Genomic DNA, 115343 nt, shown 5'->3' on the forward strand with positions numbered 1-115343 from the left:
AAAAATAGTTGATGGTGATACAGTCCAAGGAGGAATCCCTCACACACAAGAACAAACAGGCTGCCCATTCATGCCCCTTAACGAAGACATACTGATCAACGTCACCCCTTTTGAAACCCGTGTGGCCCTTACCGCCCAGGGCATCGCACAAGAGCTTCATATAGAACGCAGCATCCAGCGCGGACACGTCGGCAATCTATACCTGGGACGCGTGGTGCGGGTGCTGCCGGGCATGCAAAGCGCTTTCGTCGATATCGGTCAAGAACGCGCAGCCTTCATCCATGTCGCCGATCTGCGGCAGAATCGCCATATGCGCAGTGCGGGGGAACACACTCCCCCGACCCCCATCGAGAAACTGCTGTTCGAAGGCCAGCCGCTGCTGGTGCAGGTCATCAAAGACCCCATCGGCACCAAAGGCGCTCGTCTGGCCACCCACATCAGCATCGCCGGGCGCATGCTGGTCTATCTGCCGCATGAGCCTCATATCGGTGTCTCGCAGCGTATCGGCGCGGAAGCCGAGCGCGAAGCCCTGCGCGAACGCATCCTGGCGCTGCGCCCGACCGACGAGCCCGGCGGTTTCATCGTGCGCACCCAGGCCGAGGGCGCCAGCGACGAAGAGCTGGACGCGGACATCCACTACCTGCGCACGCTCTGGGCCAATATCCAGGATCGGGTCAAGCAGGCGCCGGCGCCATCCCCCGTCTACACCGAACTGACCCTGGCCCAGCGGGTGCTGCGTGACATGGTCACCCCGGACACGGGCAGCATCACAGTGGATTCCCGGACGGTTTCCCAGGAGCTGATCGCCTGGGCGCAGCGCTATACCCCATCCGTTGTAGAGCGCATCCATCACTACAGCAGCAACCGGCCCTTGTTCGACACCGCCAACGTGGATGAGGAAATCGCGCGCGCCCTGTCGCGGCGCGTGGACCTGAAGTCCGGCGGCTACCTGATCATCGACCAGACCGAAGCGTTGACGACCGTGGACGTCAATACCGGCGGCTATGTGGGCGGACGCAATTTCGACGACACGATCTTCAAGACCAATCTGGAAGCCGCCGTGGCGATCGCCCGGCAGCTGCGCCTGCGCAACCTGGGCGGCATCATCGTGCTGGATTTCATCGATATGGATGATGCCGGACATCAGGCATCGGTTCTGGCCGAGTTGCACAAGGCATTGGCGCCGGACCGTACCCGCGTGACGGTCAGTGGCTTCAGTCAGTTGGGATTGGTGGAAATGACGCGCAAGCGCACCCGGGACTCCCTGGCCCACCAGCTGTGCGAACCCTGCCCGACCTGCCAGTCCCGGGGATCGGTGCGCACGGCCCGCACGCTGTGCTATGAGATTCTGCGGGAAATCCTGCGCGAGGCCCGCCAGTTCGACCCCAAGGAATTCCGCATCGTAGCGTCCCAGACAGTGATCGATTTGTTCCTGGAAGAAGAAAGCCAGCACCTGGCGATGCTGGGCGATTTTGTCGGCAAGCCGATTTCGCTGGCGGTGGAAGCCAGCTACGGGCAGGAACAGTACGATCTGGTGCTGCTGTAGGCTGGCACTAGTTCGCTAACGTGAGTTCGATCCCACTCCGTCCGCATCGTTAGCACCTTAGGCTCACTGGCATACATGCCATCCGCCAGCGCCGGCTACGCCAGGGTAGGCTCTCAGAGAGCACCATCCAGACCCAATTTTTTGCGGCGAAAATTCCGCCAAATCTTTAAAGACGGTATATGACTCAGCACGATCCGAGCCTTTCCCAGAGAGCGCACGCGATGCAACAATGTTTGAATCGCTACTATCCTGCTGAACATCCGACGGCACTCTCAGCACCACAATCACGGACTGCGCTGCCAACTGCCTGCAGGCAGCTGAATCGGCTCCAGCACCACTGACAATGAGCTGAGAGCCGCCTCTGGGGGGCTGTTGACGCGGGAGAGTCGTGCGGTACGAGCAGCTACCCACGAGGATCAGCTGCGCATGTTTCGCCCCCAGATAATGCGCTACCATCCAGTGAAGATTTGCTGGCGACGTGCAGCAATATCAGCCACTGCATCCAGCACCCACCCAGGCCTTTTGACGTGACGATGGGCGTTGCATCTAAAGTTCCCTGGTTCAGACCCAATGGTATCTCTAGACAGTCCGCCACAATAGAGCCACGAGCGGCCTTGGCCAAGTGTTGACGTCGCCATAACACAGCGCTGGTGCCTCGGTGGGAGTCGTTTGGTTTTCCAGCCGACGGTTCAACCACATTGCCGTGGCCGGATCAGTCACATCTTCGGCGTACTCTCGACTCTCGCGCTGCCCTCCATGACTACGGATATATGTCACACGCTGCCCCAGCCGACGAACGATAACGGGCACCAGTGTATCAACCGGATCCAGTCCAATGCCTGCATAACCGTGAGCAGTGGAGAGATTTGATAGCCCAACAGCCGCAACACCGTAGCTGGCAACTGCGCCAAAGTGCTCTTTTGATGATCCAGTGCCGCCTGCACAAACCGCTGATACACATCAGGCGAGGCGTCCCGAGCTGCATCGTTGAAGTACATAAAAAGGGAATTCGCACCATTTCATGACTAAACCGGGAGAATGTGCCCGAAGTCACCATAAGGTGACTCTCCATGATCCGAAAAATAGATCACAACAGTCGGCATATCAGAGCCCTTCGCCTGCGTCATGACGTCGCTCAGGCTAAGGCTCACGTACCGCATGGCGCTATCGTATCCTTGATCCGCCAACTGAACTGATGCATCACTGCCCACCAGCGCACCAAAAGCGGCAACACGAGATACCCCATCAAACCTGGCATCGACCGGACGACGTGCCGACTCGGGAATATTGAACAGATAATCCCCATGTCCCGCATAAGAATGCAGGAATAAAACGCCAGGTCCCCGAGGAGCAAACTCCTGAAACCGCTGCACTGCCGTCTTGAAATGATCTTCGTCAAAAGAGACTTGGCTCCAGGCCTGCTCTCCAATCAGACCGTTATCACGGACATACTCGACTTGAGACAGGTGCTTGAACACAACAGACCCCGCCATGTTAGAAGCCCCCGTTGCCCACTGATTACTGAGAACAGCGTAGGAATAGACAAGCGATCAAGTACATCTACCAGTGAGATGCGCCGCCGTTCGGTGATGGGCAGGTAGTCCTTTTCGCGTCCACACCAAAACTAAGGGCTTCCAATAAGCTAAGCGAGGTATGAGATGAGTAGACTGCACACGATCAAACGCGATCAAGCCTACATTCCGCTTCGCAAAATCCTCCAATTCCACCGAAGTAGCGCGCGGATATCCAAACAGCCCCCACTGCATCAATGAGGTCGACTCACCGATATAGACAATCACCCGCATCTGATGGGGTCCGATGCTGCGTGTTTGATAAGCAGCATCGGGTGCGTGAAATTATGGACAATGCCTCGTAGACCGAGGAATTGGACTCGAACCGCGAATAAGCACGATATGCCTGAGAGACAACGGGAATCAGAACAAACAGCACCCCTAGGTACTTCACCCACTTGTGAGCAGATGATCTTCCCCCAACCATGCGGCACAACCAGCCAGTCGGCTGCATAACCGCGAATCGCCAAAGACCATACAGACCCAGCACAATCAGCAAGGTCAAGCCAAACGTTTCAAGCAGCGCCCCAAATCTTAGAGGCCGTAAGACCGCCACGACGGACTTGATATAAAACCAGGCCTCATGCCACTCAAAATTCTGCGCCTCGAGAAAGGAGTCCGACCCCAAGCCATCCATCCAAAAGCGGACCGACTTGTAATACAAACTGAATAACAGCCCCAAAGCCAAAGACGCAGTAGCAAGTAAATGGCGATGGCGAATCCAGCAAAAAATCGCCAGAAAGACGAATCCTGCTAATAACAAAGGGCGCATGAATGATGAAGGAATGGTAAAAGTTAGCAATGCTAACACAATGAAACATCATGCCTGCGCAGTGTTTTACTCCCCCACATCCATCTTGTTTTCCCAGCTGCTGTCCGCCTGGCAGAGTTCCGGCTTCATCATGGCCGTCAGCATCTCATGCACCCGATCCATCTGGCCGGAGTAGTAGCTATAGGCCTTGACGTTGATGGTGCGGTTGTGCAGCAGGGTCAGGCTGAGCACGATGCTGCGGTCCCAACCGGCATCCGGCGTCGGGCGGTACACCACACGGCCAAAGGACGATTCGTTGGGTACCATCTCGAAGGTATAGGTCTGCCCGCAGGCAGCAGCATGGCGAAACAGGTTCTGTTGCACGGCGGGAAAGTCGATGGGCAGGCGGCGACGTTCCGTTACCTGATAGGACGACGTTTCCAGTTCATTGACGGTCAGGCCGCGCGGCTGGCTGGCGCAGGCGGACAGCACGGCCAGGGATGCCAGAAGGTAAATCGTTTTCATCGGATGCTCCCGCAAACAGATTCAAGGACTCAAGAGAAAGGGATCAGGCTACGCATCGACGGCTTCGCCCGCTGCGCGGTCAGGCGTATCGAGGACATCATCCCGGAACTGCAGTTGATATAAAGAAGCATATAAGCCGCCCTGCGCCAACAGATCGGTGTGCGTGCCGGATTCTGCGATCCGCCCCTGATCCAGCACGATGATGCGATCCGCTCTTTGCACAGTGCTGAGCCGGTGGGCAATGACCAGTGTGGTGCGTCCAGCCATCAGACGTTCCAGCGATGCCTGCACCTGGCGCTCTGCCTCGTTGTCCAGGGCGGAGGTCGCCTCGTCCAGAATCAGGATGGGCGCATCCTTGATCAAGGCTCTGGCGATAGCCAGGCGCTGGCGTTGCCCCCCTGACAGGGCGTTGGCATTGTTGCCGACCTGGGTATGGATGCCTTCCGGCAGGCTCTCGACGAAATCCCAGAGGCTGGCGGCTTCCAGGGCAGCACGAATCCGGGCCTCGGGCAGATCTCCCTGTATCCCGTAGGCCACGTTGTCGGCAATGCTGCCTTCGAACAGGACGACATCCTGACTGACCAAAGACAGCTGCGCCCGCAAGGCGTTGAGGCGGAATTCCCGCACATCGACGCCATCGATCAGGATCTGCCCGCTGCTGGGCTCGATAAAGCGGGGCAGCATATTGACCAGCGTAGTCTTGCCGCTGCCCGAGCGCCCCACCAGGGCGACGGTCTGACCAGACTGCACGGAAAAGGTCACGGCATCCAGCGTGTCGCGCGATGCGTCCGGGAAACGATGCGTGACGGCCTGGAAAGCGATCTGTCCGGCAAAACGCCCGGCGACTTCTTGTGTGCCGGTATCGGACTCGACCGGCTCGTCGATCAAGGTGAATACGCTTTCCGCCGACACCAGCATGCGCTGGGCGGCGCCTGCAATATTGGTCAGGCGCTTGAGCGGATCAAAGATCTGACCCAGCGCCGCCATGAAGGCCGCAAAGCTGCCGACCGTCAGACCCTGATGGTTGGCCTGATACAAGGCGACCGCCACCACGATGGCGACGGACAGCGCCACAAAGAATTGCGAAATCGGCGACATGGCCGAATCGGCGCTGGCCGCCCGCATGGCAAAACGCCGCAGGCGTGCATTGACATAGCCAAAGCGCTCGCGTTCACGGGCATAACCATCGAAAAGTTTGACGACGCGCTGACCCGCGATGCCTTCTGACACGACGCGAGTCAGCTCCGCATTCATATTGATGGTGTCGCGATTGATGCGGCGCAGGCGGCGCACGAAATACCGGCCCGTCAATACAGACAGCGGCAACATGACGAGCACGATCAGCGTCAACTGCCAGGACATGTACAGCAGCACGGCCAGCAAGGCGACGACCGTCAGCGATTCGCGCACGATGACGCGAATGACTTCCGTGGACAGGCCGCTGACGTTGCCTGCATCGATCGTGAAGCGATTCAACAAGCGCCCGCGGTCGCGGGAGCGGAAGGTGTCATCGGACATGCCCAGCAGATGCTCGAACATATCGTGGCGCAAACCCAGCAGCATATTGTTCGCGACCCAGGACATCAGATAGGTGCCCAGGAACGTGGTGACGCCGCGCACCAGCATGATGCCCACGACCGCCAAGGGGATCGACCAGATGTAGGAAGGCTGGGCGCCGGTAAAACCTTCGTCCAGCAAAGGCTTCATGATGACGGCCAGCAGAGGCTGGGTCGCGGATGCCACGCTGAGCAGCAGCAATGCCAGCAGACCGACTTTCCAGTCCTTGCCCAGACGGATGTAAATCTGGCGCCACAGTTCCCGCCGTACGGGGCGGCTGTCAGTAGCCTGATCGGGATGGGGTTTCAACCGGCACACTCTCTTATATACTGTCGTGAATCACGCATTTTAGCCCGCCAGCCATGGATTTCCGCAGCGGGCCGCCGGAGCCCCCGCGTTGACACCAGCTACCCGACCCACCCTCTACGTACGACTGCCCAATTGGGTGGGTGACGTCTGCATGAGCCTCCCCAGCCTGGATACCCTGTTGGGGACGGGATTCCCTGTCGTCGTGTGCGCTCGCCCTTGGGCTCAGGACCTGCTGGCGGCCTACCCGCTAGCCGGTTTCGTGCCGATCCAGGGGCCCTCCTGGCGGGCGGACCGGGTCGCCGTGCGCCGCCACCTGAAACAATCCGCACCCGGCCGGCCCCTGGGGCTGCTGCTGCCGGATTCGCTGTCCAGCGCACTGGCCTTCCGCTTTGCCGGCATTCCCTGCGCTGGCTACCGGGACGACGGACGCAGCCTGATCCTGCGCTGGCCCTGCCGCAAACCCGCCGCGACGCTGCATGCCGTGCAATCATGGCACTACCTGACCCGCTACGCGCTGACGCAATGGCAATTGCCGGTGACGACGCCGGAACCTGCCGAAGAACTGCGCTGGCAGGCAGCAGCGACCCACGACATCCAGGCATCCCAGGTGCTGGCGCAAGCCGGGCTAAACCGGGATGCCTTTGTATTGATCGCCCCCACTGCCACAGGGCTGCACAAAGGCCGCATCAAAGCATGGACGGGCTTCGACAGCCTGACCCGTTCATTGCAGGCGCGCGGAATCACCGTGGCCATGGCGCCCCCGGCCACTGAACAGCAGGCGGCGCAAGCCGCCGCTCCGACCGCACAGCTGTTGCCCCCGCTGGGCTTGGGGGCCTTTGCCGCCCTGACCCGGCTGGCCAGCCTGGTCATCTGCAATGATTCAGGGGTATCGCACCTGGCCGCCGCCGCCCATGCCCGCCAGATCACCCTGTTCGGCGTCACCGACCCGCACCGCACCGGCCCCTGGTCAAATCAGGCACTGCGCCTGGGGCGCCTGAACGCCTGGCCCAGCGCTCCTGACGTCCTGGATCAAGCACTGGAACAAATGAATATCCCCCCTGCCGCATGAGTGTGTCCGAATTTCTGGCTAATCTGGTCATCCCCCTGAACCTTTCCGTTACGCTGCTGGTTCTGGCTGTCATCCTATTCATTGCACGCTGGCGCAAGACCGCCGCCGTCATCTCGATCGGCGCCCTGGCCTGGACAGTATTCTGGTCCCTTCCGACCACTTCCTTATGGGCCGGCGGCCTGCTGGAACAACGCTATCCGCACGCGCCCGCCGCCACCCTGCCCACTGCCCAGGCCATCGTGGTGCTGGGCGGCAACACAGCCAATGGCCGGCAGAACTGGTTCGAATCCTACGATCCCCAAAACACTGTCCTGCGCACGGACACCGCCGCCCGCCTGTATGCCGCCGGGCGCGCACCGCTGATCATCGTATCCGGGGCCGCCCTGGACGGCGGCGTGAGCGAGGCCCGCATGATGGCCTCGGCGCTGGAGCACAATGGCGTGCCAAGCGCCGCCATCATCCAGGAAGACCACAGTCTGACCACGCATCAGAATGCGGTCTATACCGCCAAAGTGCTGCGAGAGCACCAGATTCAACGTTTTCTATTGGTGACGTCGGCGCTGCACATGCCCCGCGCCATGGCCAGCTTCCAGAAGCAAGGTCTGGCGCCGATTGCAGCACCATCGCCCGCCCAGATCGTGGTGCCTGACGAGCCGGATTTCTCTTTCTGGCTGCCGGATCTGCGCGCGCTGAACGCCAGCCGTTCAATCGTCAAGGAATATCTGGGACTGCTGGTGTACTGGGTACGCGGCTGGGTTTAAGCCCCTAAAAAACGGCTCAGGGTCACTGGTCGAGCAACGTCTGGCGTTCTCGCAGAATGTCTGCATACAGCGCCAGGTACTGCCGGGAGACCTCGGGCCAGGCATGACGCGCCAACACCGTCCGCATGCCGGCCTGCAGCCGCTCACGCAAGGCGGCATCCGAACGCAGGCGCTCGATGGCCTGCGCCAGTTCGTCTGCTCTTTCGGGGTGGCTGAGCACCAGAGCATCCTTGTCCGCCTCGACGTACTGAGCGAAACCACACCAAGGAACCGGACTGAGAATCACCGGCAGGCCGAAAGACATGGCTTCCAGGGGCGCCATGCCGAAACTGTCATTCAAGGTCGGATGCACATACAGATCAGCCGCCTGGTAGTACGGCGCCACCCGGGAGGTCTCAGAGACCAGATGCACCCGCATGCGCACGGATTCCGGCGCACGAGCGACATAGTCGCGCGACGCGGCATTCGCCCCGACCACCAGCAGCAGGACATCATCGGGCAAGTTCTGCAAGGCGGCCAACACAGTGGGCAGGCCTTTGCGCATGGGGTTGCGCGCCACCAGCAAACACAGAGTGCCTTGCGCAGGCAGTCCCAATGCCTGACGGCTCTGCCGCCGCTGATCCGCCGACACAGGAGGCTCGACCGATACGCCTGGAGGAATCACGGGGATATCCGGTTCGGCCATGGCATAGGCCTGGCCCAACTGGCGGGCAATCAGCTGGGACACCGCCACCACCCGATGCGCGGGTTGCGGTGCGACTCGACGGGCCTCCAGTCCAAGATAGGTCTGCACCCTGGGGCTGATATAGGACAGTCCGCGTTTGACGCGACCCATGGCCTGCACCCGCCAACGATAACGGACCGGGGTGACATGCACGACCTCGATATCTCCGCACCAGCCGTTCATGTGGGAATGGACGATGTCGAAACCCTGGTGAGTCATCCGCGCCGCCTGCCGCGCGAACAGCCAGCTACGAATCCAGTTAGGCCAGCGGCGGCTGATCCGGATCAGCCGAAACGACAGCCGCAAGTCACAAGCGGGATCGTATTCCCGTGCGAATACCGTGATGCGATGCCCCGCGGCAACGAATTCCCGCATCAAGGCCACACCATAGGCTTCCGCCCCGCCAAAGCGGCTGCCGAAGCGATCGACGACAAAAGCGATGGACAGCCCGGTCCCGGACGGTTCATGCACCACGGGCGCAGCACGCGTGCTCATGCTGCGCTCCGTTCCTGCTGCCGGCGCTTACTGTCTTCCAGACGGGTCAGGCATTTTTGCAGGAACCGCAGCAGGGTGGTGGAACGCGCAACCGCCACCCTGGGCAAGGCATAGAGATCGTCTGGCTGCCGCGCCAGGCCACGGGCAGTCGTGGTGGCATTTTCATACCCGGCATCCCGCACGCAATCGGCCAGGGCGGGTGTGAACTTTCCGTAGGGATAACAAAAGGCCTTGACCGGCGCGCCCGTGATCTGTTCCAGCGCATCCCGGGAATCACGGATTTCATTCAAGGCCAGTTCGGGGGACAGGCGCGGCAGCACGGGGTGATTCAGCGTATGAGAACCTGCTTCGTGTCCTGCTGCGACCCAGTCCCGCAGCCCCTGGGCATCCATCAAGGCCGAGGCGGGCACGCCCTCGGGGTGGTCCCATACATTGGAGCCCCCCAATTGCCGGACGACGAAATAATTGGTCGCATGAAAGCCGCAGTCTTCCATGATCGGCACGGCATGGTCCAGCACATTCTGATAGCCGTCATCAAAGGTCAGGCCAAAGACCTTGCCTTGTTTTTCACCGCGCAGATAGGGCATCAGTTGCGCCATCGACAGACCCCGATAGCCCAGGCGGCGCAGCCAGACCATCTGGCGCCGGAAATCCCGGGAATGGACGGTCAAGCCCCGATAGGGGGTGCCCCGTGCTGCGGGTTCGCCGATCTGGTGGTACATGAGGATGGGGATCATGGGCGAATTATATCGGCCCCTTGCCCCGCCGGGCGGTATGCAGACGCCTGCCCGCTCACCGAGTGCGCCCAAGATGATAGAGCTTCACGTAGCGGTAAAAGCTGCCCGTTGCCGCCATTCCGGCCAGCACCAGACCCTGCCAACCATCCAGAAAACCGCGCCGCAACAGGTAATGCCGGATGAAGGTCCACGCGGCATGTCCGAAAGGACCCAGCAGACTGGTGCGGCGCCCTTGCTCGAAGGCGCCGCGAGCCGCTTCAGTGGAATAGCGGTTGATCTTGTCGATGAAGACTTCCAGGCTGGCATAGGGATAGTGCAGAAAATGCCCCTCCAGCGTGTCAGTGCGGCCCCGGACTTGAACCCGTTCATGCACAGTGGCGCCCGTGAAACGCCCTGCATCCCGCCGAAACAAGCGCACGACATAGTCCGGCCACCAGCCGCTATGACGGATCCAACGGCCGCAGAACGTCGACAAGCGGGCGATGCGGTAGGCATCGGCATCGGGCGCCTGTAGGACCGCCTGGATCGACAACGCCAGTTCCGGCGTCACTCGCTCATCGGCGTCAATGGACAAGACCCAGTCGCCAGTCACCAGGTCCAGCGCACGATTTTTCTGCGGCCCGAAACCCGGCCAATCTTCGGTGACGATCACGCGCGCGCCATGTTGACGCGCCAGATCGCAGGTGGCATCCGTGCTGCCGGAATCCACCACGATGATCTCATCGGCAAAGGCGACGGAATCCAGACAAGCGCCAATATGCCCGGCCTCGTTCTTGGTGATGACGATGACGGACAGCTTCATGAGCGGAACACCTGTTGCGGCAAGCGCCATGCGATCGAAAAACCCTCAGTCCCCATAGTGCTGCCCCCGCTTCCAGCGTTTCCAGCCATTGAAGACGGGCGCCAGCACCGGATGGGCTGCAACGCGGACGCGCCGCCCCAGGGAAGCGCCGCTGGTATCACGCACGGCAAAGCGAAAGATGGAGGCCGGATCGGTCCCCTGGCGATTTCGGCCAAACGCGCGCGTTGTGTACAGGTAGCGGAAGCCGGTCTCCTGGGCGATGCGCACGTAATCCTCGTCAAAATAGCCCTGTGGCCAGCACAACTGATCGGACACCTCGCCCAGGTGCTGCTGCAGGCAACCCCGAGACTGCGTCAGTTCTGCGCGCATATGCGTATTTTTTGCAGCCGCATCCAGCTGATCCCAGCGGGTATGGGTATGAGTATGACTATGAAATTCCATGACGCCCTGTTCGCGCAGCGCCAGGATTTCCGACCAACGCAGAATGACTTCGTCGGCCCGTCCCTGGTCGATGCGGCGTTCGCATTCCCGATGTTCCGGCGTGTCAGGCAACCGCTCGCCATCCGTCAACTGTGGCCGGACGGGGCCTTGGCCAACCCAGCCTGTGACGATGAACACCGTCGCCTGCATGCCATAGCGACGCAACAAAGGCGCGGCATAGACCCAGTTGTCCAGATAGCCGTCGTCAAAAGTGATCAGCATCGACCGGCGCGGCGCTCCACCCTGTTGCAGGTGGTGGAGGAACTCTGCCGTGCTCAGACTCCGGTAGCCGCGCCGGGCGAACCAGCGCAGCTGATCCTCGAAATGTTCGGGAGTCGTCGCGATCATGCCGCCACCGGGGCGAACATGGTGATACATCAGGACGGGCACAATGTCAGCGGCCATCAGGTAAGCTCCTCGAGCCATCGACGGTAACAGGACTCGGTTCGCTCACCCAGCGCAGCCCGCGTAAAACGGCCCTCTTCCAGGCAATAGCGCCGCCCGGCGCGGCCCATGCGCTGTCGCAGATCAGGGTCGGTGATTAAGCGCTCAAGCGCCTGAGTCAAAGCGGGGATGTCAAACAAGGGCACCAGCAGGCCGCTGTCACCCTCGCGCATCATTTCCGGCACGCCACCCACCCGGGTGCCAATGACCGGCACGCCCGCAGCCCCCGCCTCTACGAATGCAGTCCCCGATGCCTCGATATGCGTCGCCAGCGCGAAGACATCAACATCCGGCAGCAGCGCTGGCACGTCGGAACGCGTGCCCAACAGGTGGATACACGTCTCCAGACCAGCTGCAGCGATCTGGGTACGCAGTGCCGTCAACGCGGCATCCCCGCCACCAACGATTACCAGGTGCAGGTTCGGATGACGCTCGAACAGAGGCTGCATGGCCTGGATCAATTGCTCGTGGCCTTTTTCCTTGCGCAGCACCCCGACACTGCCCACGACGACGGCATCCGCATCCAAACCCAATTCGGCTCGAAGAACGGGGACCGGCATGGGATCGGGAAAATCCACTGCGGGCGGCACAACTGCCACATGGGCCGGAGCCACCCCCCGGTCGATCAGATGCTGGCGCACGAACGCACTGGGGGCGATGACCCGCTTGGGTACCCCGGTGTAAGCCAGCAAAGAACCCACCGGTTTGGCCAGATGACGGGTGCGCACGATCAGGGGAATGCCCGCCAGCCTGGCGGCGGCGCCGACCAGCAAGGTTTCGCGACGGCTATGCGTATTGAGGACGTCAAACGCCCCTTGGCGCAGCAAACGCACCAGATAAGGCAGACCCTTCAGATGATTCCAGGCGCCGTCCATATACAAGGTATCGACCTGAAAACCGGCCTTGCGCAATTCGTCGGCCAAGCGGGCATGCGGCTGGCAAATCGCCTGGACGTGATGCCCCCGATCACGCAGCGCAGACATCAAGCGGAAGATGTAGCGTTCTTGACCGGCGAACCCCGTGGCGGCTTCGGCATGGACGATACGCAAGGGCTTCATGAGGCCGCGCGTCCATGGCGGATGCGAAACCGCACGTTATGCAACAGGCGCCATAATGTGTCCCTGAGCTTGTAGGCCTCTCGTCGGGCCTTATCCCGCAGAGACAGCGGACTGGCTGTATCAGCACCCGTGATATCCGACGGAGACTCATGATCCTGAGCCACGCATGCCGGTTGCAGCACAATATTTTCTACACCATGTTCGTAAAAACGAAAAACTGTGTCATCCAAGGGATAGACCCAGGCTTGGCAATACTTCAATAAAGCAGCAGCCCCTGACGGATTCAGCAGATACGCCACCGAGCAGGTGTGCTTCTTGAGTTTGCGGGTCAGTGTAAAGGGGCCGATGCTACCCACCACCATGGATGGATTGCGACCAGGCAGGTCATATTCATGCAGCCAGATAAACGGCCAGGCCTGCGACAGTGCCTGCGCATGCGCCAGCATCTCGGGAAAATTGTCCTTCAGAATCGCATCGTCTTCGACCACGATCAGCGGCTTGCCGGATGCAGCGCATTCCTGCCACAAAAGATAATGGCTGGCAAAGCAACCCAGCTGGGACGGCTTCAGATCGCGGCCACGCCCTTTGACACGGGCCCTAGCCACAGGATCGTAATGCACGAACAAGGGATGGTCCGGCTGCTGCTTGCCATTGACGGCATCCAGAAAGCTATAGCCTGACACCCCCAGCCGGTCGAACTGCGCGGCGATCTGCTGCCGCCGATCAGGCCGGGACGCCAGGCTGATGATGCGAATCGGGAATGTGTTCATCCGTAGTAGACCTCGACCTGATCATAGGACAGCCATTGCCGCGCGCCGGCGATCAGCGCGTCATCCATGCGCACACGCCAGTCGTCGCCCAGGCGCAGCAGGCAGGAAAAATCCGGTCGGCTCAGGCGTAATTCAACCGGCACGCCTGATTCGGCAGAGCGCCAGGGGCCCAGCAGTTCCTGCAATCGAGCCGGCTCCAGCGTTGCGGGCACCGACAGGCGCAGGCTGCGAGCGCGGGTTTCACGGATGCGCTGCAAATCATACAGTTCATCTGCCGACACTCGCAGCCCCCCGGAATAGTCGTCGTGGCTGACCCTGCCCTGGATGACCAGGGGGCGGTCTTCCTTCAGGCTGTTCCGATATTGTTCATAGAGTTCGTTGAAAATCGCGATTTCGATCTGAGCGGTGCCGTCGTCCAGCAAGGCATACAGCATCTTGCCGCGCCGGGTCATGCGCGGACGCACGGCGGCCAGCACGCCAGCCAGCCACTGCGGACCGCGCGCAGGCGCCAGGCGCGCCAGCGGCGTAGGCGCCACGCGGCGGATCTCGTCGCGCCAGGCATCGAACAAATGGCCGCTGAAATAAAACCCCAGGGCGGTTTTTTCCTCGGTCAGGTAGGTCTGCAGATCCCAAGGCGTGACCCGCGCCAGCTCGCCGGCGACCAACTGGTCCGACTCATCGGCAAACAGCGCCCCCTGATTGGCATTGCGTTCGGCCTGTTCAGCCGCTTCGACGGCGCTGCCCAGGGTTTCCAGCAAAGCCGCCCGATTTTCTTCCAAGGTATCGAACGCGCCGGCGCGAATCAGGGCCTCGATGGTGCGACGGTTCACGGAATGACGATCCACCCGGGCGCAGAAATCAAACAGGCTGGCAAAGGGGCCGTCCGCATCCCGCGCGGCAAGGATGGCCTCGACCGCGGCCTGCCCCGTCCCCTTGACCCCTCCCAGGCCGTAGCGGATCGTGCGCGGCGGCTGACCCTTGGCAGTGGCCTCATCGGCCACCGGCGCAAAACGGTAGCCCGAAGCATTGACATCGGGCGGCAGCACGGCCACGCCATTGGCGACAGCATCGCGCCAGAACACCTGGACTTTATCGGTATCGTCCATATCCGACAGCATGGTGGCTGCCAGAAATTCCGCCGGATGATAGCGCTTCAGCCAGGCGGTCTGATAGGAAATCAAGGCATAGGCGGCGGAATGGCTTTTGTTGAAACCGTAGCCCGCAAATTTTTCCATCAGGTCGAACAGATGGGCCGCCAGATCGGCGTCGTAGCCTTTCTTGACGGCGCCTTCCTGGAAGACCACCCGGTGCTTGGCCATTTCCTCGGGCTTTTTCTTGCCCATGGCGCGGCGCAGCAAGTCGGCGCCGCCCAGGGAATAGCCGCCGATGATCTGCGAAATCAGCATCACCTGTTCCTGGTAGACGATGACGCCATAGGTGCTCTTGAGCACGGATTCCAGGTCCGGGTGGAAATAATCCACGTCCGCGCGGCCATGCTTGCGATTGACGAAATCAACCACCATGCCCGATTCCAGCGGGCCGGGGCGAAACAGCGCCAGCAAGGCGATCACGTCTTCAAACGTATTGGGCTGCATGCTTTTCAGCAGCTCTTTCATGCCCCGCGATTCCAGCTGGAAGACAGCGGTGGTATTGGCCGACGACAGCAAGGCATAGGTTTCTGCATCATCGAGCGGCAGGCTCATGATGTCGAAATCCTGCATGCCGGGATTGAATTCGCGCACGTAGCGCACCGCCCAATCCAGAATGGTCAGGTTGCGCAGTCCCAGGAAGTCGAACTTCACCAGGCCGACGTCTTCGACGTCGCCCTTGTCGTACTGCGACACCACGCTGGATTCGCTGCCCGGCTGGCAATACAAGGGCGTGTAGTCGGTAAGCTTGCCCCGCGCGATGATCACGCCACCCGCGTGCATGCCGATGTTGCGCGTCAGCCCTTCCAGCGGCCTGGCCAGGTCGATCAGGGCATGGATTTCCTCGTCCGTGTCGTAGCGTTCGCGGAAGGCCGGTTCATTTTCCAGCGTGCGATCCAGCGACCAGGGGTCGGCCGGATTGAAAGGAATCATCTTCGACAGGTTGTCGCAGACGCTGTAGGGCATCTCCAGCACCCGCCCCACGTCGCGCACGACGGCCTTGGCCCCCAGGGTGCCGAAGGTCGCAATCTGACTGACGGCATCACGGCCGTATTTTTCCTTGACGTATTCGATGACGCGTTCGCGATTGTCCTGGCAGAAATCCACGTCGAAGTCGGGCATGGACACGCGTTCCGGATTCAGGAAACGTTCGAACAGCAAGTCGTAGCGCAAAGGATCCAGATCCGTGATCCCCAGGCTGTAGGCCACCAGCGACCCTGCCCCCGAGCCTCGTCCGGGGCCGACCGGCACGCCGTGGCCCTTGCCCCAGTTGATGAAGTCCTGCACGATCAGGAAATAGCCTGGAAACCCCATATCGACGATGGTTTTGCATTCCAGATCCAGGCGATCCTGATAAGCGGGCATCTGGCGGGCGCGCTCTTGCGCATCCGGATACAACTGCACCATGCGGCGCTGCAGGCCTTCGTTGGACAGCTGCACCATGTAATCGTCCAGCGACACGCCATCAGGAGTCGGGAACAGCGGTAATTCGGGATGCCCCAGCGTCAAGGTCAGATTGCAACGCCGGGCGATCTGCACGGTATTGGCCAGCGCCGAGGGCACATCGGCAAACCGCCGGGCCATCTCGTCGCTGTCGGGCATGTATTGATCTGGGGTGAAGCGCTTGGCCCGACGAGGGTTGCCCAGCAGCTCACCATCAGCGATACACACCCGGGCCTCGTGAGCGCGGAAGTCCTCGGGCTCGATGAACTGGATGGGATGGGTCGCCACGACCGGCACATCGCAAGCCGCCGCCACCCGCAAGGCGGCCTGGACATAGGTTTCATCGCCATCAAATCCGGCACGCTGCAGTTCGATGAAATAGCTGCCGGGGAAATCCGCCGCCCACTGGCGGGCCAGGCGCTGCGCTTCGTCCGTCCGCCCCGCTTCCAGCGCATGACCGACGTCGCCCGCCCGGCCGCCTGACAGCACGATCAGACCGCTTTTTCCAGATAACCATTCACGGCGTAATTCGGCCCGCCCGCGCTGGCTGTTTTCCGTCCAGGCGCGGCTGAGCAGTTCGCACAAATCCAGATAGGCGGTGTGGTTCGTCGCCAGCAACAGGGCGCGAAAGGGCTTGTCGTCATCATCCGGGTTCTGCAGCCAGACATCGCAACCCGCAATCGGCTTGACCCCCGCCTTGCGCGCCGCCTTGTAGAACTTGATCCAGGCGAACAGATTGGCCAGGTCCGTCAGGGCCATGGCCGGCTGACCGAAAGCCTTGGCGCGCTTGACCAGATCGGGAATCCGGGCGATGCCGTCCACCACCGAAAACTCGGAGTGGCTGCGCAAGTGTACGAAGGAAGGAGATGCTGAAGACGTCGTCATGCGGGGATTGTACTGAACAGGAAGGCTAACGCTGCATGGCGGACCAGGCCTTTTGCAGGCGCTTGACCGAAACAGGAAACGGGGTGCGCAGCGTCTGCGCAAACAGGGCGACGCGCAATTCTTCCAGCTGCCAGCGAAAGGCATCCAGCTGCGCATCCGGGGCGCCCTTCAGGGCGGCGCGCGCCCGCTGCCAAGGGGCGACCAAAGGCGCCATCTCGGCCACCAAACGTGCATCCCTGGCCGGATCTTCCCGCAATTTGTCGATACGCATCTGGGCGGCCTTCAAGTAGCGCGGCATGTGCTTCAGCTGATCCGGCGGCGTGTCGCGCACGAAATGACGCCCGATCAAGGCATCGAGCTGCTGGCGGATGTCCTGCTGAGCCGACGGCCACGGCTTGGCCAGGGGCAATTTTTTCAGCAGCGCCGCCCGTTCCTGCAAGATGAGAGCCGCCAGCCGGGCCAGTTCCTGAGCCAGCAGGCCCAGGCGCGCCCGCCCAGTCTCGCAGCGCGCGGCGAAGGCCTCGGCGTCTTCAGGCCAGGGATCCATCAGACAGGCCTGATCCACGGCGACATCAACCAGCTGATCGCGCAATTCCTGCTGCGTACCCAGATCCATGTACCACATGGCCATGCGGGTGAGTTCCGGCAGATTTTTGTCCAGATAGCGGACCTGCTCGCGCAGCGCCAGGCGAAACAGGCGCCGCAAGCCGCCGGCATGGACCCGGCGGGCTTCTAACGGATCATCGAACACATCCAGGTCGCAGGATTCTCCCCGGTCGCGCAGGGCGGGATAGCCGACCAGCGCCTGACCGCCTCGGTGGATTTCCAGCAATTCCGGCAAGGCGCCGAACGTCCAGGCCGTCAGGTTTTCATGTTCGAGCACCAGCGCGGCATCCCGATCCCGTGCTGCGACCTGCTGAAAGGATGCCTGTGCCTGGCGGCCATGCTCGGCCCGCAGTTGATCCAGGCTGCGGCCTCCGGACAGCATGCGGCCATGCTCGTCGATGACCTTGAAATTCATGAACAGATGCGGCGGCAGGGTTTCCAGCTTGAAGTCGGTGGGCGCCGGCCGCACCTGGCACTGATCCCAGACGTCCTGGATGATGGCATCCAGCAACCCCATGCCCGGATCTGCCGCACGTTCGAACCAGCGCTCATGGAAACCGGCCGCGTAGTCGGGCAGCGGCACGCAATGGCGGCGTAATTTTTGCGGCAGGGATTTCAACAGCAATTGCACCTTTTCCTTGAGCATGCCGGGCACCAGCCATTCACAGCGGGCGGCATCGATCTGGTTCAAAGCGAACAGCGGCACCGTCAGCGTCATGCCATCACGAGCCGAACCGGGTTCGAAATGGTAGTCCACCGCCAGTTCCGCGCCCGCCCACAGCAGGCGGCGGGGAAAGACTTCCGTGGTGACGCCCGCCGCGTCGTGCTGCATCAGATCGTCGCGCTTCAGATTCAGGCGCTGGGCCGCCTGGGCATCGAGCGTGCCGAACCAGGCTTCCAGCGTCGCCGTCTGACTGATGTCGGCTGGAATCTGCTGATCATAGAAAGCCTGAATCAGGGCGTCATCCACCAGAATATCCGGGCGGCGGCTTTGATGTTCCAGCCGCTCGATGGACGCGATCAGGCGGCGGTTATGCGCGATGAAGGGCAGCTTGCTGTCGATATCGCCCGGCACCAGCGCATCACGGATGAAGATCTCTCGGGCCGCCTTGGAGTCGATACGGCCGTAGTGCACGCGGCGCCCCGTGTAGACCGGCAGGCCATGAACGGTACCGCGTTCGTTGGCCACCACCTGGCCGGCTTTTTTCTCCCAGCGCGGATCGGACCAGGCGCGCTTCAACAGGTGAGCGCCCGCCCGCTCGATCCAGGCCGGCTCAATCTGGGCCACGCACCGGGCATACAGACGTGTCGTTTCCACCAGTTCGGCAGCCAGCACCCAGCGGCCGGCTTTTTTCTGCAGCGGCGAACCCGGGTGAATGGCGAAGCGGATGTCGCGCGCACCCTGATACAGGCTGGCGTCATCGGCTTTCATGCCGATATTGCCCAGCAAACCGGCCAGCAAGGCCAGGTGGATCTGCTCCCGGGTGGCCGGCGTCTGGTTCAAGCGCCAGCCCTGCTCTCTGGCCAGGGTCAGCAACTGCACGTGCGTGTCGTGCCATTCACGCAAGCGCACGGGCGACAGGAATTTCGCGCGGATCTGGTCCACCAGCTTGCGCTGCGACGCTTTATGGGCGACCTGCTCGCCGTACCAATCCCATAATTTCAGCCAGGACAGGAATTCAGACTGCTTGTCGCGAAACTGGGCATGCGCATTGTCGGCGGCCTCGCGGGCCTGCATGGGCCGGTCACGCGGGTCCTGGATGGACAGGGCGGACGCAATGACCAGTATTTCCGTCAGGCACTGCTGCTCGTGCGCCGCAAAGATCATCCGGGCCACGCGGGGGTCCACCGGCAGCTTGGCCAGCACCCGTCCGACCGGGGTCAGGCGATTCTGCTCATCCAGCGCCCCCAGTTCCTGCAACAGCTGATAGCCATCGGCAATCGCCCGGCCGGTGGGCGGCTCGACAAAAGGAAAGGCCTCCACGTCATCCAGGCGCAACGCCTTCATGCGCAAGATGACGGCGGCCAGCGATGAACGCAAAATTTCCGGGTCGGTGAAGGCGGGCCGCTGCTTGAAATCCTGTTCGGCATAGAGCCGGATGCAGACCCCCGGCCCCAGCCGCCCGCAGCGCCCCGCCCGCTGATTGGCCGATGCCTGGCTGATGGGCTCGATGCGCAGTTGCTCAACCTTGCTGCGCCAGGAATAACGCTTGATGCGGGCCAGGCCGCTATCCACGACGTAGCGGATGCCGGGCACCGTCAGGGACGTTTCCGCCACATTGGTCGCCAAGACGATGCGCCGGACATTGCTGCGCGGATGAAATATCTGCTCCTGCTCGGCCCGCGACAGGCGGGCATACAGAGGCAATACCAAGGCGCCGGCGGGGTGGCGCTTGCGCAGGGCCTCGGCGCATTCGCGGATTTCCCGCTCGCCTGGCAAAAAGACCAGCACGTCGCCGGGGCCGTGGCGGGCGCATTCATCGACGCCGTCCGCCACGGCATCGACCAGATCGCGTTCCTCATCGCCTCGGCCCGGCGTCTGCGCCTCGTCAGCAGGCGCATCCGGCTGCACAGGGCGATACCGAAGTTCAACGGGAAACAGACGGCCCGACACCTGGATGACCGGCGCCGGCTCGCTGCCGGACGCAAAGTGCTGCGCAAAGCGCGCCGCATCGATCGTGGCCGAGGTGATGATCAGTTTCAGATCCCGGCGGCGCGCCAGCAGACGCCTCAGGAAGCCCAGCAGAAAATCGATGTTCAGACTGCGTTCGTGCGCCTCGTCTATGATCAGCGTGTCATAGCGGCGCAACAGCGGATCCCGCTGGGTTTCCGCCAGCAGGATGCCGTCGGTCATCAGTTTGATGGCGGTCGCCGGCCCGGCGCGCTCGCCAAAACGGATCTGATAACCCACCCAGTCGCCCAGCTCGGTGCGCAGTTCCTCGGCCACCCGCTGCGCCACGGAGGTCGCTGCCAGGCGGCGCGGCTGCGTATGCCCGATCATGCCCTGGCGGCCTCGGCCCAATTCCAGGCAGATCTTGGGCAACTGCGTGGTCTTGCCCGAACCGGTCTCGCCGCAGACAATGACGACTTGATGGTCCGTGATCGCCTTGGCAATTTCCTGGCGGCAGGCGCTGACAGGCAAGTCTTCGGGATAGACGATGGCAGGCAGGGGGCGGTCCCCGGCGCCTGCAGGCGCATGACGCGGCGGCCCCTGACGGGCGCTGCGCCGGGCGGGACGGGATGGCGGCACAAGGGCTGGCGATGTTTTTTCTGGCAAAACGAAGAGTTCCGGGGATGAAGTCGGCCCATACACTGAAATCGGGGGCCAATCCCTTATTATAATTTCGAGGTTCCCCCTAGCGATGTCCCTGTCACCTGCCATGAATTCACCCGAGATCGACACCTATTCCGCCCAGGACGCCCCGGAATTCGCCCCCGCACAGTTCGTGCGCTGGTTTCGCGAGGTCGCCCCCTATGTGCACGATTTTCGCGGCAAGACCTTTGTCGTGGCGCTGGGCGGGGAACTGATCGAAGACGGCGGCCTGGAAGCCCTGGTGGCGGACCTGTCGCTGCTGTCCGCCCTGGGTATCAAACTGGTGCTGGTCCACGGTTCCCGTCCGCAGGTCAACGAACAGCTGCGCCTGAAAGGTTATACGACGCAGTTCGGCCGAGGCACGGAACCCACGACCCCGGAAGCCCTGGAATGCGCCAAGGAAGCCGCCGGCGAAATCCGCCTGGACATCGAGGCTGCTTTCAGCCAGGGCCTGCCCAACACGCCCATGTCGCACGCCAAGATCCGTGTCATCTCCGGCAATTTCGTCACCGCCCGGCCGGTGGGTGTGATCGACGGGGTGGACTACAAACGGGCCGGCACGGTGCGCAAGCTGGACGTGGATGCCATGCACAACGTCATCAGCCAGGGCGCCATCGTGCTCTTGTCCCCTCTGGGTTTTTCCCCCACCGGCGAAGCCTTCAATCTGGCCATGGAAGACCTGGCCACCAATGCCGCCGTCGCCTTGCGGGCGGAAAAGCTGATCTTCCTGACGCAAAACCGCACTGTCACGGAAACCGACGGCTCGGTGGATACGGAACTGGCGCGCAAGGACGCCGACGATCTGCTGGCGCAAAACGTGCTGGACGAGGACACCAGCGCCTTTCTGGGCCATGCCTCGCTGGCGGTCAAGCGCGGCGTGGCGCGCGCCCATCTGGTGCCCTACACCCTGGACGGCAGCATCCTGCTGGAAATCTTCACCCACGACGGGGTCGGCACCATGGTGGTGGAAGACACTCTGGAAGACCTGCGCCCCGCCCTGGCCGACGACGTCGGCGCTATCGTGCAGCTGATCGAACCGCTGGAAGCCGATGGCACGCTGGTGCCGCGTGGCCGCGCCGTGATCGAACGCGACGTGGAAAAATTCACGGTGCTGGAACACGACGGCGTCATCTACGGCTGCGTGTCCGTCATCCCCTACGCGAACGACGGCATGGCGGAAATGGCCTGTCTGATCGTGCATCCCGAATGGCAAGGCACAGGCGACGGTGAAAAATTGCTGCGCCATGCCGAAACCACGGCGCGCAGCCACGGCGCACGCCGCCTGTTCGTCCTGACGACCCGCACCTCGCACTGGTTCCTGAAGCGCGGCTTCGTACAGGGCGGGGTATCCGACCTGCCCCACGAAAAACGGGCGCACTACAACCATTCGCGCAACAGCCTGGTATTCATCAAACGGCTGTGACACCCGGCATCACGCTCTACAGGAATCCGGCATGAAAATCCTCGTCACCGGCGGCGCCGGATTCATCGGCTCCGCCTTGATCCGCCACCTGATCACCGGCACCCGCCACCATGTCGTCAACGTCGATGCCTTGACCTACGCCGGCAATCTGGAATCCCTGGCGCCGGTTGCCGACGACCCCCGCTACGCCTTTGAGCATCTGGATATCTGTGATGCAGCGGGGCTTGACCGCGCGCTGGCCCTGCACCAGCCCGATGCGGTCATGCATCTGGCGGCGGAATCGCACGTGGACCGTTCCATCGACGGGCCGGCCGCCTTTGTCCAGACGAATCTGGTCGGCACCTACACCCTGCTGGAAGCCGTCCGCCGTTACTGGAACGGCCTGGATGCCGACGCCCAGCAAGCCTTCCGTTTTCATCATATTTCAACCGACGAGGTCTACGGCGATCTGGCGGACACCGGCGCGTTGTTCACGGAAGCCACCGCCTACGCCCCCAGCTCGCCCTACTCCGCCAGCAAGGCGGGGTCCGACCATCTGGTGCGCGCCTGGCACCGCACCTATGGCCTGCCGGTGCTGGTGACGAACTGCTCGAACAATTACGGCCCTTATCACTTCCCGGAAAAACTGATCCCTCTGGTGATCCTGAACGCCCTGGAAGGCAAGCCGCTGCCGGTCTATGGCCAGGGGCTGCAAGTCCGCGACTGGCTCTACGTCGAAGACCACGCACGTGCGCTGCTGCGCGTGCTCGAATCGGGTGTGCCCGGCGACACCTACAACGTCGGCGGCCATAACGAACAGCGCAACATCGACGTCGTCCAGATGATCTGCAGCTTGCTGGAAGAACTGGCGCCGCAGCACCCGGCAGGCATCCAGCGCTATGCGGACCTGATCACGCACGTCGCCGACCGCCCCGGACACGATCTGCGCTACGCCATCGACTCAGGCAAGATCCAGCGCGAACTGAACTGGACACCCCAGGAAACCTTTGCCAGCGGGCTGCGCAAGACGGTGCAATGGTATCTGGGTCACCGCGACTGGTGCCGCCGAGTCCAGGACGGCAGCTACCAGCGGCAGCGCCTGGGGCTGAACGCGACCGCCTCGGATCAGGCTGCGTCCGCCTGATGCCCGCCGCCATGGCGCCCTGCGGCCCGCGCATCCTGGTGACGGGTGCGGACGGCCAATTGGGCCGGTCCTTGCAAGCCCTGGCCGCACAGGACCGGAGCCCCGCCGCCTACCTCTTCGTCAGTCGGGCTGAGCTGGACATCACCGACGCGGCGGCCCTGGACCGCTGGCTGGATGCGCATCCGGTCGACTATCTGATCAATGCCGCCGCCTACACGGCGGTGGATCGCGCCGCCACCGACATGGACACGGCGATGGCCGTCAACGCGCGCGCCCCCGGCCTGCTGGCCCGCTGCTGCGCAGCGCGCAGCGCCCGCCTGCTGCACGTGTCCACCGACTATGTCTTTGACGGTGCGCTGGACCGCGCCTATCGCGAATCCGACGCGCACAATCCACTGAACACCTACGGGCGCAGCAAACTGCTGGGCGAACAGGCGGCCCTGGCAGCCGCACCTGACACGATCATCGTCCGCACCAGTTGGGTCTTCAGCGTCTGGGGCGGCAATTTCGTGCGCACCATGCTGCGCCTGGGCGCGCAACACGACCACCTGCGGGTCATCCATGACCAGACCGGCGGCCCGACCTGGGCGGGGCATCTGGCCGGTGTCCTGCACCGGCTGGTCTTGCAATCCCACGGCGCCGCACCGAACGATCTGCAGATGGCGACCGGCGCCCCTTCTTCGCGCATTCCGGGCGGCGTCTATCATTTCTCGGGCAGCCCCTGGGTCAGCTGGCATGGATTCGCCCAGGAAATCTTCACCCAGGCCTTGGATCTCGGCCTGATCCCGCGCCTGCCAACAGTCGAGGCCATCCGGTCGCAGGACTGGCCCTCGCCCGAGCCCCGGCCTGCCAACAGCCGCCTGGACTGCGCACGACTGGAAACGCTGCTGGGGCCGCTGGAACGCGACTGGCGCGCCGGCCTGGCCGAGGTGCTACGGACCTGGCGCGATGCGCCTGTCGGCCCCCTCTGACGGGCGCCTGCTGGCGCACAGGCCGCGGACGCGCGCCTCGGGCGCCTCGCCCGGCAGCCGCTACAATGGCTTGTTGTCCACCTGACGAGAGATCCCCCGACCATGGCCCGCATGATCCACTGCCGCAAACTGAACCGCGAGGCCCCTGGCCTGGACTATCCGCCCTACCCCGGTGAACTGGGTACCCGCATCTGGCGGGAAATTTCCAAAGACGCCTGGGCCAAATGGCAGGACATCCAGACCCGTCTGGTCAATGAAAACCATCTCAGCCTGGCCGACCCCGACGCGCGCAAATTCCTGGCGGATCGCATGAAAGCCTTTCTGTTCGAAGACCAGGACGTCGAGGCTCAGGGGTATACGCCGCCCTCTGCCTGATGCCTGCAACCCCAGATGCACAAAACCCCGCTACGGCGGGGTTTTGCATGCGACGGCACGGACGCCTGGGCTTTCGGCGGATTGCGCAACCCAAGGCCTTCGATCACTGGTCCACTCGGGCAGGATCAGCATACCTCCCATAGGATAAAACCGATCAAGTCCATAAAACCAAGATAGCCTCAAACGGACGCCAATGCTGTACTCCCAGGACGGATGTTCCACCTGGGAGACGCTCACCCCCAGAACGCCATCCTCCTATTTATCGTTACAACAATAAATCCATGGATGTCATACACTGGGACGAAGCGAAGCGGGCGTCCAACCTGGCGAAACACGGCCTGGACTTTATTGACGCCGCCCTGGTTCTCAGCAGCCCCTACAGGCTCGACATAGACCAGATGCGGCAGGATGAGTGGCGAACACAATCCTTCGCCTATGTGTTCGACATGCTGGCAGTGCTGACTGTCGTGCACCACACCCGGAACGGCGGGTTAAGGATTATCAGTTTCCGACCTGCCAGTCTCGAAGAAAGGAGCATCTATCATGGCTGGCTCGAAAATGACTTCGATGTCACTGGATGACATGCGGACGGCATCCATAGCAGGAAAAAGCCTGACAGATGTGGCGCGTGTCCGCGCTGCCAGCCCTTATGTCTGGGATGGCAAGGACCTGGACGACAAACCGCTCTCGCAACAGGAAATGCGGTCCGGAATCCTGGCAGCGCGCAAGCGCCGCGGGCGCCCTGTCGGCAGCGACAAGAAATCGACGACGATCCGTTTCGACCGCGATATCCTGGATGCTTTTCGGGCAGCAGGACCAGGTTGGCAGACACGGATCAATGCTGCATTGCGCGATTGGCTGAAAACGCACGGCCCGTCGCTTGGTCGCCCCCAGGATTAGATAAGCATCCAGATCCCATAGGCGACGCACGCAATCAGTCGCGGGGTTCGGGCGGTTCGCCCCGCGCCAGCCGTTCCGTATTGGTCACGCCCGTATGGCGCACATCGTCGCCGCGCACCATGTAGATGACGCGTTCGGCCATGTTCTTTGCATGATCGCCGATGCGTTCCAACGCGCGGGCGACGAAGATCAGGTCGATGGAATGCGAAATGGTGCGCGGGTCTTCGATCATGTAGGTGATGATGTGGCGCAGGGAGGCTTTCCATTCCTTGTCCACGTCTTTATCGTTGCGCACCACCTGGGCGGCTGCCACCGGGTCTTCGCGGGCAAAGGCGTCCAGCGCCGCCCTGATCATCGCCGCCACGGCGTCGGCCATGTGGCGCAGTTCGATCACGGGTTCATAGGACGAATCGCCCTCGTGCAAACGACGGGCGACCTTGGCGATTTTTTCGGCTTCGTCGCCGCAGCGTTCCATGTCGGTCAGCATCTTCGACACCGACAGCAACAGCCGCAGGTCGACGGCCGTGGGCTGGTTGCGGGCGATCAACTGGCTGATGCGCTCGTCGATATCGATCTCGAACTGGTTGACCTGGCGCTCGTGTTCCCGCACCCGTTCCACCAGTTGCAATTCGCCTTCGGACAGCGCCTGGATGCCGTCGAGCACCATGGACTCGACCAGACCCCCCATCTGCAGAAACATGGACCGCGTGGTTTCGAGTTCACCGTGAAATTGTTTATTGGTATGTTCCAGCATCGAGGGACCTTTTTGCTGCCGCGCAGGCGATTTCAAGGAGGGCACAGCGTACCATCACGCCTGCCGCTTGGAAAGAAGCCCAGCATAGCAGGCGGATATGACAATCACATGACGGTCAGTCGACGGTCAGTCGTCCTGCAATTCCAGCCTGGAGACGCCGTCCTGCCCCGCCACCAGCGCCACATGCGCCCCGGAGATTGCAAACAGGCCGCAGCAGACGACGCCGGGGATATTGTTCAGCATGGCCTCGAAGGCGGCCGGATCGCCATAGCGCAGCCCCGACACATCCAGAATCTGGTTGCCATTGTCGGTCGTAAATCCGGCGCGCAGCACCGGCTGCCCGCCCAATTGGCGGATCTCGCGGGCGACGGCCTCGCGCGCCAGGGGGACGACCTCGATGGGCAGCGGAAAGCCGCCCAGCTGGTCCACCAGCTTGGAGGCGTCGACGATGCAGACGAAACGGTCCGCCACCGAAGAGACGATTTTTTCCCGGGTCAGCGCGCCGCCCCCGCCCTTGATCATGTTCAGCTGATGATCGATCTCATCGGCCCCATCCACGTACAGCGCCGTCGCGGTGATGTCATTCAGATCCAGCACGCGGATACCCGCCGCCTGCAGACGCTGGGTGCTGCGTTCGGAACTGGATACCGCCGCATGGAAAGCCTGGCGGTGCGCCGCCAGCAGATCGATGAAACGGTCCACGGTGGACCCCGTCCCCACCCCCAGGATGCTATCGGGCTGCAATTGCGGCAGTACATAATCCAGCGCAGCCTGCGCGACTTGTTGCTTCAGTTCATCCTGGGTCAGCATGGGAAACATCCGGTCAGTGTGAGAAAGGTCTGTATTTTAAGGGCTGCGGCGGCAGATGCAGGCTTTGCAGCGACAGCGCCACGTGATCAGTCACCGGCACGCCTGAAAATCCCACGCTTGCCGCCGGAACCGGTAATATCACTCTCCGCATCCATATTATTTTCAGAATATCAACGATTTAGTTCAGGCCAACCGCCCGTCCGGACGCCTTCGAGGGGAACCCATATGTGCAATTCGATATCCTGTACACACGCGCAACCCGTATCCCGCCGCCGTTTCCTGCGCTCATCAGCCGCCCTGGCGCTTGCCCTGACGGCATCCGCCGGGATCGGCGGCTTAGCCAGCCCAACGGCCCAAGCCAAAGGGCTGCCCAAACCCGATAACGACCTATCGCCCGACGCAGCCATCCAACGCCTGATCGAAGGCAACCAGCGCTATGTCTCCGGTGTCAGGCTGCGCCACAATTTCGCCCATGAACGCCAGGCGCTGGCCGGCGGCCAGAATCCCTACGCCGCCATTCTGGGCTGCGCCGATTCGCGCGTCGCACCCGAATACGCATTCGACAGCGCACGCGGTGACCTGTTCGTCGCGCGGGTCGCGGGCAATTTCGCCAATGACGATATGCTGGGCAGCCTGGAATATGCCGTGGCCGTGCTGGAGGTACCCGCAATCCTGGTCCTGGGACACGAGAAATGCGGCGCTGTCGGCTCCGCCGTCAAAGCGGTGAAAGACCACGCACAATTCCCTGGCCATATCCAGTCCCTGGTGACGGCACTGATTCCCGCCGTCCAGCAGGCCGGTGTGAACCGAGCCGGGCTGCTGGACGCCGCCATCGAACAGAACGTGCGCAACAGCATGGCGGACCTGACGGCTCGATCCGACATCATCGCCCAGGCGCAACAAGCCGGGAAACTGAAGATTGCCGGCGGGATCTACCGCCTGGATACGGGCAAGGTCGATTTCCTGATTTGATGACCGAGGATGCACGAGGCGCTGCGCTCCAGGCGGCGCGGTGCGGCAGATCAGAGCGGGGCAACGCCCATCAGAAGGCTTCCGTTCACACCAGTCTTCGTCAAATTTGCAATAATGCCGCGTCTCCCGAACGTTCCTTCCCACTATGTTTGACCTATTCTCGGGCTTGCCCCTGGCGGTTGGGCTCAGCCTGGTGCTGGCGCTGACGCTTGTCCTGGTCTTTGAATTCATCAACGGCTTTCACGACACCGCCAATGCCGTCGCCACGGTCATCTATACCAAGGCCATGCCGCCGCACCTGGCCGTGTTCTTCTCCGGCATCTGCAATTTCCTGGGCGTGCTGCTGGGCGGCGTGGGCGTGGCCTACGCCATCGTCCATCTCCTGCCCGTGGACATGCTGCTGAACCTGAATAACGGGCGCAGTCTGGCCATGGTGTTTTCCATGCTGATCACGGCCATCGCCTGGAACCTGGGCACCTGGTATTTCGGCATCCCCGCCTCCAGCTCGCATACGCTGATCGGTGCGATCCTGGGCGTGGGTCTGACCAACGGTCTGTTGACCGGCCTGCCCATCGGCGCCGGCATCAACTGGGGCAAGGCGCTGGACGTCGGCCTGTCGCTGATCATCTCGCCGTTGGCCGGCTTCGTCGTGGCGGCCTTGCTGCTGCTGGGTCTCAAGAAGCTGTTCGCCGGGTCGAAGATGCACAAGACACCCGAAGAACGCCGCGCCATCAATGACAAGAAGCACCCGCCCTTCTGGAACCGCCTGGTGCTGGTGCTGTCGGCCCTGTGCGTCAGCTTCGTGCATGGCTCCAACGACGGACAAAAGGGCATCGGCCTGGTCATGCTGGTGCTGATCGGCATCGTTCCTGCCCAGTTCGTCCTGAACCCGGCCAGCACGCCCTACCAGATCCAGCGCACCTACGATGCCGCCGCCCATCTGAACGACCTGTACCTGCGCAACCAGGCGGTCCTGGGCGACTACCTGGCGATCCGGCAGTCGCACAACCCCGAATTGCCCCCGGCCCCTCGCTGCAATCCGCAGAACACCCTGTCCGCCATCCAGGCGGTGCGCCATAGTCTGGATGGCGTGCGCACCTACGACGAACTGTCGCCCGACACGCGAGGACGCGTGCGCCGTCACCTGCTCTGCCTGGACGACACGGCCCGCAAGGTGGCCAGCCTGGGTGTGCTGCCCGCCGGCGAGGCCGCCGATCTGCGCCGCCTGCGCACCGACCTGTCGGCGACGACGGAATATGCACCGCTCTGGGTGATCGCGGCCGTCGCGCTGGCATTGGGCCTGGGTACCATGGTGGGCTGGCGCCGCGTCGTGCGGACCGTGGGTGAAAAGATCGGCAAGCAGGGCATGACCTATGCCCAAGGCATGGCCGCCCAGATCACCGCCGTCGGCGCCATCGGTATCGCCAATGCGTTCAGTCTGCCGGTGTCGACCACGCAGGTACTGTCCTCGGGCGTGGCCGGCGCCATGGTGGCCAACCGCAGCGGCCTGCACAACGGCACCGTGCGCACCATCCTGCTGGCCTGGCTGCTGACCTTTCCGGCCAGCATGCTGCTGTCGGCAGGTCTGTTCGCCCTGGCGGTGCTGACGCTGGGCCTGTAGGCGCGGCGCTTACCCCGCCTGCCGCCGGGAGGCCTGGATCTGCATCCGATTGACGGCGACGACGATGATGCCGACCAGCAGGATGAACAGTGTCGCCAGTGCATTGATCTCAGGCTTCAGGCCCAGGCGCACGCGGGAAAAAACTTCTAGCGGCAGCGTGGTGTAACCCGGTCCGGACAAGAAGGCCGCCACCACCACATCGTCCAGCGACAGCGTGAAGGCCAGCAACCAGGCGGCCAGCAACGCCGGGGCGATCAGCGGCAGGGTAATCAGAAAAAAGACCTTCAACGGCGAGGCGCCCAGATCCAGGGCGGCTTCTTCCAGCGAACGATCCAGGTCGCGCACGCGCGATTGAATGATGACGGCGGCATAAGCCGTGCACAAGGTCACGTGCCCCACCCAGATGGTGAACAGACCATTGCCGTCGGGCCAGCCGACGATCTTCGAAAACTCCACGAACATGAGCAGCAGCGAAATGCCCAGCACGACTTCGGGCATGACCAGCGGCGCGCTGAGCATGCCGATATACAGGCCAAAGCCGCGAAAACGTCCCATGCGGGCCAGCACATAACCGGCCCAGGTGCCCATCACCACGGCGGCCGTCGCCGTCAGAAAGGCGATCAGGAAGGACAGGCGCGCCGCCGATAGCAAGGCCTGATCCTGAAACAGCGAACGATACCAGCGCAGCGAAAACCCAGACCAGGAGTTCATCAGCGTGGAATCATTGAAGGAAAACACCATCAAGCAGATGATAGGCACGTACAGAAACCCGTAGCCGACAGCCAAAGACAGAAAACGGAACCAGGATGACTGCCGCATCATCGTTCCCGCCCGGCCATCTGACGGGCCTGGTTGTACTGAAAGAGCGACAGCGGCACCAGCAGCAACAACACCATGACGCAGGTCACGGCGGCGGCCATCGGCCAGTCGGCATTATTGAAAAACTCGTTCCACATGACACGCCCCATCATCAGGGTGTTGGCCCCTCCCAGCATCTCGGGGATCACGTATTCCCCTACGGATGGAATAAAAACCAGCATAGCCCCGGCAATCACGCCGGGCATGGACAAGGGCAGCGTGATCTGCAAAAAGGCCCGCCAGGGCCGCGCACCCAGATCGTAGGCGGCTTCCAGCAGGCGGCCATCCAGCTTCACCAGGTTGGCGTACAGCGGCAGGATGAAAAACGGCAGATAGGCGTAGATCAACCCGATATAGACCGCCAGGTCCGTACGGTAGATTTCCAGCGGAGCGTCGATCAGCCCCAGGCTCATCAACAGATGGTTCAGCAGCCCGTCGTTGCGCAGAATGCCGACCCAGGCATAGACCCGCAGCAGCAACGAGGTCCAGAACGGCAGAATCACGCCCAGCAGCAACAGATTGCGGATTTCCGGACGCGAACGGGCGATGTGATACGCCATGGGGTAACCGATCAACGCGCAGCACAGCGTCGTGATCAGGGCCATCTTGACCGAGTTCAGATAGACCGCCGCATACAGGCTGTCGGTGAACAGCAGCACGTAGCCGCGCAGATGCAGCGCCAGCGACAGGGTCTGGTCCTGCAAGGCGGCGATCGGCAGATACGGCGGAATACCGAACTGCAGATCTGAAAAACTGATCTTCAGAACCAGCAGGAACGGCACCAGCAAAAACAGCGTCAGCCAGGCAAAGGGCACGGCAATCGCCCATTGGCGAGCGCTGGGTCGGCGGCTGAGGTTCATGAGGCCAGCACCGTCCCGGCGTCATGGGACCAGGCCACATAGACCTCTTCGTCCACGCCGGGCGCGTCCGATTGGCTCCAGTCCAGGCTGGGCACGCTGGCTTCGATGGTCTGCCCGGCATCCAGGCGGATCTGGTAGCGGGTCGTGCTGCCCATCCAGGCCACATGCGACACCATGCCGTGTCCCCAGTTGGATTCGGATTCCGGCGCCTGGCGGCTGACGCGGATCTGTTCCGGACGGATGGACACGTGGACTTCCATGCCCAGCGGTTCGCTGATGCCGTGGCTGACGTACAGCGGCCGCGACAGTGCGTCGCTTTCGATCAGCACATGGTCGGGCTCATCCACCACGATGGTGCCGGTGAACAGATTCGTCGAACCGATGAAACCGGCCACGAAACGGGTGCTGGGAAAGGTATAGACATCGTGCGGCGTGCCGCACTGCACGATCTGGCCTTCCGTCATGACGGCCAGGCGATGGGCCATGGTCATAGCTTCTTCCTGGTCGTGCGTCACCATGATGCAGGTGACGCCCACCTGATCCAGAATCTTCACCAGCTCGATCTGCGTGGCCTGGCGGATCTGCTTGTCCAGCGCCGACATGGGTTCGTCCAGCAACAGCAGCTTGGGGCGCTTGACCAGGCTGCGGGCCAGCGCCACGCGCTGCTGCTGGCCGCCGGACAGCTGATGGGGCTTGCGCCGGGCATAGCCGGCCATCTGCACCAGATCCAGGGCCTCGAAGACCCGTTCGTGGATCTCATGGCGCGGCACGCCTTCCTGTTTCAGGCCAAAGGCCACGTTGGCTTCCACCGTCATGTGCGGAAACAGGGCGTAGGACTGGAACATCATGTTCACCGGCCGCCGATGCGGCGGCAGGCTGGTGATGTCTTCATCGTCCAGGATGATGCGCCCGGACGTGGGCTCTTCGAAACCGGCCAGCATGCGCAGCAGCGTCGATTTGCCGCAGCCCGAGCTGCCCAGCAAAGCAAAGATCTCGTGCCGGCGCACGGACAGGCTGACGGATTTCACCGCCACCGTGTCGCCGAAGATCTTGACCACGTCCTCGATGCGCACGAAGTCATCGGCCTCGCCCTGGCGAGGCATGCCGCGCGGGTCCTGCATGATCATCAGCGCCCGGTCTTCAACTGCGCCCACATCTGCGTCTGCAGGCGCAGGATGTTCATGGGTTGCGGCTTGATGACGAACAGCGTGCGGGACACTTCCGGCGAGGGATAGATCATGGGATTGTCGGCGACTTCCTTGACCACGTACTTCCGGGCTTCCTGATTGGCGTTCGGATAGAACATGGTGTTGGTGATGGCCGCGTGCACCTGCGGAGTTTCGATGTAGTTGATGAAGGCGTGCGCCTCGTCCACATGTTCGGCGCTCTTGGGGATGGCCATGGTGTCGAACCAGACCGGCGCACCGCCATCGGGGATGAAATAGTCGATGGCATAGGATTTATTCGCCTCGCGGGCCCGCGCCGAGGCGATCATCACATCGCCGGAAAAACCATAGACCATGCACAGGCCGTCGGACGCCAATTCATCGATATAGCCCGACGAACTGAACTGACGGATATAGGGACGGATGGTCTTCAACAAGGCCAAGGCGGCCTCGTAGTCCTTGGGGTCGCTGCTGTTGGGATCTTTGCCCAGATAGTGCAGTGCGGCGGGAAACACCTGGGCAGCCTCGTCCAGCACGGAAATACCACAGGACTGCAGCTTGGCGGCATTTTCAGGCTTGAACAGCATGTCCCAGGAATTCAGGGGAGCATCCGCGCCCATGACCTCACGCACCTTGGTGACGTTGTAACCCAGGCCATTGGTGCCATAGCCCCAAGGCACCAGATACTGGTTGCCAGGGTCCACCGTGGCGACCAGCGCCATCAGATCGGGGTCCAGATACTGCCAATTGGGAATTTTCGAACGATCCAGCTTCTGGAGCAGGCCGCCCTGAACCTGACGGGCGGCATAGTGCGTGGACGGCACGACCACGTCATAACCGGATTTACCCGTCAGCAGCTTGGCCTGCAGGGTGTCGTTGGTATCGTAGACGTCGTAACGGATTTTGATGCCGGTGGTCTTCTCAAAGCCGGACAGCGTGTCAGGTGCCGTGTATTCAGCCCAGTTGTAGACATTGACGACGCGATCCTGGGCATGCACCGCCCCGGCTGCAAGCAGCGCGGCGGTGGCCAACAGGGTATGAACGGTGCCGATTTTCATGGCAAGGTCCCCATAGAAAGGTCAACAAGGGGATCACCGGGACCGGATGGCGCCGCCATTTTCAGGCAGACAGCCGCCGATAGGCTCCGTCCAGTGCATCCCACCACTGCGCTCCGCGCGCGCCGGCTACCTTAACCAAAGACCGCCGCAGACGCAATAAATTTTTACGCCGCTGTCCCGGGGACACAACACCCAGGCGGGCGCGATCGAAATCGATCAGCCAGACCTGGCCCTGTCCGTCGAACAAAATGTTGTAGGCGTTCAGGTCCGCGTGCCAGACGCCAGCGTCGTGCACAGCCAGGATCGCCTGCGCGACAGTGTCCGGATCCGCCTGATCCAGCAGGCCCGCCAATGCCCGCGCGCCTGGAATCCGGGCGATCAGAATGGCGTTGCGATAGAACAGGCCAGTGCGCCAATAGGCTGCCGCCAAGGGTTCCGGCGCCCGCAAGCCTGCCGCCTGCAGATGCGCCAGCACCCGTACTTCGGCCCAGGCCCGCACCCGGGATTCCCCCAACCAGAAATAGGCGTTTCGCCCCAGGCGCGCCCGCAGCCCGCCGCGCCGGTAATGCCGCAGGACTGCTCCACCGTGATCGCCTTCCACAAACCAGGCGGCCTGCCGTCCGCCCTCGCCCACCGCGACGGCTCCCGGGCGTTGAGGGTCGAACCATTCCGCCTGCGCCACAGCAGCCAGCCGTTCCGGCACGCACAGGGCGCCTGCCGGAGCAGGACGGCGTACCCAGCCGGCGGGCAGCGCCATCATGCCGGCCCTCGCGCCAGCAGCAGCGCCATGATGAGCAGCAGCATGCAGGCAAAGATCAATTTAAGCCGCGCCTCGGGCAAGGCATAGGCCAGGCGCACGCCGTAAGGCACGCACAACAGGCTGCCCAGGGCCAATGGAATCCCCACCAGGCCATGCGCCTGCCCGTGCCAGGCATAGGTGCTCAAGGCCACCACGGTCCCCGGCACGATCATGGTCAAGGCCAAGGCCTGCGCCGAAGTCTGGCGCAGGCGGAACAGCGTCGTCATCAGGGGCACCGCCAGCACGGCGCCGCCGACGCCGAAGATCCCGCCGGTCAGCCCGGCGAAGATACCCACCAGGAAATACCATAAGCGGCGCACCTGGCCGACTTCACGAAAATCACTGTCTGCCCGCTGCCGCGCCTTGCGACCCAGGCTTTCCCGAAAATAGAACAAGGCAATCAGAAACACGAAGCCGGCATAAATGCGGCGCAGCAGCCAGGGATCGATGCCCAGGGCGATCTGGGCGCCGATCCAGGTGAACACGATCGAGCTGCCGGCGCCGGCAGCCGCCGAGCGCAGATCGATGGGAGAGCGCTGATGGTATTTGCGCACCGTCAGCAAGACGGCCGGCAGGACCATGATCAAGGCTGTCCCCTGGGCCGCCTGCTGCTCGTACCCCAGCACCAGGCCCAGCAGCGGAATGGCGAACAGACCGCCGCCGATGCCCAGCACCCCGCCGGAAAACCCGATCACCCCGCCCACCAACAGGCAGGCGGGAATCAGCCACAGGCTCTCGACCATCACAAACGACCCTTAGCGCAAGACACTGAGCACATCCTCGATACGATCCACCGCCTGGATTTCCAGGCCCTCGATCCCCTGGCGCGGCAGATTGGCGCGCGGCACGATGGCCCGCCCAAAGCCCAGCTTGGCCGCTTCACGCAGGCGTTCCTGCCCGCGGGGAGCCGGCCGGATTTCACCGGCCAGACCGATTTCGCCAAATGCCAGCAGCCCTTCGGGCAAAGGCTGATCGCGCATGGACGACAGGATTGCCAGCGCCACCGCCAGATCGGCGGCCGGCTCCATGATGCGCACCCCGCCCACTGCATTGACGAACACATCCTGATCAAAGGTCGCCACGCCGGCATGCCGATGCAGCACGGCCAGCAGCATGGCCAGACGGCTGCTTTCCAGGCCGACCGACAGCCGCCGGGGATTGGGCACATGGGCGGTATCGACCAGCGCCTGGACCTCGACCAGCAACGGCCGGGTGCCTTCTTGTGTGGCCATGACGCACGAGCCCGCCACCTGCCGGGCATGTCCGGCCAGAAACAAGGCCGAAGGATTGCTGACCCCGCGCAAGCCGCGATCCGTCATGGCGAATACGCCCAGTTCATTGACGGCGCCGAAGCGGTTCTTGATGGCGCGCACCAGGCGGAAGGAGGAATGCGTATCGCCCTCGAAATACAGCACGGTATCGACGATATGTTCCAGCACACGAGGACCGGCCAGCGCCCCGTCCTTGGTGACGTGACCGATCAGGATCAAGGTCACGCCGGTCTGCTTGGCGACCCGGGTCAGCTGGGCGGCGCATTCGCGCACCTGGGACACCGAGCCAGGGGCTGCCGTCAGGTCACCCGAATACAGGGTCTGGATCGAATCGATGACGGCAACGCCAGGCCGGCGCTCGACCAGGGCGCTGGTGATCTGTTCCAGGCGGATTTCCGCCAGCAGATCGACGGCATCCCCGGATACACCCAGACGCTGGGCCCGCAAGGCCACCTGCTCGGCGGATTCTTCGCCGGTGACGTACAGCACCGGCCCGCGCTCTGACAAACTGGCCAGGGCCTGCAGCAACAGGGTGGATTTGCCAATGCCCGGATCACCGCCGATCAGCACGACGGCGCCGGCCACCAGCCCGCCGCCCAATACCCGGTCGAATTCTTCGATGCCGGTGGGGTTGCGAGCCTGTTCACGGGCCTCGATGTCGGACAGGCGACGTACTGGCGCCGACCCCGCCAACGGCGCAAAGCGATGCGTGGCCGATGCTGCCGACTCGCGGGATTCCTGCAGGGTATTCCAGGCGCCGCAGTGGGGACAGCGGCCTTCCCATTTGGCGGTCGTGCCGCCGCAATCCGTACACAGAAACAGGGTGCGGGCCTTGGCCATCAGCGGCCCGCCAGGCTGCCGCCCCCATCCACGCCGAGTTCCTGACCGGTGATGAAGGCGGCCTCGTCGCTGAGCAGAAAGACCACGGCGGCGGCGACCTCATCGGCCTGGGCCAAGCGGCCCAAGGGAATGGAAGCCAGCACGGCGCGTTCGGCCTCGCTGCCCACCGGATATTCGGCCCGGAACAAGCCGGTTTCCACGGGTCCCGGCGACACGGCATTGACGGTCACGCCGTAAGGCGCTAATTCCAGCGCCCAGGTGCGCGTGCATCCCAGCAGCGCGCTTTTGGCCGCCGAATAGCTGGTATGCCCCGCCGAGCCATAGACCGCACGGCTGCACAGATTGACGATGCGACCGGCCTTGCGGGCTTTCATGCCCGGCACAAAAGCCTGTACCGCTTGCACGGCGACGCGCACGTTCAGGTCGAACGCCTGATACAAGGACGCCAGATCGACCTCGCCCAGGGGTTCCGGCATCACAGGCCCGACGCAGTTGACCACGGCGTCGACCGGATATTTTTCGCGGATCACCCGCAGCAGTTCCTCCGTTTCACCGGCATTGGCCAGATCACAGGCATACAGATAGCCGGGAAAATCGATGTCCGCCGTATGGCGGGCTAAACCCACCACATGGCAGCCCTGATCGGCCAAGCGCTGGCTGACGGCCCAGCCGATGCCTTTGGTCGCGCCCGTGACGAGCACACAGCTATTTTTCATGGGAAGGTCCTTGGAAACGGCATTACAGTTCGCGGCGCGGCACCCGGGGCGCCACCGCGCACAAAAGTTCGTAGCCGATGGTACCGCAGGCCAGCGCGACTTCGTCCACCGACGGCCCGCCCTGGCCCCACAACACGACGGGGGAGCCTACCCCGGCCGCCGGCACCGGGTCCAAGTCCACCGCCAGCATGTCCATGGACACCCGGCCCACCAGCCGCGTGCGCACCCCGGCCACCGTGATCGGCGTGCCGGTTTCAGCGTGACGGGGATAGCCATCGGCATAGCCGCAAGCCACGATGCCGACCCGCATGGGATGCGGCGCGCGGAAAACCTGTCCATAGCCGACGGCTTCGCCTGCCGGCACCGTATGCACGCTGATCACCTGGGCGCTGAGCGTCATGGCAGGCCGCAGGCCGAAGGCATCGGCGGGCTGGTCGGCAAACGGCGACGCGCCATACAGGCAGATGCCCGGGCGCACCCACTGATCTCCACCCGCCACCCCGGCAGCCAACCCCGGCGTCAGGGTCGCCGCCGAATTACAGACGCTGACCGCACCGGGCAGCCCTTGCGTCACATCCTGGAAACAAGCCAGTTGTTCCTGCGTCAGGGTCGCGTCGTCATCGGCCCGCGCAAAATGCGTCATCTTGCCCAAGGTCCCCAACACACCCACCGTCTGCAGCGCCTGGGCGCGGGCATAGGCATCCCGGTATTCGCCCGGCTGGAAACCCAGCCGATGCATGCCGGTGTTCAGTTTCACCAGGGCATCGAGCGGCGCGCGCACCAGGCCGGCTTCCAGCATGTCGAGCTGTTCCGCGCAATGAATCGTGGTGCTCAGGCAATAACGGAACAGGACATCCAGATCGGCAGGCTCGAAAAAGCCTTCGAGCAGCAGGATCGGTCCGGTCCAGCCCAATTCACGGCAGCGCACGGCCTCGTCCAGATCCAGCATGGCCAGGCCGTCTGCCTGGGAAAATCCGCGCACGGCGGCAGCGATGCCATGACCGTAGCCATGTGATTTCATGACCGCCCAGATGGAAGGCGATCGGTTCGGGTCGTCCTGCGCCAGGCGCTGCGCCACGGTCTGCAGATTATGAGCCAGGGCATTGGTATCGATAGTCGCCAGAATCGGACGCGGCATGGGATCCTCAAAAACAGAAAAAGCGGGGCGCGTCTGCCTCGCTAACCTGGGCTGATCGCCCCTCCAAGGCCGCTTCCCGGCCCTGGGTCAGTATACTGCCGGATCATGGCTGTCGATCATTACGAAAACTTCCCCGTCGCCTCGATTCTGCTGCCGGCGCCTCTGCGCCCGGCGGTGCGCAACCTGTACGCCTTTGCACGAGGAGCCGACGATCTGGCCGACGAAGGCGATGCCGAACCGGCGACCCGACAGGCTGCCCTGGAATCCTGGCGATCCGCCATCCAGGACCTGGGGGCGCACCGCACCGTCCGCACGCCGCTGTCCGCTCCGGATCGAACCCTGTTCGAGCAACTGGGCCAGACCATCGCTGATCACCAGCTGCCGATCCAGCCCTTTCTGGATCTGCTGTCCGCCTTTTTGCAGGACCTGAGCGTTTCCTGCTATGACAACGAACCTGCCCTGATGGACTACTGCAGCCGGTCCGCCAACCCGGTGGGCCGCTTGATGCTGCATCTGTTCGGCGCCACATCAGCGCAGGACATGGATCAATCGGACGCCATCTGCACCGGCCTGCAGCGCGTGAATTTCTGCCAGGACGTGGCATTGGACCAAGCCAAGGGTCGCTGCTACATCCCGCTGGACTGCCTGGCCCGCCACGAAGTCACCCTGCCGGCCCTGGCCGACCTGTGCCGATCCCGTCCGCGCCAGGCGCCGGCAGCCTGGCAAGCCGTGCTGCGGGAACAGATTATGCAGGCCCGCCGCCTGCTGCTGAACGGCAGCCCCCTGGCCTGGCGCCTGCCCGGGCGCATCGGCTGGGAACTGCGCCTGGTCATCCATGGCGGTCTGCGCATCCTGGAAATGCTGGAAGCCGGCGGCTACAACCCTTATGCCGACCGGCCCATCCTGACTCGGCGTGACGGTCTCCTGCTATGCTGGCGCGCATTCTGCCGGCCTCGTCCCCAACCGGCCACCGCCCTGCCCCACCACCATGAGCCCTGACGAATATTGCCAACACAAGGCCGCCCAAAGCGGGTCGAGCTTTTATTACTCATTCCTGTTCCTGCCCCCCGAACGACGGCGGGCGATTACGGCGCTGTATGCCTTCTGCCGCGAGGTCGACGACATCGTCGACGAGATCAGCGAGGCTTCCGTCGCCCGCATGAAACTGGCCTGGTGGCGCGGCCAGGTGGAACAGATGTTCGGCGGCACGCCGGATCACCCGGTGGCCATCGCCTTGCAGCGCCACCTGGAACCCTGCCGCCTGCGCCCCGATCCGTTCTACGCCATCATCGAGGGCATGGAAATGGACCTGGACCAATTCCGCTACGCCGACTGGGAAGCCCTGCGCCAGTATTGCTGGCGTGCGGCCGGCGTCGTGGGTGATCTATCGGCCAGCATCTTCGGCTACACCGATCCGCGCACCCTGGCATACGCCGAGACCCTGGGCCTGGCTTTTCAAATGACGAACATCATCCGCGACGTGGGCGACGATGCCCGCCGGGGCCGCATCTATCTGCCAGCCGACGAGATGGCGCAACACGGCGTCACCGTGGACGACATCCTGGATGGCCGCCACACCGAAGGTTTTACCGCCCTGATGCAACAACAGACCCAGCGCGCCCGCAGCCTGTACCGGGACGCCATGCGCCTGCTGCCCGAGGCCGATCGCCGCGCGCAGCGGCCAGGCCTGATGATGACGGCGATCTACCATACGCTGCTGGACGAAATCGAGCGCGACGGCTGGCACGTGCTGAATCAGCGCATCGCCCTGACGCCGATCCGCAAATTCTGGCTGGCCTGGAAAGTCTGGGTCAGCGGCGGCCAGGGTTTGGTGCGCCGTCTGGCGGCATGAGCGTCGCCATCGTCGGCGCGGGTTGGGCCGGCCTGACTGCTGCCGTGCAATTGCACCGGGCCGGGGTTCCGGTCCAGGTCTTCGAAGCGGCGGCACAGGTCGGCGGCAGAGCCCGCCCGGTAACGCATCCGACGCTGGGCATGCAGACGGACAACGGCCAGCACATCCTGCTGGGCGCCTACCGCGACACCCTGGCGCTGATGCACTCCCTGGGAGTGGACCCGCACGACGCCTGCCATATCCAGCCGCTGAACCTGCAATCCGCCGACGGACAGCTGCGCCTGGGATTCTGGCCGCTGCCCGCACCCGCCCACCGCCTGGGGGCGCTGATCGGCAGCCGGGGGCTGGCAGGCTGGCGCGGTCGACACCACCTGTGGCGCGTGCTCCGCACCCTGGACCCCGAGCGCCTCGATACCCGGCTGACGGCAGCGGATTGGCTGCAACAACTGGGATGCCCGCCGGCTCTGCTGGATCGCCTGTGGACGCCGCTGTGCCTGGCGGCCACCAACACGCCGCTGGCACGCACCGAGGCCCGGCTGTTCGTCCGCGTCCTGAGAGACAGCCTGGGCGCAGGCGCCACCGCCAGCCGCATGCTGATCCCCCGCCAGCAGCTGCACGATCTATGGCCGCGACAGGCCTGTCAGTTGCTGGGCAGCCGCCTGAAACGGCAGCGGGTGCAAGCGATCACCCCTGCCCCGGACGGCGGCTGGCAGGTGGATGGCGGTCATTACGATCAGTTGATCCTGGCTGCGCCCGCGCACGAAACACGGCGCCTGATCAGCCCCCTGCCGCACGCTGAACCTTATCTGTCGGACTGGCCCGCACTGGATCACGCCGCCATCGGTACGGTCAGCTTGCGCCTGGAGCGCCCCTGGGAATCGGGGCAGGCCATGGTCTTGCTATGGGATGATCCCGCCCGACACGCCTGGGGGCAATGGCTGTTTGACCGCAGCGCCACAGCCCTGTCCGCCGAGGATCGCTGCCTGGTCCACATTGTCATCGGCGCAGCCGACCGCTACGCCGGTCAGGACACCGCACAGATCATCGCCGGCACGGTGGCGCAGATCGGCGCCCAGGCCCGCCGCCCCCTGCCCCCCATCGTGGCCCAGGCCCTGATCACCGAGAAACGGGCGACCTTCGATGTGACGCCGGGGCTGCGCCGCCCCGACACCCGGACCCCCTGGCCTGGCCTGCTGCTGGCTGGCGACTGGACCGACACCGGCTACCCGGCGGTGTTGGAAGGCGCCGTGCGCAGCGGGCTGGCCGCAGCAAGATCAGTGACAGCCGCTGTGAAGTGTCGCTGAGAAACCGCTACAGCGCGTGCTGACGCACGTAATCGGCCACCTGCTGCACATCGCAGTCCATGATCTCGACCCGCTGGGGGCGCTGCTGCAAATCCTGCAGACTGGCGGGCGCCTCTGGCGCCTGACCCGTCGCTTCCTGGATCGTCTCGGCGAATTTCGCCGGCAAGGCGGTTTCCAGCACCAGCATGGGGACGCCGGGCTCCAGATAGGCCTGAGCAACATGCACGCCATCAGCCGTATGCGGATCGATCAGCACCCCCGCCTCTTGGCGGATGGCACGGATCGTCGCCAGGCGGTCGGCGTGCGAACTGGCCCCCGCCACAAAACCGTAACGTTCGGTGAACCGGGATTTCAGATCGGACAGATCGAACTGCCCGGTCTGGCGCAGTTCGTCCATCAAAGCCCGCACCCGGGCGGCATCCTGCCCCACGAGATCGAATACGAAACGCTCGAAATTCGAGGCCCGCGAAATATCCATCGACGGACTGGACGTGGCATAGGTCTGACTGGCCGGACGCGGGCGATAGACGCCGGTGTGAAAGAATTCTTCCAGGACGTTGTTTTCATTGGTGGCCAGCACCAGCCGGCGGATGGGCAGCCCCATCTGCCGCGCCAGATGGCCGGCCAGGATATTACCGAAGTTGCCTGAAGGCACGGCAAACGATACCGGCTGCCCCGGCCCTTGCGTCGCCCGCAGCCAGCCCCAGACGTAGTACACGATCTGCGCGGCGATCCGCGCCCAGTTGATGGAATTCACCGCCCCCAGGCGGTAGGCGCTCTTGAAATCCAGATCGCCCGCCAAGGCCTTGACAATGTCCTGGCACTCGTCAAACACGCCGTGCACGGCGATGTTATGGATATTGGCATCCTGCAGCGAATACATCTGCGCCCGCTGAAAGACGCTCATGCGCCCATGGGGCGACAGCATGAACACGGCTACCCCGCGCTTGCCGCGCAAGGCGTATTCCGCCGCCGATCCTGTGTCACCCGAGGTCGCCCCCAGGATGTTCAGGGTCTGACCGCGCTGCGCCAGCACGTATTCGAACACCTGCCCCAGGAACTGCATGGCCATGTCCTTGAAGGCCAGCGTGGGGCCTTCGGACAGCCCCAGCAACGACAGGCCGGGGCGCAAGGGCTTGATCGGCGCAATCTGCGCAAAGACGTCCGGCGCATATGCCGCCTGCGTCATGCGCAGCAGATCCGGCGCCGGAATATCGTCGATGAACAGGCCCAGGACCTGCGCCGCCAATTCGGCATAGGACAGGCCGCGCCAGGATTCCAGCGTGGCCGCGTCCAGCTGCGGCAAGGTTTCCGGCAGCGCCAAGCCTCCGTCCGGCGCCAGGCCTTCCAGCAAAATGTCACAAAAGGGCAAAGGGGCCATGCCGCCCCGGGTGGATCGGTATTTCAAGTCAGATTCTCCACGCGCAGTCGCGTCACGTCTGAACGGACAAAAGGCTGGGCCTGCATGAGTCGCAAGGCATCGTCCACGTCGCCTTCGCGGGCCTCGTGGGTCAGGAAGATGATCTCGGCCTGATGTTCGCCGTGCGGCTGCTGGAACATCGAACCCACGGAAATGCCGGCTCCCGACAGGATGCGCGCCAGATCGGCCAGCACGCCCGGACGGTCATCGACTCGCAACCGCAGATAGAAACTGGAGCGCACCTCGACCATGGGCAGGATCGGAATATCCACGACGGATTCCGGCTGAAAGGCCAGATGCGGCACCCGGTGTTCCGGATCAGCCATCTGCAAGCGGGCCACGTCCACCAGATCGGCCACCACGGCCGAAGCCGTCGGCAGAGACCCGGCGCCCTGCCCGTAATACATCGACAGGCCGACCACATCGCCGCGCACCAGCACGGCATTCATGGCGCCTTCGACATTGGCCAGCAGGCAATCGGCCGGCACCAGCGTCGGATGCACGCGCAATTCAATGCCTTCCGGGCGGCGGCGGGTGATGCCCAGCAATTTGATGCGGTAGCCCAGGCGCTCGGCATGCACGATGTCTTCGGAGGCCAGGCTGGAAATGCCTTCCGTCACCGCCTTGTCGAACTGCACCGGAATGCCGAAGGCCAGCGACGCCAGCAGCGTCAGCTTATGCGCCGCATCCACGCCCTCGATGTCGAAGGTCGGGTCGGCTTCCGCATAGCCCAGGCGCTGGGCCTCGGCCAGGACCTCGCCGAACGGCAGGCCGCGCTGCCGCATTTCCGACAGGATGAAATTGGTCGTGCCATTGATGATGCCCGCCACCCACTGGATGCGGTTGGCGGTCAGGCCTTCGCGAATCGCCTTGATGATGGGAATCCCCCCGGCCACGGCAGCCTCGAACGCCACCATCACCCCCTGGGCCTGGGCAGCGGCGAATATCTCGTTGCCATGCATGGCCAGCAGCGCCTTGTTGGCCGTGACGACGTGCTTGCCATGACGGATCGCCGCCAGCATGCAGTCTCGCGCCAAGGTGTCGCCGCCCATCAATTCAACGATGATGTCGATGTCCGGGTCCTGCGCCAGCGCCATGCCATCGGTCATGACCCTGACATCGGGCCCGACCAGTGCGCGGGCCTTGGCCACGTCGCGCACAGCCACGGCAGCCACTTCGATGTGGCGGCCCGCGCGGCGGGCGATTTCACCGCCGTTCTGGGCCAGCACCGTCCAGACGCCGCTGCCGACGACGCCCAAGCCCAACAAACCGATACGGATAGGTTTCATTTCAGCAGCCCGTCCTTACGGAACATGTCCTTGATGCCGCGCACCGCCTGACGGGTGCGCTGTTCGTTCTCGATCAATGCAAAGCGCACGTACTCGTCCCCATAATCGCCGAAACCGATGCCGGGCGACACGGCGACCTTGGCCTCGGCCAACAGGCGCTTGGAAAATTCCAGCGAGCCCTGCGCCCGGTAAGGTTCCGGGATATGCGCCCAGATATACATGGATGCCTTGGGCACATCCACCAGCCAACCGGCCTCGTGCAAGCCGCGGGCCAGCACGTCGCGGCGGCGGCGGTACTGCTCGACGACTTCCGCCACGCAGTCCTGCGGGCCTTCCAAAGCGGCAATGGCCGCCACCTGGATCGGCGTGAACGTACCGTAATCGTGATAGCTCTTGATGCGCGCCAGCGCATGGACCAGTTCGCGGTTGCCGACCATGAAGCCGATGCGCCAGCCCGCCATGTTGTAGCTTTTACTCATGGTGAAAAATTCCACCGCCACATCCCGCGCACCCGGCACCTGCATGATGGACGGCGCCACGTAGCCGTCGAACGTGATGTCGGCATAGGCCAGGTCATGCACGACCAGAATATTGTGTTCCCGCGCCAGCGCCACGATGCGCTCGAAGAAGGACAACTCGACGCACTGCGCCGTCGGGTTGCTGGGAAAACCCAGAATCATCATCTTGGGCTTGGGGATGGCCTCGCGCACGGCGCGTTCGATTTCCTCGAAGAAATCCAGGCCCGGCGTCATGGGCACCGAGCGGATATTGGCGCCGGCGATGACCGCCCCATAGATGTGAATGGGATAGCTGGGATTGGGCACCAGGACGGTGTCGCCCCGGTCCAGGGTCGCCAGCATCAGATGCGCCAGACCCTCTTTCGAGCCGATGGTCACGATGGCTTCGCTATCCGGGTCGAAATCCACCCCGTAGCGGCGCTGATACCAGCTGGTGATCGCCCTGCGCAGACGGGGAATGCCTTTGGACACCGAATAGCCATGGGTGTCTTCACGCTCGGCGACTTCGACCAGCTTGTCGACGATATGCTTGGGGGTCGGGCCGTCGGGATTGCCCATGGACATGTCGATGATGTCCTCGCCGCGCCGCCGGGCGGCCATCTTCAGTTCCCCAGTGATGTTGAACACATAGGGGGGCAGGCGCTCGATGCGCGGGAAGGTCGTCATGGTGGTCCTCGGACTGGGCAGGAAAGGAATCGACAGCAGTTAATTGCAGTGCAGCAAACTCAGTAATCTAGCGCATGCGCCTGTGACTCGCAAATCCGGCGTGCAACATCCCGCCCCCGCAGACTCCAGTCTTGCCGGCACTGCGCTATCATCACAAGAACTCTGGAGCGCTCCGTGTTACTGCAAAAAGACTACAACCCTGCTCTCAATACCGTCACGGCCTATGGGGAACACCACCTGGATATCAACCGGGTCCGTTTCGAAACTGCCGTGTGCGTCGGGCCGGAAGGCCCGGTGCGCCAGCTGGAACTGCAGACCGCCGCCGATATCGATGCAGCCTTTCTGAAGGCCCTGATCGGTCTGGATGCAGCACGCCAGGATCCCCTGGCCTTTCTGGACGACGCCCCGCCCGCTCTGCCCAAAGACGCGCCCGAAGTGCTGCTGATCGGCACCGGGTCGCGGCAGGTATTTCTTGCCCCCGACATCATCCGCCCCTTGCTGCAGCTGGGCATCGGCGTCGAGACCATGACCACCCAGGCCGCTGCCCGGACCTACAACATCCTCATGTCCGAGGAACGACGCGTCCTGGCCCTGTTACTACCCGGAGACCCCCACGCATGACATCCGTCGCCATCGGCCAAGCCCTGCCCGCCATCCAAGCCGACTCCACGCAGGGACCCTTTGACTCTGCCGCCCTGCTGGGCAAGCCGTTCGTCCTCTATTTCTACCCCAAGGACAACACCCCCGGCTGCACCGTCGAATCTCAGGACTTCCGCGACCTGCACGGACAGTTCCAGGCCATCGGCTGCCAGATCTACGGCATTTCCCGCGACTCGCTGAAATCCCACGAAAATTTCACGGAAAAACAGAGCCTGTCTTTTCCGCTCATTTCGGATCCGGACGAAGCCTTGTGCAGCCTGTTCGGCGTCATGAAGCTCAAGAACATGTACGGCAAACAAGTGCGCGGCATCGACCGCAGCACCTTTCTGGTCGACCGGCACGGCGTACTGGCCCAGGAATGGCGCGGCGTGCGCGTCCCCGGCCATGCCGAAGAAGTCCTGCTTGCCGCTAAAAACCTGACTGCCTAAGCCCCCCAGGAGCCTTCATGCCCCTTCCCAAACCGCCGGTTCAGCTCGGCGACACCGTGGAATCCACCCCTGCCGCCACTCGGCAGACGCCGCCCCGCGAACCAGCAGCCGCACCGATTGCCGCAGCCACCCAGCCCAAACCCAAGCGCCCGCTGGCGGCCATCCTGTCCAAAGTCGCCACGCCGGCGCCCAAGGCTGCACCCGTCGCCCCGAAGTCCGTCACCACCGCTCCAAAGCCTGCGCCTGCCGCCACGAAAGCAGCACCCGTCGCCAAGGCAGCGCCAGCCCCGGCCAGCCCAGCGCCTGCTTCACGCAGCCGCGACACGGCGCCCGCGGATGCCGTCGCCGCCGACGTGCAAACCAGTACGGCGAAACCCGCCAAGGCAGCCACGCCTGCCCGATCCCGGGCAAAACGCCTGCCGACGGCTCAACGCAAGCTGTTCGTGCTGGACACCAACGTGCTGCTGCATGATCCGACCTCGCTGTTTCGCTTTGCTGAACACGATGTGTTTCTGCCCATGATCGTGCTCGAAGAGCTGGATCACCAGAAAAAGGGCATGTCCGAAGTCGCCCGCAACGCGCGTCAGGTCAGTCGCTACCTGGACGAACTGATCGCCACGGCTGATCTCGACAAGGGCGTCCCCCTGGATGCACTCGGCAACACGGATGCCCTGGGATCGCTCTACTTTCAGACCCGCGCCACCGAGGCCCGTCTGCCGGTCGACATGCCCATGGGCAAGGCCGACAACGTCATCCTCAGCATCGTCCACGGCCTGCGACAGGAATCGCCCAAGCGCGAGATCGCCCTGGTGTCCAAGGACATCAATATGCGCCTGAAGGCGCGCGCCCTGGGGCTGCCCGCCGAAGACTATCTGAATGACCACGTCCTGGATGATTCGGACCTGCTGTATGACGGCATCATGCCGCTGCCGGAAAATTTCTGGGTCAAGCACGGCAAGAACATCGAATCCTGGCAGCAGAACGGCCTGACCTGGTACCGCGTGCGCGGGCCGCTGTGCGGCCAGTTCAGCGTCAACGAATTCGTCTATTACGACGGCGACATGCCGCTGTCGGCCCAGGTGCGCGAAGTCACCGGCAAGAGCGCCGTCCTGGCCACCTTGCGCGACTTCAGCCACAACAAGAACAGCGTCTGGGGGATCACGGCGCGCAACCGCGAACAGAATTTCGCCCTGAACCTGCTGATGAACCCGGATATCGATTTCGTCTCGCTGCTCGGCCAGGCAGGCACCGGCAAGACGCTGCTGACGCTGGCCAGCGCCCTGGCCCAGACCTTCGAGACCAAACGCTACACCGAAATCATCATCACCCGGGCCACGGTCCCGGTGGGCGACGACATCGGTTTTCTGCCCGGTACGGAAGAAGAAAAAATGCTGCCCTGGATGGGCGCCCTGGAAGACAATCTGGAAGTCCTGCATCAGGGATCCGGCGGGGCGGCCATCAGCACCAGCGGCAACGGCGGCAGCCAGGACTGGACCAAGACCCCGGCCATGGATCTGATTCGTTCGCGCATCAAGGTCAAATCCCTGAATTTCATGCGCGGGCGCACCTTCCTGAACAAGTTCCTGATCATCGACGAGGCGCAGAACCTGACGCCCAAACAGATGAAGACCCTGATCACGCGGGCAGGCCCAGGCACCAAGATCGTCTGCATGGGCAATATCGCGCAGATCGACACGCCCTACCTGACCGAAGGCAGCTCTGGCTTGACCTATGTGGTGGACCGCTTCAAGGGCTGGCCGCACGCCGGACACATCACCCTGCAGCGCGGCGAACGGTCCCGCCTGGCCGACTATGCCAGCGATGCCCTCTAAGACGGCCCGCAGTCCCCTGCCCCTGGCCTTCACGCTGGGGGATGCTGCGGGGATCGGCCCGGAGCTGATCGTGCGTCTGTTTGCCGAGGGCCTGCCTCATCCGGCCGTGGTCTATGGCGATGCCGGGACGCTGGCCCGCACCTGTCAGAATTTGGGCTTAAGCGACCGCCTGCAGATCCGCACGCTGGATCATCCCGGCGCCGGCACGACGGGCGGCATCATCGGCGTGCTGAATCGCTGGCAGGCGCTGCCGGCGGATCTGCCCTTGGGCCGCCCTGACCCCCGCGCCGGGCGCGGCGCCTATGAATACCTGTGCCACGCCATCGACGACGCCCAAGCCGGGTATCTGCGCGCCCTGGTGACGGCGCCCCTGCACAAGGGCGCCATGCATGCCGGCGGCATCGATTTTCCCGGCCACACGGAAATCCTGGCCGAGCGCACCGGCACCGCCGACTACGCGATGATGCTGGCCAACGAAGAACTGCGTGTGCTGCTGGTGACGATCCATATCGCGCTGGCGGACGTACCCGCCGCGATCAATCAGGCAGCTGAAACCCGCGCCATCCAGCTGGCGCAGCTGGCCTGCCGCCAGTCCGGCATCGCCCGCCCCCGCATCGCCGTGGCGGGACTCAACCCCCATGCCGGCGAAGGCGGCGTCTTCGGCAACGAAGAAGCCCGCCACATCATGCCCGCCATCGAACAGGCCCGTGCCCAGGGGCTGGATGTCTCCGGCCCTTGGCCGGGGGATACGATTTTCATGCGGGCGCGGCAGGGCGAATTCGACATCGTCGTCGCCCAATACCATGACCAGGGACTGATTCCCGTGAAATACCTGGGCCTGGACGAAGGCGTCAATGTGACGGTAGGCTTGCCTTTCGTGCGCACCAGCGTGGACCATGGCACCGCCTTCGACATCGCCGGCCAGGGGTTGGCCGACCCCGCATCCTTGCGCGCCGCCATGCGCATGGCGCTGCGGATGACAGCAAGCGATTAAAAGCCCGACGCTGCCGAAAAATTCAGGAACCGCGTGCTGGCGCCCTGGAAAGTCAGGCGCACCGTCCCGATAGGGCCATTACGCTGTTTGCCGATGATGATCTCCGCCGTCCCCTTGTCCGGCGAATCAGGGTTGTAGACCTCGTCCCGATAGATGAAGATGATGACGTCGGCGTCCTGCTCGATAGCGCCCGACTCGCGCAGATCGCTCATGACCGGGCGCTTGTTGGGGCGTTGTTCCAGACTGCGGTTCAGCTGCGACAGGGCCACCAGCGGGCAATTCAGTTCCTTGGCCAGGCTTTTCAGGGATCGGCTGATCTCGGAAATTTCCGTGGCGCGGTTTTCCCCGCCGCTGCCCGACATCAGCTGGATATAGTCGATGATGATCATGCCCAGCTGACCGCATTGGCGCGACAGGCGCCGCGCGCGCGCGCGGACCTCCATCGAGGTCAGCGCGGGGGTTTCGTCGATGTAGATCTGCGCCTGTTCGACCTTTTGCACCGCATGCGTCAAGCGCGGCCAGTCATCCTGATTCAGCTTGCCGGTGCGCATGCGATGTTGATCCAGCATGCCCACCGAACCGATCATGCGCATGGCCAACTGCACAGCGCCCATTTCCATGGAGAACACGGCGACCGGCAAACCTTGCTCGATCGCGACGTGTTCGCCGATATTCATGGAAAACGAGGTTTTCCCCATGGATGGACGGCCCGCCACGATGACCAGATCACCAGGCTGTAGCCCCGAAGTCATGCGGTCCAGATCATCGAAACCCGTCGGCACCCCGGTGACATCGGAATCCCCTTCGCGGTGATACAGCTCGTCGATGCGTTCGACCACCTGCGCCAGCAGCGGGCGGATTTCCTGGAAGCCGGCCATGCCCCTCGCCCCTTCCTGGGCGATCTGGAACACGCGGGACTCAGCCTCGTCGAGGATCTGGCGGGCTTCCTTGCCCTGGGGATTGAAAGCGGCGGACGAGATCTCGTCGGCGATGGACACCAGCTTGCGCAGCATGGAGCGTTCGCGCACGATCTCGGCGTAGCGACGGATATTGGCCGCCGACGGCGTGTTGTGCGCCAGCGCATTCAGATACGGCAGGCCGCCGGTATCGTCGGCCTTGCCGGCAGTCGTCAGGGACTCATGCACCGTGATCACGTCCGCCGGGCGAGCCAGCCCGACCAATCGGGTGATGTGCTGCCAGATCAGGCGGTGATCAAAGCGGTAGAAATCGTCTTCGGTCAGGACGTCGGCGACGCGATCAAACGCGGCATTGTCCAGCAGCAGCCCGCCCAGCACCGATTGTTCCGCCTCGATGGAATGCGGCGGCACCCGCAGATAGTCCAGTTGAGTATCAGTGTCGATTTCCACCGTGGGTCCCTAAACCTGTTGCAATGAAAAAGGCCGGCATAGCGCCGGCCTTTTGAAGCTGCCTGCCATTCCTACTGAGAGGAATGTAGCACGGCGGCCTGTGCGTGATTACGCCATTTCGCCCTGAACGGTCAGGGTGATGTCGGCCACCACGTCGGCGTGCAGCGCGACCTGCAGCGGGAACTCACCCACGGCCTTGATCGCACCGTCGGGCATGCGGACCTGACCCTTGTGCACGTCGGGGAAACCGGCGCTTTGCAGAGCGGCTGCCACGTCCATATTGGTGACGGAACCGAACAGACGGCCATCGACACCGGCTTTTTGGCTGATGACGAAAGCGAAACCGTGCAGTTTTTCGGACATGGCCTGGGCGGCAGCCAGCTTTTCAGCTTGCAGCTTTTCCAGTTCGGCGCGACGGGCCTCGAATTCCTTCAGGGCGGCGTCGGTTGCACGGCGGGCGATTTTCTGGGGAATCAGGTAGTTGCGGGCGTAACCATCGCGCACACGCACCACATCGCCCAGGTTCCCGAGATTGATGACTTTTTCAAGCAGAATGACTTGCATGACGGGGACCTCGGTTTAGTTGTGGTTGTCGGTGTACGGCAACAGGGCCAGGAAACGGGCGCGCTTGATGGCGCTATCCAGCTGGCGCTGATAGTGCGCCTTGGTGCCGGTCAGGCGAGCCGGGATGATCTTGCCGTTTTCCTGGATGAAATCACGCAGAGTGTCCAGGTCCTTGTAGTCGATTTCCTCGACCTTGGCGACCGTGAAGCGGCAGAATTTACGACGCTTGAACAGCGGATTTTGTTGTCCGAATTTGCGTTTTTCTTTTGTCTTTTTGAAGTAAGCCATGATATTAGCCTTTGTCTGGTTCCGGGACGCGCCCGGAGGGTTCATTCAATGTGCCTGCACAAGCTGCTGGATATGCAACACCAGCCGATCCGATCCTTGTCGTTGCGGCGCCAGGAATCCGATGATCCGTACCTGGCTGCCTACAGAGGCCTTGGCCAGGTTCAGAGCGACGTCTCCCAGAGCCACCGCCTTGAGTTCCATGGAAATCTGGCGGGGAAGGCCGGCTTCGAGGACCTGAGATTCATGAGCCATCTGCAACTGCAACACAGGCAGACCTGCCGGTGTGTGGCGCAAAGGCGGAATCTCGATCAATGTCGCAGCCAGCTCGACTCGGTTCACAGATCGCGCGAGTGCCGGATCAGGAGTTCGACGTCTCGGCGCTGGAAGCCTTACGGGCTTCTTCGCGTTCGACCGATTTCATCATGATCGACGGCTCGGTGTGAGCATGCTTGGTCTTGATGAACAGGTGACGCAGGATGGCGTCGTTGTAGCGGAACGAGTGTTCCAGTTCGTCCAGGGCGGTCTGACCGCACTCGATGTTAAAGCACACGTAGTGGGCCTTGACGAGTTTCTGGATCGGGTAGGCCAGTTGGCGACGGCCCCAGTCTTCGACACGGTGGATCTGACCGCCGTTGGTCGTGACCATGGTCTGGTAGCGCTCGATCATGGCGGGCACTTGCTCGCTTTGATCGGGATGCACAATAAACACTACTTCGTAGTGACGCATGAATGACTCCTTGTGGATATCTGCGATGTTGACAGACAGCCCGCCGACACTGGCAACCCGCCCGACTGCAGGGCGCGCAACCAGGAACGGTCGAGCAAGTAACCCGGCATTCTAGCACATAGTTTAGGCGCTGCGCACCACCGCGTAGGCAGAATGATTATGGATCGACTCGAAATTTTCGGCCTCGACCTCGTACGAGAGAACCCCTGGCAGGCGCTGCAGCATGACCGCCACGTCGCGGACCAGGTCCTCGACGAATTTCGGATTTTCGTAGGCGCGTTCCGTGACGAATTTTTCGTCGGCGCGTTTCAACAGCCCCCATAGTTCGGAGGATGCCTGGGCCTCGATGCGCGGGATCAGATCGTCCAGCGCTGGCGCCTGATCCGCCCCGCAGGCCAGGCGCACCGTGACGTGCGAGCGCTGATTATGGGCGCCATATTCGGAAATGGCCTTGGAACAAGGGCACAGGCTGGTCACCGGCACCTGCACCTGCAAGGCAAAGGACGGCGCCTGGTCTCGGCGGGCCTGAGCCGTCCAGCGCACCTGATAATCCATCAAGCTGCGCACCCCGGACACCGGCGCGGCCTTGTCGATGAAATAGGGGAAACTGGCCGTCACATCGCCCGCATCCGCCTGCAGCTGATCCAGCATGGACCGGGTCATGGCGCACAGCAAGGCAGGCGTCATCGGCTGGCTGCGATGCGATTCCAGCAAGGCGATGAAACGCGACATGTGGGTGCCCTTTTCCTCGGGCGGCAGCGCGACCGTCATTTCCCAGTCCGCGATGGTGGCCTGCGGCGCAGCGGCGGTCGCCACCAGCAGAGGGTGGCGCACACCGCGCACACCCACCCGCTGAATGGCGATATGCCGGGTATCCGTGCTGCTTTGCACATCCGGCATGGCAACGGCCACCGGATCCAGCAGGGTGTTCATGAGTGATTCCTTTCCAAACGCTGGCGTATCGACGCCTCGATCCCTTGGGCATCCAGGCCGAGCCCGGCGAGGATGACCTTCTGGTCCCCATGATCAATGAATTCGTCCGGCAGCCCCAGCTGCAGAACCGGGCGCTCGATCGCCTCCCGATTGAAGTATTCCACGACGGCGCTGCCGGCGCCGCCCATGATGGCGGCCTCTTCCACCGTCACGAACAGCGTGTGCGTCGTCGCCAGCTGCGATAGCAGGGCCTCGTCCAGCGGCTTGACGAAACGCATGTCCACCAGCGTAGCATCCAGCGCCTGAGCGGCCTGAGCGGCTTGGGCCAGCAAGGTGCCAAACACCAGCACAGCGACCTGCCGCCCCTGGCGGCGCACGACGGCACGACCGATATCCACCGGCTCCAGGCTATCGCCAGGCTCGGCCCCGCACCCCGCCCCGCGCGGATAACGCACCGACGCAGGCCCGGGATGGTGATAGCAGGCATTGAGCAGCAGCCGGGCCTCGTGTTCGTCCGACGGCGTCGCCACGACCAGATTCGGAATGCAGCGCAGGTACGCGATGTCGTAATTGCCGGCATGGGTGGCGCCGTCCGCGCCGACGATACCGGCCCGGTCCAGAGCAAAGGTCACATCCAGATTCTGCAAAGCCACGTCATGAATCAACTGGTCGTAGCCGCGCTGCAGAAAGGTCGAATAAATGGCCACGACGGGCTTGCAGCCTTCGCAGGCCAGACCCGCGGCAAACGTGACGGCATGCTGTTCCGCAATGCCGACGTCGAAATAGCGTTGCGGAAACTGCCGCTCGAATTCCACCATCCCGCTGCCTTCGCGCATGGCGGGCGTGATGCCGACCAAACGGGCGTCGGCTTGCGCCATATCGCACAGCCAGCGGCCAAACACCTGGGTGAAGGTCCGGCGGGCCGGTTGAGCCGGTTTCTGTATCCCGACGGAAGGATCGAATTTGCCCGGCCCGTGGTACAGCACGGGATCAGCCTCGGCCAGCTTGTAGCCCTGCCCTTTACGCGTCACGACATGCAGGAACTGCAGCCCCTTGAGCGCCCGGATATTTTCCAGCATCGGGACCAGGGCTTCCAGATCGTGGCCGTCGATGGGCCCCATGTAATTGAAGCCCAGTTCCTCGAACAGGGTCGCCGGCGAGAGCATGCCTTTGGCGTGACCTTCGAGCTTGCGCGCCAGCGCCAGCGCCGGCGGCACGTGCTGCAGCATCGCTCGCCCCATCATCTTGGCGCGGGCATAGAATTGCCCCGACAGCAGGCGGGCGAAATAATAATTCAGGGCGCCGACCGGCGGTGAGATCGACATGTCGTTGTCGTTCAGCACCACCAGCAGATTGACGTCAGGCGTGACCCCCGCGTTATTCAAGGCCTCGAAAGCCATGCCCGCCGTCATGGCGCCATCGCCGATCACGGCAATGTGCTGACGGTCGATACCCTGGTTGCGGGCGGCCACCGCCATGCCCAGCGCAGCCGAAATCGAGGTGGACGAATGCGCGGTGCCAAACGCGTCATAGGGGGATTCGCTGCGCTTGGGAAAACCGGAAATCCCGTTCATCTGCCGCAAACCGGGCATGGCCTGGCGTCTGCCGGTCAGAATCTTGTGCGCATAGGACTGGTGACCCACGTCCCAGATCAGGCGATCATCGGGCGTATTGAACACATAGTGCAGGGCCAGCGTCAGTTCGACCGTCCCCAGGTTCGAGGACAGGTGTCCGCCCGTGCGGGCGACCGAATCCAGGACGAACGCCCGCAGCTCAGTCGCCAGGTCTTTCAATTCCCGGCGGTCCAGGCGGCGCAGGTCGTCCGGCGAGGCGATGCCTTCCAATAGAGTTGTCATCATGTCTTCTTCATGTCGGCTCGGCGCGCATGTCATCAGTGCGTCCGGCCAATGATGTAATCGGCAAGTTCGCGCAACCGGCAGGCCGACGGCCCCAGCGGCAACAGGGCCTGGCGGGCCTGCTCATGCAGATCCAGCAGCAATGCCCGGGAGGCATCCAGCCCCAGGATGGATACATAGGTAGGCTTGCCCTGCGCGGCGTCCTTGCCTGCGGTCTTGCCCAGCGTCGCGGAATCCGCCGTCACATCCAGAATATCATCTACCACCTGAAATGCCAGCCCCATGGCGGCCGCGTAGGACTCCAGGCCGGTACGCACCGTGGAACTAGCCCCGGCCACCACGCCGCCCAGCAGGACGCTGGCTTCCAGCAGGGCGCCTGTTTTCATGCGATGCATGCGCTGCAGGGATTCGATCGACAAGGCATGGCCGACGCTGGCGCAATCGATCGCCTGCCCGCCCACCATGCCGTCTCCTCCGGCCGCCCGGGCCAGCAGCTGCACCGCCTGGACGATCAGCGCCGGCGCAATCGGCATCTGCGCCAGGCAATCAAAGGCCAGCGGCTGCAGCGCATCGCCCGCCAGCATGGCCAGGGCCTCGTCGTCGAACTGCCGATGGACAGTCGGCCGGCCGCGGCGCATATCGTCGTCATCCATGCACGGCAAATCGTCATGAATCAGGGAATACGCATGAATCAATTCGACCGCGGCGGCAGCGCCGTCCAGCGCCAGATTCTGGGCGGGCAAGGCCACGCCCTGCGTGCAGCTGGCCTCGCCCGCTGCCAACACCAGCGCCGCCCGGATACGCTTGCCTGGACCCAGCACGGCATAGCGCATGGCCTCGTGCAGTCGCGCAGGACCATCGTCTTCCAGGGGCGGCAGCAATTCATCGAGTACCGCGCCGACATGCGACACGGTATCCCGCAGCCACGGATCAAAGCCAGCTGAAACCGCCGTCATGACGCATCCTGCCCCTGAGCTCCCTCGAAGGGTTCCAGCAGCTGCCCCTGCAATACCTGCACCTGCTGCTCGGCGGCATCCAGCCGCTGCTGGCAGACGCGCGCCAGCGCCACACCGCGCTGGTACAGCGCGATGGATTCTTCCAGGCCCAGATTGCCGTCATTCATGCGGGCGGCCAGCGACTCGAGCTCGACCAGCGCCGACTCGAAATCGGCGGGCAATGCCTCGACAGCCTGCGAATCATCGGGGCGCGGCGCAGTTTTTTCCTTGACCATGGGGTTTCATCATTGAAGTCCAGACTGGATTGTACGAGAACCCTGGGGCTGGGTGAAAATGCCTGCGGACGCCCTCTGGAGAAGCCTCAAAAAGCATGCAGACAGGGCTGGGGTACAATTTTTGCCCCTGGCCCGTCTTCGACGGGTGTTTTTCTTCGCACCGGCATCGCCAGCCGGCTTCTTTCTCTGCGGGGGAATCATGAGCCACCCAAGCATCCCTGCCGGCGCGGATCTATCCAGCCAGCTGCCTGTCCACCACTATTTTGACCCAGCAATCCTGGCACAGGAGCGCGAGCGGATTTTCGCCCGTAGCGCCCGCTATGTCGGCCACGAACAGATGGTGCCCGAATCCGGCGATTGGCGCACCCTGACCCACGAAGGCGGCGGACGCGTGCTGCTGCGTGACCGCCACGACATCCGCCTGCTGTCCAATGTCTGCCGCCATCGCCAAGCCCTGATGCTGGGCAGCCAGGACGGCAAGGACGCCTCCTGCGCCGCCGGCAATCTGTGCCAAACGGGAGGCCGCATCCTGTGCCCGGTGCATCACTGGAGCTACGATCCCCAGGGCAAGCTGCTGGATGCGCCGCTGTTTCCAGAACAACCCGATCTCCGGCTGACGGATTTCCCCCTGCACCGCTACCATGGCCTGCTATTCGAAGGAAACCGCGATCCCAGCCGGGATCTGGACGATCTGTTCGACCGCCCTGCATTCGACTTCAGCGGCTATCAGCTGGACCATATCGAAACCCATACCTGCCGCTACAACTGGAAGACCTTCATCGAGGTCTACCTGGAGGACTACCACGTCGGCCCCTTCCATCCCGGACTGGGGCAGTTCGTGACCTGCGACGATCTGAGCTGGGAATTCGGCGAATGCCACAGCATGCAGACGGTCGGCGTGCACCAGGCCCTGACGCAGCCCGGCACGGACATCTACCGCCAGTGGCACGACCGCCTGCTGCACTACCGATCCGGTTCGGCGCCGGACTTCGGCGCTATCTGGGTGACGTATTTCCCCACCCATATGATCGAGCTCTACCCCCATGTGCTGGTGCTATCCACCCTGCACCCGGTCAGCCCCCAGGAAACGGTCAACGTCATCGAGTTCTACTATCCCGAGGAAATCGTCGCCTTCGAGCGCGAATTCATCGAAGCGCAACGGGCTGCCTACATGGAAACCGCGGTGGAAGACGACGAGATCGCCGAACGCATGGATGCCGGGCGGCGCGCCCTGTTGAGCCGGGGCGTCAGCGAATGCGGCCCCTACCAGAGCCCCCTGGAAGACGGCATGGCGCATTTCCATGCCTGGTACCGGCGTTTGATGAACCAACCGGACGACCGGCGGGCGTAATGCCCGCCTGATGGCTCAGCGGCCGCGCGCTACCGGACGGTCCGGGTCGCTGCACCATTCGCTCCAGGATCCCGGATACAGGGCAGAACCCCGTAAACCGGCCAATTCCATTGCAAAGACATTGTGGCAGGCCGTGATACCCGAGCCGCACTGGTGCACGATGCCATGATCCAGCCGGTCACCCAGCAGGGATTCGAATTCCTGGCGCAAACGCGCTGGAGACTTGAATCGTCCGTCGGATTCCACATTCTGCACGAAGGGCCGATTCACGGCGCCGGGAATATGGCCGCCCACCGGATCAATGGGCTCGACCTCGCCGCTGAAACGCTCGGGCGCCCGGGCATCCAGCACTGTGAAGCGCGGTTCATCCAGATTCGCCAAGACCGCCCGAGCATCCACCGAGGGCATGGACGGCTGCCCCGTCAGCACCAGGCCCTGCAGGGCCTGGGCTTCGCTGACCGACGCAACCCGCGCACCAGTTTCCACTGCACCGCCTGTGGCCTGCCAGGCCGCCCAGCCGCCATCCAGCACGGCCACCGATTCGTGCCCCAGCCAGCGCAGCATCCACCAGAGATGAGCGGCGAACATGCTGTTGCCGGCGTCATAGACCACAACATCCGAGCGCGCCGTCAGCCCCTGAGCGCGCAACAAGGCAGCGAAATCCGCCCGGTCCGGCAAGGGATGACGGCCATTGCGTCCGGACCGCAGCGCGCACAACTGGGTTTCATGATCCAGATACAGGGCTCCCGGGATATGGCCGGCCTCGTAGGCGCGTCGACCGGCCTGATGATCCGAGAGCTCATGGCGCACGTCGAACACCAGGCAGCCCGGGCGGCTCAAGCGCTCTTGCAATGCCTCGGCCTGAATCAATAGGTCGGTCATGATGGGTTTACCTCCTTGGTCTGCGAAACCTCTGCTGGCGAATGCCCACGATCATGCAGGGTGCGGGATTCCATATGCGTGCGCCACACCGACAGCAAGCCGGAGCCGATAATCAGCGCCATGCCGGCCCAGGCCAGCGGCGCCGGCCGGTCGCCCCAGAACAGAACGCCGATCAGCGCGGCAAAGATGATGGTGGTGTACTGCAAGGCGGCCGTCAACAGGGTAGACCCCAGACCGAAGGCGCGCGTCATGGTCAGCTGCCCGACCAGGCCCGCCAGGCCCAAGCCCATCAGGGTCAACAGCGTCAGAGGGTCGCTCGTGCGCCAGCCCTGCACACCGACGCCGACCAGACCGCTTGCGCACACGCCGATTGAAAAGAGCAGCACCGTGCGCCATTCGGGTTCGCCGATCCGGCCCAGCTGGCGGATCTGCATCATAGCCACGGCAGCCAACCCGCCGCCGCCCAGCCCCATCAGGGCTGCCAGCCACTGGTCGCGTTCGACACTGGGCCGCAGCACGCCCAGCACCCCCAAAAACCCGGCCAGCACCGCCAGGATACGGATCGGATCACGCTGAGCGCCGCCAAAAAACAGCAGCCAGCCGGCAATGAACAGCGGCGCGGTGTAGTTCAGGCTGACGGCGGTGGCCAGGGCCAGGTGCGACAAGGCGAAAAACCCCAGCCACATCGACACGATGCCGCTGATGTTGCGCCAGATGTGCGGGCGCCAGCGCGTGGGGCTCAGGGTTCGGCGGGTGGAACGGGCCCAGAAGAACAGCAGCAGCACAGAAGGAATGCCGCGAAACAGCACGATTTCGGGCAGCGTGGCGCCCAGATCGGCTGCAACCTTGACGAAGGCCCCCATCATGGCGAACATCGCACAGGCCAGCAACATCCATAAGGACTGCATGTTTGTCACCACAACAGGATACAGTTCTCAAAGCCGATACTATACACTTTGAGCACATCAAAACCCGACTCGCGGAGCCGTCTTTCACATGAAGCGCATTATCCTGTTCCTTGCAACCAATATGGCGGTGATGCTGGTGCTCAGCATCACCATGAACCTGCTGGGCGTTGGCCGCTACCTGACGGCCAACGGCATCAACCCCGCCCAGTTGCTGGTCTTTGCCGCCGTGATCGGCTTTGGCGGTTCCATCATTTCGCTGCTGATGAGCAAATGGATGGCCAAGACCAGTACGGGCGCCCAGATCATCGACCCGCAAGCCCCGCGCAACCCGCGTGAAGCCTGGCTGGTCGACACCGTGCATCAACTGGCCGACCGCGCCGGCATCGGCCGCCCCGAAGTCGCCATCTACGAGGGCGCCCCCAACGCCTTTGCCACCGGCGCCTTTCGCAATGATTCCCTGGTGGCGGTCTCGACCGGCCTGCTGTCATCCATGACCGAAGAAGAAGTCACCGCCGTCCTGGGACACGAGATCGCGCACATCGCCAACGGCGACATGGTCACGCTGACCCTGATCCAGGGCGTGGTCAACACCTTCGTGATTTTTCTCTCGCGCCTGGTGGGCTATTTCATCGACCGCGCCATCCTGAAAAACGAGCGCGGGGTGGGCATGGGCTACTACGCCAGCGTCTTTGTCTGTGAAATCCTGTTCGGCGTCATCGCCTCGATCATCGTCGCCTGGTTTTCCCGCCAGCGCGAATATCGGGCCGATGCGGGCTCCGCCCATCTGCTGGGCGCCCGCGAACCCATGATCCGGGCGCTGGCGCGGCTGGGCGGGGTCGAGGCCGGCGAGCTGCCTAAATCCTTCCAGGCAGCCGGTATCGCCGGCGGCGGGCTGGGCGCCCTCTTCGCCTCGCACCCGCCCATCGAGCAGCGCATCGAAGCCCTGCGCCGCCAGCAGGCTTAAGCATCCGGCCCGCCCATGAGAGAACTCCAGGTCATCGTCGCCTTCAGCGGTTTCATCGCCCTGCTGCTATGGGGTGTGCACATGGTGCAGACCGGCGTACAGCGGGCCTTCGGCAAGAACCTGGGATTGTGGATGGGCCGTGCCATGGGGTCTTTGCCCCGCGCATTCGGCACCGGCCTGCTCGTCACCGCCGCTATCCAAAGCAGCACCGCCACCGGCCTGATGATCGCCGGCTTTGCGATGGATGGCCTGGTCTCTCTGGTGCCCGGCCTGGCCGCCATGCTGGGGGCCAACGTCGGCACGACCCTGATCGTGCAGGCGCTGTCCTTCAATCCGACGATGCTGGCGCCCGGCCTGATCCTGATCGGCGTCTGGATGTTCCGCCACTATGCCCCTGGCCGCACTCGGGATCTGGGACGGGCGTTCATCGGCCTGGGCCTGCTGCTGCTGTCTCTGGACGAACTGGTCTCCATGTTCGAACCGCTGAACAGCGCGCCCATGCTGGGCACGGCGCTCGAGGCCCTGGGCGAGGCGCCTTTGCTGGCGTTGCTGGCCAGCACCGCACTGACCTGGGCTTCCCATTCCAGCGTAGCGGTCGTGGTGCTGATCATGTCGCTGGCGCACCATGGCTTAGCCGATCCCACGCTGGCCTACACCCTGGTGCTGGGCGCCAATCTGGGTACTGCCATCAACCCGGTGCTGGAAGGCGGTCATGATGATAACCCGGCGTCTCGCCGGCTGCCCGCGGGCAATCTGGGCACCCGGATCATCGGCTGCCTGCTGGGCATGGCGCTGCTGCCCTGGGCGCCCGACATCATGCAGGCGCTGGGCCAGGACTCGGCCCACGGCGTGGCCAATTTCCACCTGATCTTCAACCTGATCGTGGCCGCCTGCTTCATGCCGCTGCTGCGGCCCTACGCCCGCCTGCTTCAGCGGCTGTTGCCGCAACGCAGCAACCCGGACGACCCCGCCCGTCCTCGCTACCTGGACGAATCCGCCCGCGAAGTGCCCGCCGTAGCGCTGGGTCAGGCCGCACGGGAAGCCCTGCGCCTGACGGACCTGCTGCGCGAATCCTTGCAGCTGACGCAACGCGCCCTGCTGCAAGACGACGGCCAGGCCATTGGCCGCGCCCGTTATCTGAACAGCGTCATCGGCGAATTGGACCAATCCGTCACCACCTACCTGGCAACGCTGGACCAAGAAAGCCTCAGCCCTGACGACGAACAGTATCTGAAAGCCATCCTGAGCTTCTCCATGAACATGGCCCATGCGGCCAGCGTCTCGGGCATGGGGCTGCTGGGCCATGCCAGCCGTCTGCACAAAAAGCACTGGGCGCTGGACAGCGAACAGCAGGCTGAACTGAGCAGCACGCTGGATCGCCTGCTGCGCAACCTGCGTCAGGCGGCATCCCTGTTCGTGTCCGGCGACCGCCAGGTGGCGCGCAATCTGGCATTCGAAAAAGAGTATTTTCGCAACCTGGAGACCAAGGCCGCCGACCGCCACCTGGAGCGCATCAAGACCGGCCGGATCGACGTCGCCGATGTCGGCGCCTTCTATCTGGAAGTCCTGCGCGACACGGGAGGCGTCAACGCCTATCTGGTCAACGCCGCCGCCTACCCGGTCCTGGCGCGCTACGGCGAACTGCTGCCCAACCGGCTGCGCGAGACCGACTGAACACCGCCGGCATCCGCCCGCCGTGCAGCGCAGGCGCCCCCTAGTGCGCCTCGCCCCAATCGCGTCCCACCCCGACTTCGGCCACCAGCGGCACGGCCAGTTCCGCCACCCCGGCCATCAATTCAGGCACGCGTTGCCGCAGAACATCCACTTCGTCGGGCACCGTGTCGAAGACCAGCTCGTCATGCACCTGCATCACCATCAGACTGCGCAGATTGTCCGCCGACATCCAGTCCTGCACGGCAACCATGGCTTTCTTGATCAGATCGGCAGCCGTGCCCTGCATCGGCGCATTGATGGCGGCGCGTTCGGCGGCGGCGGCGCGGGGACCCTTGGCGCCCGCCAGCTCTGGAAAGTACAGGCGCCGCCCAAAGACCGTTTCTACGTACCCCTGTTCCCGCGCCTGACGACGGATGCGGTCCATGTATTCGGCCACCCCCGGATAGCGCATGAAATAGCGATCAATGTAGGACTTGGCGGCCGCCCGGGTAATGCCCAGGTTGGACGCCAGGCCGAATTCACCCATGCCGTAGATCAAACCGAAATTGATGGCCTTGGCCGCCCGCCGGTGTTCGGCGTCCACCTGGTCCGGCGCCACGCCAAAGACTTCGGCCGCCGTGGCGCGGTGAATATCCTGGCCTTCGGCAAAGGCGCGGCGCAGGTTGTCGTCGCCCGACACGTGCGCCATGACCCGCAGTTCGATCTGGGAATAGTCGGCCGACACGATGCTGCCCAGGCTGGATACAAAAGCAGAACGCACCCGCCGGCCCTCGGCCGTACGCACCGGGATATTCTGCAGATTGGGATCGGACGACGCCAGGCGCCCGGTGATGACGGCGGCCTGGGCGTACCGTGTATGCACCCGTCCGGTACGCGGATCGATCATGCGGGGCAGCTTGTCGGTATAGGTGGATTTCAGCTTGGCGATGCCCCGGTAGTCCAGCAACAGGCGCGGCAAGGGGTAATCCGCGGCCAGCCGCGTCAGGACTTCCTCGTCGGTCGAGGGCGCCCCGCCGGCGGTCTTGCGCAACACCGGCAGCTGCATCTGCGTGAATAGAATCTCACCCAGCTGTTTGGGCGAATTCAGGTTGAAGGGCTGGCCCGCCAGCGCATGCGCCTGCGATTCCAGATCGATCATCTGCTGCCCCAGCTCGTGGCTTTGCTTGGCCAGCACCTGGGCGTCGATGGCGACGCCGTTGCGCTCGATGCGGGTCAGGACCTCGGACGTCTGGATTTCCAGTTCGTAGGTACGCAGCAGGCCGGGTTCGGCCTGCACCTGCGGCAATAGCACCTGATGCAGGCGCAAGGTGAAGTCGGCGTCTTCGGCTGCATAATGTGCTGCGCTTTCCAGATCCAGTTCATCGAAACCGATCTGCTTGGCGCCTTTGCCGCACAGATCTTCGTAGGTCGTGCCGGTCACACCCAGCCATTGAATACACAGATCCTGCAGATTGACCCGCCGATGCGACTGCAGCACATAGGCCTGCAGCATGGTGTCGTGCTGCACGCCCAGGAGTTCCAGTCCTTCGTTGGCAAAGACGTGCGCATCATATTTGGCATGGTGCAAGAGCTTGGGGGCGGCAGCATCCTCGATCCAGGGACGCAGCTGTTCCAACACCCAGGCCCGATCCAGCTGATCGGGCGTGCCGGGGGCCCGATGTCCGACCGGAATATACGCCGCATGACCAGGCTCGACCGCCACCGACAGACCCACCAGGCGAGCAGCCATAGGGTCCAGGCTGGTGGTTTCAGTATCCAGGGCGACCAGTGGCGCAGCTCTCAGCTTGTCCATCCACTGCGCGAAATGCGCCTGGTCCAGAATCGTTTCATAACGCAGCTGATCCGGCGCCTGGGGGATCGCCGCAGGCTGAGCGGCCCGCGCATCCTGCTGCGGAATGCGTTCGGAATCGCCGGAGATCTCGCGCAGCCAGGTGCGAAAACCGTAGGTTTCGTACAGGCGGGTCAGCACGGCATCATCGGGAGTCCGCAGCTCCATGTCGGCCGCCGCATGGCCTGGCGGCAGATCGCAGTCCAGTTTGATCGTCAGCAGTTCCCGGGTCAGGGGGAAATGCGCGATGGCTTCGCGCAGATTGGCGCCCGCCACGCCCTTGATCTCGGCAGCCCGGTCCACCAGCGCCTCGATGCTGCCGTATTCATTCAACCATTTGGCGGCGGTCTTGGGGCCGACCTTGTCCACTCCCGGCACATTGTCTACCGTATCACCCGTCAACATCAGGTAATCGATGATGCGCTCCGGAGGCACGCCGAATTTGCGGATGACGCCTTCGCGGTCCTGGCGCTCTCCTGACATGGTGTTGATGAGTTCCACCTGGTCGTTCACCAACTGGGCGAGATCCTTGTCGCCGGTCGAAATAATGGTATAAAAGCCGTCTTCGGCCGCTTGGCGCGCCAGCGTGCCGATGACGTCATCCGCCTCGACGCCAGGCGTCATAATCACCGTCCAGCCCAGCGCCGCCGCCGCCTCATGAATAGAGGCGATCTGGGTCCGCAGGTCGTCCGGCATGGACGGCCGGTTGGCCTTGTACTGCGGGTAGAGCTGTTCCCGAAACGATCCGCCGGGGGCGTCAAAAACGCAGGCGCCGTACCGCGCCGCGTCCTTGTAATCGTGCATCAGCCTCCGTAACATGGAGATAACGCCGTACAAGGCACCCGTGGGTTCGCCCTGCGCATTGCGCAGATCAGGCATCGCATGATAAGCGCGGTACAGATAGCTGGACCCATCGACAAGCAACAAGGTTTTTTTCATGACAGACAATAAAACAAAACGAGTCTCGGCAGAACAACAGATTCCCACGATTATTGCAGAGATGCGCGCCGCCGCCGCCGCTTTCCAGAAAATCGGCCTGGGCGTCAGCGTTTTCGGCAGCGCCCGCATTCCACGCGGCCATCCCTTCTACGAACTGGGCCAGGAACTGGGCGCCCGCATCGCGCAATTGGGCGTGCCGGTGATCGCCGGCGGCGGGCCGGGGCTGATGGAAGCCGCCAACCGGGGCGCCTTCGACGCCGGCGGGCGCAGCATCGGCTTGAACATCCGCCTGCCGCGCGAAAATTCCGACAATGCCTACCAGACCGACAGCCTGCACTTTGAATACTTTAATTCGCGCAAGGCCTCGTTCTTCATGCACAGCCTGGCCTACGTCGTGCTGCCGGGCGGTTTCGGCACGCTGGACGAACTGTTCGAAGCCGTCACCCTGGTCCAGACGATGAAACAGCCCCCGGCTCCCATCATTCTGGTGGGCACCGAGTTCTGGTCCGGCCTGATCGATTGGGTCCGCGACCAACTGGTCCCCAACGGCACGGTCAGCCCCTTTGACGTTGATCTGATCACCGTCACCGACGATCTGGACGAAGTCATCCGCCAGATCCAGGACGCCGTCCAGATCGAACCCAGCCGCGAACCTGCGCTGCCCGAATAGACCCATCTACGGGTAATGCTTGATGCGACCCAAGCACGACCTGGGGTAACATCACGCCTTGCCATCACCGGGCGACCCCCCCTTTTGCGCCCGGCCCCACAGGAGAATCTTCCGATGAAAACGACTCTGATTGGCGCCGCATTGCTGATCGCAGCGGGATTCATGCCTGCCGCCAGCTCGGCTGCTGATGCCCAGGAACTGAAAATCGCCACCGAAGCCGGCTACCCGCCGTTCGAATACCGCAACCCGAACGGCCAGCTCGAAGGCTTTGACATCGATATCGGCAACGAGCTGTGCAAGCGCCTGCAACGCCAGTGCGTCTGGATCGACCAGTCCTTCGACAGCCTGATTCCCGGCTTGAAAGCACGCAAATTCGACTTGGCCAATTCCACCATGACGGCGACCGAGGCCCGCAAGAAAGTCATCGACTTCTCTACGCCGATGTACATCGTGCCGGTCAAGCTCATGGTTAAAAAAGGCAGCGGTCTGGAACCCACCGCTGAATCCCTGAAAGCCAAACGCGTGGGCGTGCAACAAGGCACGACCATGGAAACCTACGCCCGCAAATACTGGGCGCCCAAAGGCGTAAACGTGGTGTCCTACCCCAGCTACACCAATGCCTACGTGGACGTGACGGCCGGTCGTCTGGACGCCACCTTCCAGGAAGCTCAAAGCGCGGTCGAAGGCTTTCTCAGCAAGCCTGAAGGCGCGGACTACGAACTGGCCCAGATGACGCTGGACGATCCGATTCTGAACGACCCCATCGCCATGGGCCTGCGCCAAGGCAACCCGCTGAAGGCCGACGTGGACAAGACGCTGAAGGCCATGCTGGCTGACGGCACCATTCAAGCCTTTGCGAAAAAATATTTCGCCGAAGGCCTGATCCAGTTCCCCGCCCAATAATCCGGCGTGCGGCATGCCGCACGCCGCGACCGCCCGGACGGCCCACCAGGCCGTGCACGACCGGGCGGTCCTTATTTTTGACTGCCTTCCATGTTTCTGAACGGCTACGGCCCGCTGTTGCTGGCGGGGACCTGGGTCACCATCCAGCTGGCTCTGCTCTCCTTACTGGTCGCTCTGGCCCTGGGGCTGCTGGGCGCCTGGGCCAAACTCTCGACATCCTGGAGCGCCCGCGCGCTGGCCACGGCCTACACCACACTGATCCGCGGCGTGCCTGATCTGGTGCTGATGCTGCTGATCTTCTTCAGCCTGCAGATCTACCTGAATCACATCACTGACCTGCTGGGGCTGGATTACATCGACATCGACCCCTTTGGCGCCGGTGTGCTGACCCTGGGCTTCATCTACGGCGCTTACTTCGCCGAGACCTTTCGCGGCGCCTTCATGGCAGTCCCCTACGGCCAGCTGGAAGCCGCAACCGCCTACGGCATGCGTGAATTCCAGGTCTTTCGCCGGGTGCTGTTTCCGCAAATGATGCGTCATGCCCTGCCCGGCATCGGCAATAACTGGCAGGTCCTGCTGAAATCCACGGCGCTGGTGTCCCTGATCGGGCTGTCCGATCTGGTCAAAGTCGCCCAGGATGCCGGCAACGTCACGTTCCGGGTGTTCCTGTTCATCACCCTGACCGGGCTGATCTATCTGGCGCTGACCACCGTCTCCAACGGCGTGCTGTATTGGCTGGACAAGCGCTATAGCGTGGGCGTGCGCGAGGTGTCGCTATGATGGACGTCTTGGACCAGTTCTGGCAGGCCTATCTGTACAGCAATAACGGCAGTCTCTCGGGCATGGCCGTGACCCTGTGGCTGCTGGTGCTGTCGGTCTCCATGGGATTTTTCATCTCCATCTTTCTGGCCGTGGCCCGTGTATCGTCACGCCGCTGGCTGTCCATCCCGCTCTGGACATTCAGCTATGTCTTCCGGGGCACGCCGCTGTACGTGCAGATCCTGTTCATCTACGCCGGCGTCTACAGCCTGGACCTGGTCAAAGGCACACCCACCCTGGCGACGTTCTTTCAGAGCGGCTTTAACTGCGTGGTGCTGGCCCTGACCCTGAACACCGTGGCCTACACCACGGAAATCTTCGCCGGCGCGATCCGCGCCACCAGCGCCGGGGAAATCGAGGCTGCCCGTTCTTTCGGCATGACGCGCTTCGCCCTCTACCGCCGTGTGATCCTGCCCTCGGCGCTGCGCCGGGCGCTGCCCGCCTACAGCAACGAAGTCATCCTGATGCTGCACGCAACATCCCTGGCATTCACCGCCACGGTTCCCGATATTCTGAAAGTGGCGCGAGACGCCAATTCCGCAACCTACCAGACCTTTGCCTCGTACGGAATCGCCGCCCTGCTCTACCTGGGGCTGTCATTCACCCTGATCGGGCTGTTCCGCTGGTACGAACACCGTACACTAGCCTATCTGGGCACTCACCGATAATATCCATGTCCACACTCGACGTACTCAATATTCACAAGCGCTACGGTGACAACGAGGTCCTGAAGGGCGTCTCCCTACAAGCCAGCGCCGGCGATGTGATCTGCATCCTGGGGTCCAGCGGATCAGGAAAATCCACGTTTCTGCGCTGCATCAATTTTCTGGAAAAGCCCAATCAGGGCTCCGTGTCGCTGAACGGCGAACTCCTGAAGATCGTGCACGACAAGCATGGCGAACCTCATGCGGCCGATCTGGACCAGCTGCGCCGCCTGCGCTCGAAACTGGCGATGGTGTTCCAACATTTCAATCTGTGGGCGCACATGAATGTGCTGGGCAACGTCATCGAGGCTCCCATCCAGGTCCTGAAACTCAGCCGTGCCGAAGCCACCGAACGCGCCCGCCACTACCTGGCCAAAGTCGGTCTGGACCCCAAGGTCGAAACCCAATACCCGTCTTCCCTGTCCGGCGGTCAGCAACAACGGGTGGCGATCGCCCGCGCCCTGGCCATGGAGCCAGAAGTCATGCTGTTTGACGAACCGACGTCCGCCCTGGATCCGGAACTGGTGGGCGAAGTCCTGAAAGTCATGCAGAAACTGGCCGAAGAAGGCCGCACCATGCTGGTGGTGACTCACGAAATGGGTTTTGCCCGCAATCTGGCGTCCCAGGTCATGTTCCTGCATCAGGGCGTGGCGGAAGAAACCGGCGCGCCAGCCGATATCTTCGACAATCCTCAAAGCCCCCGGCTGCGGCAGTTTCTGTCGGGCAATCTGAAATAGCCTGCCCCCGCTGAGGCGGGCGCGGGCCTGCTAGCACCTGCGCCGCATCAGGCGGTGAGGAATGCCGGCATCCATGAAGGGTTCGCCTTCTTCCACAAAACCGTGGCGGGCATAGAAAGCCCGGGCGTGCAGCTGGGCGGCCAGGACGACATCCGTATCGCCACGCTGACGGGCGGCATCCATCAAGGCGGTCAATAGCAGGGATCCCACCCCGGTCCCGCGCCAGGCCTGACGCACGGCCATGCGTCCGATATGGCCATCAGGCAACAGGCGGCCCGTGCCGATGGCCACGCCAGCCGGATCGTAGGCAACGGCATGCAGGCACCGGGCATCCAGGGGATCCAATTCTTCTTCCAGCGGCACCTGCTGTTCTTGTACGAATACTTCCAGGCGGATACGGCTGGCTTCAGCCCCCAGGGCATCCCAGCTGCCTGTCACGACGCGGCCGCGAGGAGCCTCGGGCGCCGCTGCGCCGGCCTGAGCAGGATCAGCCAAAGCGAAGTCCAGCACTTCCGGCAACCAACGCCCGAAGTCCGACATACCATGATCGCTGCCCTCGATGATGCGCTGGCGGCTGCCGGCAAAACGAGCTTGCATTTCTCGCCAGTCCAGCACCTCGTCGCCGCTTGCCGCCAGCAGGAAATAGCGGTCCGGACGCGTCAGAACAGGAATATCGGCTTCGGCCTGCGCCAGTTCATCCACATAGCCGGGCAGGAATTCAAAGGGCTCGTCGCCATGAAAGGTGCGATGCGAGCCCACCTGCGTCGCCAGGTCGCGCGCGGCATGGACGACGGGATTGAGCAACACGGCGCGGCAGCCCAGGCGTTCGGCCAGCCAGGTGGCGTAAAAGCCCCCCAGAGACGAACCGATGATGGTCAGCCGATCGACTGCAACATCAGTCCCTGCCTGCCCGCGTTCAGCCGCGGACGCAGCATCCGCGTCCAGCAGCGCCCTGGCCTGCCGCAAGGCCAGCTGCATGGCATCCGCCGGACTGGCGGGCAATGACGGACAGCGCCAGCCCGATGCCAGACCGCGCTCGGCCAGCGCCGCCGCCATCAAACGGGACTTGAAAGAATCGGGAGAGGAGCGGAATCCGTGCAGGTAGAGAATCATAGTATCCAGACTTGGCCTCCCGGGCGGCGCGGCGGCGCACGACGGAGCCTGACGCCAGTTTACGCGACACGCGGCAAGATCATGCATCTTTACCCAGGCGTTGACCGGATCCCCGAAAACAACGACCCCGCCATCAGGGGCGGGGTCGTTTTCTATCCATACGACACGACAGATAGATCAGGCTGATTCGCGTTGGCTGCGGCGGCGCTCGTGTTCCTGCAGGTAACGCTTGCGCAGACGGATCGACTTGGGCGTGACTTCGACCAGTTCGTCGTCGGCGATGAATTCCACCGCGTATTCCAGGTTCAGCGGAATCGGCGGCACCAGGTCGATATGCTCGTCCTTGCCGGAAGCCCGCACGTTGGTGAGCTTCTTTTCCTTGATCGGATTGACCACCAGATCGTTGTCGCGGGAATGGATGCCGATGATCATGCCTTCATAGACAGGATCCTGAGGCGACACGAACATGCGGCCGCGTTCCTGCAGTTTCCACAAAGCATAGGCCACAGCCGTGCCATCGTCCTGGCTGATCAGCACGCCGTTTCGACGCTCGCCCACGCCGCCTTCGCGCACCGGCGCGTAATCGTCGAAGATATGGCTCATCAAGCCGGTGCCGCGCGTCAGGGTCATGAATTCGCTCTGGAAGCCGATCAGACCGCGCGCCGGAATCCGGTATTCCAGGCGGGTGCGGCCGCGCCCATCGGGCTGCATGTCCTGCAGATCGCCTTTGCGGCGGCCCAGCTCTTCCATGACGCCGCCCTGGTGCGTGTCTTCCACGTCCACGGTCAGCAGCTCGTAGGGTTCGCAGCGTACGCCGTCGACTTCCTTGAACATGACGCGAGGACGCGACACGGCCAGTTCGTAGCCTTCCCGGCGCATGTTTTCCAGCAGAATGGTCAGGTGCAGTTCGCCCCGCCCGCAGACCTCGAACACCGTATCGTCATCGGTATCGTTGACCCGCAACGCGACGTTGGATTTCAGTTCACGATCCAGGCGGTCGCGCAGCTGCCGGCTGGTGACGAACTTGCCTTCGCGACCGGCCAGGGGCGAAGTATTCACCATGAAGTTCATGGTCAGGGTGGGTTCGTCGATGCGCAGCATGGGCAACGCTTCGGGCGTCGCCGGGTCCATCAGCGTGCAGCCGATGCCGATATCCTCGATACCGTTGATCAGCACGATGTCACCGGCCTCGGCCTGATCCACCTGCACACGATCCAGACCCTGAAATTTCAGCACCTGGTTGACGCGGCCCTTGATGGAATCGCTTTCCGGACCGAACTTCACGATGACATCCTGCCCGGCATGCAGGCGGCCGCGATTGATCCGGCCCACGCCGATCTTGCCCACGTAGCTGCTGTAGTCCAGGGAAATCACCTGCAATTGCAGGGGGCCTTCGGCGTCGTCTTCACGCTGCGGCACGTACTGCAAAATGGCGTCGAACAACGGACGCATGGTGCCCGAGCGCACATCGTCGGTCAGACCGGCATAACCGGTCAGGCCCGAAGCGTAGATCACCGGGAAATCCAGCTGTTCCTCGGTCGCACCCAGTTTGTCGAACAGATCGAAGGTCGCATTGACTACGTATTCCGGGCGGGCGCCCGGACGATCGACCTTGTTGACTACGACGATGGGCTTCAAGCCCAGCGCCAGCGCCTTGCGGGTCACGAAGCGGGTCTGCGGCATGGGACCTTCCACGGCATCCACCAGCAACAGCACACCGTCCACCATGGACAGCACCCGCTCGACTTCACCGCCGAAATCCGCGTGTCCCGGGGTGTCGATGATGTTGATGTGCGTGCCTTCGTATTCGACGGCGCAGTTCTTGGCCAGAATCGTGATGCCGCGCTCGCGCTCGATGTCACCGGAATCCATCACCCGTTCGGACACCTGCTGGTTGTCGCGAAAGGTGCCGGACTGCCGCAGCAGCTGGTCAACGAGAGTGGTCTTGCCATGGTCGACGTGGGCGATGATGGCCACGTTGCGCAAAGCTCGCTTCATAGGATGATTTCCTCGGTAGATACACTCGTCGGACGCAGTCCGTCCGGCAAGGCGTGTAAAGGGATGAGCGCCGACTGGGGCGCGGTCATGGCCTGCAGGGCATCCAGCCCGATGGCCTGCTCGATTGAAAACGGTCCGACCGCCGTGCGCCGCAAGGCGGATAGATGCCCCAGGCATCCCAGACGGCGGCCAATATCCTGAGCCAGGGTACGCACGTAGGTGCCCTTGCTGCAATGCACGCGCAGCCGGGCTGACGCACCGTCGCAGGACAATACATCCAAGGCATGGATGGTGATGCGCCGGGGCGGGCGTTCCAGCACGATGCCCTGCCGGGCATATTCGTACAAGGGTTTGCCATCGCGTTTCAGGGCCGAAAGCATCGGCGGAATCTGTTCGATCTCGCCTCGGAATTCCGTCAGCACGGATTCCAGCGCAGCCTGCGTCACTGCGGCGAAGCCGGCATCCGCCTGGGCCACGATATGTCCGGTCAGGTCGCCGCTGTCGGTTTCCTCGCCGAAACAGACCGTCGCTTCGTAGACCTTGTCCGCTTCCAGCATGGCGCCGGAAATCTTCGTCGCACGGCCGAAACAACAGATCAACAGGCCTGTGGCAAATGGATCCAAGGTCCCGGTATGCCCCGCCTTGCGGGCATCCACGGTTCGTTTGGCGCGCTGCAGCGCATGATTACTGGAAAGGCCCTCGGGTTTGTCCAACAACAGGACACCGTCGAGCACCTGCCCGCGTCGGGAAGCCATCGTTCAATCCGTTCAGATGAGTGACGACCGCCCTGTCAGGGCTGGCCGTCCGGGTCTTCGAGTTCGGGAATTTCCGATGCGCCCGCCTGGGGACGATTGGCCCGATCGATCAGTTGAGTCAGTTCGATGCCTCGCGCCAATTGCACGTCGTGCACAAAGCGCAGCGTAGGAACCGTATGAATATGCAACATCTTGAAAAGCTGCGAATGCAGCCAGCCGGCCTTGTCGTTCAAGGCCTGCGTCGCCGTGTCGGGCTCGGCGCCCAGGACGGTGAAATAGACTTTGGCATGAGCGTAATCCGCCGACAGGTCCACCCCGGTCAGGGTGATCAGACCGGCCCGCGCCACGTCAAGCTCACGCTGCACCAGCGCCGCCAGATCCTGCTGGATCTGGTCGGCCAGGCGCATATTGCGGCCGGGATTCGGTTTGGATTTATGACGACCCATGATTTCCATGCCGCGCCATTACAGCGTGCGGGCGATTTCCTTGATTTCAAAGACTTCCAGTTGATCGCCGACTTGGATGTCGTTATTGCCCCGCAGCGTGATCCCGCAATCGAAGCCGGATTTGACTTCCTTGGCGTCGTCCTTGAAGCGGCGCAGGGATTCCAGCGTACCGGTCCACTGCACCACATGATTGCGCAACAGCCGTACCTGGGAATCGCGCTTGACCAAGCCTTCGAGCACCATACAACCGGCGATATTGCCGATCTTGGAGACGGTGAAGATTTCGCGGATCTCGACCATGCCGATGACTTCTTCGCGCTTTTCCGGCGCCAGCATACCCGACAGCGCATTCTTCACATCATCGATGGCGTCATAGATGATGTTGTAGTAGCGCAGATCGATTTCATTGGTGTCAGCCAATTTCTTGGCCGACTGATCGGCACGGACGTTAAAGCCGATGACGACCGCACCCGAGGCGATCGCCAGGTTGACGTCGCTTTCGGAAATACCGCCCACTGCCGCATGCACGACCTGTACACGGACTTCGTCGGTGGACAGTTTCAGCAAGGACTGCACCAGGGCTTCCTGGGAACCCTGCACGTCGGTCTTGACGATCAGGGGCAGCGTGCGCACGCCCTCGCCCAGATTGTCGAACATGGATTCCAGTTTTGCAGCCTGCTGGCGAGCCAGCTTGACGTCGCGGAACTTGCCCTGACGGAAGAGCGCGATTTCACGCGCCTTGCGTTCGTCGTTCAGCACCAGGACTTCGTCGCCTGCGGCGGGAACCTCGGCCAGGCCTTGAATCTCGACCGGTGTGGAAGGACCCGCTTCCTGGGTAGGCTTGCCGGTGTCGTTCAGCATGGCGCGGACCTTGCCGAACGCCACCCCTGCCAGCACGGCATCGCCGCGATGCAGAGTGCCGCTTTGCACCAGGATCGTTGCCACCGGGCCGCGGCCCTTGTCCAGACGGGCCTCGATGACGATACCCTTGGCAGGTGCATCGACCGGCGCCTTCAGTTCCAGGACTTCGGCCTGCAACAGCACGTTTTCCAGCAGCTCGTCGATCCCCTGGCCGGTCTTTGCCGACACCGAGATGAACGGCACATCGCCGCCGTATTCTTCAGGAACGACTTGCTCGGCCACCAGTTCCTGCTTGACGCGTTCCGGGTTGGCTTCGGGTTTGTCGATCTTATTGATGGCCACGACCAGCGGCACATTAGCCGCCTTGGCGTGGTGAATGGCTTCACGCGTCTGCGGCATGACGCCGTCGTCGGCCGCCACCACCAGAATCACAATGTCGGTGGCCTGGGCGCCACGAGCACGCATGGCGGTAAAGGCTTCGTGACCCGGAGTATCCAGGAACGCCACCACACCGCGGTCGGTCTTGACGCTGTAGGCGCCGATGTGCTGCGTGATGCCGCCGGCTTCGCCCGTGGCGACCTTGGTGCGGCGGATGTAGTCCAGCAGGGATGTTTTCCCGTGGTCGACGTGGCCCATGACGGTCACGACCGGTGCGCGCGGCAAGGATTCGGCCTCGGCGGCTTCCGTATCGGCCAGGAAGGCTTCCGGATCGTCCAGCTTGGCGGCAATCGCCTGGTGGCCGAGCTCTTCGACCACGATCATGGCAGTTTCCTGATCCAGAATCTGGTTGATCGTCACCATCTGGCCCAGCTTCATCAAGTGCTTGATGACCTCGGCTGCCTTGACGGACATCTTGTGCGCCAGATCCGCCACGGAAATGGTTTCCGGGACGTGGACTTCGCGGGCGATGAACTCGACCTGCTGCTGTTCCTGGCGGTGATCAGCCTGACGACGACCGCCCTGTCTACGATTACCCTTGCCGCTTCGGCCCTTGCCGCCTGCGCGCCAGGCTTCTTGGCCCGAGCCGGCGGACAAGGTATCGGCCTTGGACGGCTTTTTGCGACCGTCGTTGGACCAGGTGGACGACACATCGGCCGTCTTGATGACCTTCTTGCCCTCGGTTTCCTTTTTCGCGGCGCTCTTGCCGGCAGGCTTGTGCAGGGTCTTGGTGGCGGACTCATCCGTCTCGGCGGCACGCAGGACCTTGCGCGGCTGGCGCATCATTTCACGCAGTGCGGCGGCTTCGGCCTCGGCGGCCTTGCGCGCCTGTTCCCGATCGGCATCGGCAGGCGCACGGCGTGCCTTGCCCGGCGTGGCTGCTGGCGCTGACACCGGAGCCGAGGAGGCCTCGGCGCGCGGTGCGGCAGCACGAGGCGCCGCATCGGATTCGGGCTGCGCCGCGACAGCGGGGGATTCAGCAGACGTCTCGGCGGCAACAGCCTGCGGCTCGACGACAGGGGTTTCGCTCACGATTTCCTGCTTGGGTTCAATAGAGGGGGCTTCAGGAGCAGCCGCTGCGGGGACATCCGCAACCGCGGCAGGCGCCGGTTCTGTTTCAGGAGCGGCTTCGGGCGCCGCCGGCGTTTCCGCCGGCGTCACGACAGGTTCCACAAGCTGCGGTGCAGCCAGCACTGCATCAGCCACCGGCGCGGCAACAACAGGCGCCTCGGCAACAGGCGCCGGCTCGACCGCTGCAAGATCAGCCTCGACCGCTGGCGTATCCGCCTGGGCAGCCTCGGCGCGCGCGGCGTCCAGCAGTTCGGAGCGGTCCCGTTTGACCAGCACGCGTTTCTTGCGGACTTCGACCTGAATGGTGCGAGACCGTCCCGAGCCATCCGCCTGATGGATTTCGGACGTCTTGCGGCGTGTCAACACGACCTTTTTGCCCGAATCCGAGCCGTGGGACCGCCGCAGCGATTCCAGCAAGGCGCTCTTGTCCGCCTCGGTCACGTCAGCATTCACCGAATCGAGCTGGACGCCAGCCGAGCGGAAATGATCCAGCAGGACATTGGCGGGCATGTTCAGTTCTTCGGCGAATTGGGCGACGGTGTTACTCGGCATTCGACTCTCTCTTTGACTACGTTAAGGGGCTACGGGAAACGATGCGACGAGGAATATCAGGCCTCGTCGTCCTCGAACCAGTGAGCCCGCGCCTGCATGATCATATCGCTGGCGGTTTCCTCGGGCAGGCCGGTCAGTTCGGCCAGCTCGTCGGCCGCCAGTTCGGCCAGATCATCCAGTGTGGTGATGTTGTTCTCGGCCAGTTTGGCCACCAGCGAGGCATCCATGCCCTGGATTTCCAACAGATCCTGGGCCGTCTGCACACGTTCTTCCTGGGCAATGGCCTCGGTCAACAGGGCATTGCGTGCCCGCGTGCGCAATTCGTTGACGGTTTCCTCGTCGAAGGCTTCGATGTCCAGCAATTCCTGCAAGGGCACGTAAGCGACTTCTTCCAGGCCCGTAAAGCCTTCGTCGATCAGGATGTCGGCCACTTCTTCGTCGACGTCCAGTTTCGTGATGAACGCATGACGCAGGGTCGTGCGTTCCTCGTCCTGGCGATTCTGGCTTTCTTCCGGCGTCATGATGTTGATCTGCCAACCGGTGAGTTCAGATGCCAGGCGCACGTTCTGTCCGCGAGCGCCAATCGCCTTGGGCAGATTTTCCTCGTCGACGACGACGTCCATGGCGTGCTTGTCTTCGTCGACCAGAATGGATTCGACATGCGCCGGCGCCAAGGCGCCGATCACGAATTCGGCGGGATCATCGGCCCACAACACGATATCGACCTGTTCGCCGCCCAACTCATTACGTACTGCCGTCACGCGAGACCCCCGCATGCCGACGCAAGTGCCGATCGGATCGATCCGCTTATCGTACGCCACCACGGCGATCTTGGCACGCACTCCGGGGTCGCGGGCGGCCGCCTTGATTTCGAGCAGGCCTTGTTCGATTTCAGGAACCTCGTTGTCGAACAGCTCACGAATGAAATCGGAGGCGGTACGCGACAGAATCACCTGCTGGCCACGAGCGGCATGATCGATCTTCAACACCCAGGCGCGCACACGGTCGCCGGCACGGATGTTTTCCTTGGGGATCATCTCGGAACGCGGCAGACGGGCTTCGACCTTGCCGATTTCGATGATGGCGTCACCCTTGTCCAGGCGCTTGACCGTGCCGGAGACGATGGTTTCACCGCGATCCAGGAAATCGTTCAGCACTTGTTCGCGTTCCGCATCACGGATTTTTTGCAGAATGGCCTGTTTGGCCGCCTGCGCGCCGATCCGGCCGAATTCGATGGGTTCCAGGGGTTCTTCGATATATTCGCCGATCTCGATCCCCGGCACGATATCCTGGGCATCGGTATAGAGTTCCTGGGCATCGGGTTCCTGCAGGCCGGCTTCGTCGGGCACCACCAGCCAGCGGCGGAACCCTTCGTGTTCGCCAGTCAGGCGGTCGATGGCCACGCGAATATCCACTTCTTCCTTGAAGCGTTTTTTCATGGCCGAGGACAATGCGCTTTCGAGGGCGCCGAACACCACATCGCGCTCGACGTTTTTTTCACGCGCCAAGGCGTCGACCAGTAGAAGAATTTCGCGACTCATCGCTTCTTACCTTTGAAATCGAGAACAGGATCCAGGTGCGCCCGGTCCACATCGTCAAAAGAAAATGGCAGCGTCTGCAGTTTGCCCGTCTGGTCTTCGTATTCCAGACTGAAGGCGGGCGACTCATCGCCCGACACACGCAACACGCCGGTAAAGACCTTGCGGGATTCGACGGCCTCGCGCAGACGCAATTCAATACGCTGGTCGGCAAAGCGGACATAATCCGCCTGCCGGCGCAGCGGCCGGTTTACCCCCGGGGAGCTGACCTCGAGGCGTTGATAGTCGATATTTTCGACCTCGAACGCATGCGACAGCTGGCGCGACACCTGTTCGCAGTCTTCGATGCGCACCCCTTCGGAACGATCAATCACCACACGCAAGACCCCCAGGGGCGCGCGTTCGACATCGACCAATTCCACATCGAAACCCAGCAAGGCCTGCTGGGTGACTGCAAAAATATCTGCCATAAATTCCAAAAAAAAAGGGGCTGTCCCGCAGCCCTCTGTCGGCCTTGCGGATCCGCCGCAAGGTATGTTCAGGAACCGCCGAAAACCTGCTCGAACTGCCCGATGCGCACCCTGAAGGCGCAATTTCAGGCAAAGCAGGTTTTCGGTGGACACAGCACCAAGGCGCTGTAAAGCCTTAGATTATAACAGCATTTCTCTGCTTATATAAGACTTTCCCGCATTTGTTTACCCAAGGAGGCATCAACGCCCGCGACCGACGCGCGCCAGCTGGGATTCATGCGCATGCGCCCCTTGTGGCTGGTTCTCGGACCCGCCCTGGCGACGCGGTTTAGCAGGACGTCGGTTCTGTTTTTGCGCAGCCGGTTTGGCGGACTTGGGCGCTCTGGACTGAGGCGCATCCCCCGCCGGACGGCTCCGGGACGCCTTGGGCTCGCGGAGCGGCTGGCCTTCGGCCTGGGATTTGGCCGGTTTGCCGGGCCTGCCCGAACGGGCGCCCCCACCACCCGCCTTGGCGGGACGTGCTTTATGGTTTGGCTTGGACGATGCGTGCTGCTTGCCGCCATCCGGATGGCCATTGGCCAGACCGCCGCTGATCAGCAGACCCGTGGTAAAGGGGTCGATTCCGGCCTTGCGCCCCCCCGAGACCCGGCCGCGACGGTTCAGTCGGGCGCCGTTCTGGCCATTCTGGCCCGGCGTGCCGAAACCCGGCGGCAGTGCGCTGGCATGCGACAGCGGCTGGCGCTCGGCCTGATCGTCCGTATCGTCGCCGCCTTCCCGGATCAGCCCCAGCTGCACCATCAGGGCGCCCACCAGCTGATCGTCGATTTCGTCCCAACGGCCGCGCCGCAGATTGCTGGGCAGGATGACATCGCCGAAACGGGTGCGGATCAGGCGGCTGACGGTCACGCCAGCGGCCTGGAACATACGCCGGACTTCGCGATTGCGCCCCTCGGACAAGGTCACCCGGTACCAGCGATTACTGCCTTCGCCGCCGATGTAATCCAGGGAATTGAATTGCGCCTGACCGTCTTCCAGCTGGATGCCGGTCGTCAGTTCCGCCTGTTTTTCGTCCGTCAGTTCCCCGATTATCCGTACGGCGTATTCGCGTTCGGCCCCATAGCGGGGGTGAGACAGGCGGTTGGCCAGCTCTCCCGAGGTGGTCAGGATCAGCAGCCCTTCGGTATTCAGATCCAGACGCCCGACCGACAACCACTTGCCGCTGCGAATGCGCGGCAAGCGCGCAAAGACCGTGGCGCGCCCTTCGGGGTCGTCGTGGCTGACGATCTCGCCGGCTGGCTTGTGATAGAGGATCACCCGGGGCAATTTTCCGGCTCTTGGACGCGACACCAGACGGCCATTGACGCGCACCTTGTCATTGGGACCCACACGCTGTCCCACGTGGGCGGGCTCACCATTGACGGACACGCGTCCGGCGACGATCAGGTCTTCCATGTCGCGCCGCGATCCGATGCCTGCTTCGGCCAGGACCTTATGCAGCTTGGGCATCAGCGCATCGCTGTTCAGATAGCGATCCAGACGCTGCCGGGTCTGATGACCATCCCCCAGATAAGACAGGGCGCGATCGGCCTCTTCGGCCGACCCAGCATCCACGACGGGCGCCTGATCCGCAGAAGCCTCTGTCGCCTGGGCATCTCCCCGGCGGCGGCGAAACGGCGTGCGCAGCTTGCGACCCCCGCGCGAACGGTTTGAGCCGCCCTTGCCTTCCTGGCCGCCGGTCGATGGCTCTGCCGCCCGCTGTTGCGGGGCATGGGATGTCGTGTCGTGTTCTGCTGTCATGGGGTTCGGTGACTCCTTCACAAAATTCTGGTCATGATGATGAGGCCTCGGGCGTCTGTTGCGCCCCGGCGGGTTCGGGATCCGGTTCCGGCGCAGACACGATCAGGTCGTCAGACCCGTCAGCATCTGCTGCGGTCAGCGCCAGTGTTTCCAGCACCTGAACGGAATCATCCGCATCCAAAGCGGGTAGTTCATCCAGCGCCCGCAGGCCCAGGTCTTCGAGAAAACGCCGCGTGGTGCCCAGCAAGGCGGGGCGACCCGGCGCATCTCGATAGCCCAGCACTTCGATCCAGCCCCGATCTTCAAGGGTACGAACAATCTGTGCTGATACTGTGACGCCGCGAATGTCTTCGATATCCCCCCGCGTGACAGGCTGACGCCAGGCGATGATGGCCAGGGTTTCCAGCACGGCACGAGAATATCGAGGCGGTTTTTCGGGGTTCAAGCGCCCCAGGTAACGCTGCATATCAGGACGACTCTGGAAGCGCCAGCCGCTGGTCAGTTGCACCAGCTCGAGGCCCCCATCTCGCCAATCCAGCTGCAAGGCAGCCAGATGACGCCGGACGTCGTCCCCGGAAATCGTGTCTTCGAACAGACTGCGCAACTGAACCATTGGCAAGGGCGCGTCTGCACACAACAAGGCGGTTTCCAATACCCGCAGGATTTCCGTTTCCGTCATTTTATCGTGAACTCCAAAGGTTTGCTTGCATTATTTTCGCAGACTATGTTATAGTTATGTTCTTCAGACGCGGGATGGAGCAGTCTGGTAGCTCGTCGGGCTCATAACCCGAAGGTCATAGGTTCAAATCCTATTCCCGCAACCACGGTTTAAGACAGGTCGGATTCCAACAGGGTCCGGCCTGTTTGCATTTTGGCCCGTATCCGATGCCTTTGCACGATGCCTGCCGGAATGGCAGATCAGGGCGGCATGCCGATCGCAAGAAACAGGGTTCCTGCGAACAGATTCCAGTCTAAGCTGATATCCACGGCGAACCCCTGGAATCACAATGAGCACAAGCACCCCGCGACGCAATCAAGATGATCGCAACACGGCGACGGCAAGCAAGCATGCCGGCCTGGTGGCGCAGGCCTGCCGCCTGATCGAAGCCTCAGAAACAGCCCCTTCGTTAGATGCACTGGCGGCGCAGGCCGCCATGAGCCCCTTTCATTTCCATCGCATCTTCAAGGCCGAGACCGGCCTGACCCCAAAAGCCTATGCTACTGCCTGCCGCGCACGCCGACTACGCATCGAGTTGAACGCCGCCGGCGGCACGGTGACCGATGCGATCTACGATGCGGGCTTTCAGTCCAGCAGCCGCTTTTATGAGACATCCGAGCAGGTACTGGGCATGCGCGCCAAGGCATACCAGGCTGGCGGCATCGGCGCCACGATCCGGTTTGCCGTCGGGCAATCCGCGTTGGGCGCGATTCTGGTCGCACAAAGTCAGCGAGGCATCTGCGCAATATTGCTGGGAGACGAGCCTGATCGCCTGGTGCGCGACCTGCAGGATCAGTTCCCCAAGGCGGAACTCATCGGCGGCGACCGGGCTTTCGAACATCTGGTCGCACAGATCGTAGGCTTTATCGAAGCGCCCGGCATTGGCCTGAACCTGCCGCTGGATGTGCGCGGCACGGCATTTCAGCAACGGGTCTGGCAGGCGTTGCGCGACATCCCGCCGGGGCAGACCGCCAGCTACGCCGAGATCGCCGCCCGCATCGGCGCCCCTAAAGCCGCACGGGCCGTCGCTCAAGCCTGCGCGGCCAATACTCTTGCCGTCGCCATTCCCTGTCACCGCGTCGTTCGGCGCAATGGCGATATAGCAGGCTATCGTTGGGGGGTGGCGCGCAAGCGCGAACTGCTGCAGCGTGAAGCCTCGGCCTGAGCAAGCAGCGCTGCACGAACGCCACCGCTGCCAAAACAAAAAAGGACCGGCCGGAACATTGCCCGACATCAAGATGATGTCCGCAGCAGATGTTCCGGCAGTCCGGGGCTCTCGAATGCTAGATTAAACTGGGTGCGCACCAATGTTTGGCGGCAAAAAACCATGAAGTATTCGCGAACGGACATCCACTCATGATCTCAGACCTTGCTCAGCCCTTGGCGACGAGCCGGATCGCGGGGCACGCCCCGATCATCCAGCGCGGTTATCTGCGCTGCCTGCCCCGCCCGCTGTACGGCCACATCGACAGCCAGTCCAATATGATCATCCCCCGGCCGCATCAGCACGGCTGGGCGCAGCTGTCCTATGCCATCCAGGGGCACCTGCAAGTCTGGACATCCCAGGCCAGATTCATCGCACTACCCCAGCGCGCCGTCTGGATCCCGGCGGGGATACGTCATCGGGTCCATGAGTCGCCACACACCATCATCCGCAGTCTGTACGTCGATGGCGCCGCCCTGGGACTGGACTGGCCCGACTGCCGTGTACTGGTCATCCGCCCGCTGCTGCAGGAACTGATCCGTAGCTTCAGCACCATCCCGATCGAATACGATGAAAACGGACCGGACGGCCGCCTGGCCCAGGTACTGGCCGATCAGATCGCCACCTGCCCCGAAGCCGGCCTGGTGCTGCCCTGGCCATCGGACAAGCGTCTGCAAGCCCTTTGCCGTCAATGGCAACAACATCCCAGCGCAGCGCCCAGCCTGACGCAATACGCGCACCAGATCGGCCTGTCTGAAAAAACCCTGACACGCCTTTTCCAGCAACAGACCGGCCTGGGTTTTCGCCTGTGGCGCCAGCGTGCCCGCCTGGTCCACGCCCTGCCCTTGCTGGAACAAGGCGCCCGCGCCACGGACGTGGCGCTATCGTGCGGCTATGACAGCCTGTCCTCGTTCATCGCGGCATTTCGCGAACACACCGGAGAAACGCCCCGGGAATTTTCGCTGCGCAGCCAGCAGACGGATGCCGCTGGCGCGTGATGCGCAGCCTAGCGCCGCATGGCGTCAGAATTCGTCGTCAAAAACCACGCCCTCGTCGGTCCGGCGCATGACGCCGACCTTATAGGCGGCAATGTCCTGCTCCTGGGGCGAAGCCTGGGTCTTGCTGATATTCAGCCACTTTTCCATGTATTTCAGCGGGTTGGACTGTGGAAATTCGTAGCGGTCCGTCTGGATACCCAAGGTGTTGTAGACATCCTTGGCGCAGTACAGCGTCCAGGCCGCCAGGCGGTCGGCGTTCATGCCGACCAGTTCGCGCCCTTCGGAAAACAGATACTGGATCCAATCCAGTTCGCTATCGACGACTTCCGCAATCAGCCGCTCTACTTCAAAATGACACTGGGCGAACGCCTGCCGACCGCGCTCCGTGCCCAGTTCATTGCGCAGCACGGCGCGATCCAGCTCTGCGTGGATTTCCAGCTCGTCCTGGGCGATCTTCTGGATGGCTTTGCCGATCGGCTGGAACATGCCGGTATCGCAGATGGCGAAGGTCACGGCAAACGAGGCCATGAACTGGATGCGTTCCATGCAGAACAGAGCCACCACCATCATGAACAGTGCATTGTAGGTAGTCTGATCGTTGTCCAGCTTGCCCAGGGCGTACAGATGCGAGGCCTCGTAGCCATCGGCAAAGGCCTTGACCACGCAGGACAGGCGGTCATGCGCCTGCCGGACGCTGAGGATCTCGTCGATGATGGCCGAGGGATCATCGAAAGAATTGCGCACGATTTCAGAATAGGTCGCCGCGTGCACGACTTCATTGTCGGAAATACGCTGCCAGGCGGCCCATAGTTCGGACGAGGTGATAAAGGGCGCCAACACTGGCGCAATGGCGCGCGACGCCACGCTGTCGGCCTCCCACTGCCAGGCCAGGGTCTTGACCATCATGTCGTAGGTGGCGCGCGGGCAGGTCTTGAAATCCGCATTGCAGGACGAATAATCGAATTCGTTTTCATCCCAATCCAGGGACTTCTGCGTCTTGTACAGCGCCCAGATATCCGGGTAATGACGATTGATGGTGTCAAACAGACCCTGCTTTTCGCCCAGGAAAAGCAGCGGCTTGGCGTAGTCCTGTTTCTGGTAGTTGAATACGTTTTCAGACATGTTGCGGGTTTCCAATGAGAGTCGCGCGCACGGTCGCGCCGGCAAGCGCGGCGGGCCGTGCGCGACTATGCAATTTACAGTGTGCAGCCGCCCTGGCACATGGGATCGTCATCCAGGCCGGTCACGGGCTGCGCCGCAGGCGCCAGCTGGATCCCGGCGATATCCAGTTTCACAAAGCCCTGAGCAGCAGAAAAATCAGCGACTTTCTTCATGCCCGCCGAGGTCTTCTGGTTCATGTAGTACTTTGATTTCAACCCCATCTTCACGCGGTACAGGTAGTTCTGGATCATTTCAGTGGATTCGATGCTGGCATCGCCGATCACCTTGCGATAGAAATCAGCCGAAATCCCCTGATCCGTCCATTTCTGAATGATGGCATAGACGTCGGTCATGTCCTTGGTCGGCACCTCCCACGCGGATTCGTACCACCGGCCCAGCACGTCGCCTTCGGGGGCGGCCCAATAGTTCACCCGCTGATTGTCGGTCTTGATCATCGTCAGTTCGCGGATGGGATAGACGCCATTGGTCGTCCCGGACGAATTCGCCGAGGTTTCCGTAGGCATGTGCGCCGCCACCACCGAATTGCGGATACCGCCATTGGCGATCACATCCGTCCGCAGGGATTCCCAATCGTAGTGGTTCTGGAGATCGGCGATCTTGTCCACATTGGGGTTGTAGGTGTCGATCGGCAGCCAGCCTTGGGGCCATTTGGACTTGTGCATCCAGGGAGCATTGCCCAATTCCTTGCCCAGCTGCAGGCTGGCCCGGACCAGATGGTAGTAATGGCGTTCCGCCACCCAATGGATGAACTGCTTGCCGCTGTCCTCGGTATAGCGCTTGTGGTTTTTCGCCATCAGATGCGCCACCCCCAGCATGCCGACGCCGGCATTCAGGCGCGCCTTGGACGTGACGCCCACATGCGGCAGTTCGTAGTCGGCCAGATGGATGCACTTGTCGATCATCAGCAAGGCGTAGTAGGCGACTTCTTCGTACTGCTCGTCCGACTCGATGTTCGACACCACGATGCCCGCCAGATTGCAGGTCGCGACTTCGGGTGAGGAATAGCGCACGACACGGGCGACACGGCGGCCATCGGCCAGCACATCCCCCGCGGCCAGGTCTTCCAGGTAGACCATGCCGCGGGCCGTTTCCACGGCTCCCGTACCCGGCTGCAGCGACTGCAGCCGCCCGGTTTCGTCCTCGAATTCGACAAAGGAAATATCCGCTGTCTGATAGAGCTCGGTGATGTGGTTGTAAGGCGCCGTGGGCAATGCGATTTCGGAACACAGGTTCGAGCTGTAGATCGTGCCCTTGAAGGGCGTGTGACGATTCATCTCGTAGATATTGTGTTCGTAGACGCGTCCGGTCTCGTTCCACTCATTGATGGCGGTGATCAGCAATTCCCGCGCATTGACGGTCTGCTTTTTGAAGCCGGAGTCCTGGTCATACTGTTCGTACAAGGTCTCGAAGCGTTCCTCGTCGTCGCTGTACAGCGCCTCGTACAGATCGGGCGCGGTATGGCAGTTGAACAGGAAGACGCTTTCATTGCGGGCGACCTTGCGGGCAAAGAAACGATTGCCGCCCCAGGAATAGTCCATGCCGCGGATCTTGCGGTCTTCGGTGGACATGGGGTTTTTCAAGCGCAGCAGGGTGTCGATTTCCGGATCGAAGATCGAAAAATAACTGGTGCAGGCGCCGCCCCGGCCATTTTGCAGATTGGCCTTGATCTCGGCCACCACCGCGCGCAGGTAGGGCAATTTCCCCTGGTGACGGATCACGCCGCCGCGCACCGGATCGTTGACGGAACGGGTTTGCAGATAGGAGCCAATGCCGGCGCTCATGTACGTCATGGTGTTGGCAATGTGATTGCCCACGGCGATGGAACGCGCCGAATCGCCGGACGCATACAGGCAGCAACTGGCATAGCCGCGCAGAGGCGTCCCCAGATTGATGTGGTTGGGCGTCGGCGCATTGATGCGGTTTTTCGACAGGTGTTCGTAGAATTTCGCGACGTCGCGCATGCGCCGTTCGCGAGGCTGATCCACCGCCAGGGCCATGGCCATGCGCATATAGACGAACTGCGGCGTTTCGTAGTGGATGCCCTTGACCCGATCGGAAATCGCATATTTCGACCGGTGCGTGTGGATCTGATAGTGAGCGTATTCGAAGTCCCGCGTGTGATCGATCAGGCCTTCGACCTGGAAGTATTCTTCTTCTGAATAATCCAGGCGTTCCATATAGCCCAGGCCTTCCAGGCGTCGGTGCAGCGTCAGCACCGTGGGAAATGCCCCATCGCAGACGTCTTTCAGCTCTTTCTGGGCCAACGCCGCATACAGCCGTCCCGCCATCCGGTTATACGACCAGGTATCCGCATCCAGACAATGCCGGATGAGCTGTATCTGCAGAAATTCCGAGGAGCATTCCTCGGGCATGTTCGTGACGGTTTCCAGCACCACGGACGGCCAATCCACACCATCGCCCAAGGTCGTGGCGCCCCATTCCCCCCAACCATTGAGTTTGGACGGAATAAAGGGCTCTTTGCGCCCATCGCGCTTGATAACGGTCTTGATCATGTCGGTAGTCTTCTTTTGGCGGGTGGATGGGGAAGCACGGTGTTGAATATGTTTTTCACACCAAATATTGTGCGTATCCTACACCAAATACACTACATGTAGTGATTCAAAAATGATCACCCCAGAGGCTGGGAACACCCGGAAAACGGCTTGGAGTCAACCGCAGCGGGGCTTCACCCTATGGAAAAAATGTTATTTCAATTTGTGTCTTTAACTCCATCGCCGGGGACAGCAGCGGTATCTGACCAGCCTTGCAACACCAAGGCTTCAAATTCGGCGGCGGGCACCGGACGGCTGAACAAATAGCCTTGCCAGGCCTGGCAGGCATGCTGCTGCAGGAAGGCTCGCTGCGGCTCGGTTTCCACGCCTTCGGCGATGACCTGCAAGCCCAGGCTCAGGCCCAGCGCCACAATAGTGCGCGCAATGGCGGCATCGTTCGGATCGGTCAGCACATCGCGCACGAAGCTTTGATCGATCTTCAACTGATCCAGAGGCAGACGTTTCAGATAGGCCAGGGAAGAATACCCTGTGCCGAAATCATCCAGCGAAAAGCCGACGCCATAGCTTTTCAGACGCATCATTTTCTGGACGGTATCCTCGATGTTCTGCAGCAACAGGCCCTCGGTCAGCTCCAGTTCCAGCCGATGGGCGTCGGCGCCGGCGCCCGCCAGCGCCGCCAGCACCTGATCGACAAAATCCGGCTGGCGGAATTGGCGGGGGCTGACATTGACCGCGACCCGCAGTGTCGACAGCACCGGATGATCCGCCCACGCCGCCAGCTGACGGCAGGCCGTACGCAGCACCCAGTCGCCCAGAGGCAGGATCAGACCGCTTTCCTCGGCCAGCGGGATGAAGGATGCGGGCGATATATAGCCGTCACGAGGATGCTTCCAGCGCAGAAGCGCCTCGCATCCGCTGATGCCGTCCTGATTGACCTGGGGTTGATAGAAGAGCTCGAACTGATCGTGATCCAGCCCCACCCGCATATCCAGTTCCAGGGCGACCCGTGTATGGATGACGGCCTGCATGTGCGGATCATAGAACCGCAAGGTATCCCGTCCGGCCGCCTTGGCCTGATACATGGCCAGGTCCGCACGCCGCAAATGCTCGTCGGCGGCCGTTTCCTGCCCCAGGAACAGGCTGGCCCCCATGCTGACGCTGGAATGGTAGAACTCATTGCGCAGCAGATAGGAGGCCCTCAGCACCTGCAGAATCCGGCGGCCGATGTCTTCGGCCTGGGCAGCGGCTTCTTCGGGCTGATCCGACAGGTCTTCCAGCACGACGACGAATTCGTCGTCGCCATGCCGGGCGATGGTATGGGAATCCTGCAGATGGCTGCGCAAGCGCTCGGCGACCTGCTGCAACAGCTCGTCGCCCGCCTCATGGCCGCGCGTCTCGTTGATGGTCTTGAAATGATCCAGATCCAGCATCAGCAGGGCGCCATACCGGCGCCGGCGCGCACTGGCAGCCAGCACCTGCTGCAGACGGTCCAGCAACAGGCGGCGGTTGGGCAGCCCCGTCAGGGGATCGTTATACGCCAGGTAGCGGATTTCTTCTTCGGCGGCCTTGCGCACCGTCATGTCTTCCAGCGTCACCAGGTAGTCGCCGCCCAACTGCAAACCGGACAAGGCCACCGAGCGTAAGCTTCCATCCTGGCAGCTGATCTGGAATTCCAGCTGCGCCCGATGCTCACCGCCGTCCGATGTCTGCTGCCATTGGTGCTCCCAGGTTCGCCGCATCCGCCGACGCACCGTCCGATCCGGAATGGTCAAGGCCCACCAGGCCCGGACATCCGGCATGCGATCCTCGGCATAACCGCAGATCTGCAGAAACCGTTGATTGCGAAAAACGATGCGCTGCCCCTGCTCAACCAGACAGACCCCCACCGGCAAATGATCCAGCAGGCTGCGCAGCCGTTGCTCGCTATTACGCAAGGCGTCCTGCATGTGTCTGCGTTCCGTGACGTCCTGGATCACGGCCACGTGATAGCTGGGCGCGGCGCCAGGGCGAAGGATCGGCGATACGGTCAGGGACACCCAGACGAAGTAGCCGTCTTTGTGCAGCATGCGCTTGTCCATCTGGAATTCCGGGATTTCGCCGGATTGCACCCGTGCCACCTGGGCCAGATCAGCAGCCAGATCGTCCGGGTGGCTGAGCGAGCGGAAATCCCGCTGCAGCAATTCGGATTCGGTATAGCCCAGGATCGCGGCGTACTTGCGATTGACCCGCACCAATTTCCCGGTCGCCACCTCGGTCAGGGACACCCCGATGGCGGCTTGATGGAACACCGCCCGAAACCGTTCCTCACTATCTTGCAGCGCCTCATGCGTACTGACGACCTGGGACACCGCCCGCAGGCGCAATCGGAAGAGCACGCTGGTCAGGACGGCCAGCAGCATGGACAAGGCGCCGCCGGCGATGCCCATCCACCAGGGCAGCCAGCGCTCCTCGGCCGAGGCCAGTGGCTGCATCTGCACAAAATTCAACTGCCAGCGCCGGTCCAGGACGTCCAGCACGCGGGTTTCCCGCCCAAGGTCCGGCATCGCGCCGGATCCAGCGAGCAGCGACTGCCCCAGAACCGTGCCATTCGACCGGGACGCGGACGCCTGGCCAAGCCGGGTGGCAACGCGCGGCCCGATATCCGTCAAATACAGCGATGTGCCGCGTAAGAATCCAGATGCCCGTACCGCATCCAGCATTTGATCGACACGAATGACCGCTGCGACCGAACCGATAAAGCCCGAGGGGGAATCAGCCGCCTCGCGAAAGATCGGATAACGCAACAAGAACCCGGTGCGATCAGAGGTCTCTTGTACGAGAGGAAACGGGGCGGACGCCGTCGCTTGCCCAGACCACCGCCCCGCCAGGAGAGCCGCCAGATTGGCGGGCTGCGAGGAGATCTCCAGCCCTTCGACGCCTTCATTGCCATCGCGGGGCCACAGGTATTCCACCACGTAATAATCCGCCTGCTCACGCAAGGGATGGACAGACGCCGCGCGCCCCACCGCCGATCCGGCCTGGCGCTGCAATCGCGCCTGATAGGCGAGCAGATCGGCAGCCTTGACCCAGCGCACAAAAGACAGATTGATCAGTTCCGGATAATGACTGCGGACGCCATGCCCCGCCACGACGCGCTCGAACTGACTGCGATCGAGATCAGGGTCGATGAGAAACAGGCCGCGCAGCCCCGCCACGATTTCGCGGATGGCTACGATCCGCTGGGCCAGGGCATCGGTCGAGGAACGGACTTCTTCTGAAAACCGGATCTGGGCAACCGAGCGGACCGCCTGCACCTGATGGCGCACCAGACCGGCAGTCAGGAGCAACCCCAGCAGCGCTACGGCCAAGCCGGGCCACCAGTGCTTGAACGCCAGATGCGATCGGACTGCCGACATGCATTGTGCTCCAGGCTAGAGAACCTTACGGTTTCAAGCGCCAGCTGGTCACGATGCGCAGCAGACGCCCTGGTACAGCATACCGAATTTTACAGAAAGTAGCACTCAGCCTCTGCGCCGATCACCACAGCACGAAGAACAACAGCCAGGCCCAGACGAAAGGCAGCATACCCGCCGCCACAGCACTCACGGCCAGCCCTTTGCGCCACCATCGAGCCGTGCGCAAACCCGCCAGGCGCCATTCAAAGCGCAAACTCCAGGCCAGCGCCAGCGCCAGCAACAGGAACCGCACTGGATTGGCCCAGCCCGTCGGCACGCCTTCGTGCTGCAAGAGCGTCAGCGTGGTGGCCGACAAACCCAGGAACACTCCGACTCCCGCCGCAGGGATCAAGCCCTGAGCCAGCTTGTGCACGCCTGCCAGACGGCTGCGCAGCAGACGCCCGCCGGCATCGCGCACACCGGGGTGCGGGCAGTCCGGCAGCACGCGGTCTGCCAGCCACAAGCCGCAGAACACCGCGCCACCCACCGCACAGGCCGCGCCGAAGATGAACAGAAGAATGACCGTGCCATCCAGCCAGCTGAAGCTGTCATTGACCTGCGGGTAGTGCGTCAAGACGAACCAGGGCGCATTGTCCGCCAGCGGCCAATAGATGTCGCGGTTGACCAGCCAAGTCGCCACGGATTGCTTGATGGTGACAAACCAGGGGCTGGCGCTCCAGAGAAACGCTCCCACGGCCAGCCCCATCAGGCCAAACACGATCAGCATCGTCTGCCAGCCGCTGCCTTCCGCGACATGGACGATCTCGGCTTCCGGTGAACGCGGCGACAGCGTGATGGCCCCGCGATAATCGCTGCAGCGGCCGCACATATGACAATCCGCCGCGCCTTGCATATTGCGCAGCGGCAGCAAGGGTGCACAGTTGATGGATTCGATGCGCCGTACCGGCGCCCGCCAGGCCTGCGCATCCACCCGGTAGTACCAGGGGGCCAGCTTGGCCAACAGATTGAAGACTCCATTGACCGGACACAGATATTTGCACCAGACCCGCTTGTTACGGCCATACAGCCAACCGACGATCATGGCCGCGATCGTGGATCCGCCCAAAACGGCGGCCACCGCCCAGGGATACTGGTAGACACTGACCAATTGGCCGTAAATCGTCGTCAGGCTGAAAGCGACAAACGGCCAGCCGCCCCACCGCATCCAACGGGGGATCGCCCTGCCCCGGCCATGCCGGCTGGCCCATTCGGTCAGCGCGCCTTCCGGACAGAACAGACCACACCAGGCACGACCGAACAGAGGAATCGACACCAACACGAAAGGCCACCAGACGCCCCAAAACGCGAACTGAGCCACCACCGTGAGATTATTGAAGACCGACGCGCTGCGGTCAGGCAGCGGCAAGATGGCCGGAATGATCAGCAGGGCCAGATAGACGCCAACGATGACCCACTGAATCGCGCGGATGGCCTGCTGATGGTCACGCAGGAAGTCTCCAGCCTGCGCGACGTGCGCCCGAAACCCCTGCCCTCGAGAAACCGAACCGATCATCCCTGCCCTTTCGCAGTGCGCCTACCCGGCGCGCAAGGCGCAAAGAATATACCCGCCCCCCGCCGTGTGCAAATTCCAGCCATGATGCACATCCGCGCCGATCAGGTGGCGGCCGGCGTCCCGGCCCGCCCCGACAAGGACCGGGGCTGGGCCGACGCCCGTCGCAGCAGGTACAAAACCACCCCCCAATAGCCCAGCCAGATCAGCAGCTGTGACAGAGCGGGATAGGCCCGGTAACCGGCGAAATCAGCCAATATCTTGCCCAGGCCGCCAGCAGTATCCAAGAGCCAGCTGCTGTCCCAGATCGGGTCCACCAGCACAGGCAGGACATCCAGTGAAATCAGGCGATCCGTGGCGGACACCAGCAAAGCGCCCGCCAACAGCAGCAGCAGGATTTCCGTCAGTTTGAAAAACCGCCGCCAGGTAATGATCCGCCCTCCCAGCTGCAACAGCCAGAACGTCAGCAGCGCCACGACGAACCCCCCGATGCCGGCCAGCACCATCGGCAGCGTCTGCCCGCCCTGCTGCGAGGACAGTACCGTGCCGTACAGGAACACCACCGTTTCGCTGCCCTCCCGCGCCACGGCGATCATGACCAGCGTCAGCAGACCCCACCAGTGATCACCACCGATCTGTGCAGAAGCGCCGCCCTCCAGTTCCCGGCGTAAACCGCGCCCGTGATGACGCATCCAGACCACCATCTGGACCACCAGCCCGCAAGCGGCCAGCGCCATCAGCGCCTGAAACCATTCCTGGCCTGTATCGGACAACCAGGACGCCATGCCCAGCAGCGCCAACGCCAAGGCCACGGCCAGCAGCAGCCCCGCGCCGACACCGCCCCATAGCCAAGGCAGGCCGCGCCGTCCCTCGGGGGAACTGCGCAGCCAGGAATACAGGATGCCCACGACCAGCAGGGCCTCGACGCTTTCACGCCATACGATAAAGGCGACTTGTTCCATGAAGGGCTTCCGAAATCAGGGCTTGGGCAGCACGACCAACGTGCCCTTGACCTGAGGATGAAAATCGTCGAAGAAGGGATATTCACCCGGCCGGGACAGAGACAACACCACAAAAGACGTCACCCCCGGCCCCAACACTTTTTCCTTGCGCAAGGGCAGGCTCTCGAACTCGACGGCTTCGGTGCTTTCATTGACCAATACGATCTTGAACCGCCCGGCAGGGACTTCCAGCCGGGCAGGTTCAAAGGTGCCATCCGTCTTGAACGTCAGCTGATAGACCGGCATGTCGGCACGCGCCGCTGAAACCGGGGCCAGCCATCCAGCCAGCGCTACTGCGATTGCCAGCATCCCTGACCAGGCCCGCATATCAGTACCCGCCCTTCTTGCCGGTACCGGCGAACACGAAATCGTATTTCACTTCAAAGGTCTTGAACCAGGGGGCGACGCCGGTTTCCTTGTCCACATGACGACCGAAATGATTGTTATGCGCCGTTTCGGGTGACCCGATGATGAAGGTCAGCTGGTATTTCCCCGGCCCTTCGAGCTTGACGTTATCGCCATAGTGAGGGCCGTCATTGGCCACCATGGGCATCAAGTCGCCCTTCAGGACCTTGTCGCTGCCCTGCTTCTGCAACACATACTGGATGTTCAGATACGGCGCCCAGGCGCCTTCGGGCAAACCATTTTTGTTGTCGGCCGTGGCGTGGATGTCGGCTTCCAGGTGCACATCGGAATCCTTGGCGGCCCGCATCATACCGACGGGTTCCATTTCAACCGGCTGCAGATACACGGCGGCTACCTCCAGACCATGGATGTCCTTGGGCTCGCCGATAGGATATTCGGCCGCCAGCGCAGAAGACGCCAGACCCAGACCCGCCAAAGCAATAAGCAGCTTGTTCACCATAAAAGTTCTCCGTCATGATAAGCAGAATGATTCTCGTTAATTTAACACCGTCCGCCGCCATTTTCCTGACGCCAGGCTGAACAGGAGAGGGATTTTTGGCGATTCCTGAAGAGGAATACGGACTCAGGCACGTGTTTCGCCCCAGCACCACCAGCGCCCTGAGGCGCTGGTGTAGGTCAGCGTGTCTTTGAAACGGCCAGGGTGAAAAGAATCAGCGTTTTTTCTTGCCGGATTCCGGCTGGCCCGGAAACGGGAAACCCGTAAACAGATTACGCGTCTGATCCTGCATCTGGTCTTGCATCTGCAGGAACACATGCCGGCTTTGCTCTATGTAGCTGTTCATCATGTTCTGCAGCGCCGGGGTTTGCATGTTCATCAGCTGCGTCCAGGCCTCCGGGCCGAAATGCTGCTGATACAGGCCCTGGGACTGTTCGGCCATGCGATCCTGGATGTCCATCAGCACCTGGATGTTCTTTTCCAGAAAGGTGCCCATGACCCCCTGCATGGCATGGCCGTAGAAGCGGATGATCTGGGCCAGCGCATTGGCCGAGAACATCGGCATCCCGCCGGATTCTTCTTCGAGGATGATCTGCAGCAGAATGCTGCGGGTCAGATCCTCGCCGCTTTTCGCGTCGAGAACGTGAAAGGCGGCGTTATCCAGCACCAGCTGCTTGATATCCGCCAGCGTGATGTACGCACTGGACTGGGTGTCGTAGAGCCGGCGGTTGGGATATTTCTTGATCAGCCGGTCGGGCTGCGCGGAAGTGGTTTGCGACATCTGCATCAACCCATGTGCAAGCCGCCGTTGAGCGAAAAATCAGCTCCGGTGGAAAAACCTGCATCATCGGAAGACAGCCAGGCCACGATGGCGCCGATTTCTTCCGGGGTGCCCAGGCGTTTCACCGGAATGGTGGCGACGATCTTTTCCAGTACATCCGGCCGGATGGCGCGCACCATATCCGTGCCGATATACCCCGGCGACACCGTGTTGACGGTCACGCCCTTGCTGGCGACTTCCTGAGCCAGCGCCATGGTGAAACCGTGAATCCCGGCCTTGGCGGTGGAATAGTTGGTCTGACCGAACTGGCCTTTCTGCCCATTGACGGAACTGATGTTGATGATGCGCCCCCACTGGCGATCAACCATATCGTCGATTACCTGTTTGGTGACATTGAACAAGCTGTTCAGGTTGGTATCGATGACCGTGCGCCAATCGTCCTGGCTCATTTTGCGGAATACGCCATCGCGGGTGATGCCGGCGTTATTGACCAGCACATCGACCGGGCCGAATTGTTCCTTGATTTTGACGAAGGCCTGAACCGTGGAATCCCAATCAGATACATTGCCGACCGAGGCATTGAACTTGTAACCCAGGGCAGCCTGTTCCGCCAGCCATTTGGCATAATCACGGCTGGGACCGCAGCCCGCCACGACGGTAAAGCCTTCTTTGGCCAGGCGCTGGCAGATCGAGGTGCCGATGCCGCCCATGCCTCCGGTGACATAAGCCAGTTTTCCACTCATAGGGTTCTCCTTCAGTCAGCTTTTACTTTGACATAGCGCCCAGGGGCGGGCTCTATGATAGGGTATTTCTTATTGCCCAGGGACCGGCTGGCCCGTCGCAACGGCCCGCCATGGCCCGCCAGCCAGCCCAGCCAATCAGGCCACCAGCTGCCAGAGACGTGGGTAGCAGTATCCAGCCATTCGGCTGGATCGCTGGGCAGATCATCCATATCCCGGAACCAGTAGCCGCGCCGGCCGCGTGCCGGCGGATTGATCACACCGGCGATGTGGCCGGATTCCCCCAGCACGAAGCGCAACGGCCCGCGCAACAGCAAGGTGGAGGCATACGCGGACGCCCACGGCACGATGTGATCGTCACGCGAAGCATACAGGTAGGCAGGCATATCCAGGGCACGCAAATCCACGGCCTGACCGCAGACGTGCAGCTGTCCGGTCTTCAGGCGATTTTCCAGATAGGTATTGCGGAAATACCAGGTAAAGAAAGGCCCTGGCAAATTGGTGCCATCGGCATTCCAGGCCAGCAGATCGAAGGCTCTGGGGGACTCGCCCATCAGATAATTGGAACCGACGTAGTTCCAGACCAATTCGGCCGGGCGCAGGAAGGAAAAGGTCGTGGACAATTCACCGGCCGTCATCAGGCCGCTGGCGCCCAGTTGCTGTTCTCGCGTGCGGGCATGCCACTCGTCGACAAAGACATCCATGATGCCGGTATCGCGAAAATCCAGGAAGGTCGTCAGCAGCGTGAGCGCAGCCACCGGATCCCGGCCTTGCGCCCGGGCCACGGCCAGAGCGGTGGACAGCAAGGTGCCGCCTACGCAAAACCCCAGGGCATTGATCTGCGGCTGGCGACTGATGTCCTGCGTCACGGCAATAGCCTGCAGGACCCCATCCTGGATGTAGTCATCCCAGGTCTTGGCGTCGATGCCGTCGCCATCGTCGGAGCGGGGATTACGCCAGGAAATCATGTAAACCTGAAAACCCGCCTGCAAGGCGTGGCGCACCAGGGAGTTGGCGGGCTGCAGGTCCAATATGTAATATTTATTGATGCAAGGCGGCACCATCAACAGCGGCCGCTGATGCACCTGGGCGCACTGCGGCTGGTACTGAATCACCTGCATCAATGCGTTTTCGTACACCACCGCACCGGGCGTGACCGCCAAATTATCGCCGGGGGCAAAGGCGGATTCGTCGGTCTGGGTGATGCGGCAGCGACGCAGATCGTGCAGCATGTTGGACAGGCCGCGCTGCAAGGTATCGCCGCCGCTGCGCAGCAGCGCCTGAATGGCATCGGGGTTGCTGGCCAGAAAATTCGATGGGGCGGCGGCCTCGATCCATTGCATGACGGAAAACTGCAGCCGTTCGCGGCTGGCGTCATCAACGTCGGCAACCCGGGCCAGGTCCTGCAGCGCACGCGCCATGATCAGATAGGCATGGGCTGAAAACAAGGCATGAGGATTGCCTGACCAGGCATCCGAGGCAAACCGCCGATCGGACAGAGGCGGCAGGCTGCCCTGACGGGCTTGACTCAACAGCGCTTGCCAAGCCTGCAAAAAATCGGACTGTACGGCGGACAGACGGTCTGACGAGGCGCTAGGCGGTATCGACCGCCGAGATGAATTCGTATCGCCCACTACACCCCCCGCCCATGCAAGGCCTGATACAGCCTCACGACCACTCGTGCTGTCCATTCTGACATGCTGGCGGCAGGCGTCAATCCGGGTAAGTCGCTAGTATTCCACCTGTCTGGACACCGCCCGGCAAAAGCTGGCCGCCGCTGTCCGCGCAGGATCATGCCAGCCACGCGAGCGTGGCCTGGCGCCCCGTGCGTGCTTGCCGGCGGTAGGAAAAATACCGCTCTGCCTGACGGTAGGTGCATTCCCCGCTGAGCTCGACCCGGGCCACACCGGCCTGTGCCAGTCGCCGTTCAGCCAAACCGGCCAGGTCCGCCAGCCAGTGCCCTGCCCGTACCGATGGCGCAAAACAGCCCGCCGCCCCCGCATCCTCCGCCGCAAAAGCAGCGCGGACCTCGTCTCCGACCTCGAAAACATCCGGCCCGATCCCGGGGCCGATCCAGGCCCGCCACCCGCGTGCCGAAGCTGCTCGCCGCTGCATAGCAGCCAGGGTGTTTTCCAGCACGCCCGCCGCCAGGCCGCGCCATCCGGCGTGCGCAACGCCCAGCACCGTGCCGGCATCATCTGCCAACACCACCGGCAGGCAGTCCGCCGTCATGATGGCCAACGGCAGGCCACGGCTCGCCGTGATGGCGGCATCGGCGCAAGGCGCGACACCGAGGGCGGTCAGCCCTGCCGGTTCCGCTGCGACGGCCTCGTCGGCATGCCATACCGTCGTTCCATGCACCTGATCCAACCAAAGCGGCGCCGCCGGCAGACCGGCTTGCACCCGAGCGCGATTTTCCTGCACGGCGGCAGGATCATCCCCGACATGAAGGCCCAGATTCAGACTATCCCAAGGCGCCGCACTGACGCCGCCGGCGCGCCAGGTGCTGACATATTGCACCCCCTGCCAGGGGGCCCCGGTCACGCCTTGCAGGCCCGCCGCCCATTCGATGATCCGCATCAGCCTTTTCCGCCCCAGCCCAGCTGCGCTTGCACGGCGCAAAAATCTTCCGGCAAGGCGGCGCTAAATGACTGCCACTGTCCTGTGCCGGGTTCCTGAAAACTGAGCGCGCGGGCATGCAACATCTGCCGAGTAGCGCCGGCAAGCGCGCGCCCGCCATACACGCTGTCGCCCAACAAGGGGTGTTTCAACAGCGCCATGTGCACCCGGATCTGATGGGTGCGGCCGGTTTCCAGATGGCACACGACTTCGGATATCGGCTGCTCACCACAGTATCCGATCCGTTGGACGGCATAGTGCGTGATGGCAGGCTTGGGCGCCAGAGGCCGGTCAGCGCTCATGCGCACCGGCACCCGGGCATCGCGGCCGATCGGGGCCTCGATCGTGCCCTGTCCCGACAAGGCGCCGTGCACCAGGGCGCAATATTCTCGTTTGACGGTCCGCGCCTGCAACTGGCGCACCAACGCGGTCTGGGCAAGCTCGGTACGGGCGACGACCAGCAGGCCGGACGTGTCCTTGTCCAGGCGATGGACAATGCCGGCGCGGGCGACATGCAGCAATTCCGGATAGCGGTGCAGCAAGCCATTCAGCAAGGTGCCATGCCAATTGCCCGCCCCGGGGTGGGTGACCAGTCCGGCGGGTTTGTCCACCACGATCCAGTCCGGCGATTCAGCCACCACCCCGAAATCGACCGGCTCGGGCACGAAGGCCAGGTCTTCGGGCGCCTGCTGCGGCCAGACCTGAATCCGGGCGCCAGGCCCGACCGGGGTGCGAATTTTGCCGACCACCCCGTCCACCTGGACGCAACCATCTGCAATCCAGGCCTGCAACCGGCTGCGGGAATGCTGGGGCAACAGCTTGGCCAGCACCTTGTCCAGGCGGTCCGGCAGGGCATGCAGGGGCAGCGTAAATAGCGTCGGCTCGTCGGGGCCGGCATCCTCTGTGGCGAACTCTGTGTCAGGCATGGCGACAAATCATATAATCTGCCGACAATGCTAACACCTTGATCAAGGATGCCCCGTGGCCGTGCAAGCACCCGTTTTCCTGAAATCCCTGCCGTCCCTCGCCCGCTTGGCGCTCGCCGGACTCTGCCTGGCGTTCCTTGCAGGCTGCGCTTCCACCTCGGGCAAGGTCGATCCGACCGCCGGCTGGAGCGCCGAACGCCTGTACACCCAGGCCCGCGCCGACATGGGGTCCGGCAACTGGTCCGATGCGCGGAAAAACCTGGAATCCCTAGAGGCCCGCTACCCCTTCGGCCTCTATGCCCAGCAATCCCTGATCGACCAGGCCTACGTCAACTGGAAGGACGAAGAACCCGACCAGGCCAAGGCCGCCATCGACCGTTTCATGCAACAGTATCCGAACCATCCCGGCACGGACTACATGCTGTACCTGAAAGGCATGATCACCTTCACGCCGCCCAGCGCCATCTTGTCGAACATCACCCGCCAGGATCCCAGCGAACGCGATCCCAAGGGCCTGCGCGAATCCTATGAAGCCTTCAATGAGCTGATCAAGCGCTACCCGGACAGCCGCTACACTCCCGACGCCCGCAAACGCGTGGCCTGGCTGGTCAACACGATTGCCGAAAACGAAGTCCACATCGCCCAGTACTACTACGAGCGCGGCGCCTTTGTGGCGGCGGCCAACCGGGCGCAGACCGTGGTCACGGACTTCGAAGGCGTCCCCATCGTGGAAAAGGCGCTGTACCTGATGATGCTCAGCTATCAAAAACTGGATCTGCCCAGCCTGGCCGACGATGCCAAGCGCGTGCTGGACAAGAACTTTCCCGATAGCAAATACTACAAGCAAGGCCTGGACGAGCCCAAGAGCTACTGGAACCCGGTCAACTGGCTGTAGGCTCGGCGCCGTCGGCGGTCGGCGGATGGGCCAGGAAATCCACCGCCACCGCCGCATCCCGCGTACGGGCAAAAGGCGGCAGCCCCTGCCACAACTGACGTCCATACGGCTTGTCCACCAGGCGGCCATCCCCCACCATCAAGACCCCCCAATCCTGCTCGGACCGGATCAGACGCCCTGCTCCCTGTTTCAACAGCAGGGCCGCCTGCGGCAGCTGATATTCCATGAACGGATTGCCGCCTTCGGCGCGGCAGGCATTCAAACGCGCTTCCAGCACCGGATCGTCGGGCGGCGCAAAGGGCAGCTTGTCGATCGCCACCAGCGTCAACGCATCGCCCGGCACATCGATGCCTTCCCAGAAACTGGTGCTGCCCACCAGCACGGCATTGCCTGCGGACCGAAAACGTTCCAGCAAGACGCCTCGCGAGGCCTCGCCCTGACGCATGACGGGCCGGTCCGACGACAGCAGCCCCCGCAGCAGCTGGTCCGCCACGCGGTCGACGGCCCGCAGCGTCGTGCACAGCACCAGCACCCCGCCCGCGCAAGCGTCGACCAGCGGCAGCAGCGCCCGGGCGAAGGCATCGGTAAAACCCGGGTCATTGGGCCAAGGCAGGGTCTGCGGCACATACAGCAGCCCCTGGGCCGGATAATCAAAGGGCGACACCCAGCTGGCGGTCTGGGCATCCTGCAGCCCCAGCTGGTGCTGGAAATGAGCGAAATTGCCGCGCACGGACAGGGTGGCCGAGGTCAGCACCCAGGCCTGCTCGGGCCGGCGAAAGCCGGAAAAAATCCGGGCGACCGACAAGGGCGCCCGATGCAGACGCACGGAATGGGTACTGTGCTCGATCCAGCGCACTGCCGCCTGCTCCGCGGGTTCCGGCTGCCCTCGCACCGGCTGCGCCCACTGCAGCAGGCGCGCCCGCAGCGTGCGGGCCGTGCGGGCTGCCGCCGCCAGATCCGGGTGGCGCTCTTCCTGGGTGCCTAAAGCCTCGGCCAGAGTGTCCAGCGCCTGTCCCAATCGATCCAGGGCCAGATCAAAGGCCTCGGGCTCGGGAATCTGATCAAAGGTGGCACGCCCGCCCGGCATCCGCCCCACCGGGGCGCTCACCAGCCGCACTTCCCGAGCCGCGGATTCCAGCGCCTGGCAATGCTCGCTCCAGCGCACGGCTTCGCGCGCCTGCGCCAGACCGGCGGCCTCTGTCTGGCGCGCCAGATCGAGCATCTGGTGCAAGGAGACGCTCTGGCCCAGAAAACGGGTGGCGGTCTCGGGCAACTGGTGGGCTTCATCAAAGACCACCAAACGGGTTTCGGGCAGCAGGTCCGGGATGCCTTCCTCGCGCAGGGCCAGATCCGCCATGAACAGGGCGTGGTTGACGACCACCACATCGGCCTCTTGCGCATGGCGCCGCGCCTTGAGCAAAAAACAGTCGCGCACAAAGGGACAATCCTGGCCCAGGCAGTTTTCCCGGGTCGACGTGACCCGATTCCAGATATCGGCGGTTTCCGGCACCGCAGGCAAGTCGGCCTTGTCCCCGGTGCTGCTGACCTGGAGGAACTGGCGGATCTGCCGCAGCTGGGCGATCTCGTCGCGGGACTTCAGGCCGCGGTCGTCCTGCTCCAAGCGCTCCAGATGGTAATGACACACATAGTTGCTGCGGCCCTTGAGCAGGGCCACGTCCACGGACAAGGCCAAGGCCTGGCGCAAACGCGGGATATCCCGCCGAAACAACTGATCCTGCAAGGTGCGGGTGCCGGTCGATATCAGGACCTTGTCGCCGGATAAAAAGGCCGGCACCAGATAAGCCCAGGTCTTGCCGGTCCCCGTCCCCGCCTCGGCGACCAGCACCCCGCCGTCCGCCACGGCATCCTGGATGGCGGCGGCCAGCTCTTGCTGGGCCGTGCGTGGTACATAGCCGGACAGCTGCCGGGCCAAAGGGCCTTCAGGGCCGAAGACGGCATTCAGATCGTCGCTGGGCATGGAGAACAAAGACGGGGTGAATCGAGGGATGATACGACAGGCATTAACGGAACCGCCGCATGCTATGGCAAAATGCGCCGCTTGAACCTCGTATTTTAGGACGTCTGCATGTCCATCGCCGCATCTCCCCTTTCTTCCCATCAAGTCGACCCTGCCCGCGTCCTGCGCCTGCTCTGTGCAGAACTGGACGCCCGCCCGGCCCAGATCACCGCCGCCGTGGATCTGCTGGACACCGGGGCGACCGTGCCCTTCATCGCCCGCTACCGCAAGGAAGCCACGGGCGGGCTGGACGATACGATCCTGCGCCAACTGGAAGTGCGGCTGCTGTACATCCGCGAACTGGAAGGCCGGCGCATCGCCATCCTGGACTCTATCGCCCAGCAGGGCCGGCTCGACGACGCGCTGCAGACCCAGATCCTGGCGGCCGACAGCAAGCAGCGCCTGGAAGACCTGTACGCCCCCTATAAACCCAAGCGCCGCACCCGCGCCCAGATCGCCCGCGAAGCCGGGCTGGAACCGCTGGCCGAGACCTTGCTGGCCGACCGCACGGCAGACCCCGACGCATCGGCCGCCGCTTACCTGAATGCCGAAGCCGGCTTCGCCGATGCCAAGGCCGTATTGAACGGCGCCCGCGACATCCTGGCCGAACGCTTTGCCGAGCAGGCCCCGCTGTTGGAAGCCCTGCGCAGCGAACTGTGGCAGACCGGCCTGCTCTACGCCCAGGTCGTCGCTGGCAAGGAAGCCGAAGGCGAGAAATTCCGCGATTGGTTCGACTTCCACGAAACCCTGCGCACCCTGCCCTCGCATCGCGTGCTGGCCCTGCTGCGAGGCCGCCAACAGGGCATGCTGGATCTGCGCCTGGGGCTGGACGCAGCGCGTGAAGCCCTGACGCCGCACCCCTGCGTCACACGCGTGGCCGATCTGCTGGACATCGACGCCCGCTTTGACGCCCAGGCCACGCCGCGCCAGCACTGGCTGGCGGAAGTGTGCCGCTGGACCTGGCGGGTGAAACTGTTGACCGCCTTTGAAACCGAATTGATCGGCCGACTGCGCGAAGCCGCCGAAGCCGAAGCCATCCGGGTGTTCGCCGCCAACCTGAAGGATCTGCTGCTGGCCGCCCCCGCCGGCCCCAAGGCCGTGCTGGGCCTGGATCCCGGCATCCGTACCGGGGTCAAGGTCGCCGCGATTGACGCCACCGGCAAACTGCTGGACACCGCCACCATCTACCCCTTTGAGCCGCGCCGCGACGTGGAAGGCAGTCTGCGTACCCTGGCCGCCCTGGTGCAACGTCACCAGATCCCGCTGATCGCCATCGGCAACGGCACGGCCTCGCGGGAAACCGAACGCCTGGCCGCCGCCCTGCGCGAACGCCATCCCGAATTGATCTTCGAGCGGGTCGTCGTCTCCGAGGCTGGCGCCTCCGTCTATTCGGCATCCGAACTGGCCGCCAATGAATTCCCCGAGCTGGACGTGAGCCTGCGCGGGGCGGTGTCCATCGCCCGCCGCCTGCAGGACCCGCTGGCCGAGCTGGTCAAGATCGAACCCAAGGCCATCGGCGTGGGGCAATACCAGCACGATGTCAACCAACGCGAACTGGCCCATTCACTGAATGCCGTGGTCGAGGACTGCGTCAACGCCGTCGGCGTGGATGTGAACACGGCCTCGGCTCCGCTGCTGACCCGGGTGTCCGGCCTGAACGCCAGCCTGGCCCGCAACATCGTGCAGTGGCGCGAGGCGAATGGGGCGTTTCCCAATCGCCAGGCCCTGCGCGACGTGCCGCGCTTCGGCGACAAGGCTTTCGAGCAGGCAGCCGGATTCCTGCGCGTACCCGGCTCGGACAATCCGCTGGACGCCTCCGCCGTCCACCCCGAGGCCTACCCCGTCGTCGAACAGATCGTGCTGAAAGCCGGGCGTCCGGCCGCTGAGCTGATGGGTCAGGCGCAAGCGCTCAAAGGCCTGTCGCCGACAGATTTCACCAGCGAACGATTCGGCCTGCCCACGGTGCGCGATATCTTTGCGGAACTGGAGAAACCGGGACGCGATCCGCGCCCTGAATTCAAGACGGCGCAATTCAAGGAAGGCATCCACGACATCAAGGATCTGGTCGCCGGCATGACGCTGGAGGGCGTCGTCAGCAATGTGGCCAATTTCGGCGCCTTCGTGGACATCGGCGTGCACCAGGACGGTCTGGTGCATGTCTCGGCGCTGGCGGATAAATTCGTCAAAGATCCCCGCGACGTGGTGCGCGTGGGTCAGACCGTACAGGTGCGCGTGCTGGAGGTCGACGTCGCCCGCAAGCGGATCGCGTTGACGATGCGCAAGGACGATCCTGAACCGCGCCATGTCAGCCCAGGCGCTGATGCCGGCATGGGCCGCCGCGGCGGCCAGCGCAGCGGCAGGCCCGAACGGCCGGCTGCTTCACCGCAAGGCGCCATGGCCGACGCCTTTGCACGGCTACAGCAAAAACGCTGAGTAGACCGCCCCTCCCGGCGGCGGCCACCCGCGCCTCCGCTGGGTGCTGCCCTGCCATTGAATAGTCAATATCTATTACATAATAAGTAACAATCAATTTTATTAAATGTCCGGTTTTCTTTAGACTATGCACTGAACTGCAGGACACCTTACGGTAGCCCGCTCTCTCCTCTCATCAGGTTCATTTCAGGAGCAGAATCATGAAGAAGCTGACCACCGCCGCAGGCGCCCCCGTCGTCGACAATCAAAACATCCAGACCGCCGGCCCCAAAGGGCCTGCCCTGCTTCAGGATGTCTGGCTGCTGGAAAAGCTGGCCCACTTCGACCGCGAAGTCATTCCCGAGCGCCGCATGCATGCCAAGGGCGCAGGCGCCTATGGCACCTTCACCGTCACCCACGACATCACGCGCCATACCCGCGCCGCCCTCTTCTCCGAGATCGGCAAGCAGACGCCGGTCTTCATGCGGTTCTCGACCGTTGCCGGCGAACGCGGCGCGGCAGATGCCGAGCGCGACATCCGCGGCGTGGCGATGAAGTTCTATACCGAACAAGGCAACTGGGATCTGGTGGGCAACAACACGCCCGTCTTCTTCTTTCGCGATCCGCTGAAATTCCCGGACCTGAACCACGCAGTCAAGCGGGATCCGGGCACCGGGCTGCGCAGCGCCCAGAACAATTGGGAATTCTGGACGGGCCTGCCTGAGGCTCTGCACCAGATCACCATCGTCATGAGCGACCGGGGTATTCCATCCGACTACCGCCACATGCACCTGTTCGGCAGCCATACGTTCAGTTTCATCAACGCCGAGCAAGAGCGCTTCTGGGTGAAATTCCACTTCCAGTCCCAGCAAGGCATCCGCAATCTGAGCGACGCCCAAGCTGCCGAACTGATCGGCCGCGATCGGGAAAGCTCGCAGCGCGACCTGCACGAGAGCATCGCCCGGGGGGATTTCCCGCGTTGGACGCTGTCGGTACAGATCATGCCGGAGAAGGATGCCGGCAGCTACCACCTGAATCCGTTCGATCTGACCAAAGTCTGGCCGCACGGCGACTACCCGCTGATCGAAGTCGGCGTGCTGGAACTGAACCGCAACCCCGAGAACTTCTTCGCCGAAGTCGAACAAGCGGCGTTTACCCCCGCCAACGTGGTGCCCGGCATTGGTTTTTCTCCCGACCGCATGCTGCAAGCCCGCCTGTTTTCCTACGGCGACGCACAGCGCTACCGCCTGGGTGTGAATCATCACCAGATTCCGGTCAACGCCCCGCGCTGCCCCTTCCACAGTTTCCACCGGGACGGGGCCATGCGAGTCGACGGCAATCATGGCGGGCTGACCGGCAACCAGCCCAACAAGGCAGGAGAATGGGCTGAACAGTCTGAGTTCCGCGAGCCGCCGCTCAGCCTGGAAGGCGCAGCGGACCACTGGAACCACCGCGAAGATCCGGATTATTTTTCCCAGCCCGGCAATCTGTTCCGCCTGATGTCACCCGAACAGCAACAGGCGCTGTTCGACAACACAGCCCGCGCCATCGCCGGCGTCAGCGCCGACGTGCAGGCGCGGCATGTCGAGCACTGCACCCAGGCGGACCCGGCCTACGGCGCCGGGGTTGCGGCGGCGATCCGCGCCCTGCAGGGCTAATTCGGTAAAGCCACGGGGTTGACGCTCCGTGGCGATGCGGCGGCGCCAAACGCCGCCGCACCGGAAACGGCTAAATGGCGCTTTGGCCGCGCAGGGCTTCGATTGCCTGCGCATCCAGACCCAGCACCTCTGCCAGAACCTGCGCCGTGTGCTCACCCAGAGCGGGCGGCGGCAATCGATAATCCACCGGCGTCTGCGATAAGCGGATCGGGCTGGCCACCAAAGGCACGACCCCGGCCTCCGGGTGCGGCATCTCGATGCGCAGTCCCCGCGCCACCACCTGAGGGTCCTGGAATACCTGTTGGATCGCATTGATGGGTCCGCAGGGCACGGCCCGGAATTCCAGCGCCGCGATCCATTGCGCCGTGGTCCGCGCCGTCGTCAGATGACGCAGGATGGGAATCAGCGCCCCCCGGTGTTCCACGCGCGCCCGATTGGTGGCAAACCGGGCATCGGCGGCCAGGTCCGGACGACCGGCCTCGTCGCAGAAACGCGCAAACTGGCCGTCATTGCCAATCGCCAGGATCATGTAGCCATCCGCCGTCGGGAAATCCTGATAGGGCACGATGCTGGGATGCGCGTTGCCCAGCCGATCCGGACTGCTGCCAGTCGCCAGATAGTTCATGGCCTGATTGGCCAGGCACGCCACCTGCACATCCAGCAGCGCCATGTCCACATGCTGGCCCAGGCCGGTGTGTTCGCGGGCGGCCAGGGCCGCCTGGATGGCGTTGGCCGCATACAGGCCCGTCAGGATGTCGGTCAGCGCCACCCCGACCTTCATGGGACCGCCGCCCGGCTCGTTGTCGGGGCGACCGGTCACGCTCATCAAGCCCCCCAGCCCCTGGACCAGGAAGTCGTAACCTGCACGGGCGGCATACGGACCCGTCTGCCCGAATCCCGTGATGGAGCAATACACCAGGCGCGGGTTGATGGCCTTCAGGCTGTCATAATCCAGACCGTAACGGGCCAGCCCGCCCGCCTTGAAATTTTCCACCAGCACGTCTGACCGGCGTACCAGCTGGCGGATCAGATCCTGACCATCGGGCTTGGCCATATCCACCGTGACAGACCGCTTGTTGCGATTGGCGCACAGGTAATAGGCCGCAATGCGGGATTCCCGCCCCTGCTCGTCAGGCATCCAGGGCGGACCCCAGCCACGCGTATCGTCTCCGGCTTCAGGCCGCTCGATCTTGATGACATCGGCCCCCAGATCACCCAGGATCTGGGTCGCCCAGGGACCGGCCAGCACACGCGACAGATCCAGCACCCGGATGTGCGACAAGGCGCCGGCAGGCGCCGCGCGCGCGCCGGCGTCCTGAACGGCGTCAGGCGGCCTTGCTGCGGCAGACCGATCACCCGCCGCAGGGCTGACTGTCTCTTGCGCCATAGATTTGCCTCTCAGTTTGCAAACGCGGCGATGCCGGTAATCGCCCGGCCCAGAATCAGGGCGTGCACATCATGCGTGCCTTCGTAGGTATTCACCACTTCCAGATTGACCAGATGGCGGGCGATGCAGAACTCGTCGGAAATGCCGTTGCCGCCCAGCATGTCGCGCGCTGTACGGGCGATATCCAAGGCCTTGCCGCAAGAATTGCGCTTGATGATGGATGTGATTTCGACTGGCGCATCGCCTTCGTCCTTCAGGCGACCGACGCGCAGCACGGCCTGCAGGCCCAGCGTGATTTCGGTCAGCATGTCGGCCAGTTTTTTCTGGATCAATTGATTGGCCGCCAACGGCCGGCCGAACTGCTTGCGATCCAATACATACTGGCGGGCGGTTTCGTAGCAGGCCTCGGCGGCGCCCAGCGCGCCCCAGGCAATGCCGTAGCGGGCGGAATTCAGGCAGGTAAAGGGGCCTTTCAGACCGCGCACATCCGGGAAAATATTGTCGTCCGGGACGAAGACCTCGTCCATCACGATTTCGCCGGTGATCGAAGCCCGCAGGCCGACCTTGCCGTGAATCGCGGGCGCCGACAGGCCTTTCCAGCCCTTTTCCAGAATGAAACCGCGAATGTCGCCGGCCCCGTCCTTGGCCCAGACCACGAACACATCGGCGATCGGGCTGTTGGTGATCCAGGTCTTGGCGCCGCTCAAGCTATAGCCGCCCGGCACCTTTTTGGCGCGCGTCACCATGGACCCCGGATCCGATCCGTGATCCGGCTCGGTCAGTCCGAAGCAACCGATCCATTCGCCGCTGGCCAGCTTGGGCAGGTATTTTTCCTTTTGGGCCGAGGTGCCGAAAGCATTGATGGGCACCATGACCAGTGAGCTTTGCACACTCATCATCGAACGGTAGCCGGAATCCACCCGCTCGACCTCGCGGGCGATCAAGCCGTAGCAGACGTAATTCATGCCGGCGCCGCCGTACTCTTCCGGGATCGTCGCTCCCAGCAGGCCCAGTTCGCCCATCTCGCGAAAAATGGCGGCATCCGTTTTCTCGTGCCGGAAGGCATCCTGCACGCGCGGCAGCAGGCGATCCTGCGCGTAGGCCCGGGCCGCGTCACGCACCATGCGTTCCGTATCGGTCAGTTGCTGGTCCAGCAACAGGGGATCAAGCCATTGGAACTGAGGGCGGGACGAAGACATGCGCGGACTCCTGCAATATCGAAGTGATGATTTTGCATGCTACCGGCATGCCTCACACCATGCAAACGATATAAACTGAGCAATCTGTGATTTTTAATCACTCATTAATTATTCCACCATGCGCAAACGCCTGCCCAGCACCACGGCGCTCCAGGCCTTCGAGGCCGCCGCCCGCCATCAGAGCTTCACCCATGCCGCCCAGGAGCTGTCCCTGACCCAGGGGGCCATCTGCCGCCAGATCGCCAGCCTGGAAGCGTTTGTCGGCGTGCCCCTGTTCGACCGCGTCCGGCGCGGCGTGCGCCTGACCGATGCCGGTGAACGTTATGGCCGGCTGGTGCGCCGCCAGCTGGACACCATCGAACGCGACACCCTGGCCATCATGGCGCATCAGGGCGGCGGCGTGGTAGACCTGGCGGTCGTGCCGACCTTCGCCACCCGCTGGCTGCTGCCCCGGCTGGCCGACCCCCAGGCCCGCAGCCTGGGGTTGCAGGTGAATATGTCGACCCGTACCCGGCCGTTTCTGTTCGACGACACGGAATTCGATGCCGCCATTTATTCCGGCGACCCCGGCTGGCCCGGCACGCAGGCGTACTTTCTGATGCGCGAGAATCCGATGCCGGTCTGCAGCCCCCGGCTGGCCAACGGCCCGCTGGACGCCGCCGCCATCGCCGCCTTGCCCTTGCTGCAGCAAAGCACACGACCCGCCGCGTGGCGCGACTGGTTCGCCTCGGCGGGCGTGGCGGCGCCTGCCGACATGGCCGGCATGCGGCTGGAACTGTTTTCCATGCTGTCCCAGGCGGCGGCGGACGGCCTGGGCGTGGCACTGATTCCGCCCTTTCTGATCCAGCAAGAACTGGACTGCGGCGATCTGCACATCCTGAACCCGCACAGCGGCCCGATGCAAAGGGCCTTTCATCTGATCGTGCCAGAACGCAAGACCGCCCTGCCCGCCCTGGTGCAATTTCGCGATTGGCTTTGTGCCCAGGCGCAGTCCGACAGACCGCACCCAGGCGATACGGCTACAGCGCCTGCGCCGCCTGATCCAGGGACTGCGCGAAGCGGTCCGCCAGTAGATTGACTTGCGCCTCGGTGATGATCAACGGCGGGCAGAACGCCAGGCTATCCTGGATGCCGCGCAGAATCAGCCCATTGGCCTGCGCCTGCCGCACCACGGCTGCCCCGGCCTTGCCCAGCGGATCAAAGGGCGTGCGGCCAGCCTTGTCCGCCACCAGCTCCACCGCTGCAATCAAGCCGACGCCGCGCACTTCCCCGACCAGGCGATGGCCGGACAGTTCGCGCAGGCGACGCTGCAGGACGGCGCCGACGGCAGCGGCATTCTCGACCAGGCCGCGCTCTTCGATGATGCGGATGTTTTCCAAAGCCACCGCCGTCGCCACCGGGTGCCCGCTGGCCGTGTAGCCATGGCCAAATGAACCCAGCTCGCCGCTGTGGCGGATCAGGACGGATGCGACCCTTTCATTCATCAACACCGCCGCCAAAGGCTGATAGGACGAAGTCAGCTGTTTGGACAAGGTCATGAAATCGGGCTCGATGCCGAAGCGTTCCGAGGCGAACATCTGGCCCGTGCGCCCAAAGCCGGTGATGACTTCGTCGGCGATCACCAGCACGTCGTATTTGCGGCAGACCGCCTGCATCTTCGGCCAATAGGCCTCGGGAGGCACGATCACGCCGCCCGCGCCCATGACAGGTTCGCCGATGAAAGCCGCCACGGTGTCGGGGCCTTCCTTCAGGATCAGCGCCTCCAGCTCAGCCGCCAGGCGGTCGCCGAACGCAGCTTCCGTTTCGCCCGGCAGCCCTTCACGGTACCAATGCGGGCAACGCACATGCCGGATCTGCGGCAGCGGCAGATCAAAGCTGCGGTGATTGCCGGCCAGTCCGGTCAGACTGGCCGATGCCACGGTCACGCCATGGTAGCCGCGTTCGCGGGCGATGATTTTTTTCTTTGCCGGACGGCCCAGCGCATTGTTGTAGTACCAGACCATCTTGACGATGGTGTCGTTGGCTTCGGACCCGGAATTGGTAAAGAAAGCCTGGGCCATGCGCCCGCCCGTCAGGCTGATCAATTTTTCGGCCAGCTCGATCGAAGGGATGTTCGATTTATGGGTGAAGGTGTGATAGAAGGGCAGACGCTGCATCTGCTCGTAGGCCACCTGCGCCAGCCGAGGTTCGCTGAAGCCAACCGCCACGCTCCAGAGCCCGGCCATGCCCTCGATATACTGCTTGCCTTCCGTGTCGTACACATGGATTCCGTCGCCGCGATCCATGATGCAGGGGCCCTCCTCCCGGTGCCGCTGGGCATTGGTGTAGGAATGGAACTGATAGGCCACATCGTCGTGGGCCAGGCTGTCACGTGTACTCATCGCGGATTCCCTTTGGGACAAAGTTAAAGATAAGCGCCGACCACGCGGGCAAGCGTGTCGAAGGCGGGCCGGATGTCTTCCGGGCTGACCCCGGCATAACCCAGCAAAAGGCCGGGACGGGCATGTGTCCGTTCCAGGTAGTAAGTGCTCAGGGCGCGCGTCACCACCCCCTGTTGCAAGGCGTCGCGCACCACCAGGGTGTCATCCACGCCATCGGGCAAAGCCAGGATCAGGTGCAGGCCGGCATCGCCGCCGATGATCTCCAGCGTCTGATCGAAATGCCGATGGATTTCGTCGATCAGGCAGGCGCGGCGCTCGGCATAACGGCGCCGGACGCGGCGGATATGCTGGGCCAAATGCCCCTCGCGCAGGAACTCGGCCAGCACCGCGTGGTTCATCATGTTGCCCTCGCGATACAGTTCGGCCACGGCATTGGCAAAGGCATCCGCCAGGGGTTCGGGCACCACCATGAAGCCGACCCGCAAGCCGGGACACAGCGTTTTGCTGAAACTGCCCGCATACAGCACGCGCCCGGACTCATCCATGCCCTGCAAGGACGCCAGCGGCCGCGTGCCGTAGCGGAATTCGCTGTCGTAGTCGTCCTCGATGATCCAGCAGGACACCTGGCGCGCATATTCCAGCAGCATGCGCCGCCGCGCCAGGCTCATCACCATGCCCAGCGGATACTGGTGCGAAGGCGCCACCACGATCAGGCGCGGCGGACGGGCATATTCGGCTTCGCCAGGCCAGATGCCTTCCGCATCGACGCGCACCGGCACCAGACGCAGGCCGGCAGTCAGCAGCAGATTGCGCACCCCCCAATAGGCGGGCTCTTCGATCCAGACCGTATCGCCCGGATCGCACAGCAGTCGGGCGGCCACGTCGATGCCCTGGTGAATGCCGGTCGTCATGACGACCTGCTGGGCGGAACTGCGCACCGCGCGCACGCTGCCGAGGTAATCCGAAATCGCCTGGCGGACGGGGCCATAGCCACCGGCGGGGGCATACCGCATCAGATCCCAGGGTTCGCTGCGCCACAGGCGATTCTGAATCCTGGACCAGGTTTTCAGCGGAAATTCCCGCACATCCGGAATCCCCGGCATAAAGGCGCCCGCCTGCAGATTGGAGAACCCCAACCGCGATACCAGTCCACGTCCTCGACGCGACAAATGATGCACACCGTCCGGATGGGCCGCCTCCTGGGCGAGCGTGTCCTCCGGCGCGGCGGGAGCATCCAGCAGATCCTGGCTGATGTCCTGAACATAGGTGCCGCGGCCTACGCCAGCGCGCACATAGCCTTCCTCGGACAACTGCTCGTACACCTGCAGCACCGTATTGCGCGCGATCCCCAGATCAGCAGCCAGATCCCGGGACGACGGCAGGCGGGAACCCGCCGTCAGACGGCCTTCCAGAATGGCTCTACAGATCAACTGATACAAACGACGATAGGCAGGACTATCCCCTAGGCTATCGAAGTGCTGGAGCAACCATTCAGAGAGAATAAAGGATTCCAAATTGGCTCCATTGATTTTATTTAAATGGGTCTATTTGATAAACCAAAAGATCAGTATAGTGAAAAAAAATCAGCGCGGAAATACCCCGCCAATCTGGAGACAAACATGACAGACCTGAATCAGGACTGGCAGCGGCGCAAAAACACCGCCATTCCCAACGGCATCGGCATCACTTGCGATTTCTATGCCAAACGCGCCCTGAACGCGGAATTGTGGGACGTGGAAGGCCGCCGCTACATCGACTTCGCCGCCGGCATCGCCGTGGCCAACACGGGACACTGCCACCCCCGCATCGTGCAGGCGATCCGCGACCAACTCGACGCCTTCACCCACACGGCTTTTCAGGTCGCGCCCTACGGCTCGTATGTCCAGCTGGCTGAACGCCTCAATCGCCTGACGCCAGGCAGCTACGCCAAAAAGACCGCCTTTTTCACCACCGGCGCCGAAGCGCTGGAAAACGCCGTCAAGATCGCCCGCGCCGCGACGGGCCGCACCGGCGTCATCGCCTTTTCCGGCGCATTCCATGGCCGCACTTTCATGGGCATGGCGCTGACCGGCAAGGTCGCCCCCTACAAACAGGACTTCGGCCCGCTGCCCGCCGAGGTCTATCACATCCCCTTTCCCTGCGCCCTGGATGGCGTGACGGTGCAGGATTCCCTGAAGGCGCTGGATCTGCTGTTCAAGGCCGACATCAGCCCCAAACGGGTCGCCGCCATCGTCATCGAACCGGTTCAGGGCGAAGGCGGCTTCAATGTCGCGCCGCCAGAATTGCTGCAGGCCTTGCGCCAGCGCTGCGACGAGCACGGCATCCTGCTGATCGCCGACGAGGTCCAGACCGGCTTTGCCCGCACCGGCAAGATGTTCGCCATCGAACACTCCGGCGTGACACCCGACCTGATCACCATGGCCAAAAGTCTGGCAGGCGGCATGCCGCTGTCAGGCGTGTGCGGCCGGGCGGAACTGATGGACGCAGCCCCGCGCGGATCGCTGGGCGGCACATACGCAGGCAACCCGCTGGCCATCGCCGCCGCCCTGGCGGTACTGGACATCATCGACGACGAAGGGCTGATCGCCCGCGCAGACATGCTGGGCCGCCGCCTGAAACTGGCGCTGGCAGAGCGCAAACACCCCCGCATCGCCGATATCCGCGGACTGGGCGCCATGGTCGCCGCCGAATTCCGTCACCCGGATGGCCGCCCCGACCCCGACACAGCCGCCGGCATCCAGCGGCGCGCCCTGGAACACGGCCTGATCCTGCTGACCTGCGGCGCTTACGGCAACGTCATCCGCTTTCTGTTCCCCCTGACAATCCCGGATGGCCTGCTGGACGACGGTCTGGCTATCCTAATGGATGCCATGGCTGCATAAGCCTGAACCACCCCGATCACCCGCCCCCCCCGGAGACCGCCCCTGATGTCTGCCGTTACCTCCCCCGAACCCCTGGTCCGATTCCAGGGCGTCCAGAAATCCTATGACGGAAGTCATCTGGTCGTCCGGGATCTCAACCTCGATATCTATCCCGGCGAATTCCTGTCGCTGCTGGGTCCGTCAGGGTCCGGCAAGACCACCTGCCTGATGATGCTCGCCGGTTTTGAATCCCCAACCCAGGGAGACATACTGCTCGAAGGACGCCGCCTGAACGACGTGCCGCCCCACCACCGCAACCTGGGCATGGTGTTCCAGAACTACGCCCTGTTTCCCCACATGACGGTGGAACGCAACCTGGAATACCCCCTGAAGGTCCGCAAAATGCCTGCATCCCAACGCGCGCAGCGTGTCCACGACGCGCTGTCCATGGTGCAGATGCAGGATTTTGCCAAACGCTATCCCGCGCAGCTATCGGGCGGCCAGCAGCAACGCATCGCCCTGGCGCGCGCCCTGGTGTTCGAACCCAAGATCGTGCTCATGGACGAACCATTGGGCGCGCTGGACAAACAGCTGCGCGAACACATGCAGCTCGAACTCAAGGCGCTGCACCGGAAACTGGGCATCACCTTTGTCTATGTCACCCACGACCAGAGCGAAGCCCTGACCATGAGCAACCGCATTGCGGTCTTCAACCAGGGCATCATCCAGCAGGTCTGCAGCGCCGACACGCTATACGAATCTCCCAATAATCGCTTCGTGGCCGGATTCGTAGGCGACAGCAACCAGTTCCCCGGCACCGTCCGCGCCCGGGACGGCGACTGGTGCGACGTGGAAATCACCGGCGGCCCGCAGCTGCGCGGCCTCAATGTCCAGGGCCTGGACGCCGGCAGCGCCTGTGTCATCGCCATGCGCCCCGAACGCATCCAGCCCGCTGCCGCGGACGGCCCCAACAGCTTTCATGCCAGCGCCGTCGATGAAGTCTATTTCGGCGATCACGTCCGCCTGCGCTGCCGCCTGGGCGACAGCGATACCTTTTTCGTCAAAATGCCCCTGGCCGCGGATGCCGGGATGCACACCCAGGGCGCCCGCATCCCGCTGCGGATCGACCCTGAACACGTCCGTGTTTTCCTCCCCTGAAGCCTCACACCACACTAATACCACAGGAGACATTCCATGAAAAAACAGACCCTTCTGACGGCGCTCGCCGTCACAGTCCCCCTGGCGCTGTTCCAGACCCCCACTCAGGCGCGTGACCTGACGGTGGTCAATTTTGGCGGCGCCAACGGCGACGCCCAAACGGCCGCCTTCATCCAGCCGTTCGAAAAAGAAACCGGCACCAAGATCATCCCCGTGGCCTATAACGGCGAACAGGCCAAGGTCAAGGCCATGGTCCAGTCCAACAACGTCGTCTGGGACGCCGTCGAGGTCGAGACCGGCGACCTGGGCCGCGGCTGTGACGAAGGCCTGTACGAAAACATCGATTGGGCATCCATCCTGAACAAGGGCGACATGGTGCGCGGCGCCCTGATGTACTGCGGAGTGGGCACCTTCGTCTGGTCCACGGCGCTGGCCTACAACGCCGACAAGCTCAAGACCGCGCCCACCGGCTGGGCCGACTTCTGGGACGTCAAGAAATTTCCCGGGAAACGCGGCCTGCGCAAAGGCGCCCATTACAACGTCGAATTCGCGTTGATGGCCGACGGCGTGCCCACAGAAGATGTCTACAAGGTGCTGGCAACCCCCGAAGGCGTAGACCGCGCCTTCAAGAAACTCGACGAACTCAAGCCCCACATCCAATGGTGGGAAGCCGGCGCCCAGCCGCCGCAAATGTTGTCGGCCGGCGACGTGGTGATGTCAGCCGCCTATAACGGACGCATCGACGCCGCACAACGCGAAGGCCAGCCCCTGAAGGTTGTCTGGAACCAAAGCGTCTACGACTTCGACTATTGGGTCATCCCTGTCGGATCTACCAACAAGGACAAGGCGATCGAGTTCATCCGCTACGCCAGCTCGCCCAAGGCCCAGGCC

Annotated in this window: 98 protein-coding genes, 1 tRNA gene and 2 pseudogenes (1 of these 101 running past the window's edge); 36 read left to right on the forward strand and 65 right to left on the reverse strand. The window is 63.1% G+C overall.

Going from position 1 to position 115343, the window contains the following annotated elements:
• Positions 1-70: 70 nt before the first annotated feature.
• Positions 71-1546 carry a ribonuclease G gene (gene rng / locus VDP79_RS04915; protein ID WP_323017114.1) on the forward strand — a complete coding sequence of 492 codons (1476 nt, stop codon included), beginning with the start codon at positions 71-73 and terminating at the stop codon, positions 1544-1546.
• Between the two features lie 773 nt (positions 1547-2319).
• Here the strand turns inward: rng and VDP79_RS04920 are convergent.
• From VDP79_RS04920 to msbA, 4 genes are all read right to left on the reverse strand, one after another.
• Positions 2320-2544: a hypothetical protein gene (locus tag VDP79_RS04920; protein WP_323017115.1), complete on the reverse strand. Its 225-nt coding sequence runs from the start codon at positions 2542-2544 to the stop codon at positions 2320-2322.
• A gap of 27 nt (positions 2545-2571) precedes the next feature.
• A complete protein-coding gene (locus VDP79_RS04925; protein WP_323017116.1) occupies positions 2572-3039 on the reverse strand; it encodes a sulfatase-like hydrolase/transferase in 468 nt (155 codons plus the stop codon).
• A gap of 916 nt (positions 3040-3955) precedes the next feature.
• Positions 3956-4393: a hypothetical protein gene (locus VDP79_RS04930; protein ID WP_323017117.1), complete on the reverse strand. Its 438-nt coding sequence runs from the start codon at positions 4391-4393 to the stop codon at positions 3956-3958.
• Between the two features lie 48 nt (positions 4394-4441).
• Positions 4442-6259: a lipid A export permease/ATP-binding protein MsbA gene (msbA, locus tag VDP79_RS04935; protein ID WP_323017118.1), complete on the reverse strand. Its 1818-nt coding sequence runs from the start codon at positions 6257-6259 to the stop codon at positions 4442-4444.
• A 151-nt stretch (positions 6260-6410) separates the two neighbouring features.
• Here msbA and VDP79_RS04940 point away from each other — a divergent pair, with 151 nt between their 5' ends.
• Both VDP79_RS04940 and VDP79_RS04945 read left to right on the forward strand, forming a co-directional pair.
• Positions 6411-7328: a glycosyltransferase family 9 protein gene (locus VDP79_RS04940; RefSeq protein WP_323017119.1), complete on the forward strand. Its 918-nt coding sequence runs from the start codon at positions 6411-6413 to the stop codon at positions 7326-7328.
• Positions 7325-8089, forward strand: coding sequence for a YdcF family protein (locus VDP79_RS04945; protein WP_323017120.1), 765 nt, complete (start codon positions 7325-7327; stop codon positions 8087-8089). Before VDP79_RS04940 ends, VDP79_RS04945 begins: the two co-directional genes overlap by 4 nt.
• 22 nt (positions 8090-8111) lie before the next feature.
• On the opposite strand, the gene VDP79_RS04950 is transcribed toward VDP79_RS04945, so the two are convergent.
• Genes VDP79_RS04950 through hrpA form a run of 8 tightly spaced genes read right to left on the reverse strand, consistent with a single transcriptional unit; the run spans position 8112 to position 20958 of the window.
• Complete coding sequence (locus tag VDP79_RS04950; protein ID WP_323017121.1) at positions 8112-9308, reverse strand: glycosyltransferase family 4 protein; 1197 nt, start codon at positions 9306-9308, stop codon at positions 8112-8114.
• Positions 9305-10045: a polysaccharide deacetylase family protein gene (locus tag VDP79_RS04955; RefSeq protein WP_323017122.1), complete on the reverse strand. Its 741-nt coding sequence runs from the start codon at positions 10043-10045 to the stop codon at positions 9305-9307. The genes VDP79_RS04950 and VDP79_RS04955 overlap by 4 nt, the downstream gene beginning before the upstream one ends.
• Before the next feature lie 55 nt (positions 10046-10100).
• Positions 10101-10847, reverse strand: coding sequence for a glycosyltransferase family 2 protein (locus tag VDP79_RS04960; RefSeq protein ID WP_323017123.1), 747 nt, complete (start codon positions 10845-10847; stop codon positions 10101-10103).
• Between the two features lie 45 nt (positions 10848-10892).
• Positions 10893-11735 carry a polysaccharide deacetylase family protein gene (locus tag VDP79_RS04965; protein WP_416233053.1) on the reverse strand — a complete coding sequence of 281 codons (843 nt, stop codon included), beginning with the start codon at positions 11733-11735 and terminating at the stop codon, positions 10893-10895.
• The gene (locus VDP79_RS04970) at positions 11732-12829 is read right to left on the reverse strand and encodes a glycosyltransferase family 4 protein (RefSeq protein ID WP_323017125.1); all 1098 of its coding nucleotides are present in this window, start codon (positions 12827-12829) and stop codon (positions 11732-11734) included. Before VDP79_RS04970 ends, VDP79_RS04965 begins: the two co-directional genes overlap by 4 nt.
• Positions 12826-13599 carry a glycosyltransferase family 25 protein gene (locus VDP79_RS04975; RefSeq protein WP_323017126.1) on the reverse strand — a complete coding sequence of 258 codons (774 nt, stop codon included), beginning with the start codon at positions 13597-13599 and terminating at the stop codon, positions 12826-12828. The genes VDP79_RS04970 and VDP79_RS04975 overlap by 4 nt, the downstream gene beginning before the upstream one ends.
• Positions 13596-17075, reverse strand: a complete 3480-nt coding sequence (gene dnaE / locus VDP79_RS04980) for a DNA polymerase III subunit alpha (protein ID WP_323017127.1) — start codon at positions 17073-17075, stop codon at positions 13596-13598. The genes VDP79_RS04975 and dnaE overlap by 4 nt, the downstream gene beginning before the upstream one ends.
• A 25-nt stretch (positions 17076-17100) precedes the next feature.
• Positions 17101-20958 (reverse strand): ATP-dependent RNA helicase HrpA, encoded by a 3858-nt coding sequence (gene hrpA, locus VDP79_RS04985; protein WP_416233050.1) that lies wholly within the window; start codon positions 20956-20958, stop codon positions 17101-17103.
• Between the two features lie 103 nt (positions 20959-21061).
• Here hrpA and argA point away from each other — a divergent pair, with 103 nt between their 5' ends.
• From argA to VDP79_RS05015, 6 genes are all read left to right on the forward strand, one after another.
• A complete protein-coding gene (argA, locus tag VDP79_RS04990; RefSeq protein ID WP_323017256.1) occupies positions 21062-22417 on the forward strand; it encodes an amino-acid N-acetyltransferase in 1356 nt (451 codons plus the stop codon).
• A 31-nt stretch (positions 22418-22448) separates the two neighbouring features.
• Positions 22449-23540, forward strand: a complete 1092-nt coding sequence (gene rfbB / locus VDP79_RS04995; RefSeq protein ID WP_323017128.1) for a dTDP-glucose 4,6-dehydratase — start codon at positions 22449-22451, stop codon at positions 23538-23540.
• On the forward strand, positions 23540-24511 hold the full coding sequence (rfbD, locus tag VDP79_RS05000; protein ID WP_323017129.1) for a dTDP-4-dehydrorhamnose reductase: 972 nt from the start codon (positions 23540-23542) through the stop codon (positions 24509-24511). The genes rfbB and rfbD overlap by 1 nt, the downstream gene beginning before the upstream one ends.
• Before the next feature lie 102 nt (positions 24512-24613).
• Positions 24614-24886 (forward strand): oxidative damage protection protein, encoded by a 273-nt coding sequence (locus tag VDP79_RS05005; RefSeq protein ID WP_323017130.1) that lies wholly within the window; start codon positions 24614-24616, stop codon positions 24884-24886.
• Positions 24887-25167: 281 nt separating this feature from the next.
• Positions 25168-25467, forward strand: a complete 300-nt coding sequence (locus VDP79_RS05010; RefSeq protein WP_323017131.1) for a BrnT family toxin — start codon at positions 25168-25170, stop codon at positions 25465-25467.
• A 1-nt stretch (position 25468) separates the two neighbouring features.
• Positions 25469-25786, forward strand: coding sequence for a BrnA antitoxin family protein (locus VDP79_RS05015; RefSeq protein WP_416233054.1), 318 nt, complete (start codon positions 25469-25471; stop codon positions 25784-25786).
• A 34-nt stretch (positions 25787-25820) separates the two neighbouring features.
• Here VDP79_RS05015 and phoU read toward each other — a convergent pair whose 3' ends face one another.
• Together phoU and rpiA are read right to left on the reverse strand one after the other, a co-directional pair.
• The gene (gene phoU / locus VDP79_RS05020) at positions 25821-26540 is read right to left on the reverse strand and encodes a phosphate signaling complex protein PhoU (RefSeq protein WP_323017132.1); all 720 of its coding nucleotides are present in this window, start codon (positions 26538-26540) and stop codon (positions 25821-25823) included.
• A gap of 126 nt (positions 26541-26666) precedes the next feature.
• Positions 26667-27350 (reverse strand): ribose-5-phosphate isomerase RpiA, encoded by a 684-nt coding sequence (gene rpiA, locus VDP79_RS05025; RefSeq protein WP_323017133.1) that lies wholly within the window; start codon positions 27348-27350, stop codon positions 26667-26669.
• Between the two features lie 225 nt (positions 27351-27575).
• Here rpiA and VDP79_RS05030 point away from each other — a divergent pair, with 225 nt between their 5' ends.
• The gene (locus VDP79_RS05030; protein ID WP_323017134.1) at positions 27576-28322 is read left to right on the forward strand and encodes a carbonic anhydrase; all 747 of its coding nucleotides are present in this window, start codon (positions 27576-27578) and stop codon (positions 28320-28322) included.
• A gap of 145 nt (positions 28323-28467) precedes the next feature.
• Complete coding sequence (locus VDP79_RS05035) at positions 28468-29943, forward strand: inorganic phosphate transporter (protein ID WP_323017135.1); 1476 nt, start codon at positions 28468-28470, stop codon at positions 29941-29943.
• A gap of 9 nt (positions 29944-29952) precedes the next feature.
• Here VDP79_RS05035 and VDP79_RS05040 read toward each other — a convergent pair whose 3' ends face one another.
• The 9 genes from VDP79_RS05040 to alr form a co-directional block, all read right to left on the reverse strand.
• Positions 29953-30765, reverse strand: a complete 813-nt coding sequence (locus VDP79_RS05040) for an ABC transporter permease subunit (protein WP_323017136.1) — start codon at positions 30763-30765, stop codon at positions 29953-29955.
• Positions 30762-31661: an ABC transporter permease subunit gene (locus tag VDP79_RS05045; RefSeq protein ID WP_323017137.1), complete on the reverse strand. Its 900-nt coding sequence runs from the start codon at positions 31659-31661 to the stop codon at positions 30762-30764. The genes VDP79_RS05040 and VDP79_RS05045 overlap by 4 nt, the downstream gene beginning before the upstream one ends.
• Complete coding sequence (locus VDP79_RS05050; protein WP_323017258.1) at positions 31658-32782, reverse strand: ABC transporter ATP-binding protein; 1125 nt, start codon at positions 32780-32782, stop codon at positions 31658-31660. Before VDP79_RS05050 ends, VDP79_RS05045 begins: the two co-directional genes overlap by 4 nt.
• A gap of 5 nt (positions 32783-32787) precedes the next feature.
• Positions 32788-33885: a polyamine ABC transporter substrate-binding protein gene (locus VDP79_RS05055; RefSeq protein WP_323017138.1), complete on the reverse strand. Its 1098-nt coding sequence runs from the start codon at positions 33883-33885 to the stop codon at positions 32788-32790.
• Positions 33886-33946: 61 nt separating this feature from the next.
• Positions 33947-34645 (reverse strand): 3-deoxy-D-manno-octulosonic acid kinase, encoded by a 699-nt coding sequence (locus VDP79_RS05060; protein WP_323017139.1) that lies wholly within the window; start codon positions 34643-34645, stop codon positions 33947-33949.
• A complete protein-coding gene (locus VDP79_RS05065; protein ID WP_323017140.1) occupies positions 34642-35427 on the reverse strand; it encodes a sulfite exporter TauE/SafE family protein in 786 nt (261 codons plus the stop codon). Before VDP79_RS05065 ends, VDP79_RS05060 begins: the two co-directional genes overlap by 4 nt.
• A 12-nt stretch (positions 35428-35439) precedes the next feature.
• Positions 35440-36795 carry a DNA repair protein RadA gene (gene radA / locus VDP79_RS05070; protein ID WP_323017141.1) on the reverse strand — a complete coding sequence of 452 codons (1356 nt, stop codon included), beginning with the start codon at positions 36793-36795 and terminating at the stop codon, positions 35440-35442.
• On the reverse strand, positions 36795-37511 hold the full coding sequence (locus VDP79_RS05075; RefSeq protein ID WP_323017142.1) for an SDR family oxidoreductase: 717 nt from the start codon (positions 37509-37511) through the stop codon (positions 36795-36797). Before VDP79_RS05075 ends, radA begins: the two co-directional genes overlap by 1 nt.
• A gap of 22 nt (positions 37512-37533) precedes the next feature.
• On the reverse strand, positions 37534-38649 hold the full coding sequence (gene alr / locus VDP79_RS05080; RefSeq protein ID WP_323017143.1) for an alanine racemase: 1116 nt from the start codon (positions 38647-38649) through the stop codon (positions 37534-37536).
• A 105-nt stretch (positions 38650-38754) separates the two neighbouring features.
• Here alr and hpnC point away from each other — a divergent pair, with 105 nt between their 5' ends.
• Genes hpnC through hpnE form a run of 3 tightly spaced genes read left to right on the forward strand, consistent with a single transcriptional unit; the run spans position 38755 to position 41805 of the window.
• Entirely contained in the window at positions 38755-39648 is an 894-nt protein-coding gene (hpnC, locus tag VDP79_RS05085) for a squalene synthase HpnC (RefSeq protein WP_323017144.1), read from the forward strand.
• The gene (gene hpnD / locus VDP79_RS05090; protein ID WP_323017145.1) at positions 39638-40501 is read left to right on the forward strand and encodes a presqualene diphosphate synthase HpnD; all 864 of its coding nucleotides are present in this window, start codon (positions 39638-39640) and stop codon (positions 40499-40501) included. The genes hpnC and hpnD overlap by 11 nt, the downstream gene beginning before the upstream one ends.
• Positions 40498-41805 (forward strand): hydroxysqualene dehydroxylase HpnE, encoded by a 1308-nt coding sequence (hpnE, locus tag VDP79_RS05095; protein ID WP_323017146.1) that lies wholly within the window; start codon positions 40498-40500, stop codon positions 41803-41805. The genes hpnD and hpnE overlap by 4 nt, the downstream gene beginning before the upstream one ends.
• Positions 41806-41812: 7 nt before the next feature.
• Here the strand turns inward: hpnE and thrC are convergent, their stop codons facing one another.
• Genes thrC through alaC form a run of 3 tightly spaced genes read right to left on the reverse strand, consistent with a single transcriptional unit; the run spans position 41813 to position 45698 of the window.
• The gene (gene thrC, locus VDP79_RS05100; protein ID WP_323017147.1) at positions 41813-43213 is read right to left on the reverse strand and encodes a threonine synthase; all 1401 of its coding nucleotides are present in this window, start codon (positions 43211-43213) and stop codon (positions 41813-41815) included.
• Positions 43210-44514: a homoserine dehydrogenase gene (locus tag VDP79_RS05105; protein WP_323017148.1), complete on the reverse strand. Its 1305-nt coding sequence runs from the start codon at positions 44512-44514 to the stop codon at positions 43210-43212. Before VDP79_RS05105 ends, thrC begins: the two co-directional genes overlap by 4 nt.
• Entirely contained in the window at positions 44511-45698 is a 1188-nt protein-coding gene (alaC, locus tag VDP79_RS05110) for an alanine transaminase (protein ID WP_323017149.1), read from the reverse strand. Before alaC ends, VDP79_RS05105 begins: the two co-directional genes overlap by 4 nt.
• A gap of 174 nt (positions 45699-45872) precedes the next feature.
• Between alaC and VDP79_RS05115 the strand changes: the two genes are divergently transcribed.
• Genes VDP79_RS05115 through pdxA form a run of 4 tightly spaced genes read left to right on the forward strand, consistent with a single transcriptional unit; the run spans position 45873 to position 49612 of the window.
• Positions 45873-46319 carry an Mth938-like domain-containing protein gene (locus VDP79_RS05115; protein ID WP_323017150.1) on the forward strand — a complete coding sequence of 149 codons (447 nt, stop codon included), beginning with the start codon at positions 45873-45875 and terminating at the stop codon, positions 46317-46319.
• Positions 46316-46786, forward strand: coding sequence for a peroxiredoxin (locus VDP79_RS05120; RefSeq protein WP_323017151.1), 471 nt, complete (start codon positions 46316-46318; stop codon positions 46784-46786). Before VDP79_RS05115 ends, VDP79_RS05120 begins: the two co-directional genes overlap by 4 nt.
• A gap of 17 nt (positions 46787-46803) precedes the next feature.
• Positions 46804-48618, forward strand: coding sequence for a PhoH family protein (locus VDP79_RS05125; RefSeq protein WP_323017152.1), 1815 nt, complete (start codon positions 46804-46806; stop codon positions 48616-48618).
• The gene (pdxA, locus tag VDP79_RS05130; RefSeq protein WP_323017153.1) at positions 48608-49612 is read left to right on the forward strand and encodes a 4-hydroxythreonine-4-phosphate dehydrogenase PdxA; all 1005 of its coding nucleotides are present in this window, start codon (positions 48608-48610) and stop codon (positions 49610-49612) included. The genes VDP79_RS05125 and pdxA overlap by 11 nt, the downstream gene beginning before the upstream one ends.
• On the opposite strand, the gene VDP79_RS05135 is transcribed toward pdxA, so the two are convergent.
• From VDP79_RS05135 to VDP79_RS05175, 9 genes are all read right to left on the reverse strand, one after another.
• A complete protein-coding gene (locus VDP79_RS05135; protein ID WP_323017154.1) occupies positions 49609-50979 on the reverse strand; it encodes a replicative DNA helicase in 1371 nt (456 codons plus the stop codon). The genes pdxA and VDP79_RS05135 overlap by 4 nt on opposite strands.
• 108 nt (positions 50980-51087) lie before the next feature.
• The gene (gene rplI / locus VDP79_RS05140; protein ID WP_323017155.1) at positions 51088-51543 is read right to left on the reverse strand and encodes a 50S ribosomal protein L9; all 456 of its coding nucleotides are present in this window, start codon (positions 51541-51543) and stop codon (positions 51088-51090) included.
• Between the two features lie 15 nt (positions 51544-51558).
• Positions 51559-51831 carry a 30S ribosomal protein S18 gene (gene rpsR / locus VDP79_RS05145; protein ID WP_323017156.1) on the reverse strand — a complete coding sequence of 91 codons (273 nt, stop codon included), beginning with the start codon at positions 51829-51831 and terminating at the stop codon, positions 51559-51561.
• 45 nt (positions 51832-51876) lie between these two features.
• Positions 51877-52170: a primosomal replication protein N gene (priB, locus tag VDP79_RS05150; RefSeq protein ID WP_323017157.1), complete on the reverse strand. Its 294-nt coding sequence runs from the start codon at positions 52168-52170 to the stop codon at positions 51877-51879.
• A gap of 19 nt (positions 52171-52189) precedes the next feature.
• Complete coding sequence (gene rpsF / locus VDP79_RS05155) at positions 52190-52558, reverse strand: 30S ribosomal protein S6 (protein ID WP_323017158.1); 369 nt, start codon at positions 52556-52558, stop codon at positions 52190-52192.
• A 123-nt stretch (positions 52559-52681) separates the two neighbouring features.
• Complete coding sequence (gene folE2, locus VDP79_RS05160) at positions 52682-53491, reverse strand: GTP cyclohydrolase FolE2 (RefSeq protein ID WP_323017159.1); 810 nt, start codon at positions 53489-53491, stop codon at positions 52682-52684.
• Positions 53488-55350: a 1-deoxy-D-xylulose-5-phosphate synthase gene (gene dxs, locus VDP79_RS05165; protein ID WP_323017160.1), complete on the reverse strand. Its 1863-nt coding sequence runs from the start codon at positions 55348-55350 to the stop codon at positions 53488-53490. The genes folE2 and dxs overlap by 4 nt, the downstream gene beginning before the upstream one ends.
• Before the next feature lie 32 nt (positions 55351-55382).
• Positions 55383-56303, reverse strand: coding sequence for a farnesyl diphosphate synthase (locus VDP79_RS05170; RefSeq protein WP_323017161.1), 921 nt, complete (start codon positions 56301-56303; stop codon positions 55383-55385).
• Positions 56300-56578 (reverse strand): exodeoxyribonuclease VII small subunit, encoded by a 279-nt coding sequence (locus tag VDP79_RS05175; RefSeq protein ID WP_323017162.1) that lies wholly within the window; start codon positions 56576-56578, stop codon positions 56300-56302. Before VDP79_RS05175 ends, VDP79_RS05170 begins: the two co-directional genes overlap by 4 nt.
• A gap of 199 nt (positions 56579-56777) precedes the next feature.
• Here VDP79_RS05175 and VDP79_RS05180 point away from each other — a divergent pair, with 199 nt between their 5' ends.
• Positions 56778-57929 carry an aromatic ring-hydroxylating dioxygenase subunit alpha gene (locus tag VDP79_RS05180; protein ID WP_323017163.1) on the forward strand — a complete coding sequence of 384 codons (1152 nt, stop codon included), beginning with the start codon at positions 56778-56780 and terminating at the stop codon, positions 57927-57929.
• 15 nt (positions 57930-57944) lie between these two features.
• On the opposite strand, the gene VDP79_RS05185 is transcribed toward VDP79_RS05180, so the two are convergent.
• A complete protein-coding gene (locus VDP79_RS05185; protein ID WP_323017164.1) occupies positions 57945-58811 on the reverse strand; it encodes a sulfurtransferase in 867 nt (288 codons plus the stop codon).
• Positions 58808-59719: a DMT family transporter gene (locus VDP79_RS05190; RefSeq protein WP_323017165.1), complete on the reverse strand. Its 912-nt coding sequence runs from the start codon at positions 59717-59719 to the stop codon at positions 58808-58810. Before VDP79_RS05190 ends, VDP79_RS05185 begins: the two co-directional genes overlap by 4 nt.
• An 88-nt stretch (positions 59720-59807) precedes the next feature.
• Here VDP79_RS05190 and htpX point away from each other — a divergent pair, with 88 nt between their 5' ends.
• On the forward strand, positions 59808-60683 hold the full coding sequence (gene htpX / locus VDP79_RS05195; RefSeq protein WP_323017166.1) for a protease HtpX: 876 nt from the start codon (positions 59808-59810) through the stop codon (positions 60681-60683).
• A gap of 15 nt (positions 60684-60698) precedes the next feature.
• Positions 60699-62357 (forward strand): Na/Pi cotransporter family protein, encoded by a 1659-nt coding sequence (locus VDP79_RS05200; RefSeq protein ID WP_323017167.1) that lies wholly within the window; start codon positions 60699-60701, stop codon positions 62355-62357.
• A 40-nt stretch (positions 62358-62397) separates the two neighbouring features.
• On the opposite strand, the gene polA is transcribed toward VDP79_RS05200, so the two are convergent.
• A complete protein-coding gene (polA, locus tag VDP79_RS05205; protein WP_323017168.1) occupies positions 62398-65124 on the reverse strand; it encodes a DNA polymerase I in 2727 nt (908 codons plus the stop codon).
• Between polA and VDP79_RS05210 the strand changes: the two genes are divergently transcribed.
• From VDP79_RS05210 to VDP79_RS05230, 5 genes are all read left to right on the forward strand, one after another.
• A complete protein-coding gene (locus VDP79_RS05210) occupies positions 65123-65794 on the forward strand; it encodes a TIGR00730 family Rossman fold protein (RefSeq protein WP_323017169.1) in 672 nt (223 codons plus the stop codon). The genes polA and VDP79_RS05210 overlap by 2 nt on opposite strands.
• Positions 65795-65908: 114 nt before the next feature.
• Positions 65909-66697, forward strand: a complete 789-nt coding sequence (locus VDP79_RS05215) for a transporter substrate-binding domain-containing protein (protein WP_323017170.1) — start codon at positions 65909-65911, stop codon at positions 66695-66697.
• Positions 66698-66787: 90 nt separating this feature from the next.
• The gene (locus VDP79_RS05220) at positions 66788-67477 is read left to right on the forward strand and encodes an ABC transporter permease (RefSeq protein ID WP_323017171.1); all 690 of its coding nucleotides are present in this window, start codon (positions 66788-66790) and stop codon (positions 67475-67477) included.
• Entirely contained in the window at positions 67474-68184 is a 711-nt protein-coding gene (gene hisM, locus VDP79_RS05225; protein WP_323017172.1) for a histidine ABC transporter permease HisM, read from the forward strand. Before VDP79_RS05220 ends, hisM begins: the two co-directional genes overlap by 4 nt.
• 5 nt (positions 68185-68189) lie before the next feature.
• Positions 68190-68957, forward strand: coding sequence for an ABC transporter ATP-binding protein (locus VDP79_RS05230; protein ID WP_323017173.1), 768 nt, complete (start codon positions 68190-68192; stop codon positions 68955-68957).
• Positions 68958-68987: 30 nt separating this feature from the next.
• On the opposite strand, the gene VDP79_RS05235 is transcribed toward VDP79_RS05230, so the two are convergent.
• The 10 genes and pseudogenes from VDP79_RS05235 to scpB form a co-directional block, all read right to left on the reverse strand.
• Positions 68988-69467 (reverse strand): GNAT family N-acetyltransferase, encoded by a 480-nt coding sequence (locus tag VDP79_RS05235; protein ID WP_323017259.1) that lies wholly within the window; start codon positions 69465-69467, stop codon positions 68988-68990.
• Positions 69441-70070, reverse strand: a pseudogene (locus tag VDP79_RS05240) (YqiA/YcfP family alpha/beta fold hydrolase); the annotation flags it as partial. The gene VDP79_RS05235 and the pseudogene VDP79_RS05240, both read right to left, overlap by 27 nt.
• Before the next feature lie 177 nt (positions 70071-70247).
• On the reverse strand, positions 70248-72068 hold the full coding sequence (typA, locus tag VDP79_RS05245) for a translational GTPase TypA (RefSeq protein ID WP_323017174.1): 1821 nt from the start codon (positions 72066-72068) through the stop codon (positions 70248-70250).
• On the reverse strand, positions 72065-72823 hold the full coding sequence (gene truB, locus VDP79_RS05250; RefSeq protein WP_323017175.1) for a tRNA pseudouridine(55) synthase TruB: 759 nt from the start codon (positions 72821-72823) through the stop codon (positions 72065-72067). Before truB ends, typA begins: the two co-directional genes overlap by 4 nt.
• A gap of 35 nt (positions 72824-72858) precedes the next feature.
• Complete coding sequence (gene rbfA / locus VDP79_RS05255; RefSeq protein ID WP_323017176.1) at positions 72859-73269, reverse strand: 30S ribosome-binding factor RbfA; 411 nt, start codon at positions 73267-73269, stop codon at positions 72859-72861.
• 18 nt (positions 73270-73287) lie between these two features.
• The gene (gene infB, locus VDP79_RS05260; protein ID WP_323017177.1) at positions 73288-76191 is read right to left on the reverse strand and encodes a translation initiation factor IF-2; all 2904 of its coding nucleotides are present in this window, start codon (positions 76189-76191) and stop codon (positions 73288-73290) included.
• Between the two features lie 56 nt (positions 76192-76247).
• Positions 76248-77732, reverse strand: coding sequence for a transcription termination factor NusA (gene nusA, locus VDP79_RS05265; RefSeq protein WP_323017178.1), 1485 nt, complete (start codon positions 77730-77732; stop codon positions 76248-76250).
• Entirely contained in the window at positions 77729-78199 is a 471-nt protein-coding gene (gene rimP, locus VDP79_RS05270) for a ribosome maturation factor RimP (protein WP_323017179.1), read from the reverse strand. The genes nusA and rimP overlap by 4 nt, the downstream gene beginning before the upstream one ends.
• Before the next feature lie 240 nt (positions 78200-78439).
• The gene (rluB, locus tag VDP79_RS05275; RefSeq protein ID WP_323017180.1) at positions 78440-79996 is read right to left on the reverse strand and encodes a 23S rRNA pseudouridine(2605) synthase RluB; all 1557 of its coding nucleotides are present in this window, start codon (positions 79994-79996) and stop codon (positions 78440-78442) included.
• A gap of 124 nt (positions 79997-80120) precedes the next feature.
• Positions 80121-80675 (reverse strand): annotated as a pseudogene (gene scpB, locus VDP79_RS05280) (SMC-Scp complex subunit ScpB); the annotation flags it as partial.
• Between the two features lie 68 nt (positions 80676-80743).
• On the opposite strand from scpB, the gene VDP79_RS05285 reads away from it, so the two are divergent.
• The 3 genes from VDP79_RS05285 (at position 80744) to VDP79_RS05295 (ending at position 82916) form a co-directional block, all read left to right on the forward strand.
• Positions 80744-80820: transfer RNA gene (locus tag VDP79_RS05285), tRNA-Met, on the forward strand.
• A gap of 183 nt (positions 80821-81003) precedes the next feature.
• Positions 81004-81879, forward strand: a complete 876-nt coding sequence (ada, locus tag VDP79_RS05290) for a bifunctional DNA-binding transcriptional regulator/O6-methylguanine-DNA methyltransferase Ada (protein WP_323017182.1) — start codon at positions 81004-81006, stop codon at positions 81877-81879.
• A gap of 191 nt (positions 81880-82070) precedes the next feature.
• Positions 82071-82916: a helix-turn-helix transcriptional regulator gene (locus VDP79_RS05295; protein ID WP_323017183.1), complete on the forward strand. Its 846-nt coding sequence runs from the start codon at positions 82071-82073 to the stop codon at positions 82914-82916.
• Between the two features lie 24 nt (positions 82917-82940).
• Here the strand turns inward: VDP79_RS05295 and VDP79_RS05300 are convergent, their stop codons facing one another.
• From VDP79_RS05300 to VDP79_RS05355, 12 genes are all read right to left on the reverse strand, one after another.
• Positions 82941-84038, reverse strand: coding sequence for a ribonucleotide-diphosphate reductase subunit beta (locus VDP79_RS05300; RefSeq protein WP_323017184.1), 1098 nt, complete (start codon positions 84036-84038; stop codon positions 82941-82943).
• 74 nt (positions 84039-84112) lie between these two features.
• Complete coding sequence (locus tag VDP79_RS05305) at positions 84113-86611, reverse strand: ribonucleoside-diphosphate reductase subunit alpha (RefSeq protein ID WP_323017185.1); 2499 nt, start codon at positions 86609-86611, stop codon at positions 84113-84115.
• A 197-nt stretch (positions 86612-86808) separates the two neighbouring features.
• Positions 86809-90006: an EAL domain-containing protein gene (locus tag VDP79_RS05310; protein ID WP_323017186.1), complete on the reverse strand. Its 3198-nt coding sequence runs from the start codon at positions 90004-90006 to the stop codon at positions 86809-86811.
• A gap of 121 nt (positions 90007-90127) precedes the next feature.
• Positions 90128-91558: a 4Fe-4S binding protein gene (locus VDP79_RS05315; RefSeq protein WP_323017187.1), complete on the reverse strand. Its 1431-nt coding sequence runs from the start codon at positions 91556-91558 to the stop codon at positions 90128-90130.
• A 101-nt stretch (positions 91559-91659) separates the two neighbouring features.
• Positions 91660-92517 carry an FTR1 family iron permease gene (locus VDP79_RS05320; RefSeq protein ID WP_323017188.1) on the reverse strand — a complete coding sequence of 286 codons (858 nt, stop codon included), beginning with the start codon at positions 92515-92517 and terminating at the stop codon, positions 91660-91662.
• A gap of 15 nt (positions 92518-92532) precedes the next feature.
• Positions 92533-92865 carry a cupredoxin domain-containing protein gene (locus tag VDP79_RS05325; protein ID WP_416233051.1) on the reverse strand — a complete coding sequence of 111 codons (333 nt, stop codon included), beginning with the start codon at positions 92863-92865 and terminating at the stop codon, positions 92533-92535.
• A gap of 19 nt (positions 92866-92884) precedes the next feature.
• The gene (locus VDP79_RS05330) at positions 92885-93421 is read right to left on the reverse strand and encodes an iron transporter (protein WP_323017190.1); all 537 of its coding nucleotides are present in this window, start codon (positions 93419-93421) and stop codon (positions 92885-92887) included.
• Positions 93422-93632: 211 nt separating this feature from the next.
• Positions 93633-94199, reverse strand: a complete 567-nt coding sequence (gene phaR, locus VDP79_RS05335) for a polyhydroxyalkanoate synthesis repressor PhaR (RefSeq protein ID WP_323017191.1) — start codon at positions 94197-94199, stop codon at positions 93633-93635.
• A gap of 5 nt (positions 94200-94204) precedes the next feature.
• Positions 94205-94942: an acetoacetyl-CoA reductase gene (phbB, locus tag VDP79_RS05340; protein ID WP_323017192.1), complete on the reverse strand. Its 738-nt coding sequence runs from the start codon at positions 94940-94942 to the stop codon at positions 94205-94207.
• Between the two features lie 11 nt (positions 94943-94953).
• Entirely contained in the window at positions 94954-96630 is a 1677-nt protein-coding gene (locus VDP79_RS05345) for a PHA/PHB synthase family protein (RefSeq protein ID WP_416233052.1), read from the reverse strand.
• Positions 96631-96730: 100 nt separating this feature from the next.
• On the reverse strand, positions 96731-97519 hold the full coding sequence (gene pgeF / locus VDP79_RS05350) for a peptidoglycan editing factor PgeF (protein WP_323017194.1): 789 nt from the start codon (positions 97517-97519) through the stop codon (positions 96731-96733).
• Positions 97519-98484: an RluA family pseudouridine synthase gene (locus VDP79_RS05355; protein ID WP_323017195.1), complete on the reverse strand. Its 966-nt coding sequence runs from the start codon at positions 98482-98484 to the stop codon at positions 97519-97521. The genes pgeF and VDP79_RS05355 overlap by 1 nt, the downstream gene beginning before the upstream one ends.
• A 106-nt stretch (positions 98485-98590) precedes the next feature.
• On the opposite strand from VDP79_RS05355, the gene VDP79_RS05360 reads away from it, so the two are divergent.
• Positions 98591-99379, forward strand: a complete 789-nt coding sequence (locus VDP79_RS05360; RefSeq protein WP_323017260.1) for an outer membrane protein assembly factor BamD — start codon at positions 98591-98593, stop codon at positions 99377-99379.
• Here VDP79_RS05360 and VDP79_RS05365 read toward each other — a convergent pair.
• The gene (locus VDP79_RS05365) at positions 99366-101357 is read right to left on the reverse strand and encodes an ATP-dependent DNA helicase (protein ID WP_323017196.1); all 1992 of its coding nucleotides are present in this window, start codon (positions 101355-101357) and stop codon (positions 99366-99368) included. The genes VDP79_RS05360 and VDP79_RS05365 overlap by 14 nt on opposite strands.
• Before the next feature lie 108 nt (positions 101358-101465).
• Between VDP79_RS05365 and VDP79_RS05370 the strand changes: the two genes are divergently transcribed.
• On the forward strand, positions 101466-103829 hold the full coding sequence (locus VDP79_RS05370) for a Tex family protein (protein ID WP_323017197.1): 2364 nt from the start codon (positions 101466-101468) through the stop codon (positions 103827-103829).
• A gap of 200 nt (positions 103830-104029) precedes the next feature.
• Complete coding sequence (locus VDP79_RS05375) at positions 104030-105466, forward strand: catalase (RefSeq protein ID WP_323017198.1); 1437 nt, start codon at positions 104030-104032, stop codon at positions 105464-105466.
• A 70-nt stretch (positions 105467-105536) separates the two neighbouring features.
• Here the strand turns inward: VDP79_RS05375 and VDP79_RS05380 are convergent, their stop codons facing one another.
• Both VDP79_RS05380 and VDP79_RS05385 read right to left on the reverse strand, forming a co-directional pair.
• Positions 105537-106853, reverse strand: coding sequence for a CaiB/BaiF CoA-transferase family protein (locus VDP79_RS05380; RefSeq protein WP_323017199.1), 1317 nt, complete (start codon positions 106851-106853; stop codon positions 105537-105539).
• 11 nt (positions 106854-106864) lie between these two features.
• Positions 106865-108052, reverse strand: coding sequence for an acyl-CoA dehydrogenase (locus VDP79_RS05385; protein WP_323017200.1), 1188 nt, complete (start codon positions 108050-108052; stop codon positions 106865-106867).
• Between the two features lie 118 nt (positions 108053-108170).
• On the opposite strand from VDP79_RS05385, the gene VDP79_RS05390 reads away from it, so the two are divergent.
• Positions 108171-109130 carry a LysR substrate-binding domain-containing protein gene (locus tag VDP79_RS05390; RefSeq protein ID WP_323017201.1) on the forward strand — a complete coding sequence of 320 codons (960 nt, stop codon included), beginning with the start codon at positions 108171-108173 and terminating at the stop codon, positions 109128-109130.
• On the opposite strand, the gene VDP79_RS05395 is transcribed toward VDP79_RS05390, so the two are convergent.
• Both VDP79_RS05395 and VDP79_RS05400 read right to left on the reverse strand, forming a co-directional pair.
• Positions 109072-110433 carry an aspartate aminotransferase family protein gene (locus tag VDP79_RS05395; RefSeq protein ID WP_323017202.1) on the reverse strand — a complete coding sequence of 454 codons (1362 nt, stop codon included), beginning with the start codon at positions 110431-110433 and terminating at the stop codon, positions 109072-109074. The two genes, VDP79_RS05390 and VDP79_RS05395, sit on opposite strands and share 59 nt — an antisense overlap.
• A 23-nt stretch (positions 110434-110456) precedes the next feature.
• Entirely contained in the window at positions 110457-111947 is a 1491-nt protein-coding gene (locus VDP79_RS05400) for a PLP-dependent aminotransferase family protein (protein WP_323017203.1), read from the reverse strand.
• A gap of 105 nt (positions 111948-112052) precedes the next feature.
• Here VDP79_RS05400 and gabT point away from each other — a divergent pair, with 105 nt between their 5' ends.
• The 3 genes in view from gabT to VDP79_RS05415 are tightly spaced (at most 45 nt apart) and all read left to right on the forward strand, a layout consistent with a single transcriptional unit that may run on beyond the window.
• Entirely contained in the window at positions 112053-113315 is a 1263-nt protein-coding gene (gabT, locus tag VDP79_RS05405; RefSeq protein ID WP_323017204.1) for a 4-aminobutyrate--2-oxoglutarate transaminase, read from the forward strand.
• Positions 113316-113360: 45 nt separating this feature from the next.
• Positions 113361-114452, forward strand: a complete 1092-nt coding sequence (locus VDP79_RS05410; protein ID WP_323017205.1) for an ABC transporter ATP-binding protein — start codon at positions 113361-113363, stop codon at positions 114450-114452.
• A gap of 36 nt (positions 114453-114488) precedes the next feature.
• On the forward strand, positions 114489-115343 hold the 5' portion of the coding sequence (locus VDP79_RS05415) for an ABC transporter substrate-binding protein (protein WP_323017206.1). Its footprint extends 189 nt past the window's final position; 855 of the gene's 1044 nt are visible here — the first part of the coding sequence; its start codon is at positions 114489-114491; the stop codon falls past the right edge of the window.

This window comes from Castellaniella sp. (assembly GCF_034675905.1).
GTDB lineage: Bacteria > Pseudomonadota > Gammaproteobacteria > Burkholderiales > Burkholderiaceae_B > Castellaniella.

What these genes read in the sequence shown, in the direction of transcription:
- nusA (WP_323017178.1), bottom strand. Translation starts at nt 77,732, where the DNA reads ATGAGTCGCGAAATTCTTCTACTGGTCGACGCCTTGGCGCGTGAAAAA.
- VDP79_RS04940 (WP_323017119.1), top strand. Translation starts at nt 6,411, where the DNA reads ATGAGCCTCCCCAGCCTGGATACCCTGTTGGGGACGGGATTCCCTGTC.
- VDP79_RS05210 (WP_323017169.1), top strand. Translation starts at nt 65,123, where the DNA reads ATGACAGACAATAAAACAAAACGAGTCTCGGCAGAACAACAGATTCCC.
- VDP79_RS05185 (WP_323017164.1), bottom strand. Translation starts at nt 58,811, where the DNA reads ATGACCGACCTATTGATTCAGGCCGAGGCATTGCAAGAGCGCTTGAGC.
- rfbB (WP_323017128.1), top strand. Translation starts at nt 22,449, where the DNA reads ATGAAAATCCTCGTCACCGGCGGCGCCGGATTCATCGGCTCCGCCTTG.
- VDP79_RS05075 (WP_323017142.1), bottom strand. Translation starts at nt 37,511, where the DNA reads ATGAAAAATAGCTGTGTGCTCGTCACGGGCGCGACCAAAGGCATCGGC.
- VDP79_RS05300 (WP_323017184.1), bottom strand. Translation starts at nt 84,038, where the DNA reads ATGTCTGAAAACGTATTCAACTACCAGAAACAGGACTACGCCAAGCCG.
- VDP79_RS05190 (WP_323017165.1), bottom strand. Translation starts at nt 59,719, where the DNA reads ATGCAGTCCTTATGGATGTTGCTGGCCTGTGCGATGTTCGCCATGATG.
- VDP79_RS05215 (WP_323017170.1), top strand. Translation starts at nt 65,909, where the DNA reads ATGAAAACGACTCTGATTGGCGCCGCATTGCTGATCGCAGCGGGATTC.
- argA (WP_323017256.1), top strand. Translation starts at nt 21,062, where the DNA reads ATGAATTCACCCGAGATCGACACCTATTCCGCCCAGGACGCCCCGGAA.
- pgeF (WP_323017194.1), bottom strand. Translation starts at nt 97,519, where the DNA reads ATGCGGATCATCGAATGGGCGGCGGGCCTGCAAGGCGTGACCGGGGCC.
- dxs (WP_323017160.1), bottom strand. Translation starts at nt 55,350, where the DNA reads ATGATGACAACTCTATTGGAAGGCATCGCCTCGCCGGACGACCTGCGC.
- VDP79_RS05325 (WP_416233051.1), bottom strand. Translation starts at nt 92,865, where the DNA reads ATGCTGGCAATCGCAGTAGCGCTGGCTGGATGGCTGGCCCCGGTTTCA.
- rbfA (WP_323017176.1), bottom strand. Translation starts at nt 73,269, where the DNA reads ATGGGTCGTCATAAATCCAAACCGAATCCCGGCCGCAATATGCGCCTG.
- infB (WP_323017177.1), bottom strand. Translation starts at nt 76,191, where the DNA reads ATGCCGAGTAACACCGTCGCCCAATTCGCCGAAGAACTGAACATGCCC.
- VDP79_RS05125 (WP_323017152.1), top strand. Translation starts at nt 46,804, where the DNA reads ATGCCCCTTCCCAAACCGCCGGTTCAGCTCGGCGACACCGTGGAATCC.
- VDP79_RS05310 (WP_323017186.1), bottom strand. Translation starts at nt 90,006, where the DNA reads ATGTCGGCAGTCCGATCGCATCTGGCGTTCAAGCACTGGTGGCCCGGC.
- phoU (WP_323017132.1), bottom strand. Translation starts at nt 26,540, where the DNA reads ATGCTGGAACATACCAATAAACAATTTCACGGTGAACTCGAAACCACG.
- VDP79_RS05385 (WP_323017200.1), bottom strand. Translation starts at nt 108,052, where the DNA reads ATGTCTTCGTCCCGCCCTCAGTTCCAATGGCTTGATCCCCTGTTGCTG.
- VDP79_RS05050 (WP_323017258.1), bottom strand. Translation starts at nt 32,782, where the DNA reads ATGCAGGACCCGCGCGGCATGCCTCGCCAGGGCGAGGCCGATGACTTC.
- typA (WP_323017174.1), bottom strand. Translation starts at nt 72,068, where the DNA reads ATGAAGCGAGCTTTGCGCAACGTGGCCATCATCGCCCACGTCGACCAT.
- VDP79_RS05395 (WP_323017202.1), bottom strand. Translation starts at nt 110,433, where the DNA reads ATGAGTACACGTGACAGCCTGGCCCACGACGATGTGGCCTATCAGTTC.
- rfbD (WP_323017129.1), top strand. Translation starts at nt 23,540, where the DNA reads ATGCCCGCCGCCATGGCGCCCTGCGGCCCGCGCATCCTGGTGACGGGT.
- rluB (WP_323017180.1), bottom strand. Translation starts at nt 79,996, where the DNA reads ATGACAGCAGAACACGACACGACATCCCATGCCCCGCAACAGCGGGCG.
- folE2 (WP_323017159.1), bottom strand. Translation starts at nt 53,491, where the DNA reads ATGAACACCCTGCTGGATCCGGTGGCCGTTGCCATGCCGGATGTGCAA.
- VDP79_RS05005 (WP_323017130.1), top strand. Translation starts at nt 24,614, where the DNA reads ATGGCCCGCATGATCCACTGCCGCAAACTGAACCGCGAGGCCCCTGGC.
- VDP79_RS05055 (WP_323017138.1), bottom strand. Translation starts at nt 33,885, where the DNA reads ATGAAAATCGGCACCGTTCATACCCTGTTGGCCACCGCCGCGCTGCTT.
- alaC (WP_323017149.1), bottom strand. Translation starts at nt 45,698, where the DNA reads ATGACGACCTTCCCGCGCATCGAGCGCCTGCCCCCCTATGTGTTCAAC.
- dnaE (WP_323017127.1), bottom strand. Translation starts at nt 17,075, where the DNA reads ATGACGACGTCTTCAGCATCTCCTTCCTTCGTACACTTGCGCAGCCAC.
- VDP79_RS05295 (WP_323017183.1), top strand. Translation starts at nt 82,071, where the DNA reads ATGATCTCAGACCTTGCTCAGCCCTTGGCGACGAGCCGGATCGCGGGG.
- VDP79_RS05175 (WP_323017162.1), bottom strand. Translation starts at nt 56,578, where the DNA reads ATGGTCAAGGAAAAAACTGCGCCGCGCCCCGATGATTCGCAGGCTGTC.
- VDP79_RS05060 (WP_323017139.1), bottom strand. Translation starts at nt 34,645, where the DNA reads ATGATGGCGCTGCCCGCCGGCTGGGTACGCCGTCCTGCTCCGGCAGGC.
- VDP79_RS04930 (WP_323017117.1), bottom strand. Translation starts at nt 4,393, where the DNA reads ATGAAAACGATTTACCTTCTGGCATCCCTGGCCGTGCTGTCCGCCTGC.
- VDP79_RS04955 (WP_323017122.1), bottom strand. Translation starts at nt 10,045, where the DNA reads ATGATCCCCATCCTCATGTACCACCAGATCGGCGAACCCGCAGCACGG.
- ada (WP_323017182.1), top strand. Translation starts at nt 81,004, where the DNA reads ATGAGCACAAGCACCCCGCGACGCAATCAAGATGATCGCAACACGGCG.
- rpsR (WP_323017156.1), bottom strand. Translation starts at nt 51,831, where the DNA reads ATGGCTTACTTCAAAAAGACAAAAGAAAAACGCAAATTCGGACAACAA.
- VDP79_RS05345 (WP_416233052.1), bottom strand. Translation starts at nt 96,630, where the DNA reads ATGGACAGCACGAGTGGTCGTGAGGCTGTATCAGGCCTTGCATGGGCG.
- VDP79_RS05320 (WP_323017188.1), bottom strand. Translation starts at nt 92,517, where the DNA reads ATGGAACAAGTCGCCTTTATCGTATGGCGTGAAAGCGTCGAGGCCCTG.
- VDP79_RS04945 (WP_323017120.1), top strand. Translation starts at nt 7,325, where the DNA reads ATGAGTGTGTCCGAATTTCTGGCTAATCTGGTCATCCCCCTGAACCTT.
- VDP79_RS04960 (WP_323017123.1), bottom strand. Translation starts at nt 10,847, where the DNA reads ATGAAGCTGTCCGTCATCGTCATCACCAAGAACGAGGCCGGGCATATT.
- VDP79_RS05305 (WP_323017185.1), bottom strand. Translation starts at nt 86,611, where the DNA reads ATGATCAAGACCGTTATCAAGCGCGATGGGCGCAAAGAGCCCTTTATT.
- hisM (WP_323017172.1), top strand. Translation starts at nt 67,474, where the DNA reads ATGATGGACGTCTTGGACCAGTTCTGGCAGGCCTATCTGTACAGCAAT.
- VDP79_RS05035 (WP_323017135.1), top strand. Translation starts at nt 28,468, where the DNA reads ATGTTTGACCTATTCTCGGGCTTGCCCCTGGCGGTTGGGCTCAGCCTG.
- gabT (WP_323017204.1), top strand. Translation starts at nt 112,053, where the DNA reads ATGACAGACCTGAATCAGGACTGGCAGCGGCGCAAAAACACCGCCATT.
- rpsF (WP_323017158.1), bottom strand. Translation starts at nt 52,558, where the DNA reads ATGCGTCACTACGAAGTAGTGTTTATTGTGCATCCCGATCAAAGCGAG.
- VDP79_RS05330 (WP_323017190.1), bottom strand. Translation starts at nt 93,421, where the DNA reads ATGGTGAACAAGCTGCTTATTGCTTTGGCGGGTCTGGGTCTGGCGTCT.
- VDP79_RS04950 (WP_323017121.1), bottom strand. Translation starts at nt 9,308, where the DNA reads ATGAGCACGCGTGCTGCGCCCGTGGTGCATGAACCGTCCGGGACCGGG.
- VDP79_RS05015 (WP_416233054.1), top strand. Translation starts at nt 25,469, where the DNA reads ATGCGGACGGCATCCATAGCAGGAAAAAGCCTGACAGATGTGGCGCGT.
- VDP79_RS05355 (WP_323017195.1), bottom strand. Translation starts at nt 98,484, where the DNA reads ATGCCTGACACAGAGTTCGCCACAGAGGATGCCGGCCCCGACGAGCCG.
- hpnD (WP_323017145.1), top strand. Translation starts at nt 39,638, where the DNA reads ATGAGCCCTGACGAATATTGCCAACACAAGGCCGCCCAAAGCGGGTCG.
- hpnC (WP_323017144.1), top strand. Translation starts at nt 38,755, where the DNA reads ATGGCTGTCGATCATTACGAAAACTTCCCCGTCGCCTCGATTCTGCTG.
- VDP79_RS05370 (WP_323017197.1), top strand. Translation starts at nt 101,466, where the DNA reads ATGTCCATCGCCGCATCTCCCCTTTCTTCCCATCAAGTCGACCCTGCC.
- htpX (WP_323017166.1), top strand. Translation starts at nt 59,808, where the DNA reads ATGAAGCGCATTATCCTGTTCCTTGCAACCAATATGGCGGTGATGCTG.
- VDP79_RS05030 (WP_323017134.1), top strand. Translation starts at nt 27,576, where the DNA reads ATGTGCAATTCGATATCCTGTACACACGCGCAACCCGTATCCCGCCGC.
- VDP79_RS05010 (WP_323017131.1), top strand. Translation starts at nt 25,168, where the DNA reads ATGGATGTCATACACTGGGACGAAGCGAAGCGGGCGTCCAACCTGGCG.
- VDP79_RS05375 (WP_323017198.1), top strand. Translation starts at nt 104,030, where the DNA reads ATGAAGAAGCTGACCACCGCCGCAGGCGCCCCCGTCGTCGACAATCAA.
- phbB (WP_323017192.1), bottom strand. Translation starts at nt 94,942, where the DNA reads ATGAGTGGAAAACTGGCTTATGTCACCGGAGGCATGGGCGGCATCGGC.
- VDP79_RS05315 (WP_323017187.1), bottom strand. Translation starts at nt 91,558, where the DNA reads ATGATCGGTTCGGTTTCTCGAGGGCAGGGGTTTCGGGCGCACGTCGCG.
- rpiA (WP_323017133.1), bottom strand. Translation starts at nt 27,350, where the DNA reads ATGCTGACCCAGGATGAACTGAAGCAACAAGTCGCGCAGGCTGCGCTG.
- VDP79_RS05170 (WP_323017161.1), bottom strand. Translation starts at nt 56,303, where the DNA reads ATGACGGCGGTTTCAGCTGGCTTTGATCCGTGGCTGCGGGATACCGTG.
- VDP79_RS04975 (WP_323017126.1), bottom strand. Translation starts at nt 13,599, where the DNA reads ATGAACACATTCCCGATTCGCATCATCAGCCTGGCGTCCCGGCCTGAT.
- truB (WP_323017175.1), bottom strand. Translation starts at nt 72,823, where the DNA reads ATGGCTTCCCGACGCGGGCAGGTGCTCGACGGTGTCCTGTTGTTGGAC.
- phaR (WP_323017191.1), bottom strand. Translation starts at nt 94,199, where the DNA reads ATGTCGCAAACCACTTCCGCGCAGCCCGACCGGCTGATCAAGAAATAT.
- VDP79_RS05040 (WP_323017136.1), bottom strand. Translation starts at nt 30,765, where the DNA reads ATGATGCGGCAGTCATCCTGGTTCCGTTTTCTGTCTTTGGCTGTCGGC.
- radA (WP_323017141.1), bottom strand. Translation starts at nt 36,795, where the DNA reads ATGGCCAAGGCCCGCACCCTGTTTCTGTGTACGGATTGCGGCGGCACG.
- VDP79_RS05120 (WP_323017151.1), top strand. Translation starts at nt 46,316, where the DNA reads ATGACATCCGTCGCCATCGGCCAAGCCCTGCCCGCCATCCAAGCCGAC.
- polA (WP_323017168.1), bottom strand. Translation starts at nt 65,124, where the DNA reads ATGAAAAAAACCTTGTTGCTTGTCGATGGGTCCAGCTATCTGTACCGC.
- alr (WP_323017143.1), bottom strand. Translation starts at nt 38,649, where the DNA reads ATGCCGCGTCCGATTCTGGCGACTATCGATACCAATGCCCTGGCTCAT.
- VDP79_RS04970 (WP_323017125.1), bottom strand. Translation starts at nt 12,829, where the DNA reads ATGAAGCCCTTGCGTATCGTCCATGCCGAAGCCGCCACGGGGTTCGCC.
- pdxA (WP_323017153.1), top strand. Translation starts at nt 48,608, where the DNA reads ATGCCCTCTAAGACGGCCCGCAGTCCCCTGCCCCTGGCCTTCACGCTG.
- VDP79_RS05365 (WP_323017196.1), bottom strand. Translation starts at nt 101,357, where the DNA reads ATGCCCAGCGACGATCTGAATGCCGTCTTCGGCCCTGAAGGCCCTTTG.
- VDP79_RS05390 (WP_323017201.1), top strand. Translation starts at nt 108,171, where the DNA reads ATGCGCAAACGCCTGCCCAGCACCACGGCGCTCCAGGCCTTCGAGGCC.
- VDP79_RS05065 (WP_323017140.1), bottom strand. Translation starts at nt 35,427, where the DNA reads ATGGTCGAGAGCCTGTGGCTGATTCCCGCCTGCCTGTTGGTGGGCGGG.
- VDP79_RS05380 (WP_323017199.1), bottom strand. Translation starts at nt 106,853, where the DNA reads ATGGCGCAAGAGACAGTCAGCCCTGCGGCGGGTGATCGGTCTGCCGCA.
- VDP79_RS04925 (WP_323017116.1), bottom strand. Translation starts at nt 3,039, where the DNA reads ATGGCGGGGTCTGTTGTGTTCAAGCACCTGTCTCAAGTCGAGTATGTC.
- VDP79_RS05045 (WP_323017137.1), bottom strand. Translation starts at nt 31,661, where the DNA reads ATGAACCTCAGCCGCCGACCCAGCGCTCGCCAATGGGCGATTGCCGTG.
- VDP79_RS05200 (WP_323017167.1), top strand. Translation starts at nt 60,699, where the DNA reads ATGAGAGAACTCCAGGTCATCGTCGCCTTCAGCGGTTTCATCGCCCTG.
- VDP79_RS05410 (WP_323017205.1), top strand. Translation starts at nt 113,361, where the DNA reads ATGTCTGCCGTTACCTCCCCCGAACCCCTGGTCCGATTCCAGGGCGTC.
- VDP79_RS05105 (WP_323017148.1), bottom strand. Translation starts at nt 44,514, where the DNA reads ATGAAACCTATCCGTATCGGTTTGTTGGGCTTGGGCGTCGTCGGCAGC.
- hpnE (WP_323017146.1), top strand. Translation starts at nt 40,498, where the DNA reads ATGAGCGTCGCCATCGTCGGCGCGGGTTGGGCCGGCCTGACTGCTGCC.
- VDP79_RS05180 (WP_323017163.1), top strand. Translation starts at nt 56,778, where the DNA reads ATGAGCCACCCAAGCATCCCTGCCGGCGCGGATCTATCCAGCCAGCTG.
- rimP (WP_323017179.1), bottom strand. Translation starts at nt 78,199, where the DNA reads ATGGCAGATATTTTTGCAGTCACCCAGCAGGCCTTGCTGGGTTTCGAT.
- rplI (WP_323017155.1), bottom strand. Translation starts at nt 51,543, where the DNA reads ATGCAAGTCATTCTGCTTGAAAAAGTCATCAATCTCGGGAACCTGGGC.
- VDP79_RS05230 (WP_323017173.1), top strand. Translation starts at nt 68,190, where the DNA reads ATGTCCACACTCGACGTACTCAATATTCACAAGCGCTACGGTGACAAC.
- VDP79_RS05220 (WP_323017171.1), top strand. Translation starts at nt 66,788, where the DNA reads ATGTTTCTGAACGGCTACGGCCCGCTGTTGCTGGCGGGGACCTGGGTC.
- VDP79_RS04920 (WP_323017115.1), bottom strand. Translation starts at nt 2,544, where the DNA reads ATGTACTTCAACGATGCAGCTCGGGACGCCTCGCCTGATGTGTATCAG.
- rng (WP_323017114.1), top strand. Translation starts at nt 71, where the DNA reads ATGCCCCTTAACGAAGACATACTGATCAACGTCACCCCTTTTGAAACC.